Here is a 115,343-nt window from a genome sequence, read left to right on the forward strand (position 1 = left end):
ATCCTCATCCGCGACAGCGCGATGAACCCGGCACATCTGAAGCTTGGGAGGTCCTCTATGGGACTGCCTACACGGTCGACGACCGGTCCAGCCGCACGCCCCCGACGCATCCTTGCGACGCTCGCCGCCCTCACGGGCATCCTGTGCCTGCTGCCGTTGTCGGCACACGCCGAGGTCACGGCTGTGACCGAGTGCGAACGCTCCTCCGAGCACGGCTGCGTCCAGGTCAACATCTTCGATGGTGACCGCGAGCCGGTCGCTGACGTAAAGGTGACGCTCGAGGGACCCGACGGATCCGTCGACGCGGTCTCCACCGCCGAGGGGCCCACCACGTTCCAGGTCGACACCGCCGACACCTACACGGTCACGCTCGACGGGGCCTCCATCCCGGCGGACTTCCCGTCGGCCGGCACCGATCTCGTCAAGGACCTCACCGTCCAGTTCGGCTCGACGGCGCGTGGCACCTTCGACCTGACAGAGGCCGCTGCGGCCCCGGTCCCCGACGGTGAGGCGTCGGCCTCGGCATCCTCCGCGCCGGCAGCCCCGGCGCAGGAGGATGGCTCCTCCGGCGTCTCGATGGATCGGGTCTGGCAGCAGCTGGCCTCCGGCCTCCGGTTCGGCCTGATGCTGGCGCTGGCGTCGGTCGGGGCGAGCCTCATCTACGGCACGACCAGGGTCTCCAACTTCGCGCACGGTGAGCAGGTCACCCTCGGGGCGGTGCTGAGCTACCTCCTGATCCAGGTCGGCCTCCCGCTGTGGGGAGCCGCCATCCTGGCGATCGGCATCTGCGCCGCGACGGGCTGGCTGCAGGATGCGGCGCTGTGGAAGCCGCTGAGGCGCCGCGGGACCCCGGTCACGCAGATCATGATCGTGACGATCGGTCTGTCGATCGCGCTGCAGTTCCTCATCCAGTTCATGGTCGGGACCGGCACCTTCCAGGTCGTCACGGGCAACCCGAGGACCGTCACCTTCGGGCCGATCACCATGACTCACGAGTCGCTGCTGGCGATGGGCATCTCGCTCGTCGTGCTGCTGGCGATCGGCTTCTTCCTGACGCGCACCCGGCTCGGCCGTGCGACCCGCGCCGTGTCCGACAACCCGGCCCTCGCGTCGGCCACCGGCATCAACACCAACTCGGTCATCCGGCTGGTCTGGACATTGGCCTGCGGGCTCGCCGGCCTCGCCGGGCTGATGTTCGCGCTGATGTTCGGCGCAGCCAACTGGAACATGGGCCTGCAGATGCTGCTGCTGATGTTCGCGGCCATCACGCTCGGCGGCCTCGGCACCGCCAACGGCGCGCTGGTCGGCTCGTTGATCATCGGGTTCGCCGTCGAGCTGTCCAGCCTCGTCATCCCCAGCGATCTGCGCTACGCGACGGCGCTGCTGATCCTCATCATCGTCCTCCTCGTGCGACCCCAGGGCATCCTGGGACGCGCGGACCGCATCGGCTGAAAGGCTAGACATGGACTGGCTCCGCGTCCTCGCGCAGACCGCAGGCGAACTCATCGCCCCCACCACCGCCGCCTACGCGCTGGCGGCCATCGGACTCAACGTCCACTTCGGCTTCACCGGCCTCCTCAACATGGGCCAGGCGGGCTTCATGCTGCTGGGCGCCTACGGGTTCGCTATCGCCACCATCAACGGTGCCGCACTCTGGCAGGCGGTGCTCGTGGCGATGGCTGCCGGCGCGGCGTTCGCCCTGATCCTGGGGATCCCGACCCTGAAGCTGCGCGGCGACTACCTGGCCATCGTGACGATCTCCGCCGCCGAGATCATCCGCATGGTCGGACGTTCCACCGTGCTGGACGCCTACACGGGCGGGTCGTCGGGCCTGACGGGCAACTCCTTCAAGGGCACCTTCCAGGCGCTCTCACCGCTGCCGGACGGCACCACCACCATCGGCCCGTGGACCTACGCCAACAACGGCTCCGACTCGTGGTGGCTGCGCATCGTCGCCTGGCTGCTCGTGCTGGCGGCGCTGCTGCTGGTCTGGCTGCTGACCCGCAGCCCCTGGGGGCGCGTGCTCAGGGGCATCCGCGAGGATGAGGACGCCGTCCGCGCCCTCGGCAAGAACGTCTTCGCCTACAAGATGCAGTCGCTGGTGCTGGGCGGCGTGATGGGAGCACTGGCCGGTGTCCTGTTCGTGCTGCCCCGTGCCGTGCAGCCCGACGGTCTCGGCCGCACGACCACCTTCTGGGTGTGGACCGTCCTGCTGCTCGGCGGCGCCGCTACGGTCTTCGGCCCGGTGATCGGCTCGATGCTGTTCTTCGCCGCCTACATGCTGGTCCGCTCGGGCATGCGCGCCGCGGTGCCCGACACCATCCTTTCCTCGACGCAGATCGAACAGATCGGCGGCCTCTTGGTCGGCGTCGTGCTGATGTGCCTCGTGATCTTCAGACCCCAGGGAATCTTCGGAAACAAGAAGGAGCTGGCCTTCGATGCCCACTGACCTGCCCTCCCGCGCCGATCTCGACCTGAGCATCGACCTGCCCGACGATGCGGTGGCGCACGCCCTCCAGTTCGTCGAGCCCGTGGTCGGCGCCGCAAAGCCCCTACCGATCCTGACCGCCCGCAACGTCACCCGTTCCTTCGGGGGCATCAAGGCTGTCGACGTCGAGCACGTCGAGTTCCAGAAGGGTGCCATCACCGCGCTCATCGGACCCAACGGCGCCGGCAAGACGACGTTCTTCAACCTGCTGACCGGCTTCGACAAGGCCGACTCCGGCGAGTGGACGTTCGACCGGAGCGTCTCGCTGACCAACAAGTCGGCCGCCTACGTGGCCCGCAAGGGGGTCGTTCGGACCTTCCAGCTCACCAAGGCGCTGTCCCGCCTGACGGTGCTGGACAACATGCTGCTCGCCGCCACCGGCCAGACCGGGGAGCGGTTCCTACCCTCGCTCATCAAGCCGCTGTGGCGCGGCCAGGAGAAGGCGAACACGGAGCGGGCGCTGGAGATCCTATCCCGCTTCAAGCTCGACGCCAAGGCAGCCGACTTCGCCGGCAGCCTGTCGGGCGGACAGCGGAAGCTGCTCGAGATGGCCCGCGCCCTCATGACCGACCCGCAGGTCATCATGCTCGACGAGCCGATGGCCGGCGTGAACCCCGCGCTCGTTCAGTCGCTGCTCGGCCACATCCAGGCCCTGCGCGACGAGGGCATGACGGTGGTCTTCGTCGAGCACGACATGCATGCCGTGCGTCACATCTCCGAATGGGTGGTCGTGATGGCCGAGGGCCGTGTCGTGGCCGAGGGGCCACCCGAGAACATCATGGAGAACCAGGCGGTCGTCGACGCGTACCTCGGCGCGCGTCACGACGTCGACCTGGGCGACGACTCGCTGATCGACCCCGATCAGCTCGCGAAGTTGATGGAAGTGCGCCAGCGCGACCTGGCAGAGCAGAAGCGGTAGGAGCACCATGACCACCTCCACGGAGTCCACCACGGCGGGGGCGACGAGCGCGTCTGCCCCGATCCTCGTGGCCGACAACCTCGTCGCCGGCTACCTGCCGGGCGTGAACATCCTCAACGGCTGCACCCTGACGGTCGGCGACGGCGAGTTGGTCGGCATCATCGGCCCCAACGGTGCCGGAAAGTCCACGCTGCTGAAGGCGCTCTTCGGGCTCGTGAACGTCCGCTCCGGGACGGTGACTCTCGAGGGCGACGACATCACCAACAAGCGGGCAAACACCCTGGTGGCCCGCGGCGTCGGCTTCGTGCCGCAGACCAACAACGTGTTCCCCTCGCTCACGATCGAGGAGAACATGCGGATGGGCGTGTACCTCAAGCCGAAGCTGTTCGACGAGCGCTGGGAGTACGTCACCGACATCTTCCCCAAGCTGGGCGCCCGCCGGTCGCAGCGAGCCGGGCAGCTGTCCGGCGGTGAGCGGCAGATGGTCGCCATGGGCAGGGCGCTCATGATGCGCCCGTCTGTGCTCCTGCTGGACGAGCCCTCCGCCGGACTGTCCCCCGCGCTGCAGGACGAGGCATTCATCCGGACACGGATGATCAACAAGACCGGCGTGTCGGTGATCATGGTCGAGCAGAACGCCCGCCGCTGCCTGCAGATCTGCGACCGCGGATATGTGCTCGACCAGGGTCGAGATGCCTACGTCGGACCCGGCCGGGAACTCTTGAACGACCCGAAAGTCATCAGCCTCTATCTCGGGACCCTCGCTGCGGACGTGGACTCCGCGGCCGAGGAGAGAAAGTCGAAAGAGACGGACCACATCGCCTGACCATTTCACCATCTCTTTACAGGGGGAATCCGCAGGGGCGACACCTTCACAGTTTCGCGATTCATCGCCGACCCGCCGCACATTGCGTGCAGCGGGTCGGCACTTCGCCATGTGGCACCTGACCTGCGGCGACATGTCATGAAATCCCGGCTCCCCGGGTCCCGTCCACGGATTCGCAGCACCCGGCAATACGCCTTGAGTGAACGCTCCAGCCGTGACCAAAAAGAGATTATTCTGATACAGCCTTGAAACAGAACGGCCACCAGACGAAACGCTCGACCTTTAGCGTTCCCTGCAAGACGCGCACAGCGCAGTTCTTCCACTGACGGCCGACCGGCCCCGGAATCCAACTCGGAGGAAACTCACATGAGCCGACATTTCACGATGAAGGCGGGTCTCGCACTTCTCGCGGCCTCTGCCATCTCACTGTCCGCCTGCAGCTCAACCACGCCCACCACCACGACCTCCGCTGGGACGAGCACCTCGTCGTCGGCCGCCGCCGCTGCGGCCGAGCCGCTGACCGTCGGCACCCTGCTGCCGATCACCGGCACCCTGGCGTTCCTCGGCCCGCCCGAGATCGCGGGCGTCGGCCTGGCGATCGATGACATCAACGAGGCCGGCGGCGTGCTCGGCAGCGAGGTCGAAGAGGTCTCCGCCGACTCGGGCGACTCGACGGACATGAACGTGTCGACGCAGGGCGCCACCGAACTCATCAACGGCGGAGCGGACGTCGTCATCGGCGCCGCCTCCTCCAGCGTCTCCCTCAACGTGGTCGACCAGATCACCGAGGCCGGCATCATGATGATCTCCCCGGCCAACACTTCCACCACTCTGTCGGGCTACAGCCCGCTGTACTCCCGCACCGCCCCGCCAGACACCGTCCAGGGCGCCGCGCTGGGTTCCGCGGTCCTCGACTCCGGCTACTCGAAGGTCGCCGTCATCGTGCAGAACGAGGACTACGGCACCGGCCTGCGTGACAACGTCCAGAAGGCCGTCGAGGACGGCGGCGGCGAGGTCGTCTACGGCGCCACCGGCGGCGGCCAGGAGTTCGCTCCCGGCGAGTCCAACTTCAGCTCGATCGTCACCGAGGCGCTCGCCACCAAGCCCGACACCATCGTCATCGTCGCCTTCGAGGAGACCGTCGCGATCGTCAAGGCCCTGCTGGCCGCCGGCTGGGACACCACCAACCTCTTCCTGTGCGACGGCAACACCGCCGACTACTCGAAGGACTTCGACGCCGGCACGCTCGAGGGCGCGCAGGGCACCATCCCCGGCGCCCAGGCCTCCGACGACTTCAAGGCGAAGCTGTCCGACTGGTACAAGGAGTCCGAGGGCGAGGCGCTGACGGACTTCTCGTACGGCCCCGAGTCCTACGACGCGACCATCCTCGCCGCGCTCGCCGCGGTCCGCGGTGGCGCCACCGACGGCCAGACCATCTCCGACAACCTGCAGGCCGTCTCCGGTTCCGAGTCCGGCGCGGTCGAGGTCAGCACCTACGCCGACGGCGTCGCTGCTCTGGCCGAGGGCAAGGAGATCGCCTACAAGGGCATCGCGGGCATCGGCGCGATCAACGACAAGAACGACCCGTCGTCCGCGTTCATCGGTGTCTACAGCTACGACGGTGACAACAAGCCCGTCTTCGACCGCGCGGTCGAGGGCAAGGCCTGATCCATCCCGCAACGGCGAAGGCCGGTCCCCTCACCCGAGGGGACCGGCCTTCGCTGTTCGGGGAGATAGGTCGCCGCGCCGTCGGCAGGTGGCAACGGTCCGGCTCTTTCCGTGACGTTTTCCGGAGGATGGCTCAGTAATGTCATCGACGTCCCCACCGTCGGGGATCAGCGCAACGGCTGCGCACTCTGGAAGGAATCTCATGTCCTCAATCGTCGTTCTCGGTGCAGGCATCATGGCCACGGCCCTCGCGACCCCTCTGTCCGACAACGGTCTCGTGCAGGCCGCGGGCGTGCTGTCGGCGGCGCCCGGGCGGGTCGGGCTGGACGGCAGCAGCGGCCTGGTCATCACGGACCCGACACCCGAGGCCGCCGGGTCCCTCGTGGCCCGTGACAGGGCCCGCATCGAGCTGCAGGCAGACGGGGTCGGCCCCGGCACCACCAGCGACGGCCACCGGGTCCAGGTGCTGGCCAACGTCGGGACCCTCGATGATGCGCTTCTGGCGTCCCGCGCCGATGTCGAGGGGGTCGGACTGTTCCGCACCGAGTTCCTCTTCCCCGACCGCGAGCAGCCGCCGAGCGTCGCCGAGCAGACGGAGGCCTACACCCGGGTCTTCGACGCCTTCGCCGGACGCAAGGTTGTCGTGCGCACGCTGGATGCGGGTGCCGACAAGCCGTTGGCCTTCGCGAACCTCGGCGAGGAGGCGAACCCCGCGCTCGGGGTGCGCGGTCTGCGGCTGCACCGCGAGCTGCGTCACCTCCTGGACGATCAGCTCGAGGCCCTCGCAGCAGCCCGGCGGTCCACGTCGGCCGACGTGTGGGTGATGGCGCCGATGGTCGCTACGCCCAGCGAGGCCTCGTGGTTCGCGGCCCTGGGCAGGGCGGCCGGGCTTCCGACCGTCGGCACGATGATCGAGATACCTGCCGCCGCCCTGCGGTCGGGGCAGGTGCTGGCGGACTGCGACTTCGCCTCCATCGGGACCAACGACCTGAGCCAGTACCTGTTTGCGGCTGACCGCATGGACGGGCGGCTCGCTCCTCTACTCAGCGGCTGGCAGCCGGCGCTCTGGTCCACCATCCGAGCCTGCGTCAGCGGCGCCGCCGGCAAGCCCGTCGGCATCTGCGGCGAGATCGCCGGGGACCCGCTGCTTGCGCTCGTGGCCACCGGGGCAGGTGTCTCCTCCCTCTCGATGGCGACGGCGAGAACCGGCCTGGTCAGGGCCGCCCTGCGCCGCCACGACCTCGCCACCTGCACCGCCATGCTGCAGGCCGTGCTCGACGCTGACTCCCCCGAGGAGGCACGAAGCGCCGTCGTCACGCTGGCGGACCGCGAGTTGGCCCTGGTGCTCGGATAGCCCACCGGCCAGACGCCACCTTTCCCGACAAACGCTACCTCTCTCGACACATGCCACCGCCATGGCGGTGGCATGTGCTGACAAGGGTGGCGTCGGTCAACAAGGGTGGCGTCTACCCCGTCGACGGATGGCGCGAAATTGAGCTAGAGATATAATCGGCGCATGAGTGATCTCATCAGGACCACACGGAAGTCCGCCGGCCTGACCGGCGCGCAGCTTGCTGGCCGCCTGGGGATCACGGTCGGCGCTGTTTCCCGGATGGAGCGCTCAGAGCGCGCCGGGACGATCCAGCTCGACACGCTCCGGCGCGCGCTCGCGGCCACGGGCCAGGGCCTCCGACTCGACGCCACCCCGGAGGACCCCTACGCGCCCTTCGCGCCGGCGAACGTCACCGACGAGATCAACCTGGCTCTCGACGAGAATCGCCCCGAGTACGCGCTCCGGCTCCTGACCCAGGCGGCGCAGACCATCGCCGCCCAACCCGAGCGATTTGATGATGAGTCCCTCGGGCGCCGACCATCCCAGATCGGTGACCCCCGCTGGGAACAGTTGTTCCGCGCCGTCGTCGGCGACGCCATCCCCGCCGATCGCCGGCCCGCCTGGGCCCAGCCAACGCGCCTGAGCCGAGCCTGGTATCCCTTCGGCCAGTACGCCTCCCTGAAGCAACGCGCCAAGGCGGAGACCCCCGACCGGCTCCGGCAGCTCAACATCATGATCGACCAGCGATCGCTCAGCCGCGCATGAACGACGGGCTGGCGCTGACACCGGAGCGGGCTCGAGCGCTCATCGACCAACTCGAAGTGAGACTCGTCGCAGCCGGCATTCGGGGCTCGATCAGGATCTCGGAGTTCGCCCGCGACGTGCTCAGTCCCCGAAGGCGCAACTAGCAGCTCCAGCGGAACGGGTTGAGATAACGACTTGCTCTTTCACCGGTTCACAGACGCCACCCTTACCGACGGACGCCACCTCTCTCGACACATGCCACCGCCATGGCGGTGGCATGTGCTGACAAGGGTGGCGTCGGTCAAGAAGGGTGGCGTTTGTCGGTAAGGGTGGCGTCGGCCAACAAGGGTGGCGCGACGCAGCGGCTATTCCGATGTCCTGAGACATCACAGCTCCCCGGGTAGGAGTCGAACCTACTTCGCTTGTCCTGATTCAAAGTCAGGCGGGCCCTGCCGAAAGACCAACCGGGGATCGGTCCACGAGGGACCGTGCATGAGTCTAGGCCACCTCGGGCACGGGTGTGGCGCGGCCCGCCGTCGATGGGCGGCTCGCCACGCTCTGCCACCCAGTTATCCACAGCCGGGCGCGGAAGCGGCATCTCGTCGGCGCCGGATGGAAGAGTTGGCCTCCCCGACGAGCCAAGGAGTGACCATGGACAGACAGCGCTGCTTCGGATCCGGCGACCCGCTGTACGAGGCGTACCACGACGAGGAATGGGGTCGCCCGGTGGAGGACTCCCCCGACGAGCGTGCCCTGTTCGAGAGGGTCGCCCTCGAGGGCTTCCAGGCCGGTCTCAGCTGGATCACGGTGCTCCGCAAGCGACCCGCGTTCCGGGCCGCGTTCCGCGACTTCTCGCCGTCCGCGGTCGCGGCCTTCGACGACGAGGACGTGACGAGGCTGATGGCGGACGAGGGCATCGTCCGCAACCGACTGAAGATCGCGGCCGCCATCAGTAACGCGCGTGCGCTGCTGGCCCTGCACGAAGAGGGAGGGCGCCTGTCCGAGGTCGTGGCGCGGCACACTCCCGCCCCGCGCGGGCGCGCCCCGCTGCCGGGCGAGGTGCCCGGCAGCACGCCGGAGTCCGTGGCGCTGTGCAGGGATCTGAAGCGGCTCGGCTTCAGGTTCGTCGGCCCCACGACGATGTACGCGCTGCTCCAGGCGGTCGGCGCGGTCGACGATCATGTCGAGGGCTGCTGGCTGGCGGCCGGGGCGGGCAGCGGCGAGGCCCTCGTCACGGCGTGAAACAATGGTGGCAATGTCCAGTCGCCAGCCCGCACCCCGCGCCCGCCGCCCGCGCACCAGGATGAGCGCGGCCGAGCGCCGCGAGCAGCTCATCGCGATCGCCCGCGAGCTCTTCGCGGAGCGTGGCTTCGAGGGGACCTCCGTCGAGGAGATTGCCGCACGGGCCGGCGTCTCGAAACCCGTGGTCTACGAGCACTTCGGCGGCAAGGACGGCGCCTACGCCGTCGTCGTCGACCGCGAGACCCAGGTGCTGCACACCTCGATCCGCGCTGCCCTCTCCACGCCGGGCGCCAGATCGCGTGAGCTCCTCGAACGCGGGACCATGGCGCTGCTCGAGTACATCGAGAGCTGCCCGGACGGCTTCCGGATCCTGTCGCGCGACCCATCGTCGACCGGCACCAGCGGCGAGGCTGGCGCCTCCTTCGCGTCGATCCTCAGCGACATCGCCGGGCAGTCGGAGGTGCTGCTCGCCAAGGAGTTCGCCCGCAACGGTCAGGATCCGAAGTTCGCCGGTCTCTACGCCCAAGCCCTCGTCGGGCTGGTCGCTCAGACCGGCCAGCAGTGGTTGGACAACAGACAGCCGTCGCGCGAGGAAGTCGCCCGGCACCTGATCAACCTCGCCTGGAACGGGATGGCGCACCTGAAGCCCGACCCGCAGCTCGTAATGCAGACCATCGACGCGCGGCGCGAACGACGCGCCACCTCGATTCAGGCCGAGGACTCCAGCAGCACCCGCAGGTAGTCCGCCAGCCGCACCCTGTCGGCGTGCGTCCACTGCGCGAGCAGTTCCTCTTCCATCGCAATCAGCGACTCGAAGGCGGCGTCGACCAGCGCCAGCCCTTCCCCGGTCAGCCTGACCCGCACGGCGCGGCCGTCGCTCGGGTCGTTCTCGCGGGTGACGGCCCCTCGCGCGACGAGCCGGTCGACGCGGTTGGTCATGGTCCCCGACGTGACGTGCGTCTCGACCACGAGCTGCCCGGGGCTCAGCCGGTAGGGCTCCCCAGCCCGGCGTAGGGCCGCCAGCACGTCGAACTCCCACGACTCGAGCTGGTGCTCGGCGAAGGCCAGCTTGCGCCGACCCTCCAGGATCCCGGAGAGTCGGTCGAGCCGTGACCAGATGTGCAGCGGATCGAGGCCGAGGTCGGGGCGCACCCGGCGCCAGGCGTCGACGACGCGGTCGACCTCGTCGCTCACGGGAGAACCTGCGCTCCGGCCACCGGGCCGAATGCCCGACGCGCCGCGCGCACCCCACTGAACCGTGCCAGCGCCGTCGCGAGCTCGGCGGCGTGCGCCGAGGACCCGGCGAGGAAGGCACAGGTCGGCCCGGAGCCCGACACGATGGCACCCAGCGCCCCCGCCTCGAGGCCGAGCCGGAGGGTGTGCGCGAGCTGCGGAAGCAGCGACACGGCCGGTCCCTGGAGGTCGTTGACCAGGGACGCACCGACAGCTCCGGTGTCACCGAGCCGCAGCGCCTCCACCAGCTCGACGGGGATCTCGGTGGTATCGGGGGTGGAGGTTCGGTCGAACTCGCGGAAAACAGCGGGGGTGGACAGCCCTGAGTGGGCCAGCGCGAAGGTCCAGTGGTAGGTGCCGCTGGTCATCATGGAGGTGAGCTGGTCACCCCGCCCCGTCCCGATGGCGGTGCCGCCCAGCAGCAGGAACGGCACGTCGGCACCCAGCTCCGCGGCGAGCGGGTGCAGGTCGCTGCGCGTGGCGCCCACCTGCCACAGCGCGTTGCAGGCGACGAGCGTGCCGGCCGCGTCGGCGGAGCCGCCCGCCATGCCGCCGGCGACGGGGATCCGCTTGCGGATCGTGAGCCGCACGCCTGCACCCGTCACCTCGCAACGGGCCGCCAGCAGCTTGGCCGCGCGCATGGCGAGGTTGGTGTCGTCAACCGGCAGGAACCCGGCCCCCTCGCCGTGGAACGCCAGCGTGAAGACGCCGGCCGGGGCACGCTCCGCGAGGATCTCGTCGCCGAGACTGACGGCCTGGAAGACCGTGCCGAGTTCGTGATAGCCGGAGGCATCGGCCCCGCCGACGCGCAGGGCCAGGTTCACCTTCGCGGGCACCCGCACACGCACTGCAGTCGTCACGACTCGAACCTACCGCACGGCCGCCGCGCTGCCCATGGCTCGCTCAGGCGGGCAGCTGGGCCGCGATCGCGGCGAAGTCCTGCACGGCCAGCTTCTCGCCCCGCAGTTGCGGGTCGAGGCCTGCGGCGGTGATGGCGTCCGACGCAGCCGTCGCGGATCCGAACAGCCCGCCGAGCGCGGCGCGCAGCATCTTGCGGCGTTGCGCGAAGGCTGCGTCGACCACCCGGAAGGTGGCCTCGCGCGTCGCCGGGGTGTCGGGCGCGGGGCGCCGGGTCAGGCGCACCAGTCCGGAGTCGACGTTCGGGACGGGCCAGAACACCTTCGGCGGAACGGTCGCGATGCGGGCACTGTCGGCGTACCAGGCGACCTTGGCGCTGGGGACGCCGTAGACCTTCGAGCCCGGCGGGGCGACGAGCCGGTCCGCCACCTCCAGCTGCACCATCACCAGACCGCGGTCCCAGTGCGGGAAGAGCTCGAGCATCCGCAGCAACACGGGCACCGAGACGTTGTACGGGAGGTTCGCGACGAGGGCGGTGGGCTGCACGGGAAGCTCCGTGACCTGCAGCGCGTCGATGTTCACGACGTCGAGGCGCAGCGCCGCGTCCGGGCCGAGGCGCTCTGCGACCGTCTGCTGGAGCCGGTGGGCCAGCCGGTCCTCGATCTCGACGGCGACGACCCGGGCTCCGACCTCGAGCAGGCCCAGCGTCAGCGACCCCAGACCGGGGCCGATCTCGAGCACCACATCGTCGGCGGTGACGCCCGACATGGTGACGATGCGGCGCACGGTGTTGGGATCGATGACGAAGTTCTGTCCCCGCTGCTTGGTCGGGCGCAGGTCGAGTTCGGCGGCGAGGCGGCGCACCGAGGCGGGATCGAGCAGGCCTGTGTCAGGCATCCGTGCCCCACTCTCCATAGGCGGCGAACGTGTTGGCGACGGTGAGGTCGCAGAACTCGGCAAGGTCCATGCCGAGCAGGTCGGCCAGGAAGGCGACCGTGTGGGGAAGCAGGTAGGGCGCGTTGGCCTTGCCGCGTCGGGGCTTCGGGGTCAGGTACGGGGCGTCGGTCTCGACGAGCAGCCGGTCGACGGGGGTCGCCAGGGCGGCCTCCCGCAACGCCCCGGCCGAGCCGAACGTCACCACCCCGGGGAAGGACAGCCAGCAACCGCGGTCGACGAACTGCCGGGCGACGTCCGCGTCGCCGGAGAAGCAGTGCATCACCACGCGCTCGGGGAGCGGCTCGTCGTCCAGGACTCGCAGCACGTCGTCGTGGGCGTCGCGGTCGTGGATCATCAGGGTCTTGCCCGTCCGCCTCGCCCACGCGATGTGCGCCCGTAAGCTGCGCTCCTGGATCTCGCGGCCGATGCCCTGGGGTGTGCGGAAGTAGTCGAGGCCTGTCTCGCCGACGGCGACGACCTCGTCGCGGTCGACGAGAGCCTGGATGGCGGCCAGGTCGTCGGCGAGCGCCTCCTCACCCCCGGCGGCGAACCTGCGGGCCGCGTCGTTGGGGTGCAGGGCCACGGCCGCCCGGACCTGCGGGTTCCGGGCGGCGAGGTCGACGGCGGAGCGCGCGTCGTCGACGTCGCAGCCGACCTCGATGACCCGCGTGACATTGACCTGGGCCGCGAGCCTCAGGCTGTCGTCCACCTGCAGCCCGGAGTAGTTGGCGGTCGAGAACAGGTGCGTGTGGTTGTCGATCACGCGGCGGGGCAGGGCCTCCGGCAGAGGCGGCAGCCCCAGTCCCTCCAACACGCTCACTTGCCCTCCCTGGCGGCCAGCGCGGCCGCGTACAGCTCTTTGCGGTTCGCCCCCGTGGCCTTCGCCACCTCGGCGACCGCAGCAGACAGTTTCGCACCGCCATCCATGGCGCGGAAAACCAGGCGCACGGCCTCGTCGGTGCTGACCTCGATGTCCTCGGCCCCCGCGACGACGATCGTGACCTCGCCGCGCACCCCCTCGGCGGCCCACCCGGCGAGCTCGGCGAGCCCGCCCCGTCGGACCTCCTCGTAGGGCTTGGTCAGCTCCCGGCAGACGGCCGCGGGCCGTTCGTCGCCCAGTTCGGCTGCCGCGTCGGTCAGGAACGCGGCGAGCCGGTGCGGGGCCTCGAAGAACACCATCGTGCGCTCTTCCGCCGCGAGCTTCCCGAGGCGTCGGCGTCGCTCTCCCGACTTGCGGGGCAGGAATCCCTCGAAGCAGAACCGGTCGACGGGCAGGCCTGAGACGGCCAGCGCTGTCAGGACGGCCGACGGGCCGGGGACGGCGGTGACGCGCAGCCCACGCTCGACGCAGGCGACCACGACGCGGTAGCCGGGGTCGCTGACGCTGGGCATGCCTGCGTCGGTGCACAGCACGACCCGCGCGCCGCCTGCGACGGCCTCGACCAGCTCGCCGGTGCGGGCCGACTCATTTCCCTCGAAGTAGCTGACGATCCGACCCACCGGTTCGATTCCCAGCCGCTTCGTCAGGGTGACGAACCGGCGGGTGTCCTCGGCCGCGATGATGTCGGCGGAGGCGATGGCGTCGCGGAGTGCCTGACTGGCGTCGGTGGATGATCCGATGGGGGTCGCGGCGAGGATGAGTGAGCCGCCCGTCAGGGTCTGCATGCCATCAGCCTATGCTGGGCGACGTGCTGACGACCCTCCAGGCTCTCCGAGACGGCCGCCTTAGTGACCGTGCCATCGGTTGGGCCGTGACCATCGGCATCACCGCACTCGCGTTCTTCATCCGGATCTGGAACGTCGACTTCCCCAACAAGCTGCTGTTCGACGAGACGTACTACGCCAAAGACGCGTGGGCGATCCTGCAGTCGGGCTACGAGCGCAACTGGACCGAGAACGCCAACGACCTCATCGTGCAGGGCGACCTCAGCGGCATGCAGGACACCCCCTCGTTCGTGGTGCACCCGCCGCTCGGCAAGCTCCTGATCGGCGTCGGCGAGCACTTCTTCGGGATGAACTCGTTCGGCTGGCGCATCTCGGCGGTCCTGTTCGGCTCGCTGCTGGTGTTCTTCACAATCCGGCTGGCCCGCCGCCTGTCCCGCTCGACGCTGATCGGTGCCATCGCCGGCCTCCTGCTGACGTTCGACGGCCTCGCGTTCGTGATGAGCCGTCTCGCGTTGCTCGACATCTTCCAGGCGACATTCGCCGTCGCCGCCGTCGCCGCGCTGGTGGCCGACCGGGACTGGTTCCGGCACCGGCTGGCCGACCACCTCGAACGCAGCGGTCAGCCGGACCTCGACGGACGGTTCGGGCCGCTGCTTCTCTGGCGGCCGTGGCGCGTCGTCGCCGGCCTCATGTTCGGCGCCTCGTGCGCGGTCAAGTGGAACTCGATCTATCTGATCGCCGCGTTCGGCATCCTCGTCGTCTTCTGGGACATCGGCGCCCGGCGGCTCGCCGGAGCCGGGCGGAAGCAGTGGCTCTCGATCGTCATCGACGCACCGGCAGCGTTCGTGCAGCTCGTCGTCGTCGCGATCCCCGTCTACCTCGCCTCGTGGCTGGGCTGGCTCACCACGTCGGGCGGCTACGCGCGGTCCTGGGGTGCCGAGAACCCGGACGACCCGCTCGTCCAGCGCTTCGGCGAGGCCCTCGGATCGCTGTTCCACTACCACCAGCTCGCCTACAACTTCCACACCGGAACCGGCATGATGGTCGACGCGACGCACCCCTACGAGGCGAACCCGGCCGGCTGGCTGCTGATGCTCAGGCCCATCGGGATCGAGGCCGTCAATGGCATCGAACCCGGCGAGGACGGCTGCACCGCGGTAGGCACGACGTGCCTGCGGATCATCTCCGGCATGGGCACCCCCCTGCTGTGGTGGTCCGCGCTGATCGCCATCATCTTCGCCATCGGATGGTGGGTCGCCGGCCGCGACTGGCGTTTCGGCGTGCCGCTCGTGGCCATCGCCGCCGCCTGGCTGCCCTGGTTCCAGTATGCGGGCCGCCCCCTGTTCTTCTTCTACGCGATCATGATCATCCCGTTCAGCTGCACGATCCTGGCGATGGCGCTGGGCAAGCTGCTCGGGCCCCGCGACCACAACCCCAAACGGTGGCTGAAGGCCATGGTCGTCGGCATCATCATCGCCGTGATCCTGTGGAACTTCGCGTTCATCTACCCGATCCTGACCGCCGACCTCCTCACCCGCCCCGAGTGGTTGATGCGCATGTGGCTGGGCAACGCCTGGATCTGACCCGGATCGTTGAGCTCGTCGAAACGCCCTGAGCGCAGCGAAGAGTCCCCGCCTTGCTACACCTCGCTCCGCTCGGCGCCCTTCGACAAGCTCAGGGACCCGAACACACGCTCAGGGACCCGAACACACGCTCAGGGACCCGAACACACGCTCAGGGACCCGTGCACCCGACCTAGCCCCGACGACGAAGGCGCGAGGCCCCGTAGGCGCGGAGCCGGCTGAGCGGTGGCATCGCGCCGCCGGCCGAGCGCTGGCCGCCGATCAACTCGGCCAGGTACCAGCCGCTGGCGGTACCGTTCATCAGCTCGCCACGACCATTGCCACGGGCGTAGTAGCCGCCGGGGATCGCTGAGGCGCCGACGACGGGGCGGCCGTGGTCGCTCGGGTCGATGGCGAGTCGTCCCTCGACCAGGTCGGTGGCGCCAAGATGCTCGACGCACCAGTCGTGCAGTTCCACGCCCGCCTGCGCGATGCGACCGATGCTGGCCTTCTGGCCGAGCACGAGCGCGCGGTCGCCGAGCGGGCGGATCATCCAGGCCGCCGACGTCGCGCACAGCGACACCTGCGACAGGGCCTTGCGCGGGGTGCATCTCACGACGGGCACCCACTGGGCCGGCGCAACGCGCGCCGCGGCACCCCAGGGGCTCACGCCGAGAGTGTCGATGACGGCACGGGCGCCAACCGTGCCGATGTCACGGACCCAGGCGAGATTGTTGCGGAAGTGCACACGGGTGACTCCCTCACGCCTGGTCAGGTGGGCGACGGTGACGCCGTGCACGACGTTGGCCCCCGCCGCCACCGCCGCGGCCCGCAGCGTCGCGGCGTAGGCGGCGACGTCGACGGACAGCGCCTGGGTGCGGACGCTGACGCCGTCGGGAGCGACGAGCAGGTCGGCCTCGATCCCCTCCTCGCGGTACAGCTCGACGATCGAACGCGACTCGCTCTCGTCGCCTCCGGGCAGCGAACGGTCACTCAGTGCGAGCATGGTGTGGTCGGGGTGGATGCGGCGGATCTCATGGAACCCGGACAGGTTGCGGCGGATGTGTTCGCGCGCCGCGTCGAGGCCGTAGGCGTTAGCCATGTTGGCGATCGTCGACGCGTGGCCGACGGCGGCGACGCCGTGGCCGATGGCCGCGCTGTCGCCCTCGGGGTTCGGGTCGAGTACCAGGACGTCATAGCCCTTGTGGGCGAGCCGGCGGGCCACGGTCAGCCCAGCGATGGTCGCTCCCAGCACCGCAACGTCATGAGCCATGGGTTCAGCCTAACGGGGCGCGACGAGCGTCCGGGAAGGCGACCCATCTTACCGTGCAGGAGGCGGTCCATCGGCCACCTGCCCGCGGCGCGGGCGAGGGGAGCTGCGGGGTCGACAGGGGACGAACCGTGACCTGTACCATTCCGCGGACGAAAGGATTCCGCGCTGATGTGGACACTGCATAACAACGGCGAGCTCCTCCCCGGGGCCGTGGTCAAACCCACCGAACGACTGAACTGGGGACGCACGATCGGGCTCGGCGCGCAGCACGTCGTCGCCATGTTCGGCGCGACGTTCGTGTTCCCGCTCCTGATGGGCCTCAACCCGCAGCTTGCGGTGATGATGTCCGGCATCGCGACCATCATCTTCATCTTCGCGACCAAGCACCGCGTGCCGAGCTACCTCGGCAGCTCCGCGTCGTTCGTGGGCGTCGCGACGGCGATCTACGCCGCGGGCGGCAACCCCGCCGACGTGACCGGCGCGCTGTTCGTCGTCGGCCTGACGCTGTTCATGGTCGGTCTGGTCATCCACTTCGCCGGCGCGAAGGTCGTCCACAAGGCGCTGCCCCCGGTCGTGACCGGCGCCGTGGTCATGCTGATCGGCTTCAACCTCGCCCCGGTCGTGGCGAGCGTCTACTGGCCCGTCGACCCGTGGCTCGCGTTCGTCGTCATGCTCATCGTCGTGGCTCTGTCGATCGGCCTGCGCGGCTTCATGGGACGCATCGCCATCTTCCTGTCGCTGATCATCGGCTACGTGCTCAGCTGGCTCGCCGACCTCGCCTTCGGGCCCCTGCAGAAGGTCGCCGAGGATGGCACCGTGTCCGAGGCGCTGCGCGTCGACTGGTCGGGCGTCGCCTCCGCGGACTGGATCGGCCTGCCCCCGCTCACGGACCTCGCCAACTGGACCTACGGCGCCACCGACAACATCGTCGGCATCCACCTGCCCCACTTCTCGCTCGGCGCCATCATCATCGCCCTGCCGGTCGTGATCGCCCTCATCGCTGAGAACACCGGCCACGTCAAGGCCGTATCCGAGATGACCAAGGAAAACCTGGACGACTACATGGGCCGCGCGATCGCCGCCGACGGCGTCGGCTCCATGCTGGCGACCTCCGTCGGCGCCGGCCCGACCACCACCTATGCGGAGAACATCGGCGTCATGGCGGCGTCCCGCGTCTACTCGACCGCCGCCTACCTGGTCGCCGCGGTCGTGGCGATCCTGTTCGGCTTCTCCCCGAAGTTCGGCGCCATCATCTCCGCCACCCCGTCGGCCGTCCTCGGCGGCATCACTGTCGTCCTCTACGGCATGATCGGCCTGCTCGGCGCGAAGATCTGGCGTGAGAACAACGTCGACTTCGGCAACCCGTTGAACCTGATCCCTGCTTCCGCGGGCATCATCATCGGCGTCGGCGACGTGTCCGTCCCCTTCGGCAGCTTCTCGCTGAGCGGCATTGCGCTGGGCACGATCGTCGTCGTCGCCGTCTACCACCTCGCCCGCCTCATCGCCCCCGAGCAGATGAAGAAGTCCGCCGACGGCGCGTCGCTCATCTACGACACGCCAGGAATGCAGGACATCGACGCGGACGACGCAGAGGGACGCTAGGCCGTCGGAGAGGATGTGGAATCGCCCCCCCAATGCGCTTCCACACCCCCTCTATCTGGCAAGACCCCGCAGACCCGGGAATGTGACGCGGTCCCGACAGGTTTCTCCGACGAGTGCGTCTCCGAGCCGTTCCCGGGCCCCGCACCACATGTTTCGCCGCCCGCGAATGTCTCCTACGCTTGCGTACACCCACCCATGTGAGACGGAGTCCTGAGGCATGAGCACTCGACAGCGTCCGGCCACGACAGCCGCGACGTTCGACCGCGCCCGCGCTGACGGCCGTTCCGACGAGGAACTGCTCTCCTTATCCCGTGCAGGCGACCACGAGGCCTTCACGACGCTCTTCTACCGCCATCACGCAAGTGCTGTGCGAGTCGCGCGGGGCACCACCAACCGTCTCGATCCGGAGGATCTGACGGCCGAGGCCTTCTCCCGGACCTGGCGGACGATTCAGGGCGGCGGAGGGCCACGCCGGGACCTCGGCCCGTATCTCCACACGACCATCCGCAACCTGGCCGCGACCTGGGGACGCCGCTCGCGCGAGGTTCCCACCGACGACGAGGTACTCGAACTGGCCTCCGGCGAGGTCAGCTTCGACGAGGCCATGGCCGACCACGAGTTGGTCACCGACGCCTTCCGCACGCTCCCGAAGCGGTGGCAGTCCGTGCTGTGGCGGGTGGAGGTGGAGGGCCAGTCGGCGGCCGAGGTGGCCAGGGACCTCGGGCTCACCCCCAACGCGGCCTCCGTCCTGACCCGGCGCGCCAGGGAAGGACTCGCAAAGGCCTGGCTGCAGGCCCAGGTCGACACCCGCTCCCGGCGCCGGGAATGCCAGTGGGCGCTACAGCGGATCGGCTCCCACGTCCGCGCCTCGCTGCCCGCGGCCCAGCTCGCGCGCATGGACGAACACCTCGGCGAGTGCGAAAACTGTTCGCGCGCCAACCGTCGGATCGCGGGCCTCGGGTCCACTCTCCGACTCGTCGCGGTCCTGGCCGGAGGGTCCGCGGTCGGCCTGCTGGCCTTTGGCGTGCTCGCCCCTCCTACGGCGCAGGCAGCCCAGGCACCCGGACCCTCATCGGGCGCCAGCGCGGCCGCACACACGGCGGCCAGCGTCATCATGAGTCCCATCGGGGCCGTCGCCAGCGTCGCGATCCTCGCAGCGACGGCCGTGGCTCTCGTCGCAGTCGGCTCGGGCGGTGGATCGACGGATGCTGCAGGACCAGACCAGCGGCGTGCCCCGGTCCCTGCCGCCGCGTCGGCGTCCGCCAGCACGGCGGTCTTCGAGTCAGGGAGCCGGTCGCCATCTCCCGCGGTCCACGAGGAGCCGAGTACCACCGCCCCTATCGTTGAGTCGACACCATGGCCGGTCATCGAACCGACAACGCCTCCAGCGCTGATCCGCCCCACGTCCCGGGCAACGGACGTCCCGACCGTCGTGCCCACCGTCGCGACGACGAGATCCACACCGTCTACACAGCCCACCCCGTCCGCGACTGCGGACTCGTCGCCGCCTCCCACCGAAACACCGTCTCAGGTCGAACCCACGATGCCGGAGACCACGCCCCCGCTCTTCATCCCCGCCCCCGAACGCCCGGATTCCCCGACCCCGTCGCCCACGCCCGAGCCGTCGCCCGAGCCGTCCCCGGAACCCACGCCCGAGCCGACCGTCACCCCGACGCCCGACCCGACCGTCACCCCGACGCCCACCCAGACCTGCCTGGTGATCATCGGCCCGATCTGCATCGCCTTCGGCAGTTGAGCCGACGGCGAAGTCCCGTCTCAGCTGACGCCGACCCCTGCCGTGCCGGGATAGCGTGGTCGCCGTGGATCAACTGCAACTCGAGTTCCGCGAGGCCATGGCCCACGTCCCGGCCCCCGTCACGATCATCACGACGACGCTCGGCGGCATGCCGACGGGGACGACCGTCTCCGCCTTCGCCTCACTGTCGATCACGCCCCCGATGGTGCTGTTCGCGCTGGACAACCGTGGCGGCATGATCGAGCGGCTGCGTGCCAGCGGCCGCGCGGGGATCAACGTCCTGGCCGGTGGCCAGTCGGAGATCGCGCTGCAGTTCGCACGGCACGGCGAGGCTGACCGCTTCGACGGGCTCGGCTGGCACGCCGACAACGGGTTGCCCCGCATCGACGGCGCAACGTCATGGCTCCGCTGCGAGGAGCTGACGTTCACCCCCGGCGGCGACCACACCGTCGTGCTCGGCACCGTCATGGAGGCGCAGACGGAACCCGGCTCGTCACTGACCTACCATCTGCGCACGTTCAGGGACCTCACGCCCCCACCGGCCGGTCTCGGCTGAGGCGCCCGGGTCAGCCCAGGCGCTCGCCGAGCGCGGCACGCAGCTGCGTCGAGCTGGTGCTGCGGGTGTACGGGAAGTAGATGACCCGCACGCCCACCCCTGCCATGGCCTTCTCCAGCCGCTCGCCCTTGGACGTGCCCTTCCAGTCGTCGCCCTTGAACAGCACGTCGAAATGGACCTGCTCCCACACCTTGACCTTGTCGCTCGAGGTGTCGACGACGACCTTGTCGACCATTGACAACGCCTCAAGGATGGCCATCCGCTCGGCGAGCGGGATGATCGGGCGCCTGCCCTTCATCTCCTCGAGAGCCTCGTCAGTCACCGCCCCCACGATCAGCACGTCACAGTGCTTCCTCGCGTGGCTCAGGATGTTCAGGTGGCCCACGTGGAACATGTCCCAGCCACCGGGCACATAGCCCACGATCCTGGGGCCGTCCCCCACAACAGACAGATTCATCGCTTCTCCCCCCGGTCTGCGATGGCCACAGACTACTCGTGTTCGACGCCCAGGACGTCGATATGTCCACACCTCAGCCCCTGGCCGCGCGGTGAGTTGCCTGCCGCGGCCTGTCCAATCTGCGAGAACGGTCACAGAATGGCCGAAACGAGCCCCCTGGTGACCGAAGATGGTCCCGTTTCGACACGAACCTGAGAGTTTGTTAAGATTTACTCAGCTTGATGCTCGAGCCATCGCGAGTCCCTGACAACTTCACACTCACTGTTCGCATCGCACCCCCGCACCCCCGCAAGACAGGTTTCCTGATGAAGTCATTCAGAGTCCGCCCCAGGACCCTCGGAGCGCTGCTCCTCGCCGTCCTCCTGAGCACGTTGATCGGCGGCGGAGCCCTGCTCGCCCCCACGGCCCAGGCAGAGGACGCGGCCACGACGCGCACGGTCACCCTTCCCGCGACCCGCACCACCTACACCTCCAGCGCCGCCACGACGACGAACTTCTCGACGGCCACCACCCTGTTCGGCAGCAAGACGATGTACGCGAGCTACCTGGGCTTCGACAAGCTGACGCTGGCCTCCGGCGAGTCCATCACCGGTGCGTCCCTCAACCTGAACGTGACGTCGGTCGGCGGCTCGGGCAGCACCGATGTCACCGTCGTCCCGGTGAACAACTCCTGGACCGCGGCCAAGGTCACCTACACCGCACGCCCGGCCGCCCTCGGCGCGGAGGTCAACACCACCTCGACCGCCCCGGCAGGCAAGACCAGCGCACTGAAGCTCAACGCGTCGAAGGTCGCCTCCCAGATCACGACCGGAGCCTCGTTCGAGGTCCGCAACACTGTCTCGGCGGCACAGCTCAACTTCTCGGCCACCGGCGCCAAGGCCCCGACGCTGACAGTCACGATCTCCACCAGCGGCTCGAGCAGCAACTCGAGCACCTCCGACAAGACGTCCGAGGCGACGGACTCGGCCACGGACAACGGAAAGATGGTGTTCGCGCACTACTTCCCGCCGTACCCCGTCTCCATCGACAACAAGGCGAGCGACGCTGACTACTACGCGAGGCACTACCTCGTCGCCTCGGGCGAGAACGGCAAGTACGCGAGCGTCGGCGGCCTGCTGCGCGATCGCCCGTTGACCCGTGACCCCATCTCCGGCAACTACAAGCTGGAGGACCTGAAGACCGAGGTCAGGCAGGCCATCGACGCCGGCATCGACGGCTTCGCGGTTGACATCCTCTCGCTGAGCGGCTCGAACTGGGACCGCACCGTCCTGCTGATGCAGGCGGCCGAGGCTGTCTCAAGTGACTTCAAGATCATGCTGCAGGTAGACGCCACCGCCAGCGCGGGCAAGGCCTCCGCCGCGGATCTCGCCGCCGCTCTCGCCACGTTGTCCAAGTACTCGTCCGTCTACAAGGTGGGCGGCAAGGTCGTGATTTCCCCCTTCAAGGCGGAGAACAAGACCGCTTCCCAGTGGAAGTCGATCCTGGACCTGATGAAGTCGAAGTACTCCATCTCCACCGCCTTCTTCCCCGTCTTCCTGAACGCCAGCAAGATGAGCGACTACGCGTCGATCAGCATGGGCTTCGGCAACTGGGGCGCCCGCGACCCCCTCCTGACCGCCAACGGCCCCAACTACGCTGCCCAGGCGCACAAGCTGGGCAAGCTGTGGATGCAGCCCGTCGCCGTCCAGGACGAGCGCCCGAACCAGAAGCTCTACGACGAGGCAGGTAACACCGAGACCCTGCGCGCAGGCTGGGACAAGGCCATCTCGCAGGACGCGGACTGGGTGCTCCTGACCACCTGGAACGACTACTCAGAGGGCACGAGCTTCGCCCCCTCGGACGACCACGGGTACAGCTTCCTCGACATCAGCAAGTACTACGCGACGCAGTTCAAGACCGATGCGAAGCCCGCCATCACCTCCGACGTGATCTACGTCACGCACCGCATCCAGTCCTACAAGACCAAACCCTCCTACAGCGGCATCATGGTCCAGTGGAGCGGCAACCGCACCACCCCGCGCGACACCGTCGAGCTGTTGACGTTCCTGAAGGCGTCCACGACCGTAAGCGTCAAGGTCGGCAGCAAGAGCTACAGCTACACGGCACCGGCCGGGGTGAGCGCCAAGACGTTCCCTCTGGAGACGGGCTACACGACGGTCACCGCCACGAGGTCCGGTTCGACCGTCGCCTCGGTGAAGACCAAGGACGCAGTGACGTCCACCGTCACGCAGCAGGACCTCTCGTACCACGCGGTGAGCAGCTCCGGCCGCTGACCCACGCGCCGAGGAAGGGCCGGACCCGTGTCAGGGTCCGGCCCTTCCGTCGTCACCGGGCCGGGAGCGGTACTGTGTGGCCCACCAGGCACGGGGAGGCGCAGATGGCTACGGGGAACACCTTCATGGACAGCTATGCACGCCTGTTCAGGGCGCAGAAGACGTCGGTGGGAGTTTCCTACTACTCGCGCTGGATCAACCGCCCGATCGGCCGCGTCCTCGCCTCCGCCGCCCACGTGCTCGGCCTCACCCCCAATGCGGTCACCGGCCTGTCGGCACTGTGCTCGCTGGGCGCACTCGTGCTGCTCGTGCTCGCCGAGCCGTCTCCCCTGACCGGGCTCGGCGTCGGCCTCCTGCTGGTCCTCGGGTTCGCCTTCGATTCCGCCGACGGGCAGCTCGCCCGGCTGCGGGGCGGCGGGTCGCGGCTCGGCGAATGGCTCGACCACCTCGTCGACTCCGGCAAGACCGTGCTGGTCCACACCGCCGTCCTGCTCGCCGCCTGGCTGCACTGGGACGTTCCGACGGGGTGGCTGCTCGTCCCGCTCGCCTACCTGTTCGTGGCGGTGGTGCAGTTCTCCGGGATCCTGCTGACGCAGTTCCTGCTGCCGAAGGATCAGTCCGCGACACCACGTCAGCCGAGCGCGGCCCGCTCGCTCGCTCTGCTGCCGGCCGACTACGGGGTGCTGTGTCTCGCCTTCCTGCTCTCCGGGGCTCCCGCCGTGTTCACGGTGGTCTACACGGTACTCGGCGCCCTGACCGCGCTCGTCACCGCTGGCCTGATCGCCCAGTGGGCCCGGCGGCTGCGGGCGGCCTGAAACCTCAGATCACGCCCTCGTGCGTCTCCCCCGTCGCGGGGACGTAGAGGCGGTGCGTCGACGTGTCCTCGCGGTCGAACCAGAGTCCTTCCTTCGGCGCCCGCCAGGTCGCAGGCGCCCCGGCCCAGACTCCCCGATCCCGCTTTCCCGACCGGGTGAGAACCGACCCGGCGGCCAGCACGGACCTCTCGGGCAGCGACGCGCCCCCGAGGATCAGGCACCGCGCGCCCACGAAGCTGCGCTCCCCCACCACTACCGGATACGCGACCTGCGCGTCGCGGGAAAGGTCGACGCTGTGGGTGAGAATCAGCGTCTGACGTCCCGCCACCGAGGCGAGCGCCCCGACGGTGACCCCACCGGAGCAGTCCACGCTGTGCCGCGACGTGACCTTCGCCTTCTCCCCCAGGATCAGCCGCGCCCCGTCCGGGTAGTGGCGGTCGTACACGGGGTGTGCGGAGATGAGGTTCATCCGCCCGATGCGCGACCCGGGCGCCAGCTCGACAGCCGACAGGTCCTTGAACAGGTTGAATCTCCCGACCGAGGCCCCGTCGCCCACGGTGAACCGCCGCACGCGCAGCACGAGATTCATCGCGGCTCTGGCGCTCGGCGCCACGTCATGCCCCACCTTCCTGAGTAGGGCGTTCTTCGCCCGGCTCGCAGGCAGCAGCCACACGGCCGTCGTCGCGATGTCCACCAGTGCCATCACAGCTCCTCCGTCCCGGCGCCGCGCAGGACGCGCAACGCCACAACCAGTTCCCATCCCATCCTGACCGCGAGGCCGAGTACCACGCCGACCAGGGCGCCCTCGGCGCCCCACCACACCGCGCCGGCGGCGACGAGCGGTAGGCCCACCAGTGCGCCGACGAGTGTCGCCCTGGCGACGACCCGCAGCTTCCCGAACGTCGCCAGGACCGTCTTCGCGATGACAGACTCCATGAAGTTCAAGGCCACGAACCCGGCCATCAGCACCACGAGGGCCCCCGACGGCTCCAGGCTTCCCGCTCCGAGCCAGCCGAGCAGTGGCCGCCCGGCGACCCAGACCGCCAGCGCCATCAGCACCGCGATTCCCGCGCTGCCGGCCAGCCCCCGCTGCGCGCGGGACGCAGGGTGACGACCGCGCGGCACCCAGCCCTGCAGTACCGTGACGGCCGGCCCCATGGCCACCGACACCTGACGCTGCAGCTTGTCGGCCAGCGCATACAGCGGCTGCACCCCGGGGGCGACGGCAGAGACGATGATCACGGGTGCCGCGACATAGCCGGCGCTGCCCAGCGCAGACACGAGCCCGTCGCCGCGGCTGCGGAGCAGCTGGCCGAGCCCCGGCACTGCGGCGGGCACCGCCCCGGACCGCCTGAGGTAGGAGAAGATCCAGACGGAGGACAGGCAGAAGGCCGCAAGGAATCCCGCAGACTGACAGGCCAGCCCCACCCCGGCGTCGGCCCCGCCCCGCATCAGCAGGATGCCGACGAGCGTGCCGAGCACCCGCGGCACGGTCTCGACAAGCAGGAAGACGTAGGGGCGCGCGAGACCCACGAAGAACCAGTTGGCGGTGAGCCCCGCCAGGGAGGCCGTGCCGGTGCCGAGAGCCGCGAGGTCCGGTCGCGCGGGGGCCAGCAGCATCGACACCAGCACAGCCACCAGGACGACGGGCACGAACAGCGAGAGCCGCACCTTCACCGACGAGACGAACTCCTCGCGCCGCTGATCGGCGGAGCCGCGCGCGACCTCCGCCGGACCGGACAGGGACCAGCCGTAGGCGACCGCCACCGCTGCGATCGCCCCCACCGACTGCCCCACCGCGATCGCACCCCAGGCGGCGTCGCCGCTGGCCCGGATCATCGCCGGGATGACAACGAGGGAGGCGACGGCGAGCAGGAGCATGGAGAGGGCATACCCGAACGCCTTGTTGAGCCCGGACAGTGCGCGCACGATGTTCCTCCCCCCTGCCGCGGCCGAGGGCCGCCTGCGCACGAAGTCTATGGTTTAGGCCCTCGCCACGGGGGATTGCTCGTTATAGTGGCCCCATTGCGGACCGTAGAGGGGGGCTCATGGAACCGCGGTGGGATCTCAGTGGCTGCACGGGATACGACAAAGGTCGTGGCTTTGTGTGGCAGGTGTTGTGGCAGCTGGTCTCGGGGCTGGTGTTCGTCCGGTGGTGGTGCCCGGCCGGGCTGCGGGTCAGGATTCTCAGGGCGTTCGGGGCCGAGATCGGCGAAGGCGTCTACATCAAGCCGCGCGTGCGTGTGCACTGGCCGTGGCGGCTCAAGGTCGGCGACCACTCCTGGATCGGCGAGGACGCCTGGATCCTGAACCTGGTGCAGGTGAGCATCGGAAGCCAGTCGATCATCTCGCAGTCGGCGCTGCTGTGCAGCGGCTCACACGACATGCACTCGCCCACGTTCGAGCTGAACAACGCGCCCATCACCATCGGCAACGGCACGTGGATCGCCGCCCGCGCGACGGTGCTGCGCGGGGTGACGGTCGGCGACGGCGCGGTGGTCGGCTCAGGGGCACTGGTGGTCAAGGACGTCGCGGACGGGCAGATCGTGCTCGCCCCGGTGGCCGAGCCGCTGCTCCGCAAGCGCCCAGCGGCATGAGAATCCTGTCGGTCGTCACGCTCATCAGCCCGCTCGGCGAGTACGGCGGGCCCGTGCGGGTGGCGGTCAACCAGGCGAAAGCGCTGCAGGACCGCGGGCACCAGGTGCAAATCATCGCCTCGACCCGCGGCTTCCCGCGCGACGAGGTGCCCACGCAGCTGGACGGGGTCCCGCTCCACCTGTTCCGCGGCATCCAGGTCCTGCCGGGCGCCGGCTTCGCCGGCCTCGCGGCGCCCGGCCTGTGGGCTTGGCTGCTGCGCCATGTGCGCAGCGCCGACGTCGTGCACGTGCACGCGGCGCGCGACCTGGTGACGCTGCCCGCGGCCGCCATCGCCCGGTTGGAGGGGGTCCCGTACTTCCTGCAGACGCACGGCATGATCGACCCGTCGGACAACCCGCTGGCCCGCCCGCTCGACGCGCTCATGACGCGCCCCGTCCTCCGCGGAGCCCGGGAGATCTTCCACCTCACCGCACTGGAGCGCGGCCAACTGCAGGAGGTGGCCGGCCCAGAGCTGCGGCTGGCGGAGCTGGCGAACGGCGTGCCGCTCGCCGACCCGCCGCCGGTCAGCGTGGCGGGTCCCGAGGTGCTGTTCCTCGCCCGGCTCGCGCCACGCAAGCGGCCGATGCTGCTCGTCGACGCCGCGCGCGCCCTGCACGAGAAGCACCCCCGGGCACGGTTCACGCTCGTCGGGCCGGACGAGGGCGAGGGGCCGGCGGTCAAGCAGGCGGTGCGGGAGGCCGTCAGCGCCGGTGTGCCGGTGGCCTGGGAGGGTCCACTCGGCCCGGATCTCGTGCTGGAGCGCACCTCGCGTTCGACGATCTACGTCCTGCCATCGATCAACGAGCCGTACCCCATGTCGGTGCTCGAAGCCATGTCGGTCGGCCGCCCGGTGATCATCACCGACACCTGTGGCCTGGCCCCCCTCGTCGAACGCGCCGGCGCTGGAATCGTCGTGGACGACTCGACCGACGCTTTCGTCGACGCCGTCGACGCGCTGCTCAGCGACCCCCAGCTGGCGCTCGACTGCGGTCGGCGCGGCCGCGAGTTCGTGCGGTCGGACCTCACGATGGAGGCGATCGCCGCGTCTCTGGAGCAGCACTACGGGTCGGCGCTCGCCTGACCCACAGCAGGCACGCCATCGCGACGGCGATCGACCCCGTCGCCTGCAGGAGCGAACCGCGCAGCAGGATCGTCATGTAGACGGGAAGGATGGCGCCGACGATGGCCCACCAGCCCGACGACGCGAAGGTCGGTCCCACCTTGCGGTCCATGGCCGCCAGCAGCGCGCCGAGTACCAGGAATCCGACGACCACCGCGACGACGCCCCCGTTGACCAGCAGCTCGGCCCACAGGGGAGCTGACAGGTTGTCGAACGAGTAACCCCGGTACTGCGCGAGCAGCGCACCTGTGTCGATCGGCTTGTCGGGCCAGATGCTGCGTGGCACCCAGAAGAACATGCTGCCCAGCAGCTGCCGCCCAGGCTCGACCAGTCCGTCCACGGTGTAGGAGTAGGCGTTGGCGATCTGCCAGAACGCGTCGTAGTCGGGGTTGCCGAGGTACTCCTGGAAGAACCCGGACCTCGTCAGCCGCACCTCGTCGGTCCGGAAAGCGTCGGCGAGCGGGAAGACGAAGAGGAAGCCTGCGAGGGTGCCGAGCATCGTGATCCGCGCGCGACCCGCTGTCCTCAGCGCCCCGAGATAGGCGACCAGCGCGAACGCCACGGTGCCGAAGGTGTAGCGGGCGCTCGAGATCGGGCTGACGATCGCCATCAGGACCATCAGGCCGATCGCGATCATCACTGTGTGGGTCGCACGCCTCATCCCGGAGGCGTCGCGTCTGATCTGCACAAGGGCGCCGACCGCGACCAGCATCGGGTAGATCGCCAGCGCATAGAACACGGCGCGCATCGAGGGGTCAGGCCAGGCGGCGTTGCGCGCCGCGAAGGCCGCGGCGCGCGACCCGAGGGCCGCCCCCACCCCGACCTTCGCGAGGAAGTAGGCGCCGAACAGGAGCCCTGCGCCCATGAGCACGATGGACCTGGGAGCGCTGACCGCGACTGCCGGCTCCCCATGGACGGCGTCGCGTCGTCGCAACGCCCTCCACATCAGTCTCCCGACCTCATACGAGGCGAGGCCGCCCACCACGATGAGCGCGGTGGGCATGTCAAGGGCGGGGTCGATGCCCGACGTCGTGGTCGAGATCTCCCCGGAGCGCAGCTGCGCGGTCGGCGCGACGCCCATGAAGATGTAGGCGAAGAGCCAGAAGAAGAACTCGAAGAGGGCGGGCACCCCGCGCACCCAGATGACCGACAGACGGATGCCTGCCCAGACCATGACGAGCGTCGTCAGGACCCAGGCCCGGCTCCGCTCGATGTCCGGAACCTCCGCGAGCAGCGCGGCGGGCAACCCGACGGACAGAACCAACACGGAAGCGGCCATCCAGACCGTGGCGGCCGGCCGGCGCTGCATTCCGTGCGCCTCAGCAGCTGATTCCGTTGTCAGGCTCACGCAACCCCCAGATCACATCCGAATGTGGAAATGTTCCCACCCCCGCCACCAAGGCGGTACCCTTTCGGCAGGACCACGATATCGGGGGATATCGAACCGGGGGGGAGGGTCCTGAAATGACCGTTGGCGACGCCATTCGCCTCTTGAGGGCGCACTGGCTGTTCATCGTGCTGGCGACGCTGCTCGGAGCAGCCGCCGGAATAGGGCTTGCCGCCACGCGGACGCCCGAGTTCACCGCGAGCGCCGACGTCGTCATCACCGTCACCAGCGGGCAGACCACCGGAGAGTTGGCCCAGGGCAGCACCTTCTCGCAGCAGCAGGCCCGCAACTTCGCCGCGATCGCCACCCGCGAGATCGTCCTCGCGCCGGTGATCGAGGAGCTCAACCTCGACACGACCGTCGAGAGGCTCCGCAGGTCCGTCTCGGCCTCTGTCCCCCTCAACACGTCGCTCGTGACCATCGAGGCCACGAACCCGGAGCCGGCCGTGGCAGCGGCGATCGCCAACTCGACGGCAAACCACCTGGCCGAGACCGTCGCAGGACTCAGCCCGAAGGTCGACGACGTGTCGGGCTCTCCCGTGAAGGCGCAACTGATCGAGTCGGCCACGGTTCCGCGCTCGCCGTCGTCGCCGAACATCGGGCTCTTCGCCATCTTCGGCGCGCTCGCCGGGCTGCTCGTCGGGCTCGCCTACCAGGTCATCGCCGAGCTGAGTTTCGCTCGCGTCCGCACGGCAGACGAACTCACGGACACCCTGGGTCTCACCCCGCTCGGCACCATCAGCCGCGACCGGGCAGCCGAGACGAGCCCGGTGGCGGTGGCGTCCGCGCCACTGTCGGTGCGCTCGGAGCAGGTACGGCAGATCCGCACGGCGCTGAAGTTCCTGCCCGGTTCGGACCACCGCGCGTTGGTCTTCTCGTCCGCGATCAGCGGGGAGGGAAAGTCGACCACGGCCATGAACCTGGCGGCGGCCTTCGCGGCCGAGGGCGTGTCAACCTGCCTCGTGGAGTCCGACCTCCGGCGCCCGGTGCTGGTTGAAGCCCTGGACCTCACCGGAGGGGCCGGCCTCACCGACGTGATCGTCGGCGACTGCGAACTCGACGACGCGCTCCAGCCGTGGGGACCGGACGACCTGCAGGTGTTGATCGCCGGCACCGTGCCACCCAACCCGAGCGAGTTGCTCGGCTCCGAGCGTGGGCGTGAGGTGCTCGACCAGATCCACCGCCGCTTCGACGTGGTGGTGATCGACTCTCCGCCGCTCAACGCCGTGACCGACGCCAAGGTGCTGGGGCGGCAGTTCGGCGGCATCGTCCTGGTCGTCGGCGCGCACCGGGCGCGCACCGCCGACCTGCGCCGCGCCCTGACCGCCCTCGAGATCGCCGACGTTCCCCTGAAGGGTTCCATCCTCAATCTCGTCCGCGACAATCCGACCCCGAACGCCTACGCGTACTCGCACAACCTCGCCGCCCACGGTGCGCCCCAGAGGGCATCGGTGTGGGACAACCAGCGCCTCCGGACGGTGGGCAAGGTGGCGCTGGCCGCCGCGGTGGCCCTGTGCGTCGCCGTGGCCGGCATGCTGCTCTCCTCGTGGACGGGCAATGCGTCCAACGCGTCCGCCTCGCAGGCGTCCTCCCCTGCCGTAGCACTCGGCGACCCGAAGCCGGTGGCCGTGTTAGTCGGGGACTCGCTCGTGCAGGGCATCGGGGGCGACGGCACGACGTGGCCATCCCTTGTCTCTGCCGAGCTCGGCTGGGACGAGGTCAACCTCGGCCGGGCAGCAACCGGCTATGTGACCAGCGCCGATGCGTCGGCGTGCGGCCACGACACCTGCCCGACGTTCGTCGAGATGGCCGACGTCGTGATCGCCGTCGACCCCGACGTCGTGCTCGTCTCGGGAGGGGCGTACGACGGGGACAAGGACGTGGCAGCGGCGTCGCTGAGCTTGTTCGAGAAACTGCGCTCCGAACTGCCCGCCGCCCGCATCGTCGTCCTGTCGCCGATGCCGGTCGGCAACACCACCCCTGACACCCTCTCGAAGACGGCCTCGGCCGTCGCGCACAGCGCGGATCAGGCGGGGGCCGACTACCTCGAGGTCGGCTTCCCTCTCGCGCACCACGAAGACCTGTTCACCCAGGACGGGAAGGCCCCCAACGCCGATGGCTACGGGGTGCTTGCCGACACGATCACGGAGGCGATCACATCATGACAGCGACCACGACCTCAGCGCTGAGGACCGAGCAGCCGGCTCTCGACCCGGCGCCGATCCTCCACGTCATCCGCGGCAGCGTCGACGCGCCCCGCCTCGGAACGGTGCTCTTCGTCTGTCAGGCGAACGTCAGCCGGTCGGCCTACATGGACCTCATGCTCCGCCACCTCGCGGCGCGGGCAGGCCTCGACTCCCTGGAGATCCGGTCCGCCGGGCTGCAGGCCCCTGCCGGTCGCACCGTCCACCCCGAGGTCCGACGCCAGCTCGCCAGGGCCGGCGTGGACATCGACGAGTTCAGCGTCAGCCAGCTCACCGTCGACGACCTGACATCGGCTGATCTCGTGCTGACCGCCACCCGGCGGCACCGGGACGAGGCGGGCAGGATCGCCCCTGCGCACCGCCGGAAGATGTTCACCCTGCTGCAGTTCCGGCGCCTTCTCGCGGCCACCGACGCGCCCACCCCCACCGATGGTGGAGCGGTGAGCGGCCTCGTCAAGCTGGCCTCGGGCCAGCGGGGCCTGGTCTCCAGCCCAGGCGCGGCCGACGACATCTCCGACCCGACCGGCCGGCGCAGCAGCGCCTTCGCCACCACCTTCGCACTCGTCGAGCCCGCGCTCGTCGACCTCATCGACCGCCTCTCCACCCAGTCCACGCAGGAGTGACAATGTCCAAGCGAGCTCTCATCACCGGCATCACCGGCCAGGACGGTTCCTACCTCGCCGAGTTCCTCCTCGAGAAGGGCTACGAGGTACACGGCATCAAGCGCCGCTCCTCGCAGCTGAACACCCAGCGGATCGACCACATCTACGAGGACCCGCACCAGCACGACCCACACCTCTTCCTGCACTACGGGGACCTGACCGACGCCACGAGCCTCACTCGCATCGTGCAGGACGTGCAGCCTGACGAGATCTACAACCTGGGAGCCCAGTCGCACGTCGCGGTCAGCTTCGAGGCACCGGAGTACACCGCCGACGTCGACGCGCTCGGCACTCTGCGTCTGCTCGAGTCCATCCGCCTGCTGGGCCTGCAGGACACCGTGCGCTTCTACCAGGCCTCCACCAGCGAGCTGTTCGGCCTCGTGCAGGAGATCCCGCAGACCGAGCGGACCCCGTTCTACCCGCGTTCCCCGTATGCGGTGGCCAAGCTGTACGGCTACTGGATCACGGTCAACTACCGCGAGTCCTACGGCATGTACGCCTGCAACGGCATCCTGTTCAACCACGAGTCGCCCCGACGCGGCGAGACGTTCGTGACCCGCAAGATCACGCGCGGCCTCTCCCGCGTGTTCACCGGCCTCGATGACTGCCTCTACCTCGGCAACATGGACTCACTGCGCGACTGGGGGCACGCGAAGGACTACGTGCGTCTGCAGTGGCAGATGCTGCAGCAGGACATCCCCCAGGACTACGTGATCGCGACCGGCGTCCAGCACTCCGTGCGGCAGTTCGTCGACTGGACGGCGAAGGCACTTGGGATCACGCTCCGCTTCGACGGGAAGGGCGTCGACGAGGTCGGCGTCGTCGAGCACGTGCGCGACGGTGCCGAGACGAACCTCCTGCCCGGCGACGTCATCGTGCGGGTCGACCCCCGCTACTTCCGCCCCGCCGAGGTCGAGACCCTGCTCGGCGACCCCTCACGGGCCGCCCGGAACCTCGGCTGGGCACCCGAGATCGGCGTGGCCGACCTCGTCGCCGAGATGGTCGAGGCGGACCTGCAGGAGTCGCTGCGCCTGGCCTTCCTCCGCAACAACGGCTTCGCGATCCCCTCCTCGGTGGAGCACTGATGACCAGACGGGTGTTCGTGGCGGGGCACCGCGGGATGGTGGGCTCCGCCATCGTCCGCGCGCTGCGGGGGAAACCTGACGTCGAGGTCGTGACGGCGGGCCGCGGAGAGGTCGACCTCGTCGAGCAGGCGGAGGTCCGCGCCTTCTTCCGCGACACGCACATCGACGAGGTGTATGTGGCTGCGGCCCGGGTCGGCGGGATCCGCGCGAACGACGCGTTCCCGGCGTCGTTCATCTACGACAACCTGATGATCGAGGCGAACCTGATCGCGTCCGCCAACGCGGCCGGCATCGACAGGCTGCTGTTCCTCGGCTCATCGTGCATCTACCCCAAGTTCGCGGCGCAGCCGATGCCCGAGGAGTGCCTCCTGACGGGGGTGCTGGAGCCGACCAACGAGCCGTACGCCATCGCGAAGATCGCCGGCATCAAGCTGGCGGAGAGCTTCAACCGCCAGTACGGCCGCGACTACCGCTCCCTCATGCCCACGAACCTCTACGGCCCGGGAGATAACTTCCACCCGGAGAACAGCCACGTCCTGCCCGCGCTGATCCGCCGCTTCGACGAGGCCGTCCGTGACGGGCGCGACGAGGTGGTCATCTGGGGCACCGGAACGCCTCGGCGGGAGTTCCTGCACGTCGACGACCTCGCCTCGGCCGCGCTGCACGTCATGAGCCTGCCGAAGGACGAGTACCGCAGCGTGGCGCCCGAGCGGCAGAGCCACCTGAACGTCGGCACGGGCACGGACCTGACGATCGCCGACCTCGCCCACACCGTCGCTGCCGTCACCGGGTTCGACGGTCGTCTCACCTTCGACGCCTCCAAGCCGGACGGCACCCCCCGCAAGCTCCTCGACGTCTCCCGCCTCGCGAGCCTCGGCTGGCGCGCCGGGATCGGTCTGCCGGAGGGGCTGCGGAGCACCTACGACTGGTTCCTTGCGAACGCGACGACGCTGAGAGAGGGATGAGCCATGCGCATCGTCATCATCGGCCTGAACTACGCCCCGGAACCCACCGGCATCGCTCCCTACACGAGCGCCGCCGCGCAGGCTCTCGAGGCGCGAGGGCACGACGTGACGGTGATCACCGGCTATCCCCACTACCCCCAGTGGCGCATCGCGGACGGCTATCAGGGCTCGTCGTGCCGGTCCCGGATCAAGGGCGTCGACGTCCTGCGTCTCCGGCACCCCGTGCCGGGCTCGGGGAGCCTGGCGAAGCGCCTCGGCATGGAACTGGTCTTCGGGCTGAGGGCCACCTTCGCCCGGTGGGGGCGCCCTGACGTCGTGGTCGTCGTCAGCCCCGCGCTGGTCAGCTCGTCCATGGCGGTGGCCCGAGCTCGGTTGACCGGCGTCCCCGTCGTGTCGTGGGTCCAGGACATCTACACGCTGAGCGCCAGCCAGACCCGCAAGGGCTCGCCGCTGGCCGGACTGGTGAAGGTCGTGGAGTCCGCGACGCTGCGCGCCTCCAGCAGGGTGCTGGCGATCCACGACCGCTTCGCGAACTACCTGTCGAACGGCCTGCGCGTGCGCCACGAGCGCATCGACGTCGTGCGGAACTGGACGCATCTGGCCGCCTCCCCTGGACGGAGCGCGGAGACCCGCAGGCGGCACGGCTGGGCCGACGACGAGACCATCGTGCTGCACGCCGGCAACATGGGTTCCAAGCAGGCCCTCGAGCACGTCGTGCAGGCGTCCCAGCTCGCCGCCAAGGCCGGCGCCCGCATCCGCTTCGTCCTGCTCGGCGACGGCAACCGGCGCAGGGCGCTCGAGGCGATGGGCAGCAATGCGTGCCTGCAGTACATCGACCCGCTGCCCGACGACGAGTTCGCCTCCACGCTCGCCAGCGCGGACATCCTGCTGGTCAACGAACTGCCCGGTATGACGGAGATGTCGGTGCCGAGCAAGCTGACGTCGTACTTCAACACGGGCCTTCCCGTGCTGGCCGCCGTCGACTGGAGCAGCGTGACGGCCGACGAGGTCGACGCCGCCGGGGCGGGGCTTCGGGTCTCCCCCGGCGACGCGCTCGATCTCTACGACGGTGCGCGTCAACTGGCCGGAGCACCCGGACTGCGCGCCGAGCTGGGTGCCGCCGGCCTGCGGCACCGGCAGCAGGTCCTCGGCGAGGAGGCGGCCTTCGCCGGCATCGAGGCGTCCCTGCTGCGAGCCACCGGGCACGCAGCCGCGCTGCCCGAGGAGGGGGATGCGTCGCACGACGATCCCGTCGCGGCGCCTGAGCCCATCCGCCATGTCACGCCGAAGGCCCTGGCTCGCGAGGCGCTGGCCCGGCAGGACGCGGCCGACCTGCCCCTGACCGCCTGACAGACCCCCTGCCGGTCACAACGACGTGACCGGCAGGCACTGCCGCCAGGGTTCCTGAGCATGTAGTAGCCGGTTCCCTGAGCACTTCGACAGGCTCAGTACAAGCCTGTCAAAGGGCCCTGCATCCCCGGTTCCCTGAGCCTGTCGAAGGGCCCTACATCCCCGGTTCCCTGAGCCTGTCGAAGGGCCCTGAGCGAAGCGAAGGGACGCCACCCGCCGATCTCCATCCCCGCCACTCCTCTCGCTGCGCTCGAGGCACCTCGACAAGCATGTGCTGAGCCTGTCGAAGTACTCGGCGAACCGACTTCCTGAGCCTGGCGTCACCGGTTCCCTGAGCCTGTCGAAGGGCCCTGCATCCCGGTTCCCTGAGCCTGTCGAAGGGCCCTGAGCGAAGCGAAGGGACGCCGCTCGACCGATCTCCACCCCCCGCACTCCTCTCGCTGCGCTCGAGGCACCTCGACAAGCTCGGCGAACCGTTCCCTGAGCCTGGCGTCACCGGATCCCTGAGCCTGTCAAAGGGCCCTGCATCCCCGGTTCCCTGAGCCTGTCGAAGGGCCCTGAGCGAAGCGAAGGGACGCCACTCGACCGATCTCCACCCCCCGCACTCCTCTCGCTGCGCTCGAGGCACCTCGACAAGCATGTGCTGAGCCTGTCGAAGTACTCGGCGAACCGACTTCCTGAGCCTGGCGTCACCGGGTCCCTGAGCCTGTCGAAGGGCCCTGCATCCCCGGTTCCCTGAGCCTGTCGAAGGGCCCTGAGCGAAGCGAAGGGACGCCACTCGACCGATCTCCATCCCCGCCACTCCTCTCGCTGCGCTCGAGGCACCTCGACAGGCATGTGCTGAGCCTGTCGAAGTACTCGGCGAACCGACTAGTACTCGGCGAACCGACTACCTGACACGCGCCAGGGGGCGCCTCCCGAAGGAGACGCCCCCTGGCATCGGGCCGTTCGCCGGCCGCCGGATGTCAGTCTGCCGTGTAGTCGAGCAGAAGCGACGGGCGGTAGTTGAGCGACGAGTTGTACTCCTTCGTGAAGATCCGGAGGTTGTCGGTCGACGTCGTGCTGATCCGCAGGGTGACCGTCGAGCCGGGCGTGAACGCCGCCGGGTCGCAGGTCACGGTGTAGAGCGTGTTGGTCGACGTGGCCGAACTGATCTCGCAGACCTTGGCACCGACCGTGGTCGGACGGTTGTTCCAGTTCAGCGCGCCCTCGGTCCAGGAGCCGGTGACCACGTTGACGTCGTGGGTACCGGTCGAGCCGGCGGCGCCGTCCACCGAGGTCCGCAGCCGGAGCTGGACCCCGGTGAGCGAGAGCCCGGATGCCGGCACCTCCGGGACGTCGAACTGGAGGTAGGTCTGCTGGACGCTGGAAGCGTTGGAGGAGAAGGCCTGGTTGTTGCTGCCGTAGTTGGTCGTCGCGGCGGTGGACACCACCGCGGCGTCGGCGGAGGCTCCCACCTGCAGCGAGACCGGATCCGGCGTCGTGCTGGGCTCCTCGACCTCGGCGGTGGCCGCCGAGCTCGCGTCACTCAGGTTGCCGGCCGCGTCCTTGGCCTTGACCTTGTAGTAGTAGGTCCCGGCCGCCAGATCCTCGTCGGAGTAGCTCCGCGAGGTGACGGTGCCGATCCGCGAGGAGGAGTTGGCCGTGAAGTCCGAGGCCGAGCCCCGGTATACCTCGTAGCCGATCACGCCGACGTTGTCCGTCGACGCCCCCCAGGTCAGGGCGACAGTGTCGTCGGTCACGGTCGCCGAGACACCCGAGGGTGCGCTGGGCGCCGTGGTGTCCGCGACCGTGCCGCTGTCGAACGTCAGGCTGAGCGCCGGGCGGGAGGACGCCGTCGAGTACTCCGAGGAGAACAGCCGCAGGTTGTCCGTGCCCTCACCGGAGATCCGGATCGTGACGCTCTCCCCGAGGTGCTGGGCGAGCAGGTCGGCGTTCAGCGTCACGGTGAAGGCCGTGTTGGTGCTGGACACCGGTGCGATCGAGCCGACGTTGCCGAGCGAGGTGGTCGGCCTGTTGTTCCAGGTGACCCCGCCCTCGGTCCACGACCCGGAGACCAGGTCGATCGAGTGGATGTCGGCGGAGGCTGCGGCCGGGTCCGCGGACGTCCTGAGCTTCAGCGTCGCCGAGGCGAGGCTGGTGCCGGACGGAGCCGAGGGCAGGTCGAGCCTGATGAACGACTGCTGGGCCGAGGAGCCACGGGAGAACAGCTGCGTGTTCGAGCCGTAGTTCGTGGTCGCCGCGGTCTGCACGACGCCGGCATCGTCCGTGATCGCCACGTCGAGCGTCACCGGATCGACCGGGGCGGCAGCGACGGTTGCGCTCGCCGTCTCCGACGGATCGGAGACGTTGCCCGCGGCGTCCACCGCCGTCACCTTGTAGTAGTACGTGCCGACGTCGAGGTTGTTGTCGGTGTACGTCGTGCCGGTGAGGTCCGCCACCTTGGTCGACGAGCCGGGCGTGAACCCGTCCGTCGTGCCGCGGTAGAGCGTGTAGCCGACCACGCCGGTGTCATCGGTGGAGGTGCCGGTCCAGGTGAGGCTGACGTCGTCGCCCGAGACGGTCGCCGCGACGGTGGGAGCCGTCGGTGCGGTGGTGTCGGGTGCCGCCACGGTGGCGGTGGCCGCCTCGCTTGCCGCGCTGACATTGCCCGCCTCGTCGAACGCGACCACCTTGTAGTGGTAGGTCCCGGGATCGAGGTCGTCGTCGGTCAGTGTGCGCGAGGTGGTCTCGTCGATCAGGTTGGCCGTGTCGGGCGTGAAGTCCGCCGTGGTGCCGCGGTAGACGCGGTATCCGGTGACTGCCGTGTTGTCCGTGGACTCGGTCCAGGACAGCTCGATGCTGTCCCCGTCGACCTCGGCGCTGAGCGTCGGGGTGCTCGGGGCGAGCGTGTCGGCGACGGTCGCGTCGGCGACGCCGCTAGCCGTCGACGTGTTGCCGGCCGCGTCCACCGCGACGACCGTGTAGTGCCACGAGCCGGCCGGGGCCGCGTCCGTGTACGAGGTCGTCGTGGACTCGCCGACCAGGGTGGCCGCCGCGGGCGTGAACGAGGGATCGGCGGACCGGTGGATCTGGTAGCCGGTGACCGCGACGTTGTCCGTCGACGCGGTCCAGCTGAGCTGGACGCTGCCGGAGACGACGGTTGCGCTCAGGTCGGCCGGGGCGGTGGGTGCCGCCGTGTCCGGCACGTCGGCCTCGGCCGCCGCACTGGGCTCCGACGCGTTGCCCGCAGCGTCGAGGGCGACCAGGCGGTAGTACCAGGTCCCCTGCTCCGGGTTGGGCACGACGTGGGTGTACGACGTCTGCGACGCGTCGGTGACGGTGACCGTCGTCACGAGCGACGAGTCGCTCGGGGTGAAGTCGGCCGTCGTGCCGCGGTACAGGGCGTAGCTCGTGGTGGCGACGTTGTCGGTCACCTCGTCCCAGGCCAGCGTGATATCCGGCGTGGTGTCACCCGGGGCCGGCGTGTTGGTCACGACCGAGACGGTCGCGGTCAGGGACGGGGCATCGGGTGCCGTGGTGTCGGGCACCTCCACGCTGGCGGCGGCAGATGCCGTGCTGACGTTGCCGGCCGCGTCGACCGCGGCCACCTTGTAGTACCAGGTGCCCGCCGTGGCGGTGGAATCCGCGTAGGACAGTGCCGTGGCGGTGCCGATCTGCGAGGAGGCGTCCGCGGTGAAGTCGGACGTCGTGCCACGGTAGATGCGGTAGCCGGTGACGGCGAGGTTGTCGCTTGAGGCCGTCCAGGTCAGCTGGGCAGCGCCGGAGTCGTAGCTGCCGCTCAGGCCGCCCGGGGCGGTCGGAGCCTGGCCGTCCGGGTTGACCGTGCCGTACTGCGACTGGATGGTGGACGCCTGGAGCGCCTTCGAGTAGACGGCGAACTCATCGATCGCGCCGTTGAAGTAGAAGTTGCTCGGCTGATCTGGCCAGCCGCTGATGTTGCCGCCGCCGATGCGCCAGTACCCGGCCCCGGTCTCGGCCGTGCTGACCGAGCGCGAGCCGACGAGCGCGCCGTCGACGTACATCTTCATGCCCGACGAGTCCTGCGTGACCGTGAGCTGGTGCCATGTCGCGTCGTTGTAGGAGGCCGTGCTGAAGACGGTGTCGGTGGCGCCGTTGTAGACGCCGAAGACCAGCCGGCCTGCGTCGGTCATGTAGACCATCTTGTCGTAGGCCGATCCGTTGCCGGTCGTCGTGTTCTCGAAGCCGACGAGCTTGCCACGGCCGTTGCTCGGGGCGTTGAACCACAGCTGCAGCGTGAACGGGTTCGACGGGCTCTGGCTGACGGTTGTGGAGACGGTCGCGGAGTCAGTGCCGTTGAACTGGGCGCCGGTGTTGGGGGCGCCGTTGACGCTCCCGAGTGCCCCGGCGACGGGGTGCGTCACGCCGGTGTTGTACTGGCCCGTTGCCTGGCCGAAGTAGCTGGAGTCCCTGGCGGCCGACGTGGTGTCGTCCAGCCTCCAGTAGATGTCGGGGTCAGCGGCGTAGACCGAGGCCCCGTAGGCGTCGGAGGGCGAAGCGTTGACGTCGGGCGTCTTGCCACCCGCAGTGGCGTGGGCCGCGATCTGCGTCTTCGACAGAACCGTGTCGTAGACGGCGGTCTCGTCGATCTGGCCGGCGAAGAAGTTGCTCGCCGGCCGGTCGGGCCATCCGGAGAGGTTGTCGCCGCCGACGTGCCAGACACCCCAGTACGCCTGAGCGGCGGTGTTGGTGTTCTTGGCGACGCGGTTCCCGTCGACCCAGAGGCTCATGCCGTCGGCGCCCTGGGTGGCGACGATGTGGTGCCACGCGCCGTCGTTGTAGGACGTGGACGTGGTCAGCGCGGTGGCGCTGCCCGTCCAGACTCCGAAGCGGAGCTGTCCGTTGTTCAGCATGTAGATCTGCCGGTCATAGTTGCCCGACAGCGACGTGGCGTTGTTTCCGGTGTTGGGACGCCCGTTGCCGAAACCGATGATCTTGCCGCCCCTGGTGGTGGTGGTCTTGATCCACGTCTCGAGCGTGTAGGTGGAGGTGGCCTCGCTGAGCTGATCGTTCCAGATGTAGTCGTCGACGCCGTCGAAGGTGAACGAGCCGGAGGTGTCGGCGGCGGTGATGCCCTCGGAGTTCGGGGTCAGGCCCATCATGCCCAGGCCGTTCTTCGCCGACGTGTCCGTGGTGTTGGCGGCGGAGTCGATGACCCAGCTGCCCGCGTTGGAGGTGGTCGAGGTGCCGGTGTAGGCGGAGGTCCAGTACAGCGACGGGCTGTCCGCCTTGATGGTCCTCTGGTAGCTGTCCGTTGCGGCGATCGCGCGGGTGCCGACCGAGCCGGACGTGCGTGTGGTGGTCCCGTCGGTGACCTCGACCCGGTAGGTGTAGAGGGTCCCGGCCGTGACGTTCGAGTCGACGAACGTCACCTGCGGACGCTTCCACCAGTAGGAGATGGCGGTGCCTTCCCAGATGGGCGTGGTGGACCCGTTGCGGTAGACGCGGTAGGTCAGGTGCGAGTCGTCGTTGTCGGTTGAGGTGCGGAAGGTCACCTGGATGGTGCCGTTGTCCATGGCCTTGCCGACGAAGGTGGGCGTCGACGGGGCGGACGATGCGTCCGTGAAGCGGGTCAGGCCCTGCTGGGCGCTGCCGTTGACGCGGGTGAACTCGCCGCCGACCCAGAGGTAGCGGGTGGACCCCGAGACCGCGATGTCGAGCGCGCGGGGGCCGATGCCCTCGCCGGTGCCGTCGTTCAGGTCGGGCTTCCAGCCGTAGTGCTCCATTGTCTGCGAGTTCTGCGCCGCCAGGTAGACGCGGCGGCCGTCCTGGTTGAAGTTGATGCCGGAGCAGTCGTGCTGGTGGTTGACGGAGTAGATCGTGCCGTTGTCCTCGATCAGGTCCTGCGTGGCGCCGAGGCACGTGTCGCGCCAGACCTGCTCGCCGTCGGACCAGCGGAAGGCGGCACGGCCGTCGAAGACGCCGCCGCCGATGCCCTCGTTGGCGATGTAGAACATGCCGTCGCCCGCGCCGTTCGTGATGGCGTGCGTCGCCGAGGTGCCCTGTGGCGCGTTGGCGTCTGGGCTGGTCGCGTTGGGGTCGCCGGGGATGAAGCCCCGAGGATAGGTCCTGAGCAGCGTGCCGTTCGGCTCGCTGGAGTCGGCGGAGCTCAGCATCGCGATGGAGTGCGAGAACTCGCCGTTGACGTAGTAGAAGTAGCCGCCGAGGACGACCTTCTGACCGTCGGGTGAGACCTGCACGGCTCGGCCGCGCTTGTTGACGCCGGCCCCGGAGTAGCTCACTCCGTTGGCGGTCCAGGGCAGCAGCGCGCCCGTCGTGGCGTTCACGGCCGCGTAGTACTGGCGCGTCTCATCGCGCACGGTCGAGAAGCCGCCGGCCAGGTACAGCGTGTTGTTGTAGACGTCCAGGCCGAAAACCTCGGCAGACACGACGCCCGCGTTGAATGCGGTCTTGACGGAGCAGGATGCCACGTCGAGCGCGGCGACGCGGGTCCTGGACACCCCATTGACGGAGGTGAAGGCGCCGGCGATGTAGACCGTCGACTGATCGGGTGTCACCTCGATCGCCCGGATGGTGCTCGATAGGCCCGACACGGTGAACTGGCACGACGTCGGGGCGCCGGTCGCGGCGTCAAGGACAGCGAGGCCGGCCCTGGACTGCGCGGTGCCCGAGCCGCCCGACGGCGGGCGGAGCTGCGTGAAGGAGCCGCCGGCGAAGACCTTGCCCTGTGCCGAGCCGAGGGCGTAGACGACGCCGTTGGTCTGCCAGGTTGGCTGGTCGACGGATCCGAAGGACACGCCGGGGCTGAGCGCTTCCGCGCTGTTGTTCATTGCGAGTACTGCAGTGGTTGTCAGTGCGAACGCGGCGATCGTTGCCGTGATTCGACGTGCGAGAGTGCGCACGATGGTATCCCCTCATTCAGTCCGCCCAAAGGCGGCTCTCCCCCCAGAGGACAACGGGCCGCTGTGGGGCAGTGGACCCGCTGTCGAGACGAAACGTAGCACGGGTTGTGCAGGATTGACCCGCAGGTCGTGAAAAACCGATCCTGTGAGAATGGCGCGCGAGACAAACGCGCCTGGCGTGCTCCGATGCGCCCCAGATTCGGCGAATCCGTTGCCGCCCTCACAGCGCGGTGCTAGCCTTCACGGATGAGCCGGGGGGCGGCTCATCGGCGCGACACATGGTGTCGTCGCCCGGTCGTCCCGTCTGGGACCAGCTGGCCGGCTCGTCGAGGAGCAGGGCCGGAAGTCGTTTCCATCTCTCCTTGTGGTCCTGCTCGGGGTCCGGTGGCAACACGCGCCGGTCCCGTGAGTGCACAGGTCACAACTGGGGGGATGATGACCACACTTGCTGGATATTTCGACACCTTGACCCGACGGCGGCTGGACGCTGCACCGGGGTTCTGGAACAGGGCATTGGCGCCCCGTCACCAGCGCGTGGCGCTGCTGGTGCTCGACCTCGTCGGGCTCACGCTCGCGGGGCTGCTCGCCTCGCTGGGCAGGGAGACGATTCCGGGACTCACTGACGGCTGGGACAGGGAGCTGTTCTTCGCGGTCGGTTCCGTGCTGATCGTGTGGTTCATCGCCCTGGCCGCGACGGGCTCGTACTCGCTGCGCCATCTGCGCGCCGGGGCGACGGAGTACCGCAGCGTCATCACCGCCACGTTCTACGCGGCCGGGTTCTCCGGCATCGCCTTCTACCTGCTGCACTACGAGTACCCGCGCGGCATGTACGCGCTATGGTTCGGCATCGGCCTTGTCAGCCTGCTGACCTCGCGGCTGCTGCGCCGCCGCTTCATGCAGCGCCTCCACACGATGGGTCTGATGCAGACTCCGGTCGTGGTGGCCGGCGCGGACCACCACGTCGATTCGATCGCCGCCGTCCTGGCCCGCGAGACCTGGCTCGGCTACCGGGTGGTCGGCGCCGTGACCCGCGAGCCGCTCCTCGAGACCTCCACCGGCCTGCCGGTGCTGGGCACCACCGCGGAGACGCTCGAAGTCATCGAGGCCAACAACGTCGGCTGCGTGATCTTCGCCGAGGGGTCGTTCGCCAGCACGGATGAGTTCCGACGGATGGCCTGGAAGCTGGAGCGCCACGACATCTCCATGATCGTCGTGCCCGCGCTCTCCGACATCAGCTCGCAGCGCGTCGACGTCCGCCCAGTCGCGGGGCTGCCGCTCGTCGACGTCGCTCCCCCGCAGGCAGCCAACGCCCTCCGCTGGGCGAAACGGACCACCGACATCGTCGGCTCGCTCATCGTGCTGTTGTGCGTCTCGCCGATCATGCTCGGCACCGCGCTGGCCATCAAGCTCCAGGACCGCGGACCGGTCCTCTTCAGACAGCGTCGCGTCGGCCGCAAGGGCGCTGAGTTCGACATGTACAAGTTCCGGAGCATGTGCGTCGACGCCGAGGCGAAGCTGGCCGCCCTGGAGGCCTCGAACGAGGGCGCCGGAGTGTTGTTCAAGATGGCCGACGATCCCCGCGTGACGAAGGTCGGGAAGTTCATCCGCCGCTACTCGATCGACGAGCTCCCGCAGCTGATCAACGTCCTGCGCGGCGACATGAGCCTCGTGGGCCCGCGGCCGGCGCTGCCCCGCGAGGTGGCGCAGTACGACACCGACGCCATGCGCCGTCTCGACGTCCGACCGGGCCTGACCGGCCTGTGGCAGGTGTCGGGGCGCTCGAACCTCTCGTGGGCGGACACCGTGAGGCTCGACCTGTACTACGTCGACAACTGGTCGATGACGCAGGACCTGCTGATCCTCACGAAGACGGCCAAGGCCGTCATCGGCAGGGACGGCGCATACTGACGCACGTCGACAGACGCCACCCTTGTCAGCAGGCGCCACCCTTGTCAGCAGAAGCCACTGCCATGGCGGTGGCAAGTGTCGAGAAGGGTGGCGTCCGTCAGTAAGGGTGGCCGTCGGTCAGGAAGGGTGGCGGCGTCCCGGGTGGCCGACGAGCGCGATGGCTACCAGCGTGACGACCACGTCAGTGACGGCGGTGTAGATGCTGATCACCGACGCGTCGGTGAACCCGACCGAACTCCTCAGGGGGCGCTGGTGAGCCCGAAGCCTGCTGGACCGCGTCGACGGCCCCGCTTATGGCGGACGAGTCGAAGCCAAGTAACGTCCGCGACTCCACCGATGACCGCGGGGCAGTCACCCGATACGCCTCGCCGCGAGCGACGGGGAGTCTCCGCTCGGGGTGAGTCCGGCCGACCAGCGCGGCTGACCCGATGGACTCTCCCACTCTCTCACTTTCGCACTCTCGCTGATAGAGTGTGCAAGAGTCGCGATAGAGTGGGGGCAGAGTGTCAGAGTCAACGTTGGCTGTCATGGTGGACCGACTCCGGCGAACTGGGCTGGAGCCGACGGAGATCGAGGTCAAAGCGGCGGTCCAGGCACTACCGAAGACCATCGGCGAGACCTTGAGCGCCTTCGCCAACGGAGAGGGCGGGACACTGCTCCTCGGGCTGGACGAAGAGGGTTTCCGGCCGGCGGCCAACTTCGACGCCGAGAGGATCCGAGACGCCCTGGCCACGTGGTGCAACGAGAAGATGTGGCCCCCGATTCGGTCAACGATCGAGGTCGTTGACTATGAGGGAGCGCAGGTCGTCCGCCTAGACGTCGACGCGAGTGATCCCGTAGACAAGCCGTGCTTCGTCCTCGACCGCGGCGAATACAACGGGTCATTCATCCGAGTCGGCGACGGAGACCGGAGACTCACCCGCTACGAAGTAACCCAACTCCTCTCCAACCGCGATCAGCCAACCCATGATCAGCAAGTCGTCCCCGACGCAACGGTCGACGACCTAGATCCCCGCCTCGTCGACCAAGTGCTCCGCCACGCCGCAGAGCGTTCAGCGCGCGCGTTCTCCGGAGTCGATCGGGTCACCGCGCTCAAGCGCCTGGGCGCCCTGAAAGACCTCGATGGCACCCCACGACCGACATTGGCAGGGCTCCTCGCACTCGGCTTCTACCCCCAACAGTTCTTCCCTCAACTCTTCGCGTCCGTCGTCGTCCTACCCACGACCGAAATGGGTGAGCTGGGTCCAGAGGGCGAGAGGTTCCTCGAGAACGTCACCGTGGACGGACCGATACCGGTGATTCTCCAGGAGGTGACCGCGGCGCTTCGACGCAACATGAGCCGAGCAGCCATTGTCCGTGGCCTTGGCCGAGAGGACCGCTACGACTATCCCACCGAGGTCATTCGCGAGCTGGTGACCAACGCGCTCATGCACCGCGACTACAGCCCCGAGAGCCGCGGTACCCAGGTGCAGATCGAGCTGTACCCAGACCGTCTGGTGGTCAAGAACGAGGGCGGACTCTTCGGCGGAGTGACGGTCGACCAACTCGGCGCGGCCCGCATCGCATCCAAATCGCGGAACGCCACCCTTGCGAAGCTCCTTGGGGACGTGCCGCTTCCGGACCGGACGAACGAGACCATCGCCGAGAACCGAGGATCCGGTCTGGTCGCGGCAGTCCTGGCGCTCCGCAGGGCGGGAATGTCTCCGCCGGACTTCGACGCCGGCCCTGGCCGCCTTACGGTCACTGTTCCGCGAACTGCGCTTCTCGCACCGCAGACCATCGAGTGGATCGCGGGCCTCGGGCTGGGGCATCTCACCGACGCACAGCACCTCACCCTGGCCATCATGCGGAGCTCCGGCCGCGTCAGCGTAGGGATGCTGCGCGCCTGGGGCGTGCAAGACCGGGATGCACGGGAAGCTGTCAGGGATCTGGTCACCCGCGGGGTTGCCATCAGGATCGGAGGGAAGCGCTACGCGAGCTACCGTCTGATCGACGACGTCGGCGACCTTCCGCTTCCAGAACTCCACAGCGCCCCCACATCACCGGACACCAAGGTGCACCAGGGAATAGAGGCCGACCTGGACATCATCATCCAGGCTATCCAGGCTGGCCACTCCACCTCACGTGGCCTGGCCGCACACCTGGGCATGCCGTACCAGACTGTCCTTCGCCGGCTCCGCGAACTGGAGGTCCGGAAACTCGTCGAGCCGACCCGGCCGAAGCACAGCTCCAAGCAGAGCTACAGGTTGATCGGTGGAGATCCGGCGTAGCGGCCGCTGCCCAGCCCCTCCCAGGACCAGATCTTGCCAAGGCCGCGACCGGTCAGTCGCCGCCTCCAGAACTCAGCCCGAAGAACCGCTCGAAGAACGCCCCCAGTTTCTGGATCACCCGCTGCTTCTTCTCGCCGTGGCCGCCGCTGGGAGCGAAGCGGGAGACGGGCGGAAGCACCTTCGTGATCGCCGTGCCACTGGTGCGGATCTGGCCGTCCCGGAAGGCCGTCTCGACGAAGGCGCGGGTCGCGGCGGGTCGGAGGTTCTCGCCGGTGATGATCGTCGCGAGTTCCGCCTCCCGCTTGGCCGCGATGAACGCCCGCCACTCCTGGTCGATCTCGCCGTCGGCAGAGAGGGAGTCCACGAAGTCCTCGATGAGGTCCTTCTTGTTGCGCAGCGTCGGGCTGGCGTCGACGGCGCGGGTGATCTCTGCGCGGATCTCCTTGTCGTCGCCGTCGCCGCGCTCCTCGCGGTACTTGCTCACCAGCATCAGGATGTAGTCGACGTTGATCTCGACCTGCTTGATCAGCTCGATCTCGAAGACCACGTCGTCGTTGATCTGCTCCTTGTCGGCATCCTTGTCCTTACGGAACTCGGCGTAAAGGTCCAGGTAGACGCTGCGGTAGTCCTGGCCCTGACGGTCGGTGAGAATCGCGTTGCCCGTGAACTCGTCGAAGGATGTGAGGATGTTCTGCAGGCGCAGGATCGCGCCGAACAGCTTGATGAACTCCTTCTGGGCGGCCTCTCCGACGATCGGCTGGTCCAGCGGGAAGGAGTCGAGCAGCTCGGTGACCTTCTCGGCGTAGTCGTCGTAGTACTCGGCGTACGGTTTGAGGAGGACGACGCCGCGGGCGTCCTTGTTGCCGAACAGCGCGATCGCGTCGTTCGTCTCCTCCTCAAGGTCGCGGAAGCTGACGATGTTTCCGTACGTCTTCACCGAGTTCAGGATGCGGTTCGTGCGCGAGTATGCCTGGATCAGCCCGTGGGCGCGGAGGTTCTTGTCCACGAACAGCGTGTTCATCGTGGTGGCATCGAAGCCGGTGAGGAACATGTTGACGACGATGACCAGATCGATCTCGCGCTGCTTCAGCTTGAGCGACAGGTCCTTGTAGTAGTTCTGGAAGCGGTCCGCCGAGGTGTCGAACGACGTGCCGTACAGGGCGTTGTAGTCCTGGATGGCGTCCTCGAGGAACGAGCGGGCGTCCATGCTCAGCGCGCCCGTCTCGAAGCCCTCCTCCTCCAACGCACCGTCCTCGACGGCATCGTTGGCTCCATAGGAGTAGATCAGGCCGACCTTCAGACGTCTGCCCGGCGGCAGGTGCTCCTGCTTCAGCTGGAAGTGGTTGTAGTAGACGCGGGCCGCCTCGATCGAGGCCGTCGCGAACAGCGCGTTGAACCCCCGCACGCGGCGCTCGCCGAGCGTGTAGTGCTCCGCACGCTTGGTCTTCTGGTCGAAGTGCTCCAGCGTGTAGCCCACGATCTGGCTGATCCGCTCAGGGGCGAGCAGCGCCTTCTCGGTGTCGATCGCGGAGACCTGCTTGTCGACGACGTTGCCGACCTTGATGGTGTTGACGTAGTCGATGCGGAACGGCAGCACATTCTTGTCCGTGATGGCGTCGACGATCGTGTAGGTGTGCAGCTTCTCACCGAACGCCTGTTCGGTGGTCTTCAGCTGCGGGTTCCCGCCGGTGCCAGAGTTGGCGGAGAAGATGGGCGTGCCGGTGAACCCGAACAGGTTGTAGCGCTTGAACGCCTTCGTGATGGCGGTGTGCATGTCGCCGAACTGCGAGCGGTGGCACTCGTCGAAGATGATCACGACGTGACCGCCGTAGATGGCGTGGCCCTTGTTGGCGCCGATGAAGGTCGACAGCTTCTGGATGGTGGTGATGATGATCTTCGCCGCCGGATCCTCGAGCTGCTTCTTCAGCACCGCGGTCGAGGTGTTGGAGTTGGCCGCGCCCTTCTCGAAGCGGTCGTACTCGCGCATCGTCTGGTAGTCGAGGTCCTTGCGGTCCACGACGAACAGCACCTTGTCGACGCTGGGCAGCTTCGACGCCAGCTGCGCGGCCTTGAACGACGTCAGCGTCTTGCCGGAGCCCGTCGTGTGCCACACGTAGCCGCCGGCCGCGACGGTGCCGAGGGTCTTGTAGTTGGTGGAGATGTCGATCTTCTGCAGGATCCGCTCGGTGGCCACGATCTGGTACGGCCGCATCACGAGCAGCAGGCGGTCGGCCGTGAGGACGCAGTACCTGGTCAGGATGTTCAGCAGCACGTGCTTGGCGAAGAACGTCTTCGCGAAGGCGGTCAGATCGGTGATCGGCCTGTTCTGCGCGTCGGCCCACCAGGAGGTGAACTCGAACGAGTTCGACGTCTTGCGCACCTTCTTTTTTCCGGCCACCTCGCTCAGATGCTGGCGGCGGGTGGTGTTGGAGTAGTACTTCGTGAGCGTGCCGTTGCTGATCACGAACAGCTGCACGTACTCGAACAGGCCGGAGCCGGCCCAGAAGCTGTCGCGCTGGTAGCGGTCGATCTGGTTGAACGCCTCACGGATGTCCACGCCGCGACGCTTCAGCTCGATGTGCACCATGGGGAGGCCGTTGACCAGCACAGTCACGTCGTAGCGGTTCGACCTGGCGGACCCGCCCTCCCCCTCGCCGGTCTCGTACTGGTTGATGACCTGCAGCCGGTTGTTGTGGATGTTCTGCTTGTCGATCAGCGTGATGTTCTTGACGGTCCCGTCGTCCCGCTTCAGCAGCTGGACGTGGTCCTCCTGGATGCGGATGGTCTTCTCGACGATGCCGTCGTTCGCGCCGGAGATCCGCTCGGTGAAGAACTGCGTCCACTCGGCGTCGGAGAACGACGTGGCGTTCAGCGCCTCCAGCTGCACGCGGAGATTGGCGACGAGCTGGGCCTCCGACGTGATGGGCAGGTACTCGTAGGCCTGCGACTGGAGCAGTCGGATCAGCTCCTGTTCCAGCGCGGCCTCGGACTGGTAGGCGTCCTCGGCGGGCGCATCCGGCACGTACTCCGCGACAACCGTCGACTCCGCGGACACGGCGATCGGTTCGTACCGGCGCGCGGGTACGTCACTCATTTCGCCATTCCTGTCTTGGCCTCAGCGCCATCCTCCTGTTGGGCCAACCACTGACTGCGGAGCGCCGCGAGGGTTACCCCCGTGAGACTTCCGACGTGCCAGGTGGTCCAGCCATTCGACGACTGGAGCCGCAGCGCGTTGGCCGCAGCGGTGCTCGGTGACCGGTAGGCGACGCCACGCACGACGATCTCGCCGTCGGCGGTAACCGTGCCCGTCGCCTCGACCTTGCCCTGCCGGAGGTGGAGGGTCTCGCCGCCGCGCACGAGCCCGCTCGAGACGAGGTCGGAGAACGTGACATTGAAGGATGCCCTGCCGCCGGCCGTGCTCATGGGTGTCTCGTCTTCGACCTGCTGCTCCGGGTTGCTTCGGGTGATGTCGATGCCCGCCAGCCGCAGCGCCGCCAGGATGCTCTTCACGAAGGAGTCGAGCGAGAGCATCATGTGCTTGGGAAGGGTGTCGTCGCCGCTCGACTGTCCCTGGATGACCGTCAAGTTCTCGAGGGCGGAGATCTCGGCGGACACACGACCCTCGAGGTAGCCGATCTCCGCGGTGTTGAACCCGTCCGTCGTGTCCCGACGGACGGCCACCGCGCGCCGCCACGGCAATGGCTCCTTCACGTTGTGCTGGCCCAGCCGATTGCGCAGCTTGCGCGCCTTCCCCACGTATACCTGCCCGGACCCGTCACCGGTGAGCAGGATGTAGATGCCCGGCACGTCCCACTCGGAGATCGGCAGCGACCTCAGGTGCGCCCGATCCACGAACGCGACACGCAGCGCATGCTCGACGAAGTCCGCAATGACCGGAGCCTCGGAATCCGACGGGATCTGCACGTTCACCGGCGTGGTGCTCATGCGGCTGTCTCCTTGAACGTCAGCAGCTTGTCGCGGTAATACCCATACTGCTTGCGGCGCAATGCAAGCTCTGCCGGGAGCCCGACGCTAAGGTCATTGACAAGCACGTCGAAGGCATCCAAGGCCCGAGCCACCTGTCGTTGCTTCTCCAGGGCTGGAAGCGGCACCTCCCACGCGAAGAATGATTTCGAGTCGACTGCCGCCATGGAACCATCCGTTCGAACGCATTGTTCACGGATACGCTCGCTGTCAGCCCTAAGCACCTGAAAGACATAACGGGCGTCTACCCCTTCACCGACAGCAAGTGCTCGAATATCCTGATTCACGGTGGTATCAGTGGTGACGTAGCCGATCGGCAGGGTGCGGCGCAGGATGTTCGAACGCATGACCACTGCGATCGACGGACCCGACACGATCCTCAACGACGTCTCGTCCAGAGCCTTCGATGTGACTCGGCCTCTGATCTCGTTCGTGGACTCATCACTGACATCCATCGAGGCCAGCCAAGGAATCGTCCCACGCTCCCAGTAGACCGCATTCTGTTTTGAAGGAGTCATACCTCCAACCCAAGCCCCCAAGCTGGCGAGCCTGACGCGAGGGGCATCCACCGAGTCGAGCATCACCTGCCGGTAGTGGGCATACTGATGTCGTCGCGCCTCCAGCTCCGCCTCCAGCTCCGCCTCCAGCTGACTGAACTGATCCAATACTCGCACGATTTCGCGCTGCACCTCTAGAGGCGGCACCGGGATTCGCAGATCATCTGTATCCCTTACACTCAGCTGCGGCAGCTTCACCGATGTCGCCCGCGCAACTCTCTGAAGATACTCAGTCTGCGTTAGCAAGAAGTAGTAGACAAACTTCTGATCGACATCCGCCGCATTGATCGAATACGACCAAAGCTCGGCCTTATGCGTAAAGGGATGCTCATAATAGGCAAATCCGATGTGACCACGCGACTTAACTATAATGCTTGGAACACGGACCACATCTTTAGCAGGCACGGCACCCTCAGCCACGTCTGCAACAGTGTTCCCCCCTGCAAACACACGAATCGGCCCACCACCGCCAATCGTCTTCATCCTCGCAGCCGTCATCGCCGTTCCTTTGTTGCGCTTCCCCAACGAACTCAGCGGACGACGAGGCACACCACCTGGACACAGATCCTTGAGTAAGTCACTAACCCTGCTCATTGCACACCCTCCAGGTCGGCCACGATGGCGTCGATGGAGGTGCGCAGCTCGGCCTGGCGGGCCACGATGCGGGCGATCTCGGCGTTCAGCTCGGCGATGTCGATCACCTCGCGGGTGTCCTCGGCCTGGACGTAGGAGGAGACGGCGATGTTGTAGTCGTTGGCCGCGATGCTCTCGTTCGTGACGAGCGCCACGCGGTGCTCGACGTCCTCACGGTCCTCGAGGGCCTTGAGGATGACCCGCTGGTGCTCGGGTGTCAGCTTGTTCTTGTTGCCGACGCGCTTGAACTCGGCCGAGGCGTCGACGAAGAGCACGGCATTGTTGGTCTTCGACTTCTTCAGCACGATGATGCAGGTGGCGATGGTGGTGCCGAAGAACAGGTCCGGCGGGAGCTGGATGACGGCGTCGACGTAGTTGTTGTCGATGAGGTACTTGCGGATCTTCCGCTCGGCGCCGCCTCGGTAGAGGACGCCGGGGAACTCGACGATGGCGGCGGTGCCGTTGACGGCCAGCCAGCTGAGCATGTGCATGGTGAAGGCGAGGTCGGCCTTCGACTTGGGCGCGAGCACGCCGGCGGGCGCGAAGCGCGGATCGTTGATGAGCAGCGGGTTGGCGTCGCCCTCCCACTTGATGGAGTACGGCGGGTTGGAGACGATCGCCTCGAACGGCTCGTCGTCCCAGTGGGCGGGGTCGATGAGGGTATCCCCGTGCGCGATGTCGAACTTCTCGTAGTTCACGTCGTGCAGGAACATGTTGATGCGCGCGAGGTTGTAGGTGGTCAGGTTGATCTCCTGGCCGCAGAACCCGCCGACGTTGTCGCGGCCCAGCACCTTTGCGAACTTGAGCAGCAGCGATCCGGAGCCGGCCGCCGGGTCGTAGACCTTGTTGACGCGCGTCTTGCCCGCCACGGCGATCTTCGCCAGGACCTCGGAGACCTCCTGGGGTGTGTAGTACTCGCCACCGGACTTGCCGGCCTGGGAGGCGTACATCTGCATCAGATACTCGTACGCGTCGCCGAATAGGTCGATGGCGTTGTCCCCGAAGTCGCCCAGCGGGAGGTCGCCGATCGCGTCGAGCAGCTTGACCAGCTTCTCGTTGCGGCGGGCCACCGTGCCGCCGAGCTTGGAGCTGTTGACGTCCAGGTCGTCGAAGAGGCCCTTGATGTCGTCCTCGGATCCCGTGCCGACGGCGGAGCCCTCGATGTTCTTGAACACCCGGGCGAGCGTCTCGTTCAGGTTCTCGTCGCGCGGCGCTCGTGCACGCACGTTGCAGAACAGCTCGGACGGGAAGATGTAGAAGCCCTTCTCGTCGACGGTGTCCTCGCGTCCGTACTCGGCCTGGCTGTCCGCCAGCTTGGCGTAGTCGAAGGCCGTGTCGCCCGCGTCGTGCTCGCCCTTGTTGATGTAGGCGGTGAGGTTCTCGGAGATGAACCGGTAGAAGAGCATCCCGAGCACGTAGGACTTGAAGTCCCAGCCGTCGACCGATCCTCGCAGGTCGTTCGCGATGCGCCAGATGGTCTTGTGCAGCTCGGCGCGCTGCGCCTCTTTGGTGGTCGGTGCCATGTGGTTCGTCTCCTGCGCGCCGCGCGCGTCGTGAGTTGTGGGCTCGGATCCTCACCGTATCGCCAGCCCCCGACATCCGTCTGACGGCACTCGGTCTCGCGGGTCACCTGGGATCAGGGCTGCTGGGCGGGCGCGTCGAACCAGCCATCCTGGAGACTCATCTGCAGACCGGGTGCCTGATCGATCGGCCGTGCGGGGTCAGGAGGATCTGGCAGCCAGGTGCCCAGGTAGGAGCTCGTTGAGCAGCCGTTCGACGCGCAGACGGATCTCGTCACGGACGGTGCGGACATCGTCCAGGTCGAGGCCGGCGGGGTCGTCGACCCGCCAGTCCTCGTAACGCTTCCCAGGGAAGATGGGACAGGTATCACCACAGCCCATGGTGATCACCACATCGGACTCGCGCACGGCGTCGACGGTGAGCAGCTTCGGGGCACCCCCGGCGATGTCGATACCCTCCTCGGCCATCGCGATCACGGCGACCGGATTGATCTGGTCCTTCGGCTCAGACCCGGCCGACAGGACCTCGACGCGGTCACCGGCGAGGTGCCGCAGGTAGCCGGCGGCCATCTGCGACCTCCCAGCGTTGTGGATGCAGACGAACAGAACAGTGGGCCTATCACTCATCGCGTGGCTCCCTTCCTCACCGCAACCATAGATCATCATCTATTTATCGAGCAACGTGGCGCCGGTCACCTCGGCGAGAAGACTGCGGACCCGGCTGTGAATGTCGTCGCGGATCTCCCGGACCACGCTCATCGGCTGGTCCACGGGATCGGCGAGGTCCCAGTCCAGGTAGCGACGGCCGGGATAGACCGGGCAGGCATCGCCGCAGCCCATCGTGACCACGACATCCGCCGCCCGCACAGCCTCGTCGGTGAGTGGCTTCGGGAACTCCCCACCCAGAGTCACGCCGATCTCATTCAGCGCGGTCACGATCGCCGAGCGGACCTCGGCCGCGGGCGCGGACCCGGCCGTGCGGACGGTCACCTTGTCGCCGGCCAGCTGGCGGAGGATCCCCGCCGCCAACTGCGAACGGCCGGCGTTCTGGACGCAGACGAACAACACCGACGCGACGCCTGCCGGCTTCGCGGTGCGCTGCAGGTCGTCGAGGCGGGCAGCGGCGAACGCGGCGGCCCGGGAGGCGAGGAGAGGGCCAGTGCCGCCCGCGGTGAGCAGGTCGCGGGACTCGGCGAGGTAGTGGGCGACGGTCTCGCGGTTGAAGACGCCCCGGTAGCGGACAGTGAGGTCGTCGATGACGCGGTTCCAGTCCGGAGCCTCGGAGTCGATGGCGGGCGCGCCGAGCAGAGCGGTGACGCGATCAGATTCGTCGGGGTTGATCGAGTACCAAACTCGACGCCCTTCGGGCTCACGGATCACGAGGCCACCGGCATGCAGCGCCGCCATGTGATGACTGACGGTGGGCTGGCGCAGTCCCAGATGATCGGCGAGCCGGCTCACCATTGCGCGGCCGCCCTCGCTGTCGCGGATCAACCGGACGATACGGGCGCGGGTAGGGTCGGCGAGCACGGCCAGCCCGGGAGCCTCCACCACCTTGTCCATAGACCGGAGTGTAACTTCGGTTAGGTTTGAGGCACCCGCCCAGTCCTCAGATGGAGCAGGAGCAGAGATGGCCAAGACCTCGACGGTCACCGCCCGCAGCACCATGTGGCAAGTGTTCCTGGTGTTCCTGAGGCTGGGGATCACCTCATTCGGTGGCCCGACCGCTCACCTGGGCTACTTCCGTGCCGAGTTCGTGGAACGCCGCAGGTGGATGGATGACCGCGAGTACGCCGAACTGGTCGCGCTTGCGCAGTTCCTGCCGGGCCCTGCGTCCAGCCAGGTCGGGTTCGGGGTGGGGCTGTTGCGCGCGGGTGGATGGGGTGCCCTCGCCGCGTTCGTCGGCTTCACGCTGCCCTCCGCGATGCTGATGTTCGGGTTCGCGTATGGGGCATCCTGGTTCAGCGGCCCGATCGGCGACGGGGTGCTCAGCGGGCTGAAGATCGTCGCGGTCGCCATCGTCGCTCAAGCCGTCTGGGGCATGGCACGAACCCTCACCCCCGACCGGCCCCGCTCGGGCATCGCGGTGATCGCGCTGGCCACCACCATGCTGCTCGCCGGGTCGCTCGGGCAGATCGCCGCGATCCTCATCGGTGCGCTCGGCGGGCTGATCTTCTGCCGCGCCAGTGTCGAGGAGCGGCACGATATGCTCGAGTTCCCCGTGCGACGCGCCGTCGGGATCACCAGCCTCGTCGTCTTCGTGGCACTGCTGCTCGGCGGTTCGATCCTCGCCGCGGCGACCGGCAACGGCGCGGTGTCATTGTTCGACGCGTTCTACCGGGCCGGTGCCCTGGTGTTCGGCGGCGGACACGTCGTGCTCCCACTGCTCGAGACCGGGGTCGTCGACCCCGGTTGGGTGACCAATGTCCAGTTCCTCGCCGGATACGGCGTCGCACAAGCCGTCCCGGGACCACTGTTCACCTTCGCGGGATACCTCGGCTGGATCGCCGCCATCGGTCCCGGCGGGATCTGGGGGGGCTTGATCGCCCTTGTCGGAGTGTTTCTTCCCGGGATGCTGCTCCTGGTGGGCGTGCTGCCGTTCTGGAACTCCTTCCGCCGCCGCCCGTGGGCGCAGGCAGTCATTCGGGGGGCAAACGCCGCCGTCGTCGGGATCCTTGCCGCCGCACTCTACTCACCCGTGTTCACGACCGCGATCACCGGACCCGCCCCGCTCGTTCTTGCTGTGATCTGCTTCGCCCTCATGGTGTCCTTCAGACTCCCGTCGTGGGTCGTGGTGATCGTCGGTGCCGTCGGTGGCATCCTCATTGAACTGATCTGAAGGTGTGTGGGGCGTCGGCTCGTGAGGCCCCGACTATGACTGAGGCCGCCCATCGGGCGGCCTCAGAATGCTGTCCCGTGCACTTGTGACAAGAGCACCTCGGTGGACCTGATGCGACGATCTTCAAACAGTCGGGCGATCACGAAGCGGTTGATACGCGAAACGAAGAAGATCCGCTCGGCGCAACCGGGAACCGCTGTTCGAGGTGCCGTCACCGACGAGCGCGGCCCGGTCGCGAACGTTTCGAGCATCCGCACACTCTCGACAGCTGAGATCGAGGACGCGATTGACCGCTACCGTGCTGGCGAAAAAATCATGGTGATCGCAGCCCGACTCGGCGTGCCTCGTGCCCGACTACGTTGCAAGTTCCAGGCGAGTGGAATCACCTCGAAGCGGACGCCACTCACGGAGGAGCAAGTGGAAGGAGCTGCAGAGCTCTATCGCGGCGGTCTTTCGCTCGCGGCGGTCGGCGCAGAGTTCGGGGTGACCGGCATGACCATTCGCCGCCATCTGGTTGAACACGGCGTAACTGTCCGCCCACGGAAAGGTTGGGAGAATCATTCGCGGTGACATTCGAGTTGGTCAATGGCGCTCCTCCGCTCGGATGAGTCCCTGTAGCTCTGACGTCGCGTCCGAGCTACCAGTAGATCGCTACGAGGTCAACGTCGAGCAGCCGTGGCGCATGCCCACCCAGATCCTTCGGCGCATTCGGATTGGCCTGTGCAAGTGAGCTTGACGGCGGGAAGAACGACAGTCCAGCTTCCTCGCGAGCGGCGGTGCGGAGCGCCAAGGCTCGCGCCGGAGCGACTTCGCCGCCAACCATCGCGAGCACCCGCTTGGTCAGCAGCGAGAAAGCACTGGTCTGATCCGACACGCTCGCCGATCGCGTCTTCAACTCGGCGATGCTCAGGGCAAGGAGTGTCTCCTGTTCGGGCGTCAGCGTTGCGTCGAGATCGTTCAGTATTGCCGAGGTGTAGCGAGTAAGGGCATCCGCCAACTTCGACTCCGGGCTGTCCGCGCTGTCTGAGGCAGCAGGTTTGCCGAATGGCACACGACCAGCGGCGTTGATCTGGTCGATGAAGTTTGGCGCCACCTCAGTAAACAGGTCGGCGAGCTTGACGGGCGTCCAGGAGTCGTGCAGGCCAGGTCGCGAGATGCGAGCGAAGACAGTGAACTCGGCATCCGAGAACAGCACACGGCGGAGGTCCTTCCAGTAGGCCTCCTGCTCGGTGACTCCAACGATCTCCAACGGTCGAGTCTTTAGCTCGATCCCTTCGATCAGCCCCTTGTGGACGATGTACTCGGTGTCACCGATCTCGGCTACGACGTAGTCAACGGCCGTCGCACGGATCGGCACCAGTCCAGCAAGTAGTCGCTGCAGGATCTTGTTGATCGGCTGGACTTCCTGGAGCGTGGCCAGACCGCCTCCGGCAGCGAACATTCCCGGATAGTCCTCCGACATCGCCGTGAACTCGGAGACCATCGTTCCTAGGTGGAAGACGGGATCGGCGCCGAGGCGAACACGAAACTCGACGAGTTTGCCTCGCTGCAGTTCGTCTGTCGTGGCAATCTCCGACAGGTTGCCGGCTTTCTTGAGTCCGTCGATGTCTTTGGCAGGACTGTTCACCTCGACCGGCTCGATGATGCGCAGTCCATCGATCTCGTGGAGGTCGCGGAACCGGGACTGGACGGTGGCTTTACGCGAAGTCTGGATGGTACTGCTGTTGGTGGTCTGGTATCGGGAGGTGATCTCAGCCTTGGCGATGAAACCGGGATTGGCTCCCGCCGTCGCGTCGATAGACGCTTCGCTGCCTTCGCTGGCCTGCTCCGACTTCGAATCGGTGATCTCACCCTTCTGCGAGGAGAGCAGGCTCAGCAGGCTGACCTCGTCGAGGTAGATGAACTCGCGCAGATCCGGGCGAGTGGGATCGGCTGTCGTCTGGTGCGGTACGACTCGCTCTTTGATGCCGAACAGGCGACGCCACCACGTTCTCTTGCTCATGCTGCGACCTCCGCGACCACCGAGCGTCGAGGTCGCAGGGCGATCCGCTCGAACGCCTGGACAAAGTCCTCTGGGGCGACTTCTTCGCGACCATCGCCGACCGCCAAGAGTGCCGCCTCCGTCCATATGAAGGTCAGCTCGGCCGCCGACCAGCCCTCGGTCAGCGCCGCCACGTCTTCGAGAGGCAAGTCGGCTGCGGTCTTCAAGTGTGCGCCAGCAACCTTGAGAATCTCATAGCGATCCGAACGAGTAGGCAGACCGAACTCGATCTCCCAGTCGAATCGGCCTGGACGCGTGAGGGCTGGGTCGAGCGAGTCGACACGGTTGGTCGCCGCGATGACGATGACGCTCTTGCCCTTGTTGTCGAAGCCATCCATAAGGGTCAGGAGCTGGGCAACAAGTCGTTTTGAGGCTTCGTGCGAGTCCGCAGATCGCTTCTCGGCGATGCTGTCGATCTCGTCGAAGAAGACGATGGCTCGGCCGCTGTCGCTGTTGGTTGCAGCCTCAAATATCTTGCGAAGCGTTCCCTCAGTGTCCCCGAGCCACTTGCTGATGATCTCGGGACCACTGATGGCATAGAACTGGGCGTTCGATTCCCTGGCGATGATGCGAGCGAGGTGGGTCTTACCCGTGCCGGGTTGGCCGGTGAAGAGGATGCCCTTGATCGGGCGGGCGCCGATGTTCTCGAGCTGTTGCTGGCGTTCGAGCTGGGTCTCGATGAGTTCCTTGGCACGGGCGACGACGTGTGGGTATCCACCGAAGTCGTTGAAGGTCGGTCCCGCCCCAGCCTCGTCACGGAGATACTCCGACTCGACGTTCTCGTTGTCGTCACCGAGCAGGCTGCTCTTGATCGGCCGTTCCGAGATGACCGACAGCAAGCCCTGCGCGTCGTTGTACTCGACGACGTTCCCAACCTTGACCCCGATGCCGTTGGGGTTGGCTACTCGCTGGAAGCTACCGATACCGCCGTCAACCAGCACGAAGCCGTCGTCGAGGACGAGGCGCACCGTTGCGATCTGGCTGGACTCACGCCAGAGATCCTCGGGTGCCCGTTCCCATGAGTTCTGGCCAACGATGATGATGTCGCCCGGCTCGACGTTGTCGATGTTCGACAGGTTGGAAGCTCGTCCTGTTTGCCCATTCTGGGTCTGGAAGTGGATGGTGTCATCGTCGTGGTCGACGCGGAGCACCTTGAAGAGCTGACCAACGATCCCCGCGTCGCTCAAAGCTGTGACCTCCGGGTTCTAGTGTCCGATCGGATATTCCGGTGCTCGAAAGCGTCTCTCGCGGAGCCCCGGCGCACACGTGTACTCATGCCGAGATTAGCCGGAGGGGCGGACATCAACACGCCTCCTCACCGATCGACCGACGGACTTACTGCGCCTTCAGCGGGGCAACAACCCAGTCAAACATATCGATTAGCGGCGCAATGTCTTGATCGTCGGCCGCGATGCGGGACGCGGCATCGTTGACGGCCCCAGTGACGCCGAGCCAGCTCAGGCGCCAGCCAGCGTCACCGGCAACCCGGTCCCACATCCACCGCTGAATACGCCCGTTGCCCTCGCGGAACGGATGGATGTAGAAGCGAGAACTTTTCGATCTGATGCAACATGCGGTGGTTCCGCGTGTTTCCGGGCCTTTGGGTCGCCAGGATCGCGTCGGCTTGCCAGCGTGGTGGTGAAGTGAGGCGCGGTGACGCCGCCGGGTCACGTTCAGCCCCATGATTCCGGGCTGTTTGGCGAGGGCGTGATCCGCGTTGTGGGCCATGTCATCCATTCTAGCGTTGCGTTAGATGCAATAATGATGGGGTGGGTGAGGATGCGGAGGTGCTGCTGCTTCGGCAGCCGGGCATTGTGCCGTTGCACGAGGACGCGGCCGTTTTCGGCGGAATGCTCGATGGGTTCTCCCGCCAGCAGGTGAGTCGCGGTCTGGCGACGCAGACGATCCAGATGCGCCGCTGGCAGGTGGAGCGGTTCCAACGGTTCGCGGATTCGTACCCGTGGGAGTGGCTGCCGGGTGACGTCGAGGACTTCACCACGAGCCTGTTCAGCGGCCCACGACCGTTGTCGCGTTCGACGGTGCGGATCTATCACCTGACGTTGCGCGCGTTCTGCGATTTCGTCACCGACCAGCGCTATGGGTGGGTGGCGGAGTGCCGATCACGGTTCGGGTCGGTGCCGACGCAGGTGTGCTTCGAGTGGAACACGGTCGCGCACACCGTCGATTTCGAGGGCACGCCGGGTCGGCGGCCGCTGGACTATGACGAACTGGACGCGCTGTTCGCCGTCGCTGACGCACGTGTGGAAACACTGCGGCAGCAGGGCCGCAAGGGCGCGCTGGCCGCGTTGCGGGATGCCCAGCTACTGAAGACGACTTATGCGTGGGGGCTACGTCGCCGCGAGGTGCTGGGGCTGGATGTGGTCGATCTGCGGACGAACGCGAAGACACCGCAGTGGGGTCGGTTCGGGCTACTGCACGTGCGGCACGGGGAGTCCTCGAAAGGGTCGATTCCCAAGCGCCGGTCGGTGTTGTCGCTCCCGGAGTTCGAGTGGGCGATCGACGGGCTGCGCCTCTACGTCGAGCAGGTGCGGGAGAAGTTCAACCCCGGCAACCATCCGGGGCTCTGGCCGACCGAGCGCGGCACCCGCGTCGGTGACCGTTACCTCGACCGGCGGTTCGCGCAGCTCCGCGACGAGGCTGGGCTGCCGAGCGAGCTGACCCTGCACAGCCTTCGCCACTCCTACGTGACGCACCTCATCGAGCTTGGTTATGCGGAGCAGTTCGTGCAGGCCCAGGTCGGGCACGCCTACGCGTCGACGACGGCGATCTACACCTCGGTGACCGACGACTACCGCAACCGTGTCCTGGCGGCGGCGATCGACAAGTTCTACTTCCCGGAAGGAAGCACCCGATGACGACGAAGACGATCACCTGGCGGCTGCGGACACTGATGGCCGAACGCGGAATGTTCAAGACCACAGACCTCCTCGAACCGCTGAACGCCGAAGGCGTCGCACTCTCCCGCGAGCAGGTCTTCCGGCTGGTGACCCAGACCCCGCAACGCCTCAACGTCGAGGTCCTCGCGGCACTCTGCACGATCCTGGACTGCACGCCCAGCGACCTACTCGTCCTCGAACAAGCCGCCGCACGGTCGGTGCAGGCGACGGGGACGAGCGGAAGGATCGAGGACATCGGAGACCTGCGCCCCGTCGCCGCGCGCATCCAGCGACCGAAGCTGTGACCACGACCCCACGCGGCACTCCACAGCCAAACGGGGTGTTCGGGCGTCGCGTCGCCGCCGCCCTGGCCGCCAAGGGCGTGACCGCACCGGAACCGGCCGTCATTGACGCGGCGGAGAGGATCGTGCAAGCGAGAGCGCGGAACGGGACGCTGCGGCTGCTGACCAGCGACGAGTTCAACCCCATCGAACTGCATGGGGAGACAACACCGAGTCAGGTGCAGACGCTGCTGGCGAATCTTGTCCGCGATGGCGCGACCGGCATCCGGTTGCCGCTCTGCCCGTCATGCCGCACCAGGAGAGTCGTCAAGGTCCGCAACGAGCAGGGTCAGCGCGAATGTTTCCGCTGCGCGCAGCGCCGCTCCTACGGGGAGTGCCCCGATTGTCTGCGGATGAAGAAGCTCACCGCCACCAACACCGATGGGCAGCGCGTCTGCCAGCGCTGCGGGCCGGAGGGCATGCCGACGTTCACCTGTGACGACTGCGGGAAGACCGTCACCACCGTCGGGCGCGTCGACGGGCGACGGGTCTGCCTGAACTGCTTCCCGAAGCGTCTGCGACTCTGCGTGTCGTGCGGTCAGGAGAAGAAGATCGCCGTGAACATCCTCCACGGCCCGCACTGCTTCGCCTGCCACAACCGCATCCTCCGCAACCCGGCACCCTGCCCCGGATGCGACGAGAAGCGCATCCTCGCGTTCCTCGGTGCCGACGACCTCCCGTGCTGCGCGGGCTGCGCCGGTCAGCCTCCTCGTTACGCCTGCCGACGCTGCGGCAGCGAAGAACACAACTACGGTCGCCTCTGCGGAAAGTGTGTCCTCAGCGATCGTTGCGACGATATCCTCACCGGCCCCGACGGTGAGTTCCTTCCTCCGATGCAGGCACTGCGTGACTACCTGCTCGCGCAGCCTCGCCCGGCCCAGATCATCAAGTGGCTGCACATGGGGCCGAGCACGGACCTGCTGCGTGACATCGCATCCGCGCGAGCCGCAATCGAGTCCATACTGGACGCGCCTCGACCGAGCAAGCCATTGATCTACCTGCGCACGCTCCTCCTCGACTCCGGTGCCCTGCCGCGCGATGCGGCGGCCACGCGGCAGCTGATGGCCTGGGCGACGCACACCATCGGCGGAGCCTCCGCCGAACACCGCCAAATGCTGCGCACCTACACTCGATGGGTGCTGATGCGCCGAGCCAGCCGAGATGCCGCAGGCGACATCGCTATCGGCGCAGCTCGGCACCTCAAAGCATCGCTGCGCGGCCTGATCACTTTCCTCACCTGGACTGAGGAACAACAGACGCCCCTGCACGCTCTCACCCAGGCGCAAATCGAGGAGTTCATCACCCTCCGCACCGCACGACGATGGCTCCCGCAGTTCCTCACCTGGGCCGCCGAACGCGACATCACGCCCGAGCTCGACATCTCGACACTCCCGCGCCGAGAACCCACGATCAGCACGTCCGAAGAACACCTCGAAAACGTCATCCGCACCCTCACCACGGATCGCACAATCCCGCTCGATGCGCGCCTCGCGGCGCTGCTGATCGCGGTCTACGGACTCCCCGCAACCAAGACGCTCGCGCTGCGTCGCCGCCAGCTCCGCGACGAGAGCGACGGCCTCGACCTCCACATCGGAGACCGTCCGCTCACGTTGCCCGCGCCGATCACCCTGCTCGCTCGCGAGCAGCTCGACCTCCGACCCGACGCCGACGATGACGCATGGCTGTTCCCTGGCCGTCTCCCTGGGCAGCCTCTCGACCCGCATTCGCCTGCGCCCTCTCGGCACCAGCATCTCCGCGCTACAGAACACCGCCCGGTTCCGGCTCGCCGGAGCCGTCCCCGCCAAAGTCCTCGCAGACGTACTCGATTTCGGCGTCGCCACCTTCGAGAACTACGCCCGCCTCGCCGGAGGCACCCGTGGTGACTACCCGGCCCTGCGCGCCACGGCACCAGCCATCCCCACCGGCCGGCGCCGCTGAACGCGACCTGCCACAGCACCGACACAGCCGCATTCCAGCCGCGTTGAGAAAAGCCCCGAAAATCCAGTAGACATAAGGCTATGACCGACTACCCCACGAACCATGATCTCGGCCGGATCGACGTCATCGAACTGGACGACACTCCTGCCCTGAGTCGTGACGTCACCCTCAACATCGCCACGATCCAAGCCGCCTGGCCCGACTTCGAGAGCTCCTTCGACTCACTACAGGGCCGCAGAATGATGGGACTGTTCTACGGCGAGAACGAGATATACCGCCTGTCCTCCACACGTCTTGGTCGAGACCACGACAACCCACTCGGCCTCGACGAGACCGTGATACCAGGCGGCAGCTACCTGCGCCTGCGCCTGCGCGGCACCGCCCCGTCTATCTACGAGAACATTGCCCCCGCATTCGACGCGCTCTTCGAACATGCAGACCACGACCCTGGACGGCCGCACATCGAGTACTACCGCCGCGAGGGCGAGGTCGACTGCCTCGTCCCGGTCAGCTCATCGAACTGACCTCAAACAAGGTGGATAGTTCTCACTCGGATAAGGCACTTCCACCGGTATTGAACTGGTCGTAGTGGTGCGCGAGGCGGGCGATGAACGTCGCCCGGTCCATGCCGCGCAGGTAGTCGTCGGCCCGCAGCTCGTCGGCGGCGAACCCGGCGGCGCGCTCGATCATCGAGACGGGCACGAAGTAGCCGGCGCGTTCGACGTTCTCGCGGATGTCGACGGTCCGCGGCTCGCCCGCCCAGTCGTAGATGGGTGAGAACAGGAAGCGGTGGATCGCGCGCAACTCAGCGAGGTCGCCGGTCGGTTTCGGCGGCTCGGCCGCCAGGCGCAGCGCGCGGATCGGCACGAGGTCACCTTCGACCGCTTCCAGCTCCGCCTGCGTGGCCGCACCGACGAGGTTCTTCAGAATCCCCGTCGTTGGATCAATGTAGGGGTCGACGAAGTCAGACAATCTCGTAACGGGTGCGCACCCGGGCCTCGAGCTCCACGAGGTCGATCTCGCCCGCAACGTACTTGTCGGTGTCGGCCTTGGTCGCCTCGCTGGCGGGCAGCCCTTCCATCTCGCCGGAGTGGAGTGCCTCGGCGACCTGGCGCTCTCGCTCGGCGCGCTGAGCGGTGGTGATGGTCGTGATCGACATGATGCAACTCCTTCCGTCAGCGGTATCCCTAAGTTTACCGGGCAGGTCCGTGCGGCGGCCAGGTTTCCACAGCACCCATCGTGCTGAGCGTGCTCAATCCATCAGACGACATCCCCCATCTCTTCCTTCGCGCCGTGTCCTACCTGCGCGTCTCGACGCCCCGCCAGGCCTCCAACGGCTTTGACGAGGAAGGACACTCGATTCCGGCGCAACGCGATGCGAACCGACGTCGCGCGCATGAGCTCGGTGCGCTCGTCGCGGCGGAGTTCGTCGACCGCGGACGTTCCGGTCGCTCGACCGCGCGTCCCGAGTTGCAGCGCATGCTCGACTACATCCGTTCGCACGAGGTCGACTACGTCATCGTGCACAAGGTCGATCGGCTCGCCCGGAACCGGGGAGACGACGCGCACCTCACGGACGAGATCCACGCGGCCGGCGCGAAGCTCGTCTCCACGACCGAGGCGATCAATGCCTCGCCGAGCGGCAGACTGTTGCATGGGGATCATGGCGTCGATCGCGGAGTTCTACTCCCAGAATCTCGCCACTGAGGTGATGAAGGGAATGCGACAGAAGGCATCGAACGGAGGAACCCCGGGCCGCGCGCCGCTCGGGTACCTGAACGAGCGCCGCTTCGACGATGACGGTCGAGAGATCCGCACGATCGTCATCGATCCCGACCGTGGTCCGCACATCACCTGGGCGTTCCGCGCCTACGCCTCCGGGGAGTGGAGCATCACGCGGCTCGCCGCCGTGCTCAACGATCGAGGGATGACGACCAAGCCTGGCCCGAACACTCAGGCGCAGCCGCTGACCGCTCGCAGCGTCCACCATCTGCTTCGCAACGCGTATTACCAGGGCACCGTCACCTTCAACGGCGTCGAGCATCCCGGTCGCCACGAGCCGCTCATTGATCCGGTGACCTGGGCGGCTGTGCAGGACATGCTGGCTGCCCACCGCAACGGCGAGCGCTCACGCGTCCACGACCACTATCTGAAGGGCACGGTCTTCTGCTTCGAGTGCGGCCGGCGACTCATCGTGCAGAGCACGCAGACGAAGTCCGGTCGCGTCTACGACTACTTCGTCTGCCACCGACGCCGCGACTCCACCTGCACGCAACGCAAAGCACTGCACATCGCGATTGTCGAACAGCGCGTCGAGGATCTGTATCGCTCGATTCAGCTGAGCCCGCAGCAGCGGAAGCGGGTCGAGCAGGTCGCACTCGCGAGCCTCCGTCGACGGCAGACCATCAACGTCGAACGACTCGACAGCCTCGCCGAGCAAGCAACAGCGGTCGAGACGAACCGGACCAAGCTGCTCAACGCCTACTACGCCGAGGCGCTGCCCCGCGACCTCTTCCTCGCCGAACAGCGTCGCCTCACAGCAGAACGAGCACGACTCGACCGCGAGCGACGCCGCACCGAGACCGACAGGGCAAGCCTCGAAGCCCAGGTTCGGGACGCACTCGATCTGCTCGAAGACGCCCACGCGACCTATGCGAGCGCCTCGGCGACGGTGCGGAAGCAGCTGAACCGGACGATCTTCGCCGGCGTCTTCCTCAGCCCCGAATCGCCTCAGATCCGCTCCGAACTCAACGAGCCGTTCGCTGGCTTCACCACCGATCCGGGCGCGTCCGGAAACGACTGAGGCCGCCCATCGGGCGGCCTCATGATGCTGTCGTCGTGTGCACTTTTGATAAGAGCACCTCTGTGGAGCTAGGGGGATTCGAACCCCCGGCCTTCTCATTGCGAACGAGACGCGCTACCAACTGCGCCATAGCCCCAGGTTGCCTTGCAGCGTCGACGAGTTTAGCAGCGCCGCGCGGCGGGTACCAACTCGCGGTCACTCCCCCACAGCGCGGGGGCGGAACTCGGTCACGGTGGCCTGCGACGACACCTCGTCGGCCTCGGCAACGGGGGCCTCCTCCGGGCGGTCGGCGGTCGGGACAACGGGGCTGGACGCCACGACGGGGGCGGACAGGTCGATGGTGCGGACCGTGCGGGGCAGCAGCGGCTGCGACACGTAGCTCGCCGACGCGACGGGGACAGGGTCCCACAGCGCACCCATGGACGGCGGGACGGTGAGGTCGACGGAGATCTCGATGGACTCGCTCGCGTCGTCGTCGGACAGGTTAATCACGACCGTGTCCTCGCTCTCCCCGAACCCCTGCTCCAGGGCGGCGGCGCGGGCGTCGAGGCTGCGGTGCATCGCGACGACGGAGAACCGCGCGACGCCGACGAAGGCGACGAGCAGGCCGCCGGGGATCGCGAGCGTCCACCAAGGCGTGACGCCGACGATGGACGTGACGAGCAGGGTGACCAGCGCGACGACGAGCGTGCCCATCACGACGAGGCGGCGACGGGCCGCCTGGCGGGCGATCATGCCGAGCTCGGTCAGTCCGGCGCGGCGGGTGAGCGGGGTGGAGACCTCGCACTCCTCGCCGTCGGGGCGGTAGTCGAGGACATCTTGGCGCAGGATCCGCACGGACTGGGAGAACCGCTCGGTGGGGTCTCCGTCCAGCTCCTGCTCAGGGCTGCGCTGCGCGGCGACCCACGGCATCGCAAAGGCCATGGCAGCGACGACGACAAGGGCGATCAGGATTCCGGCGAGCACGGTCCTACCGTAAACAACATCTCTGTGATTTACAGGGCGACATCCCGTCTTCGACCCGCAGTTCAGAAGAAACTCTCATGAGTTCCTCAGACAGTCAGTCCTCCTCGTCGAGGAGCCACACCCGGACGGCCTCGCCCGGGCGCACCACCTCGAGGTGCTCGTCGAGCACGATCAGCGTGTTGGAGGCGGCCAGCTCGCCGAGCGCGTGCGGCATGGAGACCTGCTCGACGTAGCGGATGCTGCCCTCGCTGCGGACGTGTCCGCGCAGCAGGTGCAGCTGCCCCTTGACGGAGCGCAGGGTGCCGGTCGCGATGGCGCGGGCGCTGCGGTGCTCGGTGGTCGCGCCCATCAGGCGGCGGATCAGCGGGCGGCCGAAGGCCTGGAACGTGACGTACGCGCTGACCGGGTTGCCGGGCAGCATCAGCATCGGCACGCGGTCCTCGCCGACCAGGCCGAAAGTCTGCGTGCGGCCGGGCGACATGGCGACGGCGACGGTGTCGACCAGCCCGATCTCCTCCATCACTGACGCCATGGCCTCGTAGTCCTCGCGGCGGCCGCCGGTGGCGGAGATGACGAGGTCGGCGCGGATCAGCTGGTCGGTGACGGTCTGGCGGATCTCGTCGACGTCGTTGGAGTGCACGGCGACGCGGAACACGGTGGCGCCGGCGGCGCGGGCGGCGGCTGCGATCATGAACGAGTTCGCGTCGGCGCCGTCGCCGGGCTGCATCTCACCGCCCGGCTCGACGCGCCGGTCGCCGGAGCTGACGATCACGACGCGGGGCCGGGGCCGGACCAGCACCTTGTCGACGCCGGCGCCGGCCAGCAGGCCGATGGCGCGGTCGCCCAGGATGTCGCCGGCGCTCAGCAGGCGGGTGCCGCGGCGCAGGTGCTCTCCGGCGGCACGCACGTACTCACCGTCGGCGACCTTCTCGATCAGCGCGACCTTGCCGTCGGTCAGCGTCGCGAACGTCGCGGGCAGCACCGCGGTCGCCCCGGCGGGCAGGGCGTCGCCGGGCGCGACCACGACGGCCCCGGAGGCGGGCAGCCGGTCGACGCCACCGTCGACCAGCGTCAGCGGCGCGGCGAGCTGGCCGTCGTCGACGAGGTCGGAGGCGCGCACGGCGTAGCCCGCGATCTTGGCGGTGCTGTTGGCGGGCACGTTGACCATCGAGTCGATGTCCTCGCACATGACCTGGTCCCAGGCCTCGAGCAGCGACATCCCGAAGGGCCGCAGCGGCTCAACCAGGCTGAGTAGGTACTCGGTGTGGTCAGCCACGCTGCGCAGGCCCGCGGCGTCGGTCGCGGGCGGTTCGGGAAGTCTGGGCTCCTCCACCGGCGCTTCGTCGACGACTTCGATCTGAGGCTTACGGGCGAACCAGGGCATGACCATACGATAGGCCAATGGCCGCTACCGCCCGGAAGGACCCGCTGCGAGCCCTGATCTCACAGCAACGCTCCCTGGTCACCCCGCGCCAGTGGGCCGACGAGGACGCGGCCCGCACCCGCTCCACCCTCCGGCTGCTGTGCCCCGAGCCCGGCGAGGGTCGGGTCGTCGCGTTGTACGCCGCGCGCCCCGGGGAGCCGGGCACCGCCCTGCTGATCGAGAGGCTCGCCAGGGAGGGCTGGCGGATCCTGCTCCCCCTCCTGAAGCGCGCACCCGACTGGGCCTGGTTCCGCGACGGGGAACCGCTGGCCCCCGGCTGGGCGGGCATCCCGCAGCCCGCCGGCCCGGGCCTCGGAGCCGACGCGATTGCGCTCGCGGAGATCGTCGTGGCGCCGTGCCTGGCCGTCGGGCTCGACGGGACGCGGCTCGGCACGGGCGGCGGATGGTACGACCGGGTTCTGCCTCATCGGAAGCCGGGCGCGAAGGTGCTTGTCCTCGCCAGGGACGAGGAGGTCTTCGACACCGTGCCGAGCGAGCCGCACGACATCGGCGTCGACATCGTGGTCACACAGACCACAGTTCGGAACCTTCGGGGTAGTTGACCTATCATGGTGAGGTTCCCACCCCTTTCCGAGGAAAGTCTGCATGCCCACCTACCAGTACCACTGCAAGAACTGCGGCGCCGAGCTTGAGGTCTTCCAGCGCTTCAGCGACCCGTCGCTGACCGTCTGCCCGGAGTGCGAGGGCGAACTGCGCAAGGTCTTCAACGCGGTCGGCATCGTCTTCAAGGGCTCGGGCTTCTACAAGACAGACTCGCGCAGCGGTTCCTCCTCCATCCCGGCCGGCAAGGCGAACGAGACGGCTCAGCCCTCCGCTCCGGCGAAGGAGTCGACGGCTCCCGCGAAGAAGGAGTCGGCGCCCGCGGCGAGCGCGGCGGCCCCGAAGGCCGCGGCCTCCTGAGCCAGGTTTTCGCCGGACAACGCAGATCCCGCCTGTGGACAGGCGGGATTTTTGCTGCCCGAAACGCCATCACGGGGGCATGAGACGCATCCTTGACCCCCTCGTCGGCTTCGTGGCCTGGCACCGTCGCGCCATCGGCGCTCTGCTGGCCGTCGCCGCCGCCCTGCTGCTGGCGCATGGGATGGCTGCGGGTCCACCGTCGGCGCGGGTGGTGGTGCTGACGGCCGACGTGGCCGCCGGAGACCCCGTCACGCAGGTCGAGTTGCTCGACGTGCCCGTCGACGCGATCCCCGATGACGCCCTCACGTCGCTGGAGCAGGTGGCCGAGCGCCCGGCGGCCGTCCCCCTGACGGCCGGGACCGTGCTCCAGCCGGGGCTACTCGGCCGCGGGGCGACGCGTAGGGGGACGGTCGTGGTGCCCGTGCTGGTCACCGACGACTCGGTGCGGTCCGCACTGCAGCCGGGTGACGTCGTCTCGCTGATCGCACCGGGCGAGGGCGGGGCGGAGGTCGTCGCGTCGGGGGCCAGGGTGGCGTCGTTGCCGGCGGCAGGAGATACGGGCGCCGTCAGCCTGTCGACGGGAGGCTCCGACGCCGTGCTGGTGGAGGTGTCGGACGAGGTCGCGGCGACGGTCGCGATGCTGGGCCAGAGCGGTCAGCTGAGTCTGGTCCTCGGGTCGCTGTGAGTGGTTCGGATCGTTGTGATCGGTCGTTCGGGTCGCTGAGCTCGCCGAAACACCCTGAGCGGTCGTTCGGTTCGTTGAGCTCGCCGAAACGCCCTGAGCGGTCGTTCGGGTCGTTGAGCTCGTCGAAACGCCCTGAGCGGTCGTTCGGGTCGTTGAGCTCGCCGAAACACCCTGAGCGGTCGTTCGGGTCACTGAGCTCGTCGAAACGCCCTGAGCGGTCGTTCGGGTCGTTGAGCTCGCCGAAACGCCCTGAGCGGTCGTTCGGGTCGTTGAGCTCGTCGAAACGCCCTGAGCGGTCGTTCGGGTCGTTGAGCTCGTCGAAACGCCCTGAGCGAAGCGAAGGGATCCAGCCCGGATGGACAATCCCAACCCGCCCTGTGGATAATCCAACTGGCGAGCGAAAACTGTCGGTGGCGGGTCGTAGCGTTGTCTCATGGAAACCCGACGACGCGACGACTCCCGGCAGGCGATGGAACGCCTCCGCACGGGCATCGCCATGCGCCGCCGCGGCGAAGCCGAAGAACTCGAAGGGATCTGCGACCTGGCCCTGGCCTACCGGCTGGATGAGGCCGACCTCCTCGACTACGGCACCGCGATCCACCGCGACCGCGACACCAAGCTCCCCGAGAAGCTGATCCGCCCCGGCGGAGAGGGCACCCCCTCGGTGTCGGAGTTCCTGGCCATGGAGATTGCCGCCCTGACGCGGTGTTCCCAGACCTCCGCGATCGAGAAGATCGCCACCGCCCTGAACTTGAAGTACCGCCACCCCATGCTGTTCGAGGCCGTCATCAACGGTGAGGTCGAGAAGTGGCTCGCCGCGAAAGTCGCCTGGCTGTGCCGGGACCTGAACCCGATGCAGGCCGAGAAAGTCACCTCCCGGTGGCTGCCCCTCCAATACGGCCTGGTCCCCAGCGCCGCACTTCGGGAACTGCGGAAACTCATCACCCGCGTCGACGAGGCCGCCGCCCGGGAACGGGAAGCTGAAGCCCGAGCCCAGCGCGGCATCTGGCTACGCGACCTCGAACCCGGCGTCACCAGCATCGGCGGGCGGCTCGATGTGCTGGACGGCCGGATCGTCGACGAACGACTGCACCAGATCTCCGAGCGGCTAAAGACTCGCTACCCCGGCCTGGACCACTCCGCCCGCCGCGCGAAGGCCCTGTCCCTAGCGATGAACCCCGACCTGCTGCTCACCATCCTCTCCGCCGACCAGCCTGCCCTCACCATCGACCTGGACAGCCACTACAGCGAGTCGGACATAGGCACGGCCGCACGGCCCTCGGTCCTCGAGCCCCCGCTGGCAGTGGAGCCGCCTGACGAGGGCGACGAGCCCCCGTTCCCTGACGATGAGCCTCCCGACTGGCAGCCACCCGACGATCCACGGCTGGATCACTCGGGTGGAGTGGGACCTTGCGCTTCGCTCAACGCACCTCGACAGGCCTGTGCTGAGCCTGGTCGAAGTGCTAGGCGACCCCACACTTCACCTGAGTCGGACCCACCCCCTGAGCCGTCTTCCCGGTTCCCTCAGCCACCCCCGGGCCCTGAGCCGCTCCGGTTCCCTGAGCCGCCTTCCCGGTTCCCTGAGCCGCTCCGGTTCCCTGAGCTCGTCGAAGGGCGCCGAGCGCAGCGAGGCGAGGACCCTCCGCTCCGCGCATCGCGCCACGTCAAGGCGTGCGCAGACGGCGCACCGATGCCCACGACCCCACTGCCTCGGGTGGAGATCGTCGTCCACATCACCACAGACGCCGACGGGAACCTCGACCCCGTCGCATCGGTCGAACGCGCCGACGTGCTCACCACCACCCTCCTCGGCGAACTGCTCGGCGACGGCTACCGCAACGGCGAGATCACCCTGAAGGTCCAGCCCGTCATCGACCTGAACCACATGCCCGCCGCCGACGGCTACCGGCCGACGCAAAGGATGCGTAAAGCCCTTCGGCTGCTGCGCCCCACCGAGGCATTCCCGTTCTCCACCCGCACCCGAGGCCTCGACATCGACCACAACACCAGCTACCAGCCCGGACACCGAGGCCAGACCCGACTCGCGAACATGGCGCAACTCTGCCGCCGTGTCCACCGCGGCAAGACCAAAGGCGCCTGGATCCTGAACCAGATCGCACCAGGTCACTTCAGATGGACCAGTCCCCTGGGCTACGTCTACGAAGTAACCCACAACGGGGCCTGGCTCGAATGCACCCCGGACCTCGGCCCACAACTCAGCCCTATCGACACAGCAATGCGAGACTGGCTCGACGCCCTCGATGACGACCACACCCTCACCGGCTGACACCCTGACACTCGGCGGGTTCATCCCTTCGACAAGCTCAGGGCCCTTCGACAGGCTCAGGGAACCGGGGTACAGCCAGGGCCCTTCGACAAGCTCAGGGAACCGGGCAAAGCTCAGGGAATCGGGTGCAGCTCAGGGAACCGATCGGGTCGCCGAGCCTGTCGAGGCGCCCTGAGCGAAGCGAAGGGATCCAACCCGATCATGGACCCCCACACCCCAGATCCACGTTTCGTCAGCGCGGACGCGCTTCCGTCAACGCCCTTCGACAAGCTCAGGGAACCGGGGTACAGCCAGGGCCCTTCGACAAGCTCAGGGAACCGTACGGGTCGCCGAGCCTGGCGAGGTGCCCTGAGCGAAGCGAAGGGGCCAACCCGATCATGGACCCCCACACCCCAGATCCACGTTTCGTCAGCGCAGACGCGCTTCCGTCAACGCCCTTCGACAAGCTCAGGGAACCGCGGTACAGCTAGGTCCCTTCGACAAGCTCAGGGAACCGGGCGCAGCTCAGGGAACCGGGCAAGCTCAGGGAACCGGGACCACGGACGAGCTGAGGAGGCCGACCGAGCGCCGCTGCTATAGTCCCAACCGCTCGCGGGACCGCGATCATGCGGACCCGTTTCTCCTCACCCAGGAAGTAAGGATCTGACATGTTGCAGGGCTTCAAGGAGTTCCTCCTCCGCGGCAATCTGGTCGAGCTGGCCGTCGCGTTCGTCATCGGCGCCGCGTTCTCGAGCGTCGTGGAGAGCTTCACCGCGATGTTCATGGACGTGCTCGGCAAGATCGGCGGCACCCCCGACTTCTCGTCGTGGAACCCCGGCGGAGTGGGCGTCGGGCCGTTCCTGACCGCGCTCATCTCCTTCATCATCATGGCCACCGTCATCTACTTCGGCGTCGTGATGCCCTACAACAAGGCCAAGGAGTTCTTCGACCGGAAGAAGCAGCCCGCCTACGCCGGCCCGACGACCGAGAGCCTGCTCGCCGAGATCCGCGACCTCCTCAAGGAGGAGCAGCCCCGCTGACGCTCCGCCCGGCGCGGGGCCTTCCCGCGCCGCAGGCTCAGCCCCAGTGCGGGACCCCGCACCGCAGCCTCAGCCCCGGCGCGGGGCCTTCCCGCGCCGCAGGCTCAGCCCCAGTGTGGGACCCGCGCCGCAGGCTCAGCCCCAGTGTGGGACCCGCGCCGCAGGCTCAGCCCCAGTGCGGGACCCCGCACCGCAGCCTCAGCCCCAGTGCGGCGGCCGGTCCGCGACGAGCCGCTGCTCGTCGCGGTTGAGCCGACGGTGCGCGGGCGTCGCCGGCTCCAGTCCGGTGAGCCCGAGGTCCCGGCGGAGCGCCGCGAGGGCCGCGTCGAAGCGGGCGAACCCGACCGCCCGCAGATCCGCGATCGGCACCTCGAAGGGCCACGGCTGGCGGGCGTGCTGACGCTCGCGCCGCAGGGCGCCAAGCGCCACGGCGTCGAACCCAGCCCGCGCCAGCGCCTCGGCGACGGGCACCTCAAGGGTCAGCTCGATCTGCTGTCCGGTGAGCGCCCGCGCCAGGGCGGATGCCAGCTTCGTGTCAGTCGCCGAGTCGGGTACCACCGGGGATCTCCTGAGCCGACCCCTCGTCGGCCAGCTCGACGTCGCCGACCACCACGACGCCCTCGCCGAAGGTCCAGTCGCCCACGACCTTCAGGCTCGTGGCCCTGCACAGCGACGGGGCGCTGGGGATGCGTGCGGTGAAGTCGTCGACGAGCTTGTAGTAGCGCCCGTCCAGGCTGATCTCGGGGCTGGCCTCCGTGCGGGCGACGAGCCTGCCCTCCGCGGTCAGGTCGTAGACGTCCGAACGCAGCAGCAGCAGCTCGTTGGTGGTCTTGACGGGCAGGAAGCGGTCGCGGCCGACGCAGATGGCGGTCGCGCCCTCGAACACCTCGACGGCGGCGCCCATCGCGGACTCGACCTGGATGACCGGCGTCGAGTCCTTCTTCGCCGGGTCGACGGTCTTCTCGTTGCGGATCAGCGGCAGGCCCAGCACGGAGCCGCGCGCGACGAGGGCCTCCTTGAGCCTGACCAAGTCGAACCACAGGTTGTTGGTGTGGAAGAACGGGTGGCGGTGCTCGTCGGTGAAGTAGTCCATCTCCTCCGGCGCCGTCTGCGCGGTGTCGCGGAGGATGAGCTGGCCATCGGCCTTGCGGATGGCCAGGTGGCCGCCCTTCTTGTCGTTGACGGTGCGACGACACAGCTCCGCGGCGTACGGGGCCCCGGACTTGGCAAACCAGCCGGCGATCGTCGCGTTGGGAGCGGCGCCGAGGTTGTCGCCGTTGGAGACGCACGCGTACCGGAAGCCTGCCTCGATGAGCTGGTCCAGCACGCCGGAGCCCTCGAGCGCCGGGTACAGGTCGCCGTGACCCGGCGGGCACCACTCGAGCGTCGGATCCTCGGCCCATTCGACGGGGGTCAGGTCGTCGGCGCGGAGCTTAGGTTCCTGGTTCTGCAGGAAGCTCAGCGGCAGCCCCTCGACGGGCAGCTCAGGGTAGCGGGCCAGATGCGCCAGCGTATCGGCCTGCGTGCGGAACGAGTTCATCAGCAGCAGCGGCAGGCGGGCCTCGTAACGCTCGCGCGCGGCCAGCACCTGGCGGACGATCAGGTCGAGGAAGTTGTACCCGTCGCGGACCTTCAGCAGCGTCTTGGCCTTGTCGAGGCCCATGGACGTGCCCAGCCCGCCGTTGAGCTTGATGATGACGGTCTGGCCGATGGCCTCGCGGGCCTCGGCGCCGCTGATGTCGACGTCGGCGAGCATCGGCGGGTCGAGGAGCGGCTCGATGGTGTCCTCGCGGATGACGCCGGTCTCACCCGACTCGAGAAGTTCGTAGAAACGGGAGAACACCTCGATGGCCGGGGCTGACACCCCCGCGGCTAGCATCTTGTCCCTGGCGGCTTGCAGACCAGCTGCTGACACGTCGATTCCCTTCGTCGGATTCCGCATCCGATCCTAACCGGACCCCGCGCAGCGGAGAGTCCGGAGCCTCTCACACGCCTCTCTGGCGTGTCTCACAGACTTCACACAATTTCCAGTTACAGGGTTGGCCCATGATGATCCTCAGCCACGAAGCAGTCTTCACCGTTGACGGCGTCCGCTGCGCCGTCGTCACCACCCGACCCGAGGCCCTGATGCCGGCGGTGCCGGTCGTCGAGGAGGCGGTCTCCGCAGCCGAGGTTCGCGTCGCGTACTGGCAGCGGATGGGCATCGCGTCGCTGGCGAAGGCCAGGCTGGCCGAGCGGATCGTCGCCCGGCTCCGCGCCCTTCTCCCCGGCGGATTCATGGTGCGGATCGGCGACGAACTCGCCACCGCGGGCGAGCGCCCCGACGGCGGCTGGCAACTGCTTTCCGCCGCCGCCTGAGCTACCCGGTCACCTCGACGACGCCGTGCGCCCCACGCTCGGCGTCGATCATCACGTGGCTGACGACGGGGTAATGACCGGCCTCGGTGAAGCTCAGCTCGACGAACCCGCCCTCGGCCGGCTGGAGTGCCAGCGCCTGACTGCCTCCACCGGTGGAACCGAACGCATCCACGCCGTCGCGGAGCAGGTAGGCACCCTCGCGGTAGACGGTGTCGAACTGGCCGCCGACGATGTGGAAACTCGTCGCCCGGCTGGGGCCGGCATCGAGCACGAAGAAACGCACCGTCTCCCCGACCTCCGCGACGAACGGCTCCTGGTCGTACTGGTTGGCGATACCGTTGAACACCACCCTCGTCGGGTCGCCGGTGGCGACCGCGGCGGCGTCCACCTCGGTGGCACCGTCGGCGCTGTCGGCGAGCTGGCCGTACACCTCTGACTGGACGACGACATACTCCCGGTCGACCTCCGCTAGGCCCTCCTCCGGCTCGATGATGACCGCGCCGTGCATGCCCGCGGAGATATGGGAGCTCATCGGGGCGGTTGAGCAGTGGTACATCCACACCCCGGCGCGGTTCGCGGTGAAGGTGTAGACGAGGCTCTCCCCCGGCGCGATGGTCCGCATGGGGTCGTCGGGCGCGATGTCGCCGGCGTGGAAGTCGATCGAGTGGCCCATCGACCCGTCGTTGATCAGCGTGATCTCGAACGTGTCGCCCACCCGCCCCCGCAGCACCGGCCCGACGCCGTTGCCGTTGAACGTCCACCGGGTCTGCCACAGGCCCGGCGCCACCTCGAGCGGCACCTCGGTTACGCGGAACTCGTAGCGGTGCACGTCGCCGTCGTCGAGGACCGGGGCCGTCGGGTCGACCACCGAGCCGACGGCCGCGTCGTCGTCCGCCGTCGCGCCGTGGTCCATGGTGGCGTGGTCGTCGGGGGATGCGGTCGCGGCCGTGCCGTTCACGACGATGTCGAATGTCATGCCCATCTGTCGGTGACCGACGACGGTGCACCAGCCCTGTTCGCTCGCGCCGACGATGCCGAGGTCGAGGTCGGCGGTCTCCCCCTCGGCGAGCCTCGGGGTCCGCTGACCGCCGATGGACAGATCGTGCACGTTCGTGGGGTCGGTGTTCGTGAGGTGGATGACGAGGCGGTCGCCGGCGTTGACCTCGACGCTGCTCGGCCTGAACTGCATGTCGTGGGCGGTGACGTCCACCTCGACGGTCCGGCCCGTCGCGGGAACCTGCGCCGACGTCGTCGTCCCGCCGACGGCCTGCGGGTCGAGGCCGAAGCCGAGCGTCAGCGCCAGGGAGAGGGCGGCGATGCCCGCGATGAGCCCGTTGCCGGTCAGCGCGGCGGGTCGCTGCGTCGGGCCCGTGGCCGGTTCCCCGCGGACGGCCCTGCGTCGCTCCGCGACCGACGCCCGGGTGCCGACGATCAGTAGCGGGACGAACACCGCGAAGGCCGCGAGAACCAGCACGGAGACGGTGACGCGCGCCCAACTGGTCAGCGGGAGTAGCCACAGGAGGAGCCCGCCGTTGGTGATCACGAGCCGCGCGGTCGCCCAGCGGTCGAACCAGGCCGCGCCCGCCCGCACCACCCGCGGGCCGCCGCCCAGCACTGACGGAATGAGGTACGACAGTGCCCCGGTGAGGAGCTGCAGCAGGAACCCGACGACCCACACGGCCGCCAGCAGCGGGTAGCCGTCCGCGAGCTCGAGGTCGTCGGAGAAGGCGACGTGCCATGCCGTCATGAGGAGCGCGACGCAGGCCCAGACGGCGCCTGCACCGATGGAGGCGGAGGCGAACTCGCGCGGCGGCTTGCGGAGGGCCGGGGCGACGAGGCAGCGCCCGAACCAGACGAGCCCGGCGGCGTAGCCGAGTATCCCGACGGCGGCGACGGCGCGGAGGCCGACAAGCGAACCCGCCACGATGACCGTCAGCGCGACCACCAGGATCGGGAGCGCCTGGCGCGCGAGGGCCTCGGCGCGGTCGTCCATCCGGGTCCGCAACACCGTCGGCCAGAACGTGACGAGCGTGCCGACGACGGTCAGCCCGACCCAGCCGAGCAGCATCACCATGGTGTGCGCGACGAGGAACCGCGCGTGCCAGGCGTCGCCCAGCCCGAAGGCCAGCGTCACGCCGAACCCCGCGCCGACGGGGAGGCACAGCGCCGCGGCGACGTAGTACCTGACGCAGATCCGGAAGCGCCCCGGCAGAGCCCGGCGCAGGTCCCGGACGAGCACCGCCGCGTGCCAGCCGACGGCCACGGAGACGATGCACGCCCCGACGACGACCATCGGCCACACCGCCGTCGGCACTCCGACCAGGACCAGCAGGGACCCGACGCCCAGCGCGCCGAGCCGGATGTCGGTGAGCCGCCTCGTCGCGTCGTCGGCGCGGGACTTCAGCAGCGCAGAGGAGAAGTGGGCGCTCCACACCATGATGGAGTGCGTGATGGCCCCGAGCGCGACCAGGTGCACGAGCAGCCAAGTCGACTCGGGGATCCAGCGGTGGGCGATCGCGACGGCGACGGCCGCGACGAACCAGGCGACGACGGCGTAGTCACGCCACGAGCGGCCGCGCCTCATCTCTTCACCACCGAGTATCCGACGGTGACTGCGAAGGCGAGCATGGAGACCACGGTGAGGATTCCTCCGACCTGATAGACGTGGACGGCCGCGGACAGAGCCCCGAGCGTCCGCACGGCCAGTCCGCACTGCAGGAGGGCGAGCGGGATCCACATGGCCGCACGATACGGGAGCCCCCGGCCGATGACGGCGGGGAAGATGATGGGGGCGTGCGCCATGATCATGGACACGCCGAAGCCGAGGAACACGCAGTGGATGACGGCGTCGTAGGGGCCGCCTTGGGTCACGGACCCCGCCACGAGCCAGATGACCCCCGCGATCGCGAGCCAGCAGTTACCCGCCAGGAGAGCGGCCGCGTTGAACCGGCGGAGCCCGCGTGACCGGATCATGCGGCGCCCCACATCGTCGCGGATCAGCCACACCGAGACCAGCACGGCGCCGAGGCCCAGCACGCGCGACCCGGCGTCGGGCAGCACCACCGACAGACCCGCGCCTGCGCCGACGACCGTCGTCAGGGTGAGCAGCATCCGCACCGCGCCGGGCCCCATGCTCAGCTGCGCGAGCTCCGCGCGTTCGGAGGCGATCGTGAGGATGAGGTAGGCGGCCAGCAACGGAATCATGCCCGGGAGGTCGGCGACCAGCAGCCCGAACGCCGCACAGACCGCGAACAGCACCGCCAGCGCCTGGGCCGCCACCAGAGGCAGCGGGGCCCTGACCCACAAGGCCACGGCCACCGCGAGGAAGGCGATCGTGCCGTCCAGGAGCAGCAGCTTTCCGAGCGTCTCCGGTGCTCCCGCCAGCAGGGCAACGGCCCCGACTCCCAACAGCGTGGGCGCCAGGTAGGCGAGCGGGTTGCGCAGCGCCTGGGCCCGCTCGAGCGAGATGAGCGTGCCCATGAAGCCGAGCACCATGACGGGGCCGTGGAGCTCCCCGACCCGCGTCGAGGCCACCGGGGCCCACACCCCCAGCCGGACCAGGCCGGCGTTCAGGCCACTCAGCAGGCTCACTCCCGCGAACGCGATGCACATGACCCGCCAGCGCACCCAGCGGTCCGTCGGGGTCGGGGTGTCAGGACCGCGGCTCATGAGGGTCGGGCCGTTTCGGATCAGGACCGCGACAGCTTCATGCGCCACGCCTGGGGACCGCGCTGCAGATACTCGACCGTGATGCCGGAGCCGTGGCGATCCTGGATCCGCGTCAACAGCGGCTGCGGATCGTGCGGGGCAACCAGGACGAATCCGGCGCCGGTGCTCAGCGAGTCGACCACCCCGAGGATGGCGGCGTGACGGATGGCGTGCGGGATCGCGCGCGCGTCAAGCTCAGGCACCGCCTCGTCGTGTTCACCGCAGCTGCAGCTGGACTGTTCGAGGAGTTTCAGATCAGACACGGGCCTGATGGTACTCCGGCCACCCGGCACCCACCTGCGGCGGGTCCCGTGCTGCGCCCAGCTCCCGGCCGAGTCGGCCCGGATCCCTCCGCGCACCTTGCCCGACGACGTGCCGCCGGGACACACTGGCCTCATGCGCCTGTGGTCCCTTCATCCCCGCCTGCTCGACAGGCAGGGACTGACGGCGTGCTGGCGCGAGGCGCTGTTGGCGCAGGCCGTGCTGGCGGGCCGGACCCGCGGCTACCGCAACCACCCGCAGCTCGACCGGTTCCGGGCGACGACCGACCCGATCGCCGCCGTCGGCGCGTACCTGTCGGCGGTCGCGGACGAGGCGGAGGCCCGCAGGTACCGCTTCGACAGAGGCAGGATCGACGCGCCGGGCGGGTACGACGGGACCATCTCGGTCACCGACGGGCAGCTTGCCTTCGAGTGGCGGCACCTGACCGCGAAGCTGGCCGCCCGCTCCCCCGCGTGGTCGCCGGATCCCGGCCCCGGAACGCCGTCCCACCATCCGCTGTTCACCGTCGTCACCGGCCCCGTCGAGCCGTGGGAACGGGTGTGACCTCGACCACCCTGCCCGCACGCCGCGGAGGACGGGGCGGGGATCAACAGCGTGCCTTGTCAGCGGAAGTTCGCCGCGCCGGGATCGCTTAACCGACCCCGCCGCAGCGCCCGTGCGGAGGGGGTCTAGAGTCCTTCTTGTCGCTCCCTTGGCCTCCCCCCATTGCCACAGGGAGCGACACCGTTTCCTGGGCATGTCGGCACCGTCGCCGACCTCAGCCTGGCCGTACGAGGAACCCTTCGACAAGCTCAGGGCCTTTCGACAAGCTCAAGGAACCGCGGGTCGTTGAGCTTGTCGAAACGCCAGATCCGGATCGTTGAGCTTGTCGAAACGCCAGATCCGGGTCGTTGAGCTTGTCGAAACGCCAGATCCGGGTCGTTGAGCTTGTCGAAACGCCAGATCCGGGTCGTTGAGCTTGTCGAAACGCCCTGAGCGGAGCGAAGGGTCCAACCCGACCCCGGCCCCTCGCCTCGTCGGCGCTGGAGCGCCTCGTCGGCGCCCTTCGACAAGCTCAGGGAACGGCAAACCGCCGCCGACTCGGCAGCACACCTTGTCAGCCACGGTTCTGGCTGGCGGCCCCGGGAGGATTCGAACCTCCGGCACATGGTTTAGGAAACCACTGCTCTATCCCCTGAGCTACGAGGCCAGCGGGTACAAGAATAGCGGCCCTGAGACGGTGCCCGCACCGTCGGCGCCCTGGCCGCGGCACGTACCTCCGCCCGGCGGTCGTCGGCTAGGTCGGCGGGCGCCACCATCCGTCGTCTCGGGCGTTGCGCAGTCATGGTGACGACGAGTGACGAGGCAGCGGCCATCACACGTGATAGGCGGCCAGGGCGCCGACGAGGCCATCGCGCGCTGTCGGCCACTCGTCACGGGTCAGGGAGTAGCTCGCGGAGTCGCGGACCGAGCCATCCGAGCGGGCCTGGTCGCCGCGGATGACACCGTCGAGGCGGGCGCCCAGGCGCTCGATCGCGCGTCGGCTGCGCAGGTTCAGCGAGTCCGTGCGCCAGGCGACGGTTTCCGCGCCCAGGTCGTCGAACGCGTGCCCGAGGAGCAGCAGCTTGGCAGCCGTGTTGATGTGTGTGCGCTGCGAGCTCTGCGCGTAGAACGTCCAGCCGACCAGCAGCCGACCAACGGCCGCGTTGACGTCGTAGTAGCTGGTGGAGCCGACGACGCGACCGGTCGGGGTGTCGATGACCGCGAAGGCGATGCGTCCCGTTGACACCGCGATGTAGCCCTCGACCTCGTCGGGCGACGGCACCGACGTCAGGGGGTCACGCCACAGCTCGCCATCGCGCACCGCCTCGGCCAGGCCCGCCGCGTGCTCCGGGCCCAGCGGCTCCAGTCGGACGCCGTGGCCCTCGAGGACCGTCGTCTCCACGTCGCGCATCGAACCCCTTCCTTGGCCGGCTGCTCTCCGCCAGCCCTGTCCAGGACGCCAACGGTGTTCACCGACGCCAACGATATTCGCGCGAATACCGTTGGCGTCGGTGAATACCGTTGGCGTCGCGGTTTTCTCGTTGGCGTCTGGGGGTGGGCCGACGGGGCCGGTGGGCCGACGGGGCGGGGCACGTCAGTAGTGGCCGCCCAGGGCCTTGACGAGGCCGTCGCGGGCGGTGACCGTCACGTATCTCTTCGACGGCGAGGAGCCGTACTCGACCGTGATCGCGGCCCCGTCGAGGGTGTGGTTGACCCACTGGGTCATGGTGCCGCGGCACCCGGTGCGGCAGGTGAACGCCTTCGAGGGCAGCTTCAGGTAGTTGATCAGCCGCTTCTGCAGGGCCGTGTTCTTCACGCCGTCGCTGTCTACGCCGTAGAGCGGCTGGTGGATGCCGACGACGTAGCGGGGATCGACGTCGGCGAGGAACGCCTTGAGCGCCTTCGACTCGGGCTCCGAGAACGCCTTCGGCCCGGAGTAGTAGCGGCCCTTCGCCGTCTTGACCCACTTGTAGCCCCAGTTGCGGTTGAGGTCGACACCACGGGCGTTCGCCCTTGTCCCGGCCGCGTAGCCGTCGGGATTGATCGTCGGGATCACCCACAGCGAGATGCCCTCGACGGTGCGGGCGTCGGCCATCAGTGCCCTGGCGGTGTCGACGCCGGCCTTCTCCTCGCCGTGGAACTGACCGATGACGACGGCAACCTTGGACGCGTCGGAGTCCCCCACCTGGTAGGCGTAGATCGTCCGACCCTTGACGGACTCGCCGACCTTCACGCGGGAGACCCACTGGGCCTTCTTCGTGTACTTGAAGGTCACCCAGTAGACCTTCTTGTTCAGCACGATCTGCAGGCGTCCGTGCTCGCGGACGCCCGTGTGCCGGATGGTGCTGCCCTTCTTGATGATGCGCGCGTAGGCCTTGCCCGTGCTCGCCTTCCACAGGTGCAGCTCCGCCGTGGCGATGCGGTAGCCGACGGTCTTCGGCAGCGCGGCCGCCTTGGCCGGGGCGGTGAGGACGGGCGAGGCGGCGGCGGGGGTGGGCGCCGCGACGAGCGGTCCGCCCGCCACGGCCAGGGCGAGCAGCGCGGCCGCGATCGCGTGTCGGGTGCGGGTCATGTCGGGCTCCGTTCCGCGTCGAACAGTGTCCGTCACGGTAACCCCGACCCAGGGTCAGCCCTCCCGCCCCCTCAGGCGGTCCGCCTCAGCGCAGCGACCCGTAGGTCTTCTTCGCCTTCTCCAGCGCCGACACGTACCCCGCGCGCTCGTACGCGTCGGGCGCGGTGTCCTTCGGGACGGCCAGCAGCCCGCGAGCCTGGGCCAGCGGCAGGTTCCGCGCCTCCAGCCACTCCTCCAACCCGTCGACGAGCACCTGGGCGTAGGCGGCTCCGCGGCGCACGAGCGCCGACGTGGTCATCACGACGTCGGCGCCGGCGAGGATGTACTTGATGACGTCCTCCGCCGTGTCGACCCCGGTGGTCGCGGCCAGCGAGGCGCGGACCTTGTCGCGGAGCACCGCGATCCAGGTGCGGGGCAGGCGGGCCTCGATCGGCGACGACAGCGACACGCCGGACTCGATCGTCACGCGGTCGATGTCGATGTCGGGCTGCAGGAAGCGGTTGAACAGCACGAGCCCGTCCGCGCCGGCCGCGTCGAGCTGCAGCGCCATGTTGCCGACCGACGAGAAGTACGGGCTGAGCTTCACGGCCACCGGCACGCTGACGGCCTGCTTGACGCCGGCCAGAATGTCGACGTGGCGCTGCTCGACCTCGCGGCCGGTCATCGTCAGGTCGCCGGGCACGTAGTAGATGTTCAGCTCGATCGCCGCGGCGCCGGCCTCCTCGAGGCGGCGGGCCGTGTCGGTCCAACCGCCGACCGACGCGCCGTTGAGCGACGCGATGACAGGCGCCTCGCACAGCCGCGTGGCCTCCTCGACCAGCCTGAGGTACGGGTGGCTGGCGTCTCGGCGTGTGTTCGGGACGTTGGGGAAGTAGCTGATCGCCTCCGCGAAAGAGTCGTCGTACAGCTCCTCCAGCTCGGCGATCGACGCGGCCTCGCGGCGCAACTGCTCCTCGAACAGGGAGTAGAGCACGATCGCGCCGACGCCCCCGTCGTCCAGCGAACGGATGCCCGCCACCGTCTGGGAGAGCGGCCCGGCGGACGCGACGAGCGGGTTGCGCAGCTCGAGTCCGAGGTACTTCGTCGTGAGATCCATTGGTCAGTCCCTCCTGGGGTCGGCGGCGAAGCGTTCGGCGCCTCTGGTTGCGAGCTCCTCGTACTCCTGCCAGCGCCGGTCGACCTGGGCCTGGGCCAGCGAGACGAGACGCTCGGCCTCCTCCGGATCGGCTGCCTTCAGCACCTTGTAGCGCAGCTCGGCGGACTGGTACTGCTTCAGCGACAGGCGCGGGCGGGGCGAGTCGAGCAGGAACGGGTTGCCGCCCGCGTCGCGCAGCACCGGGTTGTAGCGCATCAACGGCCAGTGCCCGGAGTTCACGGCGCGGTACTGCTGGTCCAGGCCCTTGCGCATGTCGATGCCGTGCGCGATGCAGTGGCTGTAGGCGATGATCAGGCTCGGGCCGTCGTAGGCCTCCGCCTCGCGGAACGCCTTGAGCGTCTGCTGCGGGTCGGCGCCCATCGCAACGCGCGCGACGTAGACCGAGCCGTAGGCCGAGGCCTGCATGGCCAGGTCCTTCTTGTTGGTCAGCTTGCCGGCCGTGGCGAACTTCGCGACGGCGCCGAGCGGCGTCGACTTGGACGCCTGCCCACCCGTGTTGGAGTACACCTCGGTGTCCAGCACCAGGACGTTGACGTTGCGGCCCGATGCCAGGACGTGATCGACACCGCCGGAGCCGATGTCATAGGCCCAGCCGTCGCCGCCGACGATCCACACCGAGCGGCGGACCAGATGATCGGCGACGCTGCGGAGGTCGGCCGCCACGGTGCCGGGCATCGACGCGATCGCCTCCTTCAGCCGGTTGACCCTTGCCATCTGCGCCGCAAGCTCGGAGCCCTGCTGCTGCGGGGCGGTCAGGATCGCGTCGATCAGCTCGTCGTCGTCCAGCTCGGGGCGCAACTGCTCGAGCCTGGTCCGCGCCAGGTTCTCGTGCAGGTCGGCCGCCAGCCGCATGCCCAGCCCGAACTCCGCGTTGTCCTCGAACAGCGAGTTCGACCATGCCGGGCCCCGGCCCGCCGCGTTCTTCGCCCACGGGGTCGTCGGCAGGTTGCCGCCGTAGATCGACGAGCAACCGGTCGCGTTGGCGATGGTCGCGCGGTCGCCGAACAGCTGGCTCAGCAGCTTGAGGTACGGGGTCTCGCCGCAGCCCGTGCAGGCTCCGGAGAACTCAAACAGCGGCTCGAGGAACTGCGTGCCGCGAATCGTGCCGAAGTCGACGCGCGAGCGGTCGTTGACGGGGATCGACTCGAAGAACCCGATGGCCTCCCTGTCCGCCTCGCGGTCCAGCTTGGGTGTGAGGTTGATCGCACGCCTCGAAGGCTGGTCGATCGGCTTGACCGGACACGCCTCGACGCACAGCCCGCAACCGGTGCAGTCCTCGAGGTAGACCTGCAGCGTGTAGCTCGTCTCGGGCAGGCCTGCGGCGTTCAGCGGGGCGCTGAGGAACCCTTCGGGGGCACCCTCGGCCGCCGACTGCGGGTAGGACTTGGCCCGCAGCACCGCGTGGGGGCACACGAACGCGCAGTTGCCGCACTGGATGCAGCTCTCCGGGTCCCACTCGGCCACGATCTCCGAGATGTTGCGCTTCTCGTACTTCGTGGTGCCAGACGGGAACGTGCCGTCGACGGGCAGCGCGGAGACGGGCAGGTCGTCGCCCTTGTCCTGCAGCATCTCGGCGGTCACGGTGCGCACGAACTTCGGCGCCCCAGCGGGCACGGGCGGGATCAGGTCGTGGCCGGAGCTAGCCTCCTGCGGCACCTCCAGGTGATGCAGCTCGGCCAGCGTCTCGTCGACGGCGATGTGGTTCTTCCGCACGACCTCCATCGACTTGCGGGCGTAGGTCTTGGTGATCGACGCCTTGATCCGCTCGATGGCCTCGTCGCGGGGCAGGACGCCCGAGATGGCGAAGAAGCACGTCTGCAGGATGGTGTTCGTGCGCGAGCCCAGCCCGGCGGCACGCGCCACCTTGCCCGCGTCGATCACGTAGACGTCGACGCCCAGCTCGATGATCCGCTCCTGCAGCGGGCGCGGCAGGTGGTGCCACGTGTCGTCGCCGTGCGGGGAGTTCAGCAGCAGCGTGGTGCCGGGGCGCGCGAACTTGAGGATGTCGACGCGCTCGAGGATCGACCAGTGGTGGCAGCCGATGAAGCTGGCCCGGTTGACCAGGTACGGGGCCCGGATCGGGTTCGGGCCGAAGCGCAGGTGCGAGACCGTACGCGAGCCGGACTTCTTCGAGTCGTAGACGAAGTAGCCCTGCCCGTAGGCGCCCTCCTGCGAGCCGAGGATCTTGATGGTGTTCTTGTTCGCGCCGACGGTGCCGTCGGAGCCGAGACCGTAGAACAGCGCGCGGACGGTCTTGGGGTCCTCCAGGTCGAGGGTCGCGTCGTAGTCGAGCGACAGGCGGGTCACGTCGTCGTTGATGCCGACCGTGAACCGCGGGCGCGGGTGCTCGGCCGCCAGCTCCGAGAACACGGCGGCGGCCATCGCCGGGGTGAACTCCTTCGACGACAGGCCGTAGCGCCCGCCGATGACGCTGGGCAGGCTGCCCCGGCGGCCGTCGGAGACGGCCTCGGCCAGCACGCTGGTGACGTCGAGGAACATGGGCTCGCCCGAGGCGCCGGGCTCCTTGGTGCGGTCGAGCACGGCGACGCGCTCGACGGACTCGGGCAGCGCCGCGAGCAGCGCCTCGGCCGGGAACGGGCGGTACAGCCGCATCTGCAGCACGCCGACCTTCTCGCCCTGCGCGTTCAGCCGGTCGACGACCGGCAGCACGGCCTCGATGCCGGAGCCCATCACGATCACGACGCGGGTGGCCTCGGGGTCGCCGTGGTACTCGACAAGGTGGTACTCGCGGCCCGTCAGCGCAGCGAACTTGTCCATCGCGGCCTGCACGAGGGTGGGAACCCACTGGTAGTACGGGTTCGAGGTCTCGCGGGACTGGAAGTACGTGTCGGGGTTCTGGGCCGTGCCGCGGATGAACGGGTTGGCGGGGCTCAGCGCGCGGGCGCGATGCTCGAGGACCAGCTCGGTCGGGATGAAGCTGGCCAGCTGCTCGTCGGTCAGCAGGTCGACGGTGTTGAGCTCGTGCGACGTGCGGAACCCGTCGAAGAAGTGCACGAACGGGATGCGCGTGGTCAGGGTCGCGCGGTGCGCGATGGCCGCCATGTCGTGCGCCTCCTGCACCGAGGCGGAGCTCAGCAGGCTGACCCCGGTCTGGCGCACGGCCATCACGTCCTGGTGGTCGCCGAAGATCGAAAGGCCCTGCGTCGCGAGCGAGCGGGCAGCCACGTGGAACACCGTCGAGGTCAGCTCACCGGCGATCCGGAACATGTTGGGGATCATCAGCAGCAGGCCCTGCGACGCGGTGAAGGTCGTCGACAGCGCACCGCCCTGCAGCGCGCCGTGCATGGCCCCGGCGGCGCCACCCTCGGACTGCATCTCGATGACGGTGGGCACCTGGCCCCACACGTTGGCGCGGTGGTGCGCGGCCCACTCGTCGGCCAGCTCGGCCATGGTGGAGCTCGGGGTGATCGGGTAGATGGAGCACAGCTCGCTGACCCGGTAGGCGACGTCGGCGGCAGCCTCGTTGCCGTCCATGATCTTCCTCATCGCTGGCCCTCCGCGATCATCTCGATGGCGTGCACGGGGCACTGCTCGAAGCAGGTCGCGCAGCCGGTGCATTTCTCGTAATCGAAGCGGTACCGGTGCCCCTTGCCCAGCTTGATCACCGCGTCCTCGGGGCAGGCGCCGAAGCAGCCGTCGCACTCGAAGCAGTTGCCGCAGCTCAGGCAGCGGCGGGCCTCGAACTGGGCCTCCTCGTCGGTCAGGCCGGCGACGATCTCGCCGAAGCTCTCCACGCGCTCATCGGTGTCCACCTCGGGCTGCTGGCGGCGGGCGTGGTCGCCGAAGTACCAGACGTTCATCTGGTCGAGCGAGACCATCGGGTGCTTGGGCGCCGGGATCCACTCCTCCGAGTTGAGCCAGGCGTCGATCCGGCGGGCCGCCTTCTTGCCGTGGCCCGTGCCGATCGTGACGGTACGGTCCGACGGGACGGCGTCGCCGCCGGCGAAGATGCCCGGCACCGCCGTCATGAGCGTGTTGGGATCGACGTCGACGACGTCGTCGTTGAACGACATGCCCGGGATGGCGTGCAGGAAGTGCGTGTCGGCGCGCTGGCCGAGCGCGAGGATGACGGTGTCGGCGGCCAGCTTCTCGAAGCGGCCTGTGCCCACCGCGCGACCCTCGTCGTCGAGCTCCATGATCTCGACCGTGATGTCGTCGTCGACCGACGTGATGGTGCGCAGCCAGTTCATCTTGACGCCCTCGGCCTCGGCGCCCTCGCGCTCCTCCTCGTTGGCAGGCATCTGCGCCTCGGTGCGGCGGTACACGACGACCGACTCCTCCGCGCCCAATCGACGGGCGACGCGGGCCGCGTCCATCGCGGTGTTGCCGCCGCCGTAGACGGCGACCCGGCGGCCGATCTTCGGCCGCTCGCCAGACGCGACGTCACGCAGGAAGCTGACGGCGTCGACGACGTGCGAGGCGTCGGCCGTCGGGATGTCGACGCGCTTGGAGATGTGGGCGCCCACCGCGACGAAGACGGCGTCGAAGCCGCCGTCGGCCTGGGCCTTCAGCAGGTCCTTGATGGGCGAGTTCTGGTGGAACACGACGCCGAGCTCGACGAGGCGTCCCAGCTCGGCGTCGAGCACGGAGCGCGGCAGGCGGTACTCGGGGATGCCGTAGCGCATCATGCCGCCGGGCTCGTCGCCGGCGTCGAAGATCTCGACCTCGTGGCCGAGGCGCGCGAGGTGGTACGCGGCCGACAGGCCGGCGGGGCCGGAGCCGATGACCATCACCCGGCGGCCCGACTGCCTGCGCGGCTTCGGATACTGCCAGCCCTTCTCGATGGCCAGGTCGCCGAGGTAGCGCTCAACCGAGTGGATGGACACCGACGAGTCGAGGCCGCCGCGGTTACAGGCAGTCTCGCACGGGTGGTAGCAGACGCGGCCATGGACGGCGGGGAACGGGTTGTCGGCGACCAGCTGGCGCCACGCGGCCTCGGCCTCGCCGACCTTGATCAGCCGCAGCCACTCCTGGATGTTCTCCCCGGCGGGGCAGCCCGCGTTACACGGGGGCAGCATGTCGAGGTAGATCGGCCTGCGGGACCTGACAGGGGCGACGCGCCCCTTGCCCTGACTGAGATCCGGCTGGGGCGTCATGTCCCGGGGTTCGGTAGACATCGCGGATGTCACGACCTTTCCAAATTGCTCTACTACGAGCCATCGTAGGGGCCGCATCCGGGCTTCCGCAGGGCGGGGCTTCAGCTGATTCGCGACCGCCACTCAATGGCAAACTACGTCACTTCGGCGTTGCCTAAATCGAACTCCGCCTCGCTTCGCTCGGCGCCCTTCGACAAGCTCAGGGAACCGGAGAGGCAAGCCCAGGGAACCGGAGAGACAAGCCCAGGGAACCGGAGAGACAAGCCCAGGGAACCGGAGAGACACGCTCAGGGAACCGGAGAGACACGCTCAGGGAACCGGAGAGACAAGCCCAGGGAACCGGAGAGACAAGCCCAGGGAACCGGAGAGACACGCTCAGGGAACCGGAGAGACAAGCCCAGGAAACCAACCCACCCCAACATATTGGGCGGGACAGGTGGCCGAACTACTACATCTAGTAGTACCGTTGCCGAAGCTCACCCGGGAGGACCGCAGATGACCACCAGCGCACGACCCGTCGCCGTCATTGACCCAGCACTCACCAATACGCTGACGGTGGAGAAGCGCGACGGCAGGCAGCTGCCCTTCGACACGCGTCGAATCTCGGGCGCCATCCGGCGGGCCTACCGCGAGGTGCACGGCGAAGTGACAGCGCAGCACGCGGCCCGCATCGAGGAGCTGGCCGGCGCGGTCGTCGCCGAGGTTCGCTCCCGCTTCAGCGCCGCCGTGAAGATCTACGAGATCCAGTCGGCCGTGGAGCACACCCTGCTCGGGGCCAACGAGTACGACGTTGCCCGCGCCTACATCGACTACCGCGTGCGACGCGACTTCGCCAGGGCTCGCGCCACCGACGTCAACCACTCCGTCGGCCGACTCCGGGCCCGCGACGAGAGCGTCCTCAACGAGAACGCCAACAAGGACGCGGATGTGTTCAACACGCAGCGTGACCTCACCGCCGGTGCGGCCTCGAAGGCGATCGGCCTGCAGATGCTGCCCGCGCACGTCGCCAACGCGCACCAGAAGGGAGAGCTGCACTTCCACGACCTCGACTACCACCCGTACGCCCCGATGACGAACTGCTGCCTCATCGACTTCGAGACGATGTTCCGCAACGGCTACCGGATCGGCAACGCGCAGGTCGAGCCGCCCCGCTCGATCCAGACGGCCACCGCGCAGATCGCGCAGATCATCGCCAACGTGTCCAGCAGCCAGTACGGAGGCTGCTCCGTCGACCGCATCGACGAACTGCTGGCGCCGTACGCGGGGCTGAACCACGCCAAGCATCTCGAGGACGCCCGCCGTTGGATCCCTGACGTGGCGGCCCAGCGGGCGTACGCGCTCGAGAAGACGGCCAGGGACATCCACGACGCCATGCAGTCGTTGGAGTACGAGATCAACACGCTGTTCACCAGCAACGGGCAGACGCCGTTCACGTCGGTCGGCTTCGGGCTCGGCACCGGCTGGCTCTCCCGCGAGATCCAGCGCGCCATCCTGCAGATCCGCATCGGGGGCCTCGGCCGCGAGCACCGGACCGCGATCTTCCCCAAGCTGATCTTCACGCTGAAGCGCGGCCTGAACCTGGAGGACGGCGACGAGAACTACGACATCAAGCAGCTCGCCGTCGAATGCGCGACCAAGCGGATGTACCCCGACGTGCTGAGCTACGACCGGATCGTCGAGCTGACGGGCAGCTTCAAGGTGCCGATGGGCTGCCGCTCGTTCCTGCCGGCCTGGCAGGACGAGGAGGGCAACGAGGTGACGGCCGGCCGCATGAACCTCGGCGTCGTGACCCTGAACCTGCCCCGCATCGCACTGGAGACTCGCGGCGACGTGTCGGCCTTCTGGGTGCTGCTGGCCCAGCGCCTCGACGTCATGCGCGACGCGCTGCTCTACCGCGTTGAGCGGTGCAAGGAGGCGGTGCCCGCCAACGCCCCGATCCTCTACCGCTACGGCGCTTTCGGGCACCACCTCGCGCCCGCCGACGACGTGGATCAGCTGTTCCGCGACGGCCGCGCCACCGTCTCGCTCGGCTACATCGGCCTCTACGAGGTCGCCACCGCGTTCTTCGGCGGCGCCTGGGAGTCCGACCCCGCGGCCAAGGAGTTCACCCTCGCGGTGCTGCGGCGCCTCTACGAGCGGGCCCGCGAGTGGAGCGCTGAAAGCGGCTATGCGATCAGCGTCTACTCCACGCCCAGCGAGTCCCTGACCGACCGGTTCTGCCGCCTCGATCAGGAGAGGTTCGGCCGCGTCGCGGACATCACGGACAAGGACTACTACACCAACTCGTTCCACTACGACGTGCGCAAGGCGCCGACGCCGTTCGAGAAGCTGGACTTCGAGAAGGACTACGTGCCCTTCACCACCGGCGGCTTCATCCACTACTGCGAGTACCCGGTGCTGCAGCAGAACCCGAAGGCGCTGGAGGCCGTCTGGGACTACGCGTACGACCGCGTGGGCTACCTCGGCACCAACACCCCGATCGACCGGTGCTTCGAGTGCGGCTTCGCCGGCGACTTCGCGCCCACCGAGCAGGGATTCCGGTGCCCGTCGTGCGGCAACGACGACCCGGGCAGCGTCGACGTCGTCAAGCGCACCTGCGGCTACCTCGGCAACCCGCAGGCCCGCCCGATGGTGCACGGGCGCCATGCGGAGATCTCGGCGCGGGCCAAGCACCTGGGCGGCGACGGCTGCTGATGCCCCGGATCCCCGACCCGGCGACCTGGCGCTCGGAGCGGGTGAGCCAGGCCCACATCGCCGACTACAAGCCGTTCTCCATGGTCGACGGCGAGGGCGTGCGCTGCTCGCTCTACGTCAGCGGCTGCCTGTTCGCGTGCGAGGGCTGCTTCAACGAGGCCGCTTGGAGCTTCCGCTACGGAACCCCCTACGACGAGGCCCTCGAGGACCGCATCGTCGCGGATCTCGGCAACAGCTATGTGCAGGGGCTGTCCCTGCTGGGCGGGGAACCGTTCCTCAACACCGGCGTCGCGCTGAGGCTGCTCGAGCGGGTGCGGGCTGACCTCGGCTCGGCGAAGGATGTCTGGTGCTGGACCGGCTACCGGTTCGAGGATCTGCTGGAGACCGGCAGCCCCGACCAGCTGGCGCTGCTGCGGGGGCTCGACGTGCTCGTCGACGGGCCGTTCGAGCTGGCGTCGCGGGACCTGACGCTGCAGTTCCGCGGCTCTTCCAACCAGCGGGTGCTCGACGTGCCCGCGTCGCTGTCCGACGGCCGCGCCGTCGAGTGGGCCGGGTTGCGCGCACAGGGGCCGGCGCCCGAACAGATCGACCGTCGCCAGTTGATCTGAACGGGGCACCGGCCCCGGAGTGGGTGCGCTGGAGGCTCAGGCCTTCGCGTCGGCCTCGAGGTCGAGGTCCTTGATCTGCTCGATCAGGGAGTCGAGCTGCTTGCCGCTGAGGAGGCCGGACTGACGGAAGACCAGGTTGCCCTCCTTGAAGCCCATGATCGTGGGGATCGACTGGATCTCGAGGGCCGTGGCGAGGTCGCGGGCGTCCTCGGTGTCGACCTTGCCGAAGACCACGTCGCCGTGACGCTCGGAGGCGTCGTCGTAGATGGGCGAGAAGCGCTTGCACGGGCCGCACCAGTCGGCCCAGAAGTCGACCAGCACGACCCCGTTGTCCTTGACGGTGGCCTCGAAGTTCGCTGCGGTCAGCGCGGTGGTCGCCATGGGGTGACCCCTTTCATGAAGTCTGAATCTTGAGTCGTCTTTGCCAACAACCTCGGGCGTCGCGGTATTCCCTCGAGGGTACCCGGGTCACTTGATGGCGATGATGCGGCGCATGGGCAGCGGCACGCGCACCGGCCCGTCGGCGAAGCGCGCTCGGAGGAACTCGACGGCGGCGCCGACACGGTCGGCGTCGCCCGGGGGCCTGAGGCCCTCGAACAGCCGGACGGCGTCGTCCTCGTCGGCGACCTCGTAGTAGTACTTGGCCCGCTTGTCCTCGGCCTTCGTCAGGCCGACCGCCCCCAACGCGGTGCGCGCCTTGAACTCGGTGACGCCCGGCAGGTGCGGGGCGACGCGCAGCTGGCCGGCCAGGCGACTGATGAGGCGCAGGTCGTCGACGTTGGCGGGCCGCATCGACGGGGTCAGCGTGGCGAACACACCCCCTGGCCGGAGCACGCGGGCCACCTCGGAGAGGAACCGCGGCCGGTCGGCGACCACCGAGATGCCCAGCGAGGAGACGACGGCGTCGAACGAGCCGTCGGCGAAGGGCAGGTATGAGGCGTGGGCCTGGACCAGCGGTCCGCGGCCGCGGCGCTGGGCCTCCAGCAGCTCCTCGCGGGACCGGTCGAGACCGGTGACGGTGCGGCCGGGCCGCTCGAGGCGCTCGATCATCGCGCCGGCCCCGCACGCCAGGTCGAGGACCTGCGTGGCGGAGGCGGATACGGCACGACTCAGCCACTCGTAGGGGGTGGAGCCCCCTCCGAACGCGCGCGACAGGACACCCTCCATCGCTCCGGCGTTGAAGGTCGCCTCCTCGGGTTCGAGCTCAGGCATCGACCGCGACGAAGAGCAGCGCTGCCTCGTCCTCGTTGAGCGTGACCGACCGGTCCTCCTGCACGAGTCGGACCAGGTGTCCGTCGCGCGTGGCCTCGAACTGACCGCCCGGCCGGAGCCCGAGGTCGGCAAGCGCGATCAGCGTGTCGTCCTGGGCCTGGATCGACTCGCTCATCCGGCGCAGCGAGAAGATCCTGGGCTCGATGCCGACGACGTCGGCCAGCGGCTCCGCGCCGTGCCTGAAGGGCACGTGATCGGCCTCGACGCCCAGGTCCTTCAGACCCGGGATCGGGTTGCCGTAGGGGGAGACGGTCGGCGCGTGCAGGATGCTGACGAGCCGCTTCTCCACCTCGATCGAGATGACGTGCTCCCAGCGGCATGCCTCGTCGTGCACCTTGTCCCACTCGAGCCCGATCACCTCGGTCAGCAGGCACTCGGCGAGGCGGTGCTTGCGCATCACGTCGCGGGCCAGCTTCGCGCCGCGGCGCGTCAGCTTGATGGTGCGGTCCGGCTCGACGACAAGCAGGTGGTCGCGCTCCATGCGCGCGACCGTCTGCGACACCGTCGGGCCGGACTGGCGCAGGCGCTCGGCAATGCGGGCACGCAGCGGAGGAACACCCTCTTCGAGCAGCTCGTAGATGGTGCGCAGGTACATCTCCGTCGTGTCGATCAGATCGCCGCTCATGTTCCGCCTTTCAGTTCAGTCCATCCTAGTCGGCGCGCCCGCGGCGTGCCGTCGTTTGCCCGTGGCTCAGGCGGGGGCGACGACCCACTCGCCGCGCCGCATGACGCCGTGCAGGGCGCCGTCGTCGTCCACCAGGCACACGTCGGCGAAGCGGCCGGTCTCCAGCGCGCCGACCTCGTCGAGGCCGTGCCACAGCGCAGGCGTCGTCGCAGCCATCAGTGCGGCGTCGGGGATCGAGACGCCGACCTGCTCGACGACGAACTGGAACGCGCGGTCCATCGTCAGCGTCGAGCCGGCGATGGCACCGGGGCTCCCGTCGGCGGTCGCGAGACGGGCTGTGCCGTCGGTGACGATGACGTCGAGCTCGCCGAGCACGTATCGACCGTCGCCGGTGCCGGTGGCGGACATGGCGTCGGTGACCAGGGCGACGCGGCCCGGGCCGGCGGCGTCGATGGCCATGCCTGCCACGACGGGCGCCAGGTGCACGCCGTCGCAGATCAGCTCGACCATGACGCGCTCGTCGGACAGCATCACGGGAACCGGGCCGGGCAGGCGGTGGTGGATGGGTCGCATCGCGTTGAAGAGATGCGTCACGACGTTGGCGCCCCACTCGACCGATTCCGCGGTGGTCACGTCGTCGGCGTCCGAGTGCCCGAACGCGACGGCGACGCCGGCCTCGCGGAACCTGCGGGTCGCCTCCTCGCCATGGTTGCGCTCCACCGCCAGCGTGATCATCTTCAGCGCCGGACCGCCCGCCCCGATCAGCCGCTCGACGAGCTCGGGGGTGGGGTCGCGGAGAAGATCGATGTCGTGCGCACCCTTGCGTTCTGGCGCGAGGAACGGGCCCTCCAGGTGGATGCCGGCCAGTTCCCCCGCGGCGACGAGCCCCGCGAGCACCTTCTCCTGCGCCACGAGCTTCTCGACGGGCTCGGTGACCGTCGAGGCGAACATCGTCGTGGAGCCGTGGCTGCGGTGGTGGTCGATGATGGCCTGATTGTTCGCGGGGTGGGGGTCGCCGAAGCTGTACCCGACCGCGCCGTGCGTGTGGGTGTCGACGAATCCCGGCACGGCCCACAGCCTGAGCCCCTCCCCCGCGACGCCGGGGGTCACGGAGACGATCCGGCCGTCGTCGATGGTGATGACGGCGTCGTCGACGACGCCGTCGGGGGTCACAGCACGTGCAACGCGCAAGGTGGAGGTGGCCATGGCTCAAACCTATCCACACCGGCGCAGCGGGCGGAGGGTGGGCCTAAGCTGACGATCGTGCAGATCCAGATCCCCGCAGAACTCCTCCCCGTCGACGGCCGTTTCGGGTCCGGGCCGGCCAAGGTACGCGCCGAGGCGCTGGAGTACCTCTCCATGCGCGGCGACATCATGGGCACCTCGCACCGCCAGGCCCCCGTCCGGTCGCTGGTCGCGGCGGTGCAGGAGGAGCTGGCCGACCTCTACGACATCCCCGACGGCTACGAGGTGGTCCTCGGCAACGGCGGCTCGACGCTCTTCTGGGACATGGCAGTGAGTTCCCTGGTGGAGAACCGGTCGGCGCACGGCGTGTTCGGCGAGTTCTCGCGTAAGTTCGCCTCCGCGTCGGCCGCGGCGCCCCACCTCGCGGACCCTGCCGTCTTCGAGGCCGAGCCGGGTTCGGTGGCCCTGCCGGAGCCGGGCGACGCGGATGTGTTCGCCTGGGCGCAGAACGAGACCTCGACGGGTGCTGCGGCCCCGGTGCTCCGTATCGGCGACGGGCTCGTCGTCATCGACGCCACGTCGGCGGCGGGCGGCATGGAGGCCGACATCTCCGAGACCGACGTGTACTACTTCGCCCCGCAGAAGAACTTCTCGTCCGACGGCGGCCTGTGGCTCGCGTTCGCGTCTCCGGCGGCGATCGAGCGCGCGGAGCGCATCAAGGCGTCCGGCCGCTGGATCCCGCAGAGCCTCGACTTCACGCTGGCCGTGGCGAGCTCCCGCCAGCACCAGACCCTGAACACACCCGCTCTGGCGACGCTGCTGCTCCTGGAGGACCAGCTCGGCTGGATGCTGGAGCTCGGCGGCATCGAGGCGGTGGCCGCGCGCTGCGCCCAGTCCTCCGGCGTGTTGTACGAGTGGGCCGAGAAGCGGGCCTTCGCGTCGCCGTTCGTGCCCCACCCCGGGTTCCGCTCCCCCGTCGTGGCGACCCTCGACCTGGTCGACGGCGTCGACTCGAAGGCGCTGATCGCCGCCCTGCGCTCCAACGGGATCGTCGACATCGACCCCTACCGGGCGTTGAAGCGCAACCAGCTTCGGGTCGGCTGCTACGCGTCGGTGGACCCCGAGGACGTCGAGGCGCTCACCGCCTGCATCGACTACGTGGTCGACAGGCTCTGATCGTCAGTTCCGGATGAACCAGGTGACCACGCCGGCGGCGACGGACAGCAACGCCGCCAGGCCGATGGCCACGTAGGTTCCCGTGCGGGTCGGGGAGGAGCCGGAGTCCTCCTCCTCGTCCTCGGCGTCGTCGGCAGCCGGGCTCTGACTGGCGCTGGCCGACGGGGACGCGCTCGCGCTGGGCGAGGGGCTCGCGGAGGGCTCGATCGTGGTCGTGGTGTCGGAACTTGGCACCTCGGTCGTGCGGATCTCCGGGTTGCCGCCGACGTAGATCTCGTCATTGGCTCCGACCGCAATCGATTCTGCATCGGGCGCGCCGACGATCGTGTCGGTCACGAGCGGCTCCCACGTGAAGGCGTCGATGTACTCGATGCCGACCTTGGTGCGCAGCGCCATGGTGGAGCCGTCCTTCAGGAAGACGCCGTCGGTCACGCCGTCGGGCGCGTCCGCCACGCGGGTGAGAGTGTTCATCGCCGTGCGCGAGGGCTGCGCGGCCGCGTAGTAGATGCCGGGGTCGTCGCCGTCGGTGACGACGTAGAGGTTGCCGCGCGCGGAGATCATGAACGCCTTCGCGTCGCGTGCCCCGTCGGCGTACTGGAAGTCGAACGCGTTGTACGTCTGACGCCCGGTCTGAGTGCTGGCGAGCCGGAACACGACGACGTGGTCGCGCGAGGCGTCCGGGTCGCCGATGTCGGCGATGTAGAGGCGCGAGGAGCTCCAGGCCAGCGCCTGGACGGACACGGGGTCGCCGCCGAAGGTGACCTCATCGCCAGTCTCGGCGTTGACGATGATGCCGTCGTCGGCGCGAGCGCCGGCGATCCAGAGGTCGCCGCTCCCCGGTGCGTAGGCCATGCCAACGACCGGGGCGTCGGCGTCGGCGACCTCGATGCCGTCGGCGGCGGCGGTCAGGGGGGCCAGGCAGATCAGGCCCACCCCCGCGGTCAGGACGGCTGCGCCGCATCGCGAAATGCTCATCAGTGGGTCAGCATATCGGCACCGAATCGATCAGAGTGCACCGAGGATCACCAGCACGATCATGGCGATCAGCACGAGGGACACGACCACGCGCCGGCTTCTCGGATTCATGCGCTCCAGCCTATCCGCGCCAGACAAAGCGAGCCGATGGCCAGGTGAGCCCCTTCGCTGCGCTCAGGGCGTTTCGACAAGCTCAACGACCCGCCCCCTCCCGGTTCCCTGAGCCCCTCCCGGTTCCCTGAGCCCCTCCCGGTTCCCTGAGCCCCTCCCGGTTCCCTGAGCCCCTCCCGGTTCCCTGAGCCCCTCCCGGTTCCCTGAGCCTGTCGAAGGGCGCCGAGCGAAGCGAGGCGATGATCGGGTGCGACCCAGCGAGCCGACGGCCAGTTGCGACCCTTCGCTACGCTCAGGGCGTCTCGACAAGCATGTGCTGAGCCTGTCGAAGTGCTCGACGACCCGGTTCCGCGGCGACGCCGGGCAGGTTACGGTTGACCTATGCAGAGACTGATCGTCTGTGCGATCGCGATCGACGACGTGCGCGACTTCTTCCGAGCCGACGAGACGCTCGGTGCCCGGTTGAGGTCCGTGGCCGCCAAGCGCTTCGCCCCGCCCGCTCCCCGGAAGCGACGGCTGTTCGCGCCGCTGACCCGGCACGACCCCAACGTCGTCGCCGACCCCTCAAGGCCCGACGGCACGGACCTCACCACGATGCTCAGCGGCGGATTCGTCGCACCTGAGCGGCTGGCGCCGTCGTGGAAGCTGCTGACCGCCTGGCTGGAGGAGCTGTCCCGGGCCAGTCGTTCCGTCGTCTGGGATGACGCCTCGTTCAACACGCTGGAGTGGGAGCTGGCGCGCGCCGGCCTGAACAGCGACTACTCGCTGCGATCCCTGGCCGACCGCGAGCTGGGCCTCCCGCTGCGACCTTTGCAGGGACAGGTGGCCGGCTACGCGAAGCACGTGCACGTCGTCGAGACGTACCGCGCGCTGCGCGAGGCCGTCGCGAGGGCCGAACTCGGCGCGGCGGACAGGGCCTTCATGGATCCTCTCCTGTCGGTCCTGAAGGTCGCCGCGTCGAGCCCGGACCTCGACGTCGTCATCGTCGGGGCCGAGTAGCGTCTAGCCGATCACCAGCACGAGGTCGCCGCCCTCGAGCTGCGTCGTGCCGGGCAGCACCACGCGCTTCACGACGCCCGCGACCGGCGCGTTGATGGCCGCCTCCATCTTCATGGCCTCGATCGTCGCCACCTGGTCGCCGACGGAGACCGAGTCGCCAACCTCGACGGTCGGGGTAACGGCCCCGGAGAACGGGGCGGCGACGTGTCCCTTGTTGGAGGTGTCCGCACGCTCTGCGGTGGCGACCTCGGACGCCATACTCAGGTCCCGCACCCGCACCTGGCGCAGCTGACCGTTCAGCAGGCACATGACGTTGCGCTTGCCGCGCTTGTCTGCGCCGGAGATCGCCTCGAGCGCGACCAGCAGGGTGACGCCCTTCTCCAGCGTGACCGCGTACTCGCGCTCGGGCTCCATGCCGTAGAGGTACGGCTCGGTCGGCAGCACCGAGATGTCGCTGTAGTCGAGGCGCCACTGGTCGAAGGCCCTTGTCGGGGCCGGGAACAGCAGACGGTTCAGCGTCTCCTGGCGGGGGCGGCCGGGAGAGGCCAGCAGCGCCAGGTCATCCTCGGCAACCTCCGCCTCACGGACGGGGACGCGTCGTCCCTCGAGGGCCTTCGACCGGAAGGGCTCCGGCCAGCCCCCGGCCGGCTGACCAAGCTCGCCGGACAGGAAGCCGACCACCGAGTCGGGGATGTCGAACTTCTGCGGGTCGGCCTCGAACTCGGCCGGGTCCGCCCCGACAGCGACCAGGTGCAGGGCCAGGTCCCCGACGACCTTGGACGAGGGCGTGACCTTCGTGGGGCGGCCGAGGATCTTGTCCGCCGCGGCGTACATGTCCTCGACGGCCTCGAAGCGGTCGCCGACGCCCAGCGCGATCGCCTGCTGACGGAGATTGGACAGCTGCCCGCCCGGGATCTCGTGCGTGTAGACGCGGCCGGTCGGCGCGGGCAGGCCCGACTCGAACGGGGCGTACAGCTTGCGGACGGCCTCCCAGTACGGCTCGAGCGCCAGCACGGAGGCCTGGTCGAGGTCCGCCTGGCGCGGGTTCTGGTCGAGGGCGCCCAGCAGGGCCGACATCGGCGGCTGCGACGTCGTCGAGCTCATCGGCGAGGAGGCGACGTCGACGGCGTCGACACCCGCCTCGATGGCGGCGAGCAGCGTCGCCATCTGGCCGCCGGTGGTGTCGTGCGTGTGCAGGTGCACCGGCAGGTCGAACCGCTCGCGCAGCGCCGTGACAAGCCTGCGGGCCGCTTCGGGGCGGATCAGGCCGGCCATGTCCTTGATCGCCAGCACGTGCGCGCCGGCGTCGACGATCTGCTCCGCCAGCCGCAGGTAGTAGTCGAGCGTGTAGGTCTTCTCGGCCGGGTCGAGCAGGTTTGACGTGTAGCAGAGCGCGACCTCAGCGACCGAGCTCGTCGAACGGACGGCCTCGATGGCCGGGCGCATCTGCTCGATGTCGTTGAGCGCGTCGAAGATCCGGAAGATGTCAATGCCGGTCGTGGCGGCCTCCGCCACGAAGGCCTCGGTCACCGCGGTCGGGTACGGCGTGTAGCCGACGGTGTTGCGGCCACGCAGCAGCATCTGCAGGTTCTGGTTCGGCATCGCCTCGCGGAGCTTCGCCAGCCGCTCCCACGGGTCCTCGCCGAGGAACCGCAGCGCCACGTCGTAGGTGGCGCCGCCCCAGCACTCGACCGAGAGCATCTGAGGCAGCAGCCGGGCCTGCAGCGGCGCGATGGTGGTCAGGTCGCGGGTCCGCACGCGGGTCGCGAGCAGCGACTGGTGCGCGTCGCGGTAGGTGGTGTCGGTGACGCCGACGGCGGTCTGCTCGCGCAGCGCCTTCGCGAAGCCCTCGGCGCCCAGCGCCTGCAGCCGCTGACGCGGGCCGTCCGGCGCGGGGACCGTCAGGTCGAGCGTCGGCAGCTTGACGGCCGGGTCGAGGTGCGTCGGAGCGGGGCCGTGGGGCTTGTTGACGGTCACCTCGGCGAGCCAACGGAGCAGGCGCGTGCCGCGGTCGGCGGGCGTGCGGGCGCTGAGCAGGTACGGGCGCTCGTCGATGAACGACGTGGTGACGCCGCCCTTCTCGAAGTCAGGGTCGTCGAGCAGCGCGCGGAGGAACGGCAGGTTAGTCGCGACGCCGCGGATGCGGAACTCGGCCAGCGCACGGCGGGCGCGGGCCGTGGCGGCCTCGAGCGTGCGACCGCGGGCGGTCAGTTTGACCAGCAGCGAGTCGAAGTGGGGGGAGATCTCCACGCCGGTGCCGGTGGTGCCGCCGTCGAGGCGGATACCCGCGCCGGAGGCGGAGCGGTAGGCCGTGATCATGCCCGTGTCGGGTCGGAACGAGTTGAGCGGGTCCTCGGTGGTGATGCGGCACTGCAGTGCCGCGCCGCGGATCTGCAGCTCGGACTGGCGGATGCCGATCTCCTCGAGGGTCTCGCCGCGCGCGATGCGCATCTGCGCCTGCACGAGGTCGACGTCGGTGATCTCCTCGGTCACGGTGTGCTCGACCTGGATGCGCGGGTTCATCTCGATGAAGACGTGGGTTCCGGCGCGCGGGCCCTCCGTCTCGACGAGGAACTCGACGGTGCCGGCGCAGGTGTAGTTGATGGCCTTGGCGAACTTGACCGCGTCGGAGGTCAGGGCGTCGCGGAGCTCCTGCGAGATGTGCGGCGCGGGGGCGATCTCCACGACCTTCTGATGGCGGCGCTGGATCGAGCAGTCGCGCTCGAACAGGTGGACGGTGTTGCCCTGCTGGTCGGCGAGGATCTGCACCTCGATGTGGCGCGGGGCGGCGACGGCCTGCTCGATGAACACCGTCGGGTCGCCGAAGGCGCCCTCGGCCTCGCGCATCGCGGCGCCCAGCTCCTCGGCGAACCTCGCCTCGTCGTCGACGCGGCGCATGCCGCGGCCACCGCCGCCGGCGACGGCCTTGATGAAGACGGGGAAGCCGATCTCCTTCGCGCCGCGGATCAGTTCGTCGGGGTCGGTCGAGGGCGGGCAGGACGCGAGCGTCGGGACGCCCGCCTTGCGGGCCTCGGCGATGGCGGCCACCTTGTTGCCTGCCATCTCCAGCACCGTGGCGGACGGGCCGACGAAGGTGATGCCGTTGGCCTCGCAGGCGGCGGCCAGGTCGGGGTTCTCGGAGAGGAACCCGTAGCCGGGGTAGATCGCATCGGCGCCGGACTCCTTGGCCACGCGGATGATCTCGTCGATGTCGAGATAGGCGCGGACGGGGTGACCCTCGCTGCCGATCAGGTACGACTCGTGGGCTTTGATCCGGTGGTCCGCGTTCCGGTCCTCATACGGAAAAACTGCCACGGTCTTGAGGCCGAGTTCGACGGCTGCGCGGAACCCGCGCACGGCGATCTCGCCACGGTTGGCGACCAATACCTTGCTGAACATGGTGAGCAGCCTATCCTCGGACCCCTGCGGCCATGCCCGTTGTCCGATGTCCACCGGGTAACAACGCTGACAGATGACAAACGACCCCGGACCGTCGGGTCCGGGGTCGTCTCGACAGGGATCAGGCGCCGATGGCGGCCAGGATCGCGCCCTGCACGAAGTAGATGACGAACATCGCGGCGACGACGTACATCAGCGGGTGGATCTTCTTGGCCTCGCCCTTGATCAGGCGGATGAACACGTAGCTCAGGAAGCCCGCGCCGATGCCGACGGTGATCGAGTAGGAGAAGGGCATCAGGATGATCGTCAGGAAGACCGGGATGCCGATCTCGGGGCGGCTCCAGTCGATGTCCGCGACCTGCGAGATCATCAGGAAGCCGACGAAGACCAGGACGGGGCTGGCCGCCTCGAAGGGGACGAGGTTGACCAGCGGAGCCAGGAACACGGCCAGCAGGAACGCGACGCCGGTCACGACGGAGGCGAGGCCGGTGCGGGCACCCTCACCGACGCCCGCGGTGGACTCGACGTAGGACGTGGTCGAGGAGACGGACCCGAGGCCACCGGCGACGGCGCCCAGCGAGTCGACGAGCAGGATCTCGGTGGTGCGCGGCGGCATCCCGTTGTCGTCGTTCAGGCCACCCTCGGAGCCGACGGCGACCATGGTGCCCATGGTGTCGAAGAAGTCGGCGAGCAGCAGCGAGAAGATCAGGACGACCAGCCCGAGGGCGTGCATCCACGAGAACTGACCGTTCGGGAAGAACGCGCCGATCATGTCGACGCGGCCGAGCAGGCTCAGGTCGGGCAGGGAGAAGCCACCGGTCAGCGCCGGAACGTTCAGCGACCAGCCCGAGGGGTTGCTGCCGTCGGGGACCTGACCACCGACGTGCGCGACCGCCTCGACGATCACGGCCAGCACGGTGGCGGCGATGATCGAGATGAGCATGGCGCCCTTGACCTTCCAGACGTGCAGCGTGATCAGCAGGACCATGCCGATGAGGAAGACCGCGATGGGCCAGCCCATCAGCGAGCCGGAGATGCCGAGCTGGACGGGGGTGCCGGATCCGGCGCGGACGACGCCCGCGTTGACGAGGCCGACGAAGGCGATGAAGAGGCCGATGCCGACCGAGATGGCGGTGCGCAGCGGCGGCGGGACGGCCTTGAAGACCGCGGTGCGGAAGCCGGTAAGCACCAGGATCGTGATGATGATGCCTTCCCAGACCACAAGACCCATGGCCTGCGGCCAGGTCATCTGGGGGACCAGGGTGTAGGCCACCAGCGCGTTCAGGCCCAGGCCCGAGGCGATGGCGAGCGGGAACCTGCCGATGAGGCCCATCAGGATCGTCATGATGCCGGCAATCAGCGCCGTGGCCGCGGCCACCATGGCGATCGAGGCGACGATCGCGCCATCGGCGTCGGCCGGCTGGCCGGAGATGAGGTTGCCGTTGACGTCGGCGACCGTACCGATGATCAGCGGGTTCAGCGCGATGATGTAGGCCATCGCGAAGAACGTGACGAGTCCACCACGGACCTCCGCACCTACGGAGGAGCCTCGCTTGGTGATCTCAAAGAAGCGGTCGAGCCCGGACTTGCCATCCGTCTCGGTGGGCAGCTTGGCTGCGCTGGGAGAGTTCGTAACCACGTCAGTGGATCGTAGGGTCACAGAATCGACCCGTGGTCACCCATTCCGGCAGCCGGCGGTCGCTTGCAAAGTGCCGCCGCCTGTGCCCTCCCTGTCGTTGAGCGCTCAACGCGCTGTCAGCGGGCAGGGAAGGCGGGTCATCGACTCAGTCGAAAAGCGTCGAGTCGACGCCGATCGTGTCAAATACTGGAGCGGGGAGCTCCTTGGCCCGATGCTCCGCCACGACGTCGGAGTGGCCGCCGCAGCCGTGCTCGAGCGAGACGACGCGGCCGTCGGAGGGCGAGTACTCGTTGGTGCAGGCGCCGAAGAGCACGCCCAGCGAGCCGCGAAGCGCGACGAAGTAGCCGCAGGTGCCGCAGTGGGCGGGAGCCTCGTGCGACGCCTCGTCCTTCGGCCCGGGCGGCCCGGCGAGCCAGCGCTCAGCGGCCAGGTCGCGGCCCTCGTGACTCAGCACGCGGGCGCGGCCGAGGCCGAGCTCGGCGACGGTGGAGCGGAGCTGCACCCAGTCGGCGTCGTCCGCGTCGGCGGGCAGGTCAGTGGCGGCGAAGCCGGGCTCGAGGCGCGGATCGTTGTCCGGGGTGGCCATGAGCATGCCCGGTGCGATGTCCCCGGCGCCGATACGGTCCTCCCACGGCACCCAGTCGGGGGCCAGCAGGGCGCCGGCAGACGGCAGCAGGACGACCTCGTTGACGGTGGGCAGCTTGGCACGCGAGGCGCGCACGAGAGTGACCGCCCAGTGCCAGTCGGCGTAGCCGGGCAGCAGGCACTCGAAGGTGTGGGTGACGATGCGGTCGCCGTCCTCGGCCACCGCATCAAGGTGACGGCCGACGGCGTCGTCGCCGCCGGAGACGACGGCGGCGTCACGTGCGAGGTCGACGGCCTCGGCGGTGGCGGCGTCGAGCTTGGGTCGAGGCATGGGTCAGAGCTCCAGTTCGTCGGCGACGCGGCGCAGCACCTGCGCAACCTTCTCGGACTTGCGGGCGTCCGGGTAGCGGCGGTGACGGTAGTCGTTGCCGATGGTCTCGAGCATCTTGATGAGGTCCTCGACGATGACACCCATCTGCTCGGGCTTGCGTCGCCCGGCCTTCGACAACGAGACCGGAGCCTCCAGCAGCTGGAGACTCAGCGCCTGTTCACCCTTCCGCCCCTCGAACACGCCGAACTCGACACGCTGCCCGGCCTTCAGCGTGGTGACGCCGTCCGGAAGCGCGTTGGACCGCACGTAGACGTCGCCGCCGTCGTCCTTGGTGATGAAACCAAAGCCCTTGTCGGCGTCGAAGAACCGCACTCGACCTGTAGGCACTGAAGTCCTCGCTCCTGACTAGATGTATCCGACGGGTAAGTCTATCCGGTCAGAAGCGAGGACCCCAATGCACCGCAGTGGCCTCAGTGGGCGTAGTAGCCCTCGATCAGCTCCTGCAGGTCGGTGAGGTACTTGCGGTGCTGAAGCTTCGACGCGGCGGCCTCGTCGATGACGATGATGGCGCGGGGGTGGAACTGCAGGATGGAGGCCGGGCATACCTGCGAGACGGGCCCCTCGATCATGGCCGCGACCGCCTCGGCTTTGCCCTCGCCGGTGGCGACGAGCACGGCGGAGTGCGAGTCCATGATGGTGCCGAGACCCTGGGTGACGCAGTGGCGGGGCACCTCGTCGAGGCTGTTGAAGAAGCGGGCGTTGTCCTCGCGGGTCTGCGGGGTCAGCGTCTTGATGCGGGTGCGCGACGAGAAGGACGAGAACGGCTCGTTGAAGCCGATGTGGCCGTTGGAGCCGATGCCGAGGATCTGGCAGTCGACGCCGCCGAGGGCCTCGATCGCGGCGTCGTAGTCGGCAGCGGCGGCCGCGACGTCGTCGGCGGCGCCGTCTGGGACGCGGACGCGGGACTCAGACAGGTGCAGCGGCTCCGTCACGGTGCGGCGGATGACGTTGGCGTAGCTCTCCGGGTGCGCCGGATCGATGCCGACGTACTCATCGAGCGCGAAGGCCAGCGCGTGCGACAGGTCAAGCTCGCCGGCTTCGACGCGGCGCGCCAGCTCGGCGTACAACGACAGGGGTGAGCTGCCGGTGGCCAGGCCGAGGACCGGCGTGGACCGGCCGCTGATGCACTTGATGACGTGGTCTGCGGCGCGGGGGCCGACCTCTTCGGCGGTCTTGCAGATGACAACTTCCACGGGGACCTCTTTGACTCGCAGCATTGGTAATGAAGTTAACAAACACTGTATCTGGCCGCGGTCGATGCAGGCGAGCTGCGCGCCGTCGAGCAACCGAAGTGTGCAACTCGACTGCTCACACGCGCTTCCGCGCCACGGTTAGGATGGCGGGCATGGCCACCTGGAAGGACGGCGCCGCCTACGCGCCCGTCGAGCGACCCGATGGGTTCGCCACGCCGAGCGTCGATCCGCTGCCAGTCGGCGAGCAGTACACGAGCGGCACCCCCGGCGCCGAGACGCCGCCCGCGCGGTTCGACGCCGTGGAGCAGCCGCCGCTGGAGAGCTTCGGCACCGGCGAGCAGTCGCACCGCGACCCGCGCGAGGGCTTCGCCGTGTCCGCCGCGGCCATGACCACCGCGCCGGGAGCCCCGAGCGGGCCACGGGATCCACGGACACCCTTCGCGACGGAGAACTACGAGCACAGCTACGACGACGGTGGCTCCGATGCGCCTCCGGTCGGTCTTCCGCTCGCCACGACCGCTCCGCCTCCGACCCTCGCGGCCGTGCCCGCGCCTGCTCCCTGGGGGCCGCCGCAGCAGCAGCACGCCCCGCTGCCGCCGGCGCCGATGCGTGCCCAGCCGCCGATGCCCTACCCGCCCGACCGGACGCCTCAGCCCGCCGGGCCGCAACTGCAGCAGCAGCGAAGGTTGGCGCAGGTTGCCGGGGCCCTGTGCCTGGGCGGTTTCCTCTTCCAGGCCGCTGTGCCGTTCCTGCTGATCGCCGCGGGCGTGCTCGGGCTGCGGACCAGAGCCCTCACCAACGTCGCCGGGCCGATCTCGCTGGGCCTCGGCGTCCTGTTCCTCTTCGGTCAGCTCGGGTTCGGCACCCTCGGCGAGGGCAGCGCCCTCGGCGGCCTCGTGTCGCTGGTGCTGGCGTTCGTGTTCTTCATCTCCGGAATGCGGAAGCTCTGACGTAGGGCACGGTCGACTCCTCGACCTCACCCAGGCCGAGCGGCTCCGGCCCCTCCCAGGCGACGAGCGACCCCAGCTGCGCCGGCCACACGGCCTCCGGCAGCGACTCGAGATCGAACCACTCCGGTTGCAGGTCACGCTCCTGCTCCCAGGGCGTCAGCCCGTCGACCGTCGGAGTGAACTCGTTCGTGCGGACCCGGAAGAACGTCTCGGCCTGGATCAGGATGCGGTCGCTGTACCCGTGTGTCACGACCCGGGTCGCCACGGGGCCCTCCAGCTCCCCGGGCTCGATGACCAGGCCTGTCTCCTCCGCCAGCTCGCGGACCGCTGCCACGCGGAGGTCCTCGCCTGCGTCCACTCCGCCGCCCGGGACCTGCCAGAATCGGGAGCCGGGGACGCCGGGGTCGGTGTCGCCCTGGAGTAGGACGCGGTCCCCTGCCACGACGACGACGCGGGCGCCCTCGCGGCGCCTGACCGGGCGCTCAGACGTGGACACGGGCGTGCTCCGTCTCGTCGTCGATCAGGTCGCGCCAGCTGGCCACCAGGTCGGGGTCGACGTAGGCGCGGAACGACCTCCCCGGTCTGGCGGGTGAGCCGAGGTGGAAGGCGCGGATGCCTGCGCGGCAGAGCCAGGGGACGTGGTCGGGGACGAGGCCGCCGCCCGCCATGATGAGCTTCGCGACACGCGCGTCGGTACGGGCGCGAGAGGTGAGTTCGTCGAGGCCGTGCTCGACGCCGCGCGCCGACCCGGCGGTGAGCACCTGCGTCAGCCCCGGCAGGTCACGGAGTCTCGCCCAGGCCTTGTCGAGGTCGAGCACGTTGTCGATGGCCCGGTGAAACGTCCAGGGCACGGTCCCGTCGCCGACGAGCTCGCCGATCACCTCGAGGTCGACCTCGCCCAGCCCGTTGAGGAAGCCGAGCACAACCCCGTCGGCTCCGGCCTCCAGGTACGAGGAGATGAGGCCTTTGAGGCGCGTCACCTCTCCACCGTCGGTGCCGAAGCCTTCGCGCAGCCGCACCATCGGACGGATCTGGATGGACGTCGCGCGGCGAGCCTTCTCGACGGTGCGCGGCTCGGGAGAGAGTCCGTCGAAATCCATGGTGCCGAGCAGTTCGATGCGGTCGGCTCCGCCGGCCTCTGCCCGCTCGGCGTCGGCGGCGTGCAGGGCGATCACCTCTAGCAGACTCATGGCGACATTCTGCCGCACCCCCGCAGGCGGCGGGCACCGCCACACTCCCCGTCTTCGCGTCCGATGCGTGTCACGCCTACAATCGTCCGGTGATTCTGCGCCCCCCGACCTCCGCCGATGCCCCCGCCTGGTTCGATTTCCTGGTCTCCCAGCAGGCGATCGCCTACACCGGCATCGTGCCGGACGACTTCGCGGACCGGCAGGGCGGTCAGCGCGACGACTTCCTGGCGGAGCTGGAGGGGAAGTTCGCCGAGCCGGGCACGGCGCGCCGCATCGTCGCCGAGGTCGACGGGGCCATCGTGGGGCTCGCGTCGATCGTCGACGGGCCGGCCTCGTGGGAGGTGGCGCTCGGCTACGTCCCCTCCCCCGCCCCCCGGGAGCTTGCCCGCCTGTACGTCTCGCCCACGTTCCACGGCACCGGGCTCGCCGACGAGCTCCTCGCGGAGATCGACCGCGGCGAGGACCTCTACCTCTGGCTGATCGACGGCAACGAGCGCGCCCACCGCTTCTACCAGCGGCGCGGCTTCGTCGACTGCGACGAGGCCTTCCGCGCAGGGCCGGACTGGGGCAACGTCAGCATGCACCGCATGAGGCGCGTCGCCGCCTGAGGAGTCACCCGGGGGACACCTCACACTTCCGCCGCCCCGCGCGTCTACCGTGTGTGGGGATGAAGCAGCCTTTCCAGATCGCCGTCGAACGGCACGGCGCGACCGTACTGCGCGTCTGCCGCGCCACCCTCGGCGCGGGTCCGGACGCCGACGACGCCTGGTCCGAGACGTTCCTGGCCGCGCTGCGGGCGTGGCCCGAGCTGGACGAGTTCACGAACGTCGAGGCCTGGCTGGTCCGGGTCGCGTACCGGAAGGCCATCGACCTCGCCCGCGCGCGTGCCCGGAGGGCCGTGCCACTCGATCCGCTGCCGGAGGCGCCGACGACCGACGACGGCGACGCGTTCTTCTGGTGGGACGCGGTGGCGGCGCTGCCGGAGCGTCAGCGCCTGGCCGTAGCCTGCCACTACCTCGGCGGCCTGCCCCACGCCGAGACCGCCGAGCTGATCGGGGGCTCACCCGCCGCAGTGCGTCGCGCTGCCGCCGACGGCATCGCCGCGCTCCGCCGCCGGTTCGACTCCATCGAAGGGATACTGCCGTGACCGATCTGTTCCCCATCTCCGACTCCTCGCTCGCCGAGCTGCGCGGGCGGCTCGCCACGGAGGCGGCATCGGCCGGCCTGCTCGACCTGACGGTTCGCACCGTCGACTCCCCCGTCGGTCCGCTGCTGCTCGCGTCCACCGGGTCCGGGCTCGTGAGGGTCGCGTTCGAGAGGGAAGGCTTCGACGCCGTTCTGCAGTCGCTGGCCGACCGCGTCAGCCCGCGCATCCTCGAGGCCCCAAGCGGCCTCGACGACGCGGCCCGCGAGCTCGATGAATACTTCGACGGATGTCGAACCAGCTTCGACCTGCCCGTCGACCACGCGCTCAGCGCCGGCTTCCGCGCGAGGGTTCAGGCCTTCCTGCCGCACATCGCGTACGGGCGGACCCTCACGTACAAGGAGGTCGCCGAGCGGGTCGGCAACCCGAACGCGGTGCGGGCCGTCGGGACCGCCTGCGCAACCAACCCGCTGCCGATCGTCGTGCCCTGCCACCGGGTGCTGCGCAGCGACGGTGCGCTGGGCGGCTACCTGGGCGGGCTCGATGCCAAGCGCACGCTGCTCGACCTCGAGTCCCGTTGACCACGCTGCACGTCGCCGCGAACGGTCCCTTCGACCCGCAGGTCGCGTTCGACACCCTCGCCCGGCACACGGTCGTCGGGCTGGACCGCGTCGATCCGGCGACGCGCACGGTGCGGCGGCTGGTCGACGTCGGGGAGGTCATCCCCGTCGACGTGTCGCTCGATGCCGCTGGCGCGACCGTCGCGGTCGACACGCGCGACGCGGGACTCCTCGCGAGGCTGCGTGCCATGGTCGTCGACTGGTTCGATCTGGCCGCCGACCTTGCGCCGATCAACGCGCACCTCGCGGCCACCGGGCTGGCCGCCAGCGTCGCGGCCTCTCCTGGCATCCGGCTGACGCGGCACGTCGACGCGTTCGAGGCCGCGGTACTCACGGTTCTGGGCCAGCGGGTGTCGTTGGCCGCGGCACGCGTCATCGGGTCGCGGCTGATGGCCTCCTTCGGCACCGGGGACGTGGCCGGTCTCCGCCTGTTCCCGGCCCCGGCCGCGCTGACCCTCGTTCCCGTCGACGAACTGCGGGACGCCATCGGGACCCCGGCCTCGCGTGCCCGGACGGTGCACGAGGTCGCGTCGTTGTTCGCCGATCTCGGATCGACGCCGGATCGGGAGCAGCTGCTCGCGCTGCACGGCGTCGGCCCGTGGACGGTCGACCTGCTGGAGATCCGCATCGGCGACGACAGAGACGCGTTCCCCGTCGGCGACATGGTCCTGCAACGCTCGATGGGGGCCGCAGGCATCGTCGATGTGGATCGGGCGTCGGCGGCCTGGCGGCCGTGGCGCAGCTACGCCGCCGTCAGGCTGTGGGCGATGGACCCAGGTCCGCGAAGAGGCGGACGCGGGCGTAGTCCCGGCCGATCCGTTCCTGCTCAAGCCGTAGATCCCCGGCCCTGACTGCCGACAGCGCCCGCAGCTCCGTGAGCGTCAGGTGGCCGACCTCGCCGCGGTAGGGGTTCGACTCCGTCACGGCGAGGCCACGCCAGTCGTCGAGGGTCTCCTCGTCCATCATGAGCGAGCGGATGCCCGGCAGGGCGGCCCGGACGCGGCCAAGGATCTGGAAACCGTAGGTGTCCAGGTCTCCCCAGTAGTACACGTCGGCCTCGCGGATCCAGGCCACGTCGGCGAGCGACGGGGCCGCGAAACCCATGCCGTGCACGGCGACCGTGTCGGGGAGGTCGGGCAGCGTGATGACCGTGGTCAGGTTCTCGCAGATCAACACCCGCGAGGCGTTGACCGCGAGTCCGCGGAGAGCCTCAAGGTCACAGCGTAGGTCGCGCGGTTCGCCGGGGAGCCGCACGCGGAAGGCCGGCCAGTGGCGCCGCGGTGTGACCTGGCTCCCCGTCACCGCGGGCAGCAGGCACTCCACCAGCCTCCGGTGTCGCTCGTACCACTTGGTGTCGACGCCCTCGACCGGAAGCTCCCGCTCGGACAACTCCGAGTGCGGGTGCTCCGCGAGCCACCCCAGGACCGCGACCAACCGGTCGACATCCTGCCGATCCAGCCGCGCCAGTCCCGGCGCGGAGGGGCCGATTGCCTCGCGCAACGCCGCGTCAGGCCATTGCTCCTGCAGCAATCCCGTTGCGTAGCGTCGCGCAGGCTGGCAAGAATGGGCGCCGAGACCTGCGCGTCGACCTCGGCGGCCGCCTTCCATGCCGTGTCGAGGTCGCGGATCACGACGCTGAGGCCGCGGGGGTAGCTCTCCATCCGCATCAACGATGGCATCGCCAGACCAGCGAACTCCTCATTCGCATCGCGACGGCTCCAATCGCGATGGTGGTGGCGCTCAACGCGCCGACGGCGAGCGGCGCGAGCCGCTTGGCGCACAGCTGCGCGACGACGGGTCGCCGGGCCCAGTAGGCCCGGGTCGGTTCGAATCCGGCCGCGTCCTCCACCACGGCACCCCAGGGGTAGTGATCACCCGGAGCTGGGGCCCGTCGTCGGCGCTGGCTTCCATGAACTCAGTGTGGCAGGAAGACGCGGGGCTGTCGCCACCGCCCTCAGTGCAGGAACTGATCCGTCAGCAGGCCGGCGCCGATCAGCAGCATCGCGCCCCCCGACAGGCGGCTGACCAGGCGCGCCGCGGCCGGACGCGAGGACAGGACGGCGCTGGCGGAGAAGCCGACGGCGAAGTAGACCGCGGCGGTGCTGATGAGGTGGATGCCGCCGAGCAGCAGCATCTGCCCTGCGACGGGCCAGGCCGCGGTGGCGTGGGCGAACTGGGGCAGGATCGCGAGGAACAGCAGCAGCACCTTGGGGTTCATGCCGCTGACGCCCACTCCCTTCATCCACCAGGACCAGCCCGAACCTGCACTCACGGCTCCGTGGCCGACCGAGCCGGGTCGCAGCAGGGATCCGACGCCCAGGTACATCAGGTACGCGGCGCCGACGAGTGTGAGGACGCCGAGGGCCGCCGGGTGGGCGGTGACGACGGCTCCCACGCCGGCGGCGACCACGAGAATCCCGATCGAGTGACCCGTCAGCATCCCCAGCACTGCCGGGGCCGCCCTGTGGTGCATGCCACCGGTGATCGCGTAAGCCCAGTCCGCGCCGGGCACGACGATGACAATCATCGCTACGCCCCAGAACGCCAGGATCACCCCGAATTCCATGGCCCCTCCTCCACCGCGCCGGATGATCTGCCATCCCCGGCCTTCGCGAAGCAACGCTAGTGAACGTTGCTCGCGATGCGATTGCCGAGATCTGGCGATCTGCGACGCGTTGCGCAAGGATTACCCTCCATGGACTCCATTGACCGCAATATTCTTGCCGAGCTTCAGGTGGACGGTCGCCTCACGGTCACCGAGCTGGCCGATCGCGTGGGGCTCACCCCCGCCCCCTGCCACCGTCGGCTGCGGGAGCTGGAACGGGTCGGGGCCATCGCCGGGTACCGCGCGGTCGTGACCCCGGAGGCGGTCGGACTCGGCTTCGGCGCGCTGGTCTTCATCACCCTGCGCGAGGCGAACAAGGAGGTCCTCGGCGCCTTCGAGAGGGCGGTGGTGGAGATCCCGAACGTGATCCAAGCCCAGCGCGTGTTCGGCGACCTCGACTACCTCGTGCACGTCGTCACGCGCGACCTCGCCCACTTCCAGGACCTCTACGACGAGGAACTGAGCGCGCTTCCGGGCGTGCTGCGCCTCTCGTCGACGCTGGTGATGCGCCAGGTCGTCGACCGCCCGCTCCCCCTTTGAGCCTCTGAGTTCTCCCGGGTCGTTGAGCCTGTCGAAACGCCCTGAGCGCAGCGAAGGGTCACCGTGCATCGTGGTTTCCGTCGGCCGGCCGACGGAAACCACGATCGACCTCGCCCGAACGCGCAGGAGGGCGGCCCCTGACGGGACCGCCCTCCGGTAACGGGTGCTGGATGGCTCAGAAGCCGCCCATGCCGCCCATCTCGTCCATGCCGGGGGCGCCGGCGGGGGCAGCCTTCTCGGGCTTGTCCGCGACGACGGCCTCGGTGGTGAGGAACAGCGCGGCGATCGACGCGGCGTTCTGCAGAGCCGAGCGGGTGACCTTGGCCGGATCGATGATGCCGGCCTCGACCATCTTGACGTACTCGCCGGTGGCGGCGTTGAGGCCCTCGCCCGCGGGAAGGTTCGCGACCTTCTCCGCCACGACGCCGCCCTCGAGGCCGGCGTTGTGCGCGATCTGCTTGAGCGGCGCGGAGGCGGAGGCGAACACGATCTGCGCGCCGACGGCCTCGTCACCGGTCAGGCCCTCGACCGAGGCGGCCTTGGATGCCTGCAGCAGCGCGACGCCGCCACCGGGGATGATGCCCTCCTCGACCGCAGCCTTGGCGTTACGGACGGCGTCCTCGATGCGGTGCTTGCGCTCCTTGAGCTCGACCTCGGTGGCCGCGCCGACCTTGATGACGGCAACACCGCCGGCCAGCTTGGCCAGGCGCTCCTGCAGCTTCTCGCGGTCGTAGTCGGAGTCCGAGTTCTCGATCTCGCGGCGGATCTGGGTCACGCGACCCTCGATCTGAGCCGAGTCACCGGCGCCCTCGATGATGGTGCACTCGTCCTTGGTGACGAGCACGGAGCGGGCGCGGCCGAGCAGGTCGAGGGTGACGGCGTCGAGCGACAGGCCGACCTCCTCGGAGATGACCTGGCCACCGGTGAGGATGGCGATGTCGGTCAGCATGGCCTTGCGGCGGTCGCCGAAGCCGGGCGCCTTGACGGCGATCGACTTGAAGGTGCCGCGGATCTTGTTGACGATCAGGCCGGCAAGGGCCTCGCCCTCGACGTCCTCGGCGATGACCAGCAGCGGCTTGCCGGACTGCATGACCTTCTCCAGGACGGGCAGCAGGTCCTTCAGCGAGCCGACCTTGGAGTTGGCGATCAGGATGTACGGGTCATCGAGGGTGGCCTCCATGCGCTCCGTGTCGGTGACGAAGTACGGGGAGATGTAGCCCTTGTCGAAGCGCATGCCCTCGGTGAGCTCGAGCTCCAGGCCGAAGGTGTTCGACTCCTCGACGGTGATGACGCCTTCCTTGCCGACCTTGTCCATCGCCTCGGCGATGATCTCGCCAACGGTGGAGTCAGCGGCGGAGATCGACGCGGTGGCGGCGATCTGCTCCTTGGTCTCGACGTCGATCGCCATCTCGGCGATCTTTCCGACGATCGCCTCGACGGCCGTCTCGATGCCCTTCTTCAGGCCCATCGGGTTGGCACCGGCGGACACGTTGCGCAGGCCCTCGCGGACCATCGCCTGTGCCAGCACGGTGGCGGTGGTGGTGCCGTCGCCAGCGACGTCGTCAGTCTTCTTGGCGACCTCCTTGACGAGCTCGGCACCGATGCGCTCGTAGGGATCCTCGAGCTCGATCTCCTTGGCGATGGACACGCCATCGTTGGTGATCGTGGGGGCGCCCCACTTCTTCTCCAGGACGACGTTGCGGCCCTTGGGGCCCAGCGTCACCTTGACCGCGTCGGCCAGGGTGTTCATGCCGCGCTCAAGGCCGCGGCGCGCGTCTTCGTTGAACTCAATCAGCTTTGCCATGGTGGTTCGGGAGTCCTCCCGTCGATGGGGTGCGAGCACCCCGGGATTTGCTTCAGTGTCTTGTTGTGCGAACCGGTCGGTGCCCGCGACGGACGGCAAGTTGCCTCACCTGCGATTCGGTAGCACTCGACCTCGCCGAGTGCTAGATCCATTATTAGCACTCGACCCAAGAGAGTGCAAAGACCTCCGGCCCGTCGAGGCGCGTCGGGGCTGGCCGACACCGTCGGGCACTAGCCTCGCTGCCAGTCGGCCGCAGGAGGTACCCATGGATCTGTCGAGATGGCTGCGCGACGCCGCCAATCTGGTGAACCTGTCGACGCCGCTCGGGCTGACCCTGGCGGTCGCGGGACGAGGCAGGCTGCGCAGGCTGGGCCATCTGGTGGTGTTCGAT

Annotated in this window: 99 protein-coding genes and 3 tRNA genes (1 of these 102 only partly in view); 50 read left to right on the forward strand and 52 right to left on the reverse strand. The window is 68.7% G+C overall.

Annotated features, from left to right (window positions below):
- The first annotated feature begins 57 nt into the window (after positions 1-57).
- The 7 genes from QH948_RS11205 (at position 58) to QH948_RS11235 (ending at position 7,999) form a co-directional block, all read left to right on the forward strand.
- On the forward strand, positions 58-1,452 hold the full coding sequence (locus QH948_RS11205; RefSeq protein ID WP_219083377.1) for a branched-chain amino acid ABC transporter permease: 1,395 nt from the start codon (positions 58-60) through the stop codon (positions 1,450-1,452).
- 10 nt (positions 1,453-1,462) lie between these two features.
- Positions 1,463-2,449 carry a branched-chain amino acid ABC transporter permease gene (locus QH948_RS11210; RefSeq protein WP_281144460.1) on the forward strand — a complete coding sequence of 329 codons (987 nt, stop codon included), beginning with the start codon at positions 1,463-1,465 and terminating at the stop codon, positions 2,447-2,449.
- Positions 2,439-3,407, forward strand: a complete 969-nt coding sequence (locus QH948_RS11215; RefSeq protein WP_219083374.1) for an ABC transporter ATP-binding protein — start codon at positions 2,439-2,441, stop codon at positions 3,405-3,407. Before QH948_RS11210 ends, QH948_RS11215 begins: the two co-directional genes overlap by 11 nt.
- A 7-nt stretch (positions 3,408-3,414) precedes the next feature.
- Complete coding sequence (locus QH948_RS11220) at positions 3,415-4,233, forward strand: ABC transporter ATP-binding protein (protein WP_281144461.1); 819 nt, start codon at positions 3,415-3,417, stop codon at positions 4,231-4,233.
- Positions 4,234-4,599: 366 nt separating this feature from the next.
- Positions 4,600-5,901: an ABC transporter substrate-binding protein gene (locus QH948_RS11225; protein WP_281144462.1), complete on the forward strand. Its 1,302-nt coding sequence runs from the start codon at positions 4,600-4,602 to the stop codon at positions 5,899-5,901.
- Positions 5,902-6,103: 202 nt separating this feature from the next.
- Positions 6,104-7,255, forward strand: coding sequence for a putative PEP-binding protein (locus QH948_RS11230; protein ID WP_281144463.1), 1,152 nt, complete (start codon positions 6,104-6,106; stop codon positions 7,253-7,255).
- Positions 7,256-7,417: 162 nt separating this feature from the next.
- The gene (locus tag QH948_RS11235; RefSeq protein WP_281144464.1) at positions 7,418-7,999 is read left to right on the forward strand and encodes a helix-turn-helix domain-containing protein; all 582 of its coding nucleotides are present in this window, start codon (positions 7,418-7,420) and stop codon (positions 7,997-7,999) included.
- Positions 8,000-8,370: 371 nt separating this feature from the next.
- On the opposite strand, the gene QH948_RS11240 is transcribed toward QH948_RS11235, so the two are convergent.
- A tRNA-Gln gene (locus QH948_RS11240) sits at positions 8,371-8,449 on the reverse strand.
- 180 nt (positions 8,450-8,629) lie between these two features.
- Between QH948_RS11240 and QH948_RS11245 the strand changes: the two genes are divergently transcribed.
- On the forward strand, positions 8,630-9,220 hold the full coding sequence (locus QH948_RS11245; RefSeq protein WP_281144465.1) for a DNA-3-methyladenine glycosylase I: 591 nt from the start codon (positions 8,630-8,632) through the stop codon (positions 9,218-9,220).
- Between the two features lie 4 nt (positions 9,221-9,224).
- On the forward strand, positions 9,225-9,962 hold the full coding sequence (locus tag QH948_RS11250) for a TetR/AcrR family transcriptional regulator (protein WP_438874096.1): 738 nt from the start codon (positions 9,225-9,227) through the stop codon (positions 9,960-9,962).
- Here QH948_RS11250 and QH948_RS11255 read toward each other — a convergent pair.
- From QH948_RS11255 to rsmI, 5 genes are read right to left on the reverse strand one after another with little or no spacing between them, the layout of a single operon-like run.
- On the reverse strand, positions 9,929-10,414 hold the full coding sequence (locus QH948_RS11255) for a MarR family winged helix-turn-helix transcriptional regulator (protein ID WP_281144467.1): 486 nt from the start codon (positions 10,412-10,414) through the stop codon (positions 9,929-9,931). The two genes, QH948_RS11250 and QH948_RS11255, sit on opposite strands and share 34 nt — an antisense overlap.
- Positions 10,411-11,313 (reverse strand): 4-(cytidine 5'-diphospho)-2-C-methyl-D-erythritol kinase, encoded by a 903-nt coding sequence (locus QH948_RS11260; RefSeq protein ID WP_281144468.1) that lies wholly within the window; start codon positions 11,311-11,313, stop codon positions 10,411-10,413. The genes QH948_RS11255 and QH948_RS11260 overlap by 4 nt, the downstream gene beginning before the upstream one ends.
- Before the next feature lie 43 nt (positions 11,314-11,356).
- Positions 11,357-12,208, reverse strand: coding sequence for a 16S rRNA (adenine(1518)-N(6)/adenine(1519)-N(6))-dimethyltransferase RsmA (rsmA, locus tag QH948_RS11265; RefSeq protein ID WP_281144469.1), 852 nt, complete (start codon positions 12,206-12,208; stop codon positions 11,357-11,359).
- A complete protein-coding gene (locus QH948_RS11270; RefSeq protein ID WP_281144470.1) occupies positions 12,201-13,067 on the reverse strand; it encodes a TatD family hydrolase in 867 nt (288 codons plus the stop codon). Before QH948_RS11270 ends, rsmA begins: the two co-directional genes overlap by 8 nt.
- A complete protein-coding gene (rsmI, locus tag QH948_RS11275; protein WP_281144471.1) occupies positions 13,064-13,912 on the reverse strand; it encodes a 16S rRNA (cytidine(1402)-2'-O)-methyltransferase in 849 nt (282 codons plus the stop codon). Before rsmI ends, QH948_RS11270 begins: the two co-directional genes overlap by 4 nt.
- Positions 13,913-13,923: 11 nt before the next feature.
- Here rsmI and QH948_RS11280 point away from each other — a divergent pair, with 11 nt between their 5' ends.
- Positions 13,924-15,495 (forward strand): dolichyl-phosphate-mannose--protein mannosyltransferase, encoded by a 1,572-nt coding sequence (locus QH948_RS11280; RefSeq protein WP_438874097.1) that lies wholly within the window; start codon positions 13,924-13,926, stop codon positions 15,493-15,495.
- A gap of 172 nt (positions 15,496-15,667) precedes the next feature.
- On the opposite strand, the gene QH948_RS11285 is transcribed toward QH948_RS11280, so the two are convergent.
- Positions 15,668-16,747 (reverse strand): FAD-dependent oxidoreductase, encoded by a 1,080-nt coding sequence (locus QH948_RS11285; protein WP_281144472.1) that lies wholly within the window; start codon positions 16,745-16,747, stop codon positions 15,668-15,670.
- Positions 16,748-16,912: 165 nt separating this feature from the next.
- Between QH948_RS11285 and QH948_RS11290 the strand changes: the two genes are divergently transcribed.
- The 3 genes from QH948_RS11290 (at position 16,913) to QH948_RS11300 (ending at position 20,661) form a co-directional block, all read left to right on the forward strand.
- Complete coding sequence (locus QH948_RS11290) at positions 16,913-18,349, forward strand: uracil-xanthine permease family protein (RefSeq protein WP_281146191.1); 1,437 nt, start codon at positions 16,913-16,915, stop codon at positions 18,347-18,349.
- A gap of 217 nt (positions 18,350-18,566) precedes the next feature.
- Positions 18,567-20,105, forward strand: coding sequence for a sigma-70 family RNA polymerase sigma factor (locus QH948_RS11295; RefSeq protein WP_281144473.1), 1,539 nt, complete (start codon positions 18,567-18,569; stop codon positions 20,103-20,105).
- A 64-nt stretch (positions 20,106-20,169) separates the two neighbouring features.
- Entirely contained in the window at positions 20,170-20,661 is a 492-nt protein-coding gene (locus QH948_RS11300; protein ID WP_281144474.1) for a flavin reductase family protein, read from the forward strand.
- 10 nt (positions 20,662-20,671) lie between these two features.
- Here the strand turns inward: QH948_RS11300 and QH948_RS11305 are convergent, their stop codons facing one another.
- Positions 20,672-21,118, reverse strand: coding sequence for an FAD synthase family protein (locus QH948_RS11305; protein ID WP_281144475.1), 447 nt, complete (start codon positions 21,116-21,118; stop codon positions 20,672-20,674).
- Between the two features lie 305 nt (positions 21,119-21,423).
- On the opposite strand from QH948_RS11305, the gene QH948_RS11310 reads away from it, so the two are divergent.
- Together QH948_RS11310 and QH948_RS11315 are read left to right on the forward strand one after the other, a co-directional pair.
- Entirely contained in the window at positions 21,424-23,391 is a 1,968-nt protein-coding gene (locus QH948_RS11310; protein WP_281144476.1) for a glycoside hydrolase family 71 protein, read from the forward strand.
- Positions 23,392-23,495: 104 nt separating this feature from the next.
- Positions 23,496-24,206 (forward strand): CDP-alcohol phosphatidyltransferase family protein, encoded by a 711-nt coding sequence (locus tag QH948_RS11315; protein WP_281144477.1) that lies wholly within the window; start codon positions 23,496-23,498, stop codon positions 24,204-24,206.
- Between the two features lie 4 nt (positions 24,207-24,210).
- Here the strand turns inward: QH948_RS11315 and QH948_RS11320 are convergent, their stop codons facing one another.
- Positions 24,211-24,909, reverse strand: a complete 699-nt coding sequence (locus QH948_RS11320) for an acyltransferase (protein ID WP_281144478.1) — start codon at positions 24,907-24,909, stop codon at positions 24,211-24,213.
- The gene (locus tag QH948_RS11325; protein WP_281144479.1) at positions 24,909-26,135 is read right to left on the reverse strand and encodes a polysaccharide biosynthesis protein; all 1,227 of its coding nucleotides are present in this window, start codon (positions 26,133-26,135) and stop codon (positions 24,909-24,911) included. Before QH948_RS11325 ends, QH948_RS11320 begins: the two co-directional genes overlap by 1 nt.
- A gap of 176 nt (positions 26,136-26,311) precedes the next feature.
- On the opposite strand from QH948_RS11325, the gene QH948_RS11330 reads away from it, so the two are divergent.
- Together QH948_RS11330 and QH948_RS11335 are read left to right on the forward strand one after the other, a co-directional pair.
- A complete protein-coding gene (locus QH948_RS11330) occupies positions 26,312-26,803 on the forward strand; it encodes a DapH/DapD/GlmU-related protein (RefSeq protein ID WP_281144480.1) in 492 nt (163 codons plus the stop codon).
- A complete protein-coding gene (locus QH948_RS11335) occupies positions 26,800-27,924 on the forward strand; it encodes a glycosyltransferase (protein ID WP_281144481.1) in 1,125 nt (374 codons plus the stop codon). The genes QH948_RS11330 and QH948_RS11335 overlap by 4 nt, the downstream gene beginning before the upstream one ends.
- Here the strand turns inward: QH948_RS11335 and QH948_RS11340 are convergent.
- Positions 27,866-29,272: a hypothetical protein gene (locus QH948_RS11340; RefSeq protein WP_281144482.1), complete on the reverse strand. Its 1,407-nt coding sequence runs from the start codon at positions 29,270-29,272 to the stop codon at positions 27,866-27,868. The genes QH948_RS11335 and QH948_RS11340 overlap by 59 nt on opposite strands.
- 155 nt (positions 29,273-29,427) lie before the next feature.
- Here QH948_RS11340 and QH948_RS11345 point away from each other — a divergent pair, with 155 nt between their 5' ends.
- The 5 genes from QH948_RS11345 to QH948_RS11365 are packed head-to-tail and all read left to right on the forward strand — an operon-like array spanning position 29,428 to position 35,616.
- Entirely contained in the window at positions 29,428-31,515 is a 2,088-nt protein-coding gene (locus QH948_RS11345; RefSeq protein ID WP_281144483.1) for a polysaccharide biosynthesis tyrosine autokinase, read from the forward strand.
- The gene (locus QH948_RS11350) at positions 31,512-32,177 is read left to right on the forward strand and encodes an arsenate reductase/protein-tyrosine-phosphatase family protein (protein WP_281144484.1); all 666 of its coding nucleotides are present in this window, start codon (positions 31,512-31,514) and stop codon (positions 32,175-32,177) included. The genes QH948_RS11345 and QH948_RS11350 overlap by 4 nt, the downstream gene beginning before the upstream one ends.
- 2 nt (positions 32,178-32,179) lie before the next feature.
- On the forward strand, positions 32,180-33,301 hold the full coding sequence (gene gmd, locus QH948_RS11355) for a GDP-mannose 4,6-dehydratase (RefSeq protein WP_281144485.1): 1,122 nt from the start codon (positions 32,180-32,182) through the stop codon (positions 33,299-33,301).
- Positions 33,301-34,266: a GDP-L-fucose synthase gene (fcl, locus tag QH948_RS11360; RefSeq protein ID WP_281144486.1), complete on the forward strand. Its 966-nt coding sequence runs from the start codon at positions 33,301-33,303 to the stop codon at positions 34,264-34,266. The genes gmd and fcl overlap by 1 nt, the downstream gene beginning before the upstream one ends.
- A 3-nt stretch (positions 34,267-34,269) precedes the next feature.
- Positions 34,270-35,616, forward strand: coding sequence for a glycosyltransferase family 4 protein (locus QH948_RS11365; RefSeq protein WP_281144487.1), 1,347 nt, complete (start codon positions 34,270-34,272; stop codon positions 35,614-35,616).
- 965 nt (positions 35,617-36,581) lie between these two features.
- On the opposite strand, the gene QH948_RS11370 is transcribed toward QH948_RS11365, so the two are convergent.
- Positions 36,582-42,428, reverse strand: coding sequence for a LamG-like jellyroll fold domain-containing protein (locus tag QH948_RS11370; RefSeq protein WP_281144488.1), 5,847 nt, complete (start codon positions 42,426-42,428; stop codon positions 36,582-36,584).
- A gap of 504 nt (positions 42,429-42,932) precedes the next feature.
- Between QH948_RS11370 and QH948_RS11375 the strand changes: the two genes are divergently transcribed.
- Positions 42,933-44,408 (forward strand): sugar transferase, encoded by a 1,476-nt coding sequence (locus tag QH948_RS11375; RefSeq protein WP_281144489.1) that lies wholly within the window; start codon positions 42,933-42,935, stop codon positions 44,406-44,408.
- Between the two features lie 527 nt (positions 44,409-44,935).
- The gene (locus QH948_RS11380; protein WP_281144490.1) at positions 44,936-46,678 is read left to right on the forward strand and encodes an ATP-binding protein; all 1,743 of its coding nucleotides are present in this window, start codon (positions 44,936-44,938) and stop codon (positions 46,676-46,678) included.
- Positions 46,679-46,730: 52 nt separating this feature from the next.
- Here the strand turns inward: QH948_RS11380 and QH948_RS11385 are convergent, their stop codons facing one another.
- The 6 genes from QH948_RS11385 to QH948_RS11410 form a co-directional block, all read right to left on the reverse strand.
- Positions 46,731-49,772, reverse strand: coding sequence for a type I restriction endonuclease subunit R (locus QH948_RS11385; RefSeq protein ID WP_281144491.1), 3,042 nt, complete (start codon positions 49,770-49,772; stop codon positions 46,731-46,733).
- Entirely contained in the window at positions 49,769-50,623 is an 855-nt protein-coding gene (locus QH948_RS11390; protein WP_281144492.1) for a restriction system modified-DNA reader domain-containing protein, read from the reverse strand. The genes QH948_RS11385 and QH948_RS11390 overlap by 4 nt, the downstream gene beginning before the upstream one ends.
- Complete coding sequence (locus tag QH948_RS11395) at positions 50,620-51,717, reverse strand: restriction endonuclease subunit S (RefSeq protein WP_281144493.1); 1,098 nt, start codon at positions 51,715-51,717, stop codon at positions 50,620-50,622. The genes QH948_RS11390 and QH948_RS11395 overlap by 4 nt, the downstream gene beginning before the upstream one ends.
- A 92-nt stretch (positions 51,718-51,809) precedes the next feature.
- Positions 51,810-53,375, reverse strand: a complete 1,566-nt coding sequence (locus QH948_RS11400; RefSeq protein WP_281144494.1) for a type I restriction-modification system subunit M — start codon at positions 53,373-53,375, stop codon at positions 51,810-51,812.
- Positions 53,376-53,573: 198 nt separating this feature from the next.
- Positions 53,574-53,999 (reverse strand): arsenate reductase ArsC, encoded by a 426-nt coding sequence (locus tag QH948_RS11405; RefSeq protein ID WP_281144495.1) that lies wholly within the window; start codon positions 53,997-53,999, stop codon positions 53,574-53,576.
- A 39-nt stretch (positions 54,000-54,038) separates the two neighbouring features.
- A complete protein-coding gene (locus QH948_RS11410) occupies positions 54,039-54,935 on the reverse strand; it encodes a metalloregulator ArsR/SmtB family transcription factor (RefSeq protein WP_281144496.1) in 897 nt (298 codons plus the stop codon).
- 67 nt (positions 54,936-55,002) lie between these two features.
- Between QH948_RS11410 and chrA the strand changes: the two genes are divergently transcribed.
- Positions 55,003-56,211, forward strand: a complete 1,209-nt coding sequence (chrA, locus tag QH948_RS11415; protein WP_281144497.1) for a chromate efflux transporter — start codon at positions 55,003-55,005, stop codon at positions 56,209-56,211.
- Between the two features lie 102 nt (positions 56,212-56,313).
- Positions 56,314-56,781 (forward strand): helix-turn-helix domain-containing protein, encoded by a 468-nt coding sequence (locus QH948_RS11420; protein WP_281144498.1) that lies wholly within the window; start codon positions 56,314-56,316, stop codon positions 56,779-56,781.
- 67 nt (positions 56,782-56,848) lie between these two features.
- Here QH948_RS11420 and QH948_RS11425 read toward each other — a convergent pair whose 3' ends face one another.
- The 3 genes from QH948_RS11425 to QH948_RS11435 form a co-directional block, all read right to left on the reverse strand.
- Positions 56,849-58,213: a DUF6414 family protein gene (locus QH948_RS11425; protein ID WP_281144499.1), complete on the reverse strand. Its 1,365-nt coding sequence runs from the start codon at positions 58,211-58,213 to the stop codon at positions 56,849-56,851.
- Entirely contained in the window at positions 58,210-59,439 is a 1,230-nt protein-coding gene (locus tag QH948_RS11430) for an ATP-binding protein (protein ID WP_281144500.1), read from the reverse strand. Before QH948_RS11430 ends, QH948_RS11425 begins: the two co-directional genes overlap by 4 nt.
- Positions 59,440-59,587: 148 nt before the next feature.
- On the reverse strand, positions 59,588-59,980 hold the full coding sequence (locus tag QH948_RS11435) for a hypothetical protein (protein WP_281144501.1): 393 nt from the start codon (positions 59,978-59,980) through the stop codon (positions 59,588-59,590).
- A 41-nt stretch (positions 59,981-60,021) separates the two neighbouring features.
- On the opposite strand from QH948_RS11435, the gene QH948_RS11440 reads away from it, so the two are divergent.
- The 4 genes from QH948_RS11440 (at position 60,022) to QH948_RS11455 (ending at position 63,952) form a co-directional block, all read left to right on the forward strand.
- Positions 60,022-61,128 carry a tyrosine-type recombinase/integrase gene (locus QH948_RS11440; RefSeq protein WP_281144502.1) on the forward strand — a complete coding sequence of 369 codons (1,107 nt, stop codon included), beginning with the start codon at positions 60,022-60,024 and terminating at the stop codon, positions 61,126-61,128.
- A complete protein-coding gene (locus tag QH948_RS11445) occupies positions 61,125-61,454 on the forward strand; it encodes a helix-turn-helix domain-containing protein (RefSeq protein ID WP_147825443.1) in 330 nt (109 codons plus the stop codon). Before QH948_RS11440 ends, QH948_RS11445 begins: the two co-directional genes overlap by 4 nt.
- A 35-nt stretch (positions 61,455-61,489) precedes the next feature.
- Positions 61,490-63,373 carry a hypothetical protein gene (locus QH948_RS11450; RefSeq protein WP_281144503.1) on the forward strand — a complete coding sequence of 628 codons (1,884 nt, stop codon included), beginning with the start codon at positions 61,490-61,492 and terminating at the stop codon, positions 63,371-63,373.
- A 135-nt stretch (positions 63,374-63,508) separates the two neighbouring features.
- Positions 63,509-63,952 (forward strand): hypothetical protein, encoded by a 444-nt coding sequence (locus tag QH948_RS11455; RefSeq protein WP_281144504.1) that lies wholly within the window; start codon positions 63,509-63,511, stop codon positions 63,950-63,952.
- Between the two features lie 22 nt (positions 63,953-63,974).
- Here the strand turns inward: QH948_RS11455 and QH948_RS11460 are convergent, their stop codons facing one another.
- Together QH948_RS11460 and QH948_RS11465 are read right to left on the reverse strand one after the other, a co-directional pair.
- On the reverse strand, positions 63,975-64,400 hold the full coding sequence (locus QH948_RS11460; RefSeq protein WP_281144505.1) for a Fic/DOC family protein: 426 nt from the start codon (positions 64,398-64,400) through the stop codon (positions 63,975-63,977).
- Positions 64,393-64,587, reverse strand: a complete 195-nt coding sequence (locus QH948_RS11465; RefSeq protein ID WP_281144506.1) for an antitoxin VbhA family protein — start codon at positions 64,585-64,587, stop codon at positions 64,393-64,395. Before QH948_RS11465 ends, QH948_RS11460 begins: the two co-directional genes overlap by 8 nt.
- An 89-nt stretch (positions 64,588-64,676) precedes the next feature.
- Here QH948_RS11465 and QH948_RS11470 point away from each other — a divergent pair, with 89 nt between their 5' ends.
- Together QH948_RS11470 and QH948_RS11475 are read left to right on the forward strand one after the other, a co-directional pair.
- Positions 64,677-65,135, forward strand: coding sequence for a recombinase family protein (locus QH948_RS11470; RefSeq protein ID WP_281144507.1), 459 nt, complete (start codon positions 64,677-64,679; stop codon positions 65,133-65,135).
- The gene (locus QH948_RS11475; protein WP_281144508.1) at positions 65,083-66,231 is read left to right on the forward strand and encodes a recombinase family protein; all 1,149 of its coding nucleotides are present in this window, start codon (positions 65,083-65,085) and stop codon (positions 66,229-66,231) included. Before QH948_RS11470 ends, QH948_RS11475 begins: the two co-directional genes overlap by 53 nt.
- 63 nt (positions 66,232-66,294) lie before the next feature.
- On the opposite strand, the gene QH948_RS11480 is transcribed toward QH948_RS11475, so the two are convergent.
- From QH948_RS11480 to QH948_RS11490, 3 genes are all read right to left on the reverse strand, one after another.
- A tRNA-Ala gene (locus QH948_RS11480) sits at positions 66,295-66,367 on the reverse strand.
- Positions 66,368-66,426: 59 nt separating this feature from the next.
- Positions 66,427-67,197 carry a hypothetical protein gene (locus QH948_RS11485; RefSeq protein WP_281144509.1) on the reverse strand — a complete coding sequence of 257 codons (771 nt, stop codon included), beginning with the start codon at positions 67,195-67,197 and terminating at the stop codon, positions 66,427-66,429.
- A 94-nt stretch (positions 67,198-67,291) separates the two neighbouring features.
- A complete protein-coding gene (locus QH948_RS11490; protein WP_281144510.1) occupies positions 67,292-68,581 on the reverse strand; it encodes a molybdopterin molybdotransferase MoeA in 1,290 nt (429 codons plus the stop codon).
- A 17-nt stretch (positions 68,582-68,598) separates the two neighbouring features.
- Between QH948_RS11490 and QH948_RS11495 the strand changes: the two genes are divergently transcribed.
- The 5 genes from QH948_RS11495 (at position 68,599) to mscL (ending at position 73,532) form a co-directional block, all read left to right on the forward strand.
- Positions 68,599-69,183 (forward strand): 5-formyltetrahydrofolate cyclo-ligase, encoded by a 585-nt coding sequence (locus QH948_RS11495; protein ID WP_281144511.1) that lies wholly within the window; start codon positions 68,599-68,601, stop codon positions 69,181-69,183.
- Positions 69,184-69,226: 43 nt separating this feature from the next.
- Positions 69,227-69,541, forward strand: a complete 315-nt coding sequence (locus QH948_RS11500) for an FmdB family zinc ribbon protein (protein ID WP_281144512.1) — start codon at positions 69,227-69,229, stop codon at positions 69,539-69,541.
- Between the two features lie 79 nt (positions 69,542-69,620).
- A complete protein-coding gene (locus QH948_RS11505) occupies positions 69,621-70,226 on the forward strand; it encodes a CpaB family protein (protein WP_281144513.1) in 606 nt (201 codons plus the stop codon).
- Positions 70,227-70,659: 433 nt separating this feature from the next.
- On the forward strand, positions 70,660-72,513 hold the full coding sequence (locus QH948_RS11510; RefSeq protein ID WP_281144514.1) for a DUF222 domain-containing protein: 1,854 nt from the start codon (positions 70,660-70,662) through the stop codon (positions 72,511-72,513).
- A 650-nt stretch (positions 72,514-73,163) separates the two neighbouring features.
- Positions 73,164-73,532 (forward strand): large conductance mechanosensitive channel protein MscL, encoded by a 369-nt coding sequence (gene mscL / locus QH948_RS11515; protein ID WP_281146192.1) that lies wholly within the window; start codon positions 73,164-73,166, stop codon positions 73,530-73,532.
- 198 nt (positions 73,533-73,730) lie between these two features.
- Here the strand turns inward: mscL and QH948_RS11520 are convergent, their stop codons facing one another.
- On the reverse strand, positions 73,731-74,090 hold the full coding sequence (locus tag QH948_RS11520; protein WP_281144515.1) for a hypothetical protein: 360 nt from the start codon (positions 74,088-74,090) through the stop codon (positions 73,731-73,733).
- The gene (locus QH948_RS11525; RefSeq protein ID WP_281146193.1) at positions 74,068-75,447 is read right to left on the reverse strand and encodes a UTP--glucose-1-phosphate uridylyltransferase; all 1,380 of its coding nucleotides are present in this window, start codon (positions 75,445-75,447) and stop codon (positions 74,068-74,070) included. Before QH948_RS11525 ends, QH948_RS11520 begins: the two co-directional genes overlap by 23 nt.
- Positions 75,448-75,578: 131 nt before the next feature.
- Between QH948_RS11525 and QH948_RS11530 the strand changes: the two genes are divergently transcribed.
- Positions 75,579-75,890, forward strand: a complete 312-nt coding sequence (locus QH948_RS11530) for a hypothetical protein (RefSeq protein WP_281144516.1) — start codon at positions 75,579-75,581, stop codon at positions 75,888-75,890.
- 1 nt (position 75,891) lies between these two features.
- On the opposite strand, the gene QH948_RS11535 is transcribed toward QH948_RS11530, so the two are convergent.
- Genes QH948_RS11535 through QH948_RS11545 form a run of 3 tightly spaced genes read right to left on the reverse strand, consistent with a single transcriptional unit; the run spans position 75,892 to position 79,861 of the window.
- Positions 75,892-78,474 carry a multicopper oxidase domain-containing protein gene (locus tag QH948_RS11535; RefSeq protein WP_281144517.1) on the reverse strand — a complete coding sequence of 861 codons (2,583 nt, stop codon included), beginning with the start codon at positions 78,472-78,474 and terminating at the stop codon, positions 75,892-75,894.
- Positions 78,471-79,559 carry a DUF8744 domain-containing protein gene (locus QH948_RS11540; protein WP_281144518.1) on the reverse strand — a complete coding sequence of 363 codons (1,089 nt, stop codon included), beginning with the start codon at positions 79,557-79,559 and terminating at the stop codon, positions 78,471-78,473. The genes QH948_RS11535 and QH948_RS11540 overlap by 4 nt, the downstream gene beginning before the upstream one ends.
- Positions 79,560-79,579: 20 nt before the next feature.
- Positions 79,580-79,861 (reverse strand): DUF2249 domain-containing protein, encoded by a 282-nt coding sequence (locus tag QH948_RS11545; protein ID WP_281144519.1) that lies wholly within the window; start codon positions 79,859-79,861, stop codon positions 79,580-79,582.
- Between the two features lie 133 nt (positions 79,862-79,994).
- Here QH948_RS11545 and QH948_RS11550 point away from each other — a divergent pair, with 133 nt between their 5' ends.
- Positions 79,995-80,423 (forward strand): pyrimidine dimer DNA glycosylase/endonuclease V, encoded by a 429-nt coding sequence (locus QH948_RS11550; protein WP_281144520.1) that lies wholly within the window; start codon positions 79,995-79,997, stop codon positions 80,421-80,423.
- Positions 80,424-80,993: 570 nt separating this feature from the next.
- Here the strand turns inward: QH948_RS11550 and QH948_RS11555 are convergent.
- The 6 genes from QH948_RS11555 to QH948_RS11580 all read right to left on the reverse strand — a co-directional run bounded on the left by QH948_RS11555 (position 80,994) and on the right by QH948_RS11580 (position 89,268).
- Positions 80,994-81,069 (reverse strand) — tRNA-Arg (locus QH948_RS11555).
- A 165-nt stretch (positions 81,070-81,234) separates the two neighbouring features.
- The gene (locus QH948_RS11560; protein ID WP_281144521.1) at positions 81,235-81,813 is read right to left on the reverse strand and encodes a GNAT family N-acetyltransferase; all 579 of its coding nucleotides are present in this window, start codon (positions 81,811-81,813) and stop codon (positions 81,235-81,237) included.
- A gap of 183 nt (positions 81,814-81,996) precedes the next feature.
- A complete protein-coding gene (locus QH948_RS11565; protein ID WP_281144522.1) occupies positions 81,997-82,974 on the reverse strand; it encodes a M14 family zinc carboxypeptidase in 978 nt (325 codons plus the stop codon).
- An 85-nt stretch (positions 82,975-83,059) separates the two neighbouring features.
- The gene (locus tag QH948_RS11570) at positions 83,060-84,070 is read right to left on the reverse strand and encodes a dihydroorotate dehydrogenase-like protein (RefSeq protein WP_281144523.1); all 1,011 of its coding nucleotides are present in this window, start codon (positions 84,068-84,070) and stop codon (positions 83,060-83,062) included.
- A 3-nt stretch (positions 84,071-84,073) separates the two neighbouring features.
- Positions 84,074-87,637: a pyruvate:ferredoxin (flavodoxin) oxidoreductase gene (gene nifJ, locus QH948_RS11575; RefSeq protein WP_281144524.1), complete on the reverse strand. Its 3,564-nt coding sequence runs from the start codon at positions 87,635-87,637 to the stop codon at positions 84,074-84,076.
- On the reverse strand, positions 87,634-89,268 hold the full coding sequence (locus tag QH948_RS11580; RefSeq protein WP_281144525.1) for an NAD(P)-binding protein: 1,635 nt from the start codon (positions 89,266-89,268) through the stop codon (positions 87,634-87,636). Before QH948_RS11580 ends, nifJ begins: the two co-directional genes overlap by 4 nt.
- Positions 89,269-89,742: 474 nt before the next feature.
- On the opposite strand from QH948_RS11580, the gene nrdD reads away from it, so the two are divergent.
- Both nrdD and nrdG read left to right on the forward strand, forming a co-directional pair.
- Positions 89,743-91,941: an anaerobic ribonucleoside-triphosphate reductase gene (gene nrdD / locus QH948_RS11585; protein WP_281144526.1), complete on the forward strand. Its 2,199-nt coding sequence runs from the start codon at positions 89,743-89,745 to the stop codon at positions 91,939-91,941.
- Positions 91,941-92,549, forward strand: coding sequence for an anaerobic ribonucleoside-triphosphate reductase activating protein (nrdG, locus tag QH948_RS11590; RefSeq protein ID WP_281144527.1), 609 nt, complete (start codon positions 91,941-91,943; stop codon positions 92,547-92,549). The genes nrdD and nrdG overlap by 1 nt, the downstream gene beginning before the upstream one ends.
- A gap of 36 nt (positions 92,550-92,585) precedes the next feature.
- Here nrdG and trxA read toward each other — a convergent pair whose 3' ends face one another.
- The 4 genes from trxA to QH948_RS11610 all read right to left on the reverse strand — a co-directional run bounded on the left by trxA (position 92,586) and on the right by QH948_RS11610 (position 95,652).
- Positions 92,586-92,930 carry a thioredoxin gene (gene trxA, locus QH948_RS11595; RefSeq protein ID WP_281144528.1) on the reverse strand — a complete coding sequence of 115 codons (345 nt, stop codon included), beginning with the start codon at positions 92,928-92,930 and terminating at the stop codon, positions 92,586-92,588.
- Between the two features lie 87 nt (positions 92,931-93,017).
- Complete coding sequence (locus QH948_RS11600; RefSeq protein ID WP_281144529.1) at positions 93,018-93,761, reverse strand: class I SAM-dependent methyltransferase; 744 nt, start codon at positions 93,759-93,761, stop codon at positions 93,018-93,020.
- On the reverse strand, positions 93,754-94,446 hold the full coding sequence (locus QH948_RS11605; protein ID WP_281144530.1) for a metal-dependent transcriptional regulator: 693 nt from the start codon (positions 94,444-94,446) through the stop codon (positions 93,754-93,756). The genes QH948_RS11600 and QH948_RS11605 overlap by 8 nt, the downstream gene beginning before the upstream one ends.
- A gap of 66 nt (positions 94,447-94,512) precedes the next feature.
- On the reverse strand, positions 94,513-95,652 hold the full coding sequence (locus QH948_RS11610) for an N-acetylglucosamine-6-phosphate deacetylase (RefSeq protein ID WP_281144531.1): 1,140 nt from the start codon (positions 95,650-95,652) through the stop codon (positions 94,513-94,515).
- A 54-nt stretch (positions 95,653-95,706) separates the two neighbouring features.
- Here QH948_RS11610 and serC point away from each other — a divergent pair, with 54 nt between their 5' ends.
- Positions 95,707-96,807 (forward strand): phosphoserine transaminase, encoded by a 1,101-nt coding sequence (serC, locus tag QH948_RS11615; protein WP_281146194.1) that lies wholly within the window; start codon positions 95,707-95,709, stop codon positions 96,805-96,807.
- A gap of 3 nt (positions 96,808-96,810) precedes the next feature.
- Here serC and QH948_RS11620 read toward each other — a convergent pair whose 3' ends face one another.
- Positions 96,811-97,782 carry a hypothetical protein gene (locus QH948_RS11620; RefSeq protein ID WP_281144532.1) on the reverse strand — a complete coding sequence of 324 codons (972 nt, stop codon included), beginning with the start codon at positions 97,780-97,782 and terminating at the stop codon, positions 96,811-96,813.
- Positions 97,783-98,274: 492 nt separating this feature from the next.
- Between QH948_RS11620 and QH948_RS11625 the strand changes: the two genes are divergently transcribed.
- On the forward strand, positions 98,275-98,892 hold the full coding sequence (locus tag QH948_RS11625; protein WP_281144533.1) for a hypothetical protein: 618 nt from the start codon (positions 98,275-98,277) through the stop codon (positions 98,890-98,892).
- 3 nt (positions 98,893-98,895) lie between these two features.
- Here the strand turns inward: QH948_RS11625 and QH948_RS11630 are convergent, their stop codons facing one another.
- From QH948_RS11630 to nagB, 5 genes are all read right to left on the reverse strand, one after another.
- A complete protein-coding gene (locus QH948_RS11630; RefSeq protein ID WP_281144534.1) occupies positions 98,896-102,291 on the reverse strand; it encodes a pyruvate carboxylase in 3,396 nt (1,131 codons plus the stop codon).
- A gap of 121 nt (positions 102,292-102,412) precedes the next feature.
- Entirely contained in the window at positions 102,413-103,900 is a 1,488-nt protein-coding gene (locus QH948_RS11635) for an NCS2 family permease (protein ID WP_281146195.1), read from the reverse strand.
- 175 nt (positions 103,901-104,075) lie between these two features.
- Positions 104,076-104,846, reverse strand: coding sequence for a DUF3027 domain-containing protein (locus tag QH948_RS11640; protein ID WP_281144535.1), 771 nt, complete (start codon positions 104,844-104,846; stop codon positions 104,076-104,078).
- Between the two features lie 3 nt (positions 104,847-104,849).
- Positions 104,850-105,233: a cold-shock protein gene (locus tag QH948_RS11645; protein ID WP_219083232.1), complete on the reverse strand. Its 384-nt coding sequence runs from the start codon at positions 105,231-105,233 to the stop codon at positions 104,850-104,852.
- An 83-nt stretch (positions 105,234-105,316) separates the two neighbouring features.
- On the reverse strand, positions 105,317-106,099 hold the full coding sequence (nagB, locus tag QH948_RS11650) for a glucosamine-6-phosphate deaminase (protein WP_281144536.1): 783 nt from the start codon (positions 106,097-106,099) through the stop codon (positions 105,317-105,319).
- Positions 106,100-106,251: 152 nt separating this feature from the next.
- Here nagB and QH948_RS11655 point away from each other — a divergent pair, with 152 nt between their 5' ends.
- Positions 106,252-107,049 (forward strand): hypothetical protein, encoded by a 798-nt coding sequence (locus tag QH948_RS11655; protein WP_281144537.1) that lies wholly within the window; start codon positions 106,252-106,254, stop codon positions 107,047-107,049.
- On the opposite strand, the gene QH948_RS11660 is transcribed toward QH948_RS11655, so the two are convergent.
- Entirely contained in the window at positions 107,024-107,545 is a 522-nt protein-coding gene (locus QH948_RS11660; RefSeq protein WP_281144538.1) for an NUDIX hydrolase, read from the reverse strand. The two genes, QH948_RS11655 and QH948_RS11660, sit on opposite strands and share 26 nt — an antisense overlap.
- The gene (locus QH948_RS11665) at positions 107,532-108,239 is read right to left on the reverse strand and encodes a copper homeostasis protein CutC (protein WP_281144539.1); all 708 of its coding nucleotides are present in this window, start codon (positions 108,237-108,239) and stop codon (positions 107,532-107,534) included. Before QH948_RS11665 ends, QH948_RS11660 begins: the two co-directional genes overlap by 14 nt.
- An 89-nt stretch (positions 108,240-108,328) precedes the next feature.
- Between QH948_RS11665 and QH948_RS11670 the strand changes: the two genes are divergently transcribed.
- Genes QH948_RS11670 through QH948_RS11685 form a run of 4 tightly spaced genes read left to right on the forward strand, consistent with a single transcriptional unit; the run spans position 108,329 to position 110,854 of the window.
- Positions 108,329-108,847 (forward strand): GNAT family N-acetyltransferase, encoded by a 519-nt coding sequence (locus tag QH948_RS11670; RefSeq protein WP_281144540.1) that lies wholly within the window; start codon positions 108,329-108,331, stop codon positions 108,845-108,847.
- Between the two features lie 59 nt (positions 108,848-108,906).
- Positions 108,907-109,386 (forward strand): RNA polymerase sigma factor, encoded by a 480-nt coding sequence (locus QH948_RS11675; protein WP_281144541.1) that lies wholly within the window; start codon positions 108,907-108,909, stop codon positions 109,384-109,386.
- Positions 109,383-109,964: a methylated-DNA--[protein]-cysteine S-methyltransferase gene (locus tag QH948_RS11680; protein WP_281144542.1), complete on the forward strand. Its 582-nt coding sequence runs from the start codon at positions 109,383-109,385 to the stop codon at positions 109,962-109,964. Before QH948_RS11675 ends, QH948_RS11680 begins: the two co-directional genes overlap by 4 nt.
- Positions 109,961-110,854, forward strand: a complete 894-nt coding sequence (locus tag QH948_RS11685) for a DNA-3-methyladenine glycosylase family protein (protein ID WP_281144543.1) — start codon at positions 109,961-109,963, stop codon at positions 110,852-110,854. The genes QH948_RS11680 and QH948_RS11685 overlap by 4 nt, the downstream gene beginning before the upstream one ends.
- Here the strand turns inward: QH948_RS11685 and QH948_RS11690 are convergent.
- Both QH948_RS11690 and QH948_RS11695 read right to left on the reverse strand, forming a co-directional pair.
- Positions 110,757-111,503: a DUF3322 and DUF2220 domain-containing protein gene (locus tag QH948_RS11690; RefSeq protein WP_281144544.1), complete on the reverse strand. Its 747-nt coding sequence runs from the start codon at positions 111,501-111,503 to the stop codon at positions 110,757-110,759. The genes QH948_RS11685 and QH948_RS11690 overlap by 98 nt on opposite strands.
- Before the next feature lie 454 nt (positions 111,504-111,957).
- Positions 111,958-112,569 (reverse strand): LysE family translocator, encoded by a 612-nt coding sequence (locus QH948_RS11695; protein ID WP_281144545.1) that lies wholly within the window; start codon positions 112,567-112,569, stop codon positions 111,958-111,960.
- A 129-nt stretch (positions 112,570-112,698) separates the two neighbouring features.
- Between QH948_RS11695 and QH948_RS11700 the strand changes: the two genes are divergently transcribed.
- A complete protein-coding gene (locus QH948_RS11700) occupies positions 112,699-113,148 on the forward strand; it encodes an Lrp/AsnC family transcriptional regulator (RefSeq protein WP_281144546.1) in 450 nt (149 codons plus the stop codon).
- A 175-nt stretch (positions 113,149-113,323) separates the two neighbouring features.
- Here QH948_RS11700 and groL read toward each other — a convergent pair whose 3' ends face one another.
- The gene (gene groL, locus QH948_RS11705; protein WP_281144547.1) at positions 113,324-114,952 is read right to left on the reverse strand and encodes a chaperonin GroEL; all 1,629 of its coding nucleotides are present in this window, start codon (positions 114,950-114,952) and stop codon (positions 113,324-113,326) included.
- Between the two features lie 265 nt (positions 114,953-115,217).
- Between groL and QH948_RS11710 the strand changes: the two genes are divergently transcribed.
- Positions 115,218-115,343, forward strand: the beginning of a protein-coding gene (locus tag QH948_RS11710; RefSeq protein ID WP_281144548.1) for a hypothetical protein. It continues 330 nt past the right edge of the window; 126 of the gene's 456 nt are visible here — the first part of the coding sequence; it begins with the start codon at positions 115,218-115,220; its stop codon lies beyond the right edge, outside the window.

Source organism: Tessaracoccus lacteus, assembly GCF_029917005.1.
GTDB lineage: Bacteria > Actinomycetota > Actinomycetes > Propionibacteriales > Propionibacteriaceae > Arachnia > Arachnia lactea.

Coding starts and splice junctions, on each gene's coding strand:
- QH948_RS11510 (WP_281144514.1), top strand. CDS start 70,660: ATGGAAACCCGACGACGCGACGACTCCCGGCAGGCGATGGAACGCCTC.
- QH948_RS11655 (WP_281144537.1), top strand. CDS start 106,252: ATGGCCACCTGGAAGGACGGCGCCGCCTACGCGCCCGTCGAGCGACCC.
- QH948_RS11335 (WP_281144481.1), top strand. CDS start 26,800: ATGAGAATCCTGTCGGTCGTCACGCTCATCAGCCCGCTCGGCGAGTAC.
- QH948_RS11455 (WP_281144504.1), top strand. CDS start 63,509: ATGACCGACTACCCCACGAACCATGATCTCGGCCGGATCGACGTCATC.
- QH948_RS11220 (WP_281144461.1), top strand. CDS start 3,415: ATGACCACCTCCACGGAGTCCACCACGGCGGGGGCGACGAGCGCGTCT.
- QH948_RS11640 (WP_281144535.1), bottom strand. CDS start 104,846: ATGCCTCGACCCAAGCTCGACGCCGCCACCGCCGAGGCCGTCGACCTC.
- QH948_RS11500 (WP_281144512.1), top strand. CDS start 69,227: ATGCCCACCTACCAGTACCACTGCAAGAACTGCGGCGCCGAGCTTGAG.
- QH948_RS11560 (WP_281144521.1), bottom strand. CDS start 81,813: ATGCGCGACGTGGAGACGACGGTCCTCGAGGGCCACGGCGTCCGACTG.
- QH948_RS11385 (WP_281144491.1), bottom strand. CDS start 49,772: ATGAGTGACGTACCCGCGCGCCGGTACGAACCGATCGCCGTGTCCGCG.
- QH948_RS11600 (WP_281144529.1), bottom strand. CDS start 93,761: ATGCCTGAGCTCGAACCCGAGGAGGCGACCTTCAACGCCGGAGCGATG.
- QH948_RS11495 (WP_281144511.1), top strand. CDS start 68,599: ATGGCCGCTACCGCCCGGAAGGACCCGCTGCGAGCCCTGATCTCACAG.
- QH948_RS11630 (WP_281144534.1), bottom strand. CDS start 102,291: ATGTTCAGCAAGGTATTGGTCGCCAACCGTGGCGAGATCGCCGTGCGC.
- QH948_RS11245 (WP_281144465.1), top strand. CDS start 8,630: ATGGACAGACAGCGCTGCTTCGGATCCGGCGACCCGCTGTACGAGGCG.
- QH948_RS11535 (WP_281144517.1), bottom strand. CDS start 78,474: ATGAGGCGCGGCCGCTCGTGGCGTGACTACGCCGTCGTCGCCTGGTTC.
- nifJ (WP_281144524.1), bottom strand. CDS start 87,637: ATGAGGAAGATCATGGACGGCAACGAGGCTGCCGCCGACGTCGCCTAC.
- QH948_RS11695 (WP_281144545.1), bottom strand. CDS start 112,569: ATGGAATTCGGGGTGATCCTGGCGTTCTGGGGCGTAGCGATGATTGTC.
- QH948_RS11505 (WP_281144513.1), top strand. CDS start 69,621: ATGAGACGCATCCTTGACCCCCTCGTCGGCTTCGTGGCCTGGCACCGT.
- QH948_RS11610 (WP_281144531.1), bottom strand. CDS start 95,652: ATGGCCACCTCCACCTTGCGCGTTGCACGTGCTGTGACCCCCGACGGC.
- gmd (WP_281144485.1), top strand. CDS start 32,180: ATGTCCAAGCGAGCTCTCATCACCGGCATCACCGGCCAGGACGGTTCC.
- QH948_RS11410 (WP_281144496.1), bottom strand. CDS start 54,935: ATGGACAAGGTGGTGGAGGCTCCCGGGCTGGCCGTGCTCGCCGACCCT.
- QH948_RS11295 (WP_281144473.1), top strand. CDS start 18,567: ATGAGCACTCGACAGCGTCCGGCCACGACAGCCGCGACGTTCGACCGC.
- QH948_RS11445 (WP_147825443.1), top strand. CDS start 61,125: ATGACGACGAAGACGATCACCTGGCGGCTGCGGACACTGATGGCCGAA.
- QH948_RS11310 (WP_281144476.1), top strand. CDS start 21,424: ATGAAGTCATTCAGAGTCCGCCCCAGGACCCTCGGAGCGCTGCTCCTC.
- QH948_RS11225 (WP_281144462.1), top strand. CDS start 4,600: ATGAGCCGACATTTCACGATGAAGGCGGGTCTCGCACTTCTCGCGGCC.
- QH948_RS11550 (WP_281144520.1), top strand. CDS start 79,995: ATGCGCCTGTGGTCCCTTCATCCCCGCCTGCTCGACAGGCAGGGACTG.
- fcl (WP_281144486.1), top strand. CDS start 33,301: ATGACCAGACGGGTGTTCGTGGCGGGGCACCGCGGGATGGTGGGCTCC.
- QH948_RS11565 (WP_281144522.1), bottom strand. CDS start 82,974: ATGACCCGCACCCGACACGCGATCGCGGCCGCGCTGCTCGCCCTGGCC.
- QH948_RS11625 (WP_281144533.1), top strand. CDS start 98,275: ATGCAGAGACTGATCGTCTGTGCGATCGCGATCGACGACGTGCGCGAC.
- QH948_RS11700 (WP_281144546.1), top strand. CDS start 112,699: ATGGACTCCATTGACCGCAATATTCTTGCCGAGCTTCAGGTGGACGGT.
- QH948_RS11465 (WP_281144506.1), bottom strand. CDS start 64,587: ATGTCGATCACGACCATCACCACCGCTCAGCGCGCCGAGCGAGAGCGC.
- QH948_RS11375 (WP_281144489.1), top strand. CDS start 42,933: ATGATGACCACACTTGCTGGATATTTCGACACCTTGACCCGACGGCGG.
- QH948_RS11390 (WP_281144492.1), bottom strand. CDS start 50,623: ATGAGCACCACGCCGGTGAACGTGCAGATCCCGTCGGATTCCGAGGCT.
- QH948_RS11475 (WP_281144508.1), top strand. CDS start 65,083: ATGGGGATCATGGCGTCGATCGCGGAGTTCTACTCCCAGAATCTCGCC.
- QH948_RS11395 (WP_281144493.1), bottom strand. CDS start 51,717: ATGACGGCTGCGAGGATGAAGACGATTGGCGGTGGTGGGCCGATTCGT.
- QH948_RS11675 (WP_281144541.1), top strand. CDS start 108,907: ATGAAGCAGCCTTTCCAGATCGCCGTCGAACGGCACGGCGCGACCGTA.
- QH948_RS11345 (WP_281144483.1), top strand. CDS start 29,428: ATGACCGTTGGCGACGCCATTCGCCTCTTGAGGGCGCACTGGCTGTTC.
- QH948_RS11620 (WP_281144532.1), bottom strand. CDS start 97,782: ATGAGCATTTCGCGATGCGGCGCAGCCGTCCTGACCGCGGGGGTGGGC.
- nrdG (WP_281144527.1), top strand. CDS start 91,941: ATGCCCCGGATCCCCGACCCGGCGACCTGGCGCTCGGAGCGGGTGAGC.
- QH948_RS11530 (WP_281144516.1), top strand. CDS start 75,579: ATGATGATCCTCAGCCACGAAGCAGTCTTCACCGTTGACGGCGTCCGC.
- rsmI (WP_281144471.1), bottom strand. CDS start 13,912: ATGCAGACCCTGACGGGCGGCTCACTCATCCTCGCCGCGACCCCCATC.
- QH948_RS11490 (WP_281144510.1), bottom strand. CDS start 68,581: ATGCCCTGGTTCGCCCGTAAGCCTCAGATCGAAGTCGTCGACGAAGCG.
- QH948_RS11250 (WP_438874096.1), top strand. CDS start 9,225: ATGGTGGCAATGTCCAGTCGCCAGCCCGCACCCCGCGCCCGCCGCCCG.
- QH948_RS11435 (WP_281144501.1), bottom strand. CDS start 59,980: ATGGCCCACAACGCGGATCACGCCCTCGCCAAACAGCCCGGAATCATG.
- QH948_RS11215 (WP_219083374.1), top strand. CDS start 2,439: ATGCCCACTGACCTGCCCTCCCGCGCCGATCTCGACCTGAGCATCGAC.
- QH948_RS11205 (WP_219083377.1), top strand. CDS start 58: ATGGGACTGCCTACACGGTCGACGACCGGTCCAGCCGCACGCCCCCGA.
- QH948_RS11320 (WP_281144478.1), bottom strand. CDS start 24,909: ATGGCACTGGTGGACATCGCGACGACGGCCGTGTGGCTGCTGCCTGCG.
- QH948_RS11305 (WP_281144475.1), bottom strand. CDS start 21,118: ATGAATCTGTCTGTTGTGGGGGACGGCCCCAGGATCGTGGGCTATGTG.
- QH948_RS11370 (WP_281144488.1), bottom strand. CDS start 42,428: ATGAACAACAGCGCGGAAGCGCTCAGCCCCGGCGTGTCCTTCGGATCC.
- QH948_RS11365 (WP_281144487.1), top strand. CDS start 34,270: ATGCGCATCGTCATCATCGGCCTGAACTACGCCCCGGAACCCACCGGC.
- groL (WP_281144547.1), bottom strand. CDS start 114,952: ATGGCAAAGCTGATTGAGTTCAACGAAGACGCGCGCCGCGGCCTTGAG.
- QH948_RS11235 (WP_281144464.1), top strand. CDS start 7,418: ATGAGTGATCTCATCAGGACCACACGGAAGTCCGCCGGCCTGACCGGC.
- QH948_RS11230 (WP_281144463.1), top strand. CDS start 6,104: ATGTCCTCAATCGTCGTTCTCGGTGCAGGCATCATGGCCACGGCCCTC.
- chrA (WP_281144497.1), top strand. CDS start 55,003: ATGGCCAAGACCTCGACGGTCACCGCCCGCAGCACCATGTGGCAAGTG.
- QH948_RS11570 (WP_281144523.1), bottom strand. CDS start 84,070: ATGGATCTCACGACGAAGTACCTCGGACTCGAGCTGCGCAACCCGCTC.
- QH948_RS11280 (WP_438874097.1), top strand. CDS start 13,924: ATGCTGGGCGACGTGCTGACGACCCTCCAGGCTCTCCGAGACGGCCGC.
- QH948_RS11540 (WP_281144518.1), bottom strand. CDS start 79,559: ATGAGCCGCGGTCCTGACACCCCGACCCCGACGGACCGCTGGGTGCGC.
- QH948_RS11210 (WP_281144460.1), top strand. CDS start 1,463: ATGGACTGGCTCCGCGTCCTCGCGCAGACCGCAGGCGAACTCATCGCC.
- nrdD (WP_281144526.1), top strand. CDS start 89,743: ATGACCACCAGCGCACGACCCGTCGCCGTCATTGACCCAGCACTCACC.
- QH948_RS11665 (WP_281144539.1), bottom strand. CDS start 108,239: ATGAGTCTGCTAGAGGTGATCGCCCTGCACGCCGCCGACGCCGAGCGG.
- rsmA (WP_281144469.1), bottom strand. CDS start 12,208: ATGCCTGACACAGGCCTGCTCGATCCCGCCTCGGTGCGCCGCCTCGCC.
- QH948_RS11340 (WP_281144482.1), bottom strand. CDS start 29,272: ATGCAGCGCCGGCCGGCCGCCACGGTCTGGATGGCCGCTTCCGTGTTG.
- QH948_RS11405 (WP_281144495.1), bottom strand. CDS start 53,999: ATGAGTGATAGGCCCACTGTTCTGTTCGTCTGCATCCACAACGCTGGG.
- QH948_RS11605 (WP_281144530.1), bottom strand. CDS start 94,446: ATGAGCGGCGATCTGATCGACACGACGGAGATGTACCTGCGCACCATC.
- QH948_RS11580 (WP_281144525.1), bottom strand. CDS start 89,268: ATGTCTACCGAACCCCGGGACATGACGCCCCAGCCGGATCTCAGTCAG.
- trxA (WP_281144528.1), bottom strand. CDS start 92,930: ATGGCGACCACCGCGCTGACCGCAGCGAACTTCGAGGCCACCGTCAAG.
- QH948_RS11400 (WP_281144494.1), bottom strand. CDS start 53,375: ATGGCACCGACCACCAAAGAGGCGCAGCGCGCCGAGCTGCACAAGACC.
- QH948_RS11425 (WP_281144499.1), bottom strand. CDS start 58,213: ATGAGCAAGAGAACGTGGTGGCGTCGCCTGTTCGGCATCAAAGAGCGA.
- QH948_RS11315 (WP_281144477.1), top strand. CDS start 23,496: ATGGCTACGGGGAACACCTTCATGGACAGCTATGCACGCCTGTTCAGG.
- QH948_RS11285 (WP_281144472.1), bottom strand. CDS start 16,747: ATGGCTCATGACGTTGCGGTGCTGGGAGCGACCATCGCTGGGCTGACC.
- QH948_RS11380 (WP_281144490.1), top strand. CDS start 44,936: ATGGTGGACCGACTCCGGCGAACTGGGCTGGAGCCGACGGAGATCGAG.
- QH948_RS11350 (WP_281144484.1), top strand. CDS start 31,512: ATGACAGCGACCACGACCTCAGCGCTGAGGACCGAGCAGCCGGCTCTC.